The 115,343-nt window shown below is 69.0% G+C and carries 92 protein-coding genes, 1 tRNA gene and 2 pseudogenes (2 of these 95 running past the window's edge); 53 read left to right on the top strand and 42 right to left on the bottom strand.

Annotation, left to right across the window (positions count from 1 at the left end; genetic code table 11):
* Nucleotides 1–307: the 5' portion of an SgcJ/EcaC family oxidoreductase gene (locus tag ACLJRM_RS29035; RefSeq protein ID WP_410664848.1), read on the bottom strand. The gene continues 68 nt to the left of window position 1, outside the view; the window shows 307 of its 375 coding nt (coding positions 1–307); its start codon is at nt 305–307; its stop codon lies beyond the left edge, outside the window.
* An 86-nt stretch (nt 308–393) separates the two neighbouring features.
* Between ACLJRM_RS29035 and ACLJRM_RS29030 the strand changes: the two genes are divergently transcribed.
* The 7 genes from ACLJRM_RS29030 (at nt 394) to ACLJRM_RS29000 (ending at nt 6,363) form a co-directional block, all read left to right on the top strand.
* Nucleotides 394–1,020 carry a TetR/AcrR family transcriptional regulator gene (locus ACLJRM_RS29030; RefSeq protein WP_199193077.1) on the top strand — a complete coding sequence of 209 codons (627 nt, stop codon included), beginning with the start codon at nt 394–396 and terminating at the stop codon, nt 1,018–1,020.
* 189 nt (nt 1,021–1,209) lie between these two features.
* A complete protein-coding gene (locus ACLJRM_RS29025) occupies nt 1,210–2,550 on the top strand; it encodes an ATP-binding protein (RefSeq protein WP_101612899.1) in 1,341 nt (446 codons plus the stop codon).
* Nucleotides 2,547–2,975, top strand: coding sequence for a roadblock/LC7 domain-containing protein (locus tag ACLJRM_RS29020; protein WP_005153253.1), 429 nt, complete (start codon nt 2,547–2,549; stop codon nt 2,973–2,975). Before ACLJRM_RS29025 ends, ACLJRM_RS29020 begins: the two co-directional genes overlap by 4 nt.
* A complete protein-coding gene (locus tag ACLJRM_RS29015) occupies nt 2,972–3,325 on the top strand; it encodes a DUF742 domain-containing protein (RefSeq protein WP_020634220.1) in 354 nt (117 codons plus the stop codon). Before ACLJRM_RS29020 ends, ACLJRM_RS29015 begins: the two co-directional genes overlap by 4 nt.
* Nucleotides 3,303–3,899, top strand: a complete 597-nt coding sequence (locus ACLJRM_RS29010) for a GTP-binding protein (RefSeq protein ID WP_101612900.1) — start codon at nt 3,303–3,305, stop codon at nt 3,897–3,899. Before ACLJRM_RS29015 ends, ACLJRM_RS29010 begins: the two co-directional genes overlap by 23 nt.
* Nucleotides 3,896–5,275: a cytochrome P450 gene (locus ACLJRM_RS29005; RefSeq protein WP_101612901.1), complete on the top strand. Its 1,380-nt coding sequence runs from the start codon at nt 3,896–3,898 to the stop codon at nt 5,273–5,275. Before ACLJRM_RS29010 ends, ACLJRM_RS29005 begins: the two co-directional genes overlap by 4 nt.
* Complete coding sequence (locus tag ACLJRM_RS29000; protein ID WP_410664927.1) at nt 5,257–6,363, top strand: cytochrome P450 family protein; 1,107 nt, start codon at nt 5,257–5,259, stop codon at nt 6,361–6,363. The genes ACLJRM_RS29005 and ACLJRM_RS29000 overlap by 19 nt, the downstream gene beginning before the upstream one ends.
* Nucleotides 6,364–6,439: 76 nt before the next feature.
* Here ACLJRM_RS29000 and ACLJRM_RS28995 read toward each other — a convergent pair whose 3' ends face one another.
* From ACLJRM_RS28995 to ACLJRM_RS28985, 3 genes are all read right to left on the bottom strand, one after another.
* Entirely contained in the window at nt 6,440–7,090 is a 651-nt protein-coding gene (locus tag ACLJRM_RS28995) for an SRPBCC family protein (RefSeq protein ID WP_410664847.1), read from the bottom strand.
* Nucleotides 7,091–7,244: 154 nt separating this feature from the next.
* Nucleotides 7,245–7,559 carry a helix-turn-helix domain-containing protein gene (locus ACLJRM_RS28990; RefSeq protein WP_410664846.1) on the bottom strand — a complete coding sequence of 105 codons (315 nt, stop codon included), beginning with the start codon at nt 7,557–7,559 and terminating at the stop codon, nt 7,245–7,247.
* Between the two features lie 15 nt (nt 7,560–7,574).
* Nucleotides 7,575–8,831 (bottom strand): helix-turn-helix domain-containing protein, encoded by a 1,257-nt coding sequence (locus ACLJRM_RS28985; RefSeq protein ID WP_410664845.1) that lies wholly within the window; start codon nt 8,829–8,831, stop codon nt 7,575–7,577.
* A gap of 130 nt (nt 8,832–8,961) precedes the next feature.
* On the opposite strand from ACLJRM_RS28985, the gene ACLJRM_RS28980 reads away from it, so the two are divergent.
* Genes ACLJRM_RS28980 through ACLJRM_RS28955 form a run of 6 tightly spaced genes read left to right on the top strand, consistent with a single transcriptional unit; the run spans nt 8,962 to nt 17,395 of the window.
* Nucleotides 8,962–10,839, top strand: a complete 1,878-nt coding sequence (locus ACLJRM_RS28980; protein ID WP_410664844.1) for an SIP domain-containing protein — start codon at nt 8,962–8,964, stop codon at nt 10,837–10,839.
* 29 nt (nt 10,840–10,868) lie between these two features.
* Nucleotides 10,869–11,852, top strand: coding sequence for an ABC transporter substrate-binding protein (locus ACLJRM_RS28975; protein ID WP_410664843.1), 984 nt, complete (start codon nt 10,869–10,871; stop codon nt 11,850–11,852).
* Nucleotides 11,849–12,895 (top strand): FecCD family ABC transporter permease, encoded by a 1,047-nt coding sequence (locus ACLJRM_RS28970; protein WP_410664842.1) that lies wholly within the window; start codon nt 11,849–11,851, stop codon nt 12,893–12,895. Before ACLJRM_RS28975 ends, ACLJRM_RS28970 begins: the two co-directional genes overlap by 4 nt.
* Nucleotides 12,892–13,986, top strand: a complete 1,095-nt coding sequence (locus tag ACLJRM_RS28965; RefSeq protein ID WP_410603753.1) for a FecCD family ABC transporter permease — start codon at nt 12,892–12,894, stop codon at nt 13,984–13,986. Before ACLJRM_RS28970 ends, ACLJRM_RS28965 begins: the two co-directional genes overlap by 4 nt.
* Nucleotides 13,983–15,650, top strand: coding sequence for an ABC transporter transmembrane domain-containing protein (locus tag ACLJRM_RS28960; protein ID WP_410664841.1), 1,668 nt, complete (start codon nt 13,983–13,985; stop codon nt 15,648–15,650). The genes ACLJRM_RS28965 and ACLJRM_RS28960 overlap by 4 nt, the downstream gene beginning before the upstream one ends.
* The gene (locus tag ACLJRM_RS28955; RefSeq protein WP_410664840.1) at nt 15,647–17,395 is read left to right on the top strand and encodes an ABC transporter ATP-binding protein; all 1,749 of its coding nucleotides are present in this window, start codon (nt 15,647–15,649) and stop codon (nt 17,393–17,395) included. The genes ACLJRM_RS28960 and ACLJRM_RS28955 overlap by 4 nt, the downstream gene beginning before the upstream one ends.
* Before the next feature lie 165 nt (nt 17,396–17,560).
* On the opposite strand, the pseudogene ACLJRM_RS28950 reads toward ACLJRM_RS28955, so the two are convergent.
* Both ACLJRM_RS28950 and ACLJRM_RS28945 read right to left on the bottom strand, forming a co-directional pair.
* Nucleotides 17,561–17,977 (bottom strand): annotated as a pseudogene (locus tag ACLJRM_RS28950) (transposase); the annotation flags it as partial.
* Nucleotides 17,978–18,084: 107 nt separating this feature from the next.
* Complete coding sequence (locus tag ACLJRM_RS28945) at nt 18,085–19,797, bottom strand: hypothetical protein (RefSeq protein ID WP_410664839.1); 1,713 nt, start codon at nt 19,795–19,797, stop codon at nt 18,085–18,087.
* 476 nt (nt 19,798–20,273) lie between these two features.
* On the opposite strand from ACLJRM_RS28945, the gene ACLJRM_RS28940 reads away from it, so the two are divergent.
* Complete coding sequence (locus tag ACLJRM_RS28940) at nt 20,274–20,549, top strand: integrase core domain-containing protein (protein ID WP_410664926.1); 276 nt, start codon at nt 20,274–20,276, stop codon at nt 20,547–20,549.
* Nucleotides 20,550–21,112: 563 nt separating this feature from the next.
* Here the strand turns inward: ACLJRM_RS28940 and ACLJRM_RS28935 are convergent.
* From ACLJRM_RS28935 to ACLJRM_RS28925, 3 genes are all read right to left on the bottom strand, one after another.
* The gene (locus ACLJRM_RS28935) at nt 21,113–23,680 is read right to left on the bottom strand and encodes a S8 family peptidase (RefSeq protein WP_410664838.1); all 2,568 of its coding nucleotides are present in this window, start codon (nt 23,678–23,680) and stop codon (nt 21,113–21,115) included.
* A gap of 11 nt (nt 23,681–23,691) precedes the next feature.
* Nucleotides 23,692–24,675 carry an AAA family ATPase gene (locus tag ACLJRM_RS28930; protein ID WP_410664837.1) on the bottom strand — a complete coding sequence of 328 codons (984 nt, stop codon included), beginning with the start codon at nt 24,673–24,675 and terminating at the stop codon, nt 23,692–23,694.
* A gap of 629 nt (nt 24,676–25,304) precedes the next feature.
* Nucleotides 25,305–25,377: transfer RNA gene (locus tag ACLJRM_RS28925), tRNA-Ala, on the bottom strand.
* Between the two features lie 268 nt (nt 25,378–25,645).
* Between ACLJRM_RS28925 and ACLJRM_RS28920 the strand changes: the two genes are divergently transcribed.
* Entirely contained in the window at nt 25,646–27,799 is a 2,154-nt protein-coding gene (locus ACLJRM_RS28920) for an RICIN domain-containing protein (RefSeq protein ID WP_410664836.1), read from the top strand.
* Nucleotides 27,800–27,903: 104 nt separating this feature from the next.
* A complete protein-coding gene (locus ACLJRM_RS28915; protein ID WP_410664835.1) occupies nt 27,904–28,461 on the top strand; it encodes an HdeD family acid-resistance protein in 558 nt (185 codons plus the stop codon).
* Here the strand turns inward: ACLJRM_RS28915 and ACLJRM_RS28910 are convergent, their stop codons facing one another.
* On the bottom strand, nt 28,462–29,184 hold the full coding sequence (locus tag ACLJRM_RS28910; RefSeq protein ID WP_410664834.1) for a hypothetical protein: 723 nt from the start codon (nt 29,182–29,184) through the stop codon (nt 28,462–28,464).
* Between the two features lie 32 nt (nt 29,185–29,216).
* Here ACLJRM_RS28910 and ACLJRM_RS28905 point away from each other — a divergent pair, with 32 nt between their 5' ends.
* The 7 genes from ACLJRM_RS28905 to ACLJRM_RS28875 all read left to right on the top strand — a co-directional run bounded on the left by ACLJRM_RS28905 (nt 29,217) and on the right by ACLJRM_RS28875 (nt 38,132).
* Complete coding sequence (locus ACLJRM_RS28905) at nt 29,217–30,872, top strand: FAD-dependent oxidoreductase (protein ID WP_101612919.1); 1,656 nt, start codon at nt 29,217–29,219, stop codon at nt 30,870–30,872.
* Nucleotides 30,869–32,290: an ATP-binding protein gene (locus ACLJRM_RS28900; RefSeq protein ID WP_101612920.1), complete on the top strand. Its 1,422-nt coding sequence runs from the start codon at nt 30,869–30,871 to the stop codon at nt 32,288–32,290. The genes ACLJRM_RS28905 and ACLJRM_RS28900 overlap by 4 nt, the downstream gene beginning before the upstream one ends.
* A gap of 154 nt (nt 32,291–32,444) precedes the next feature.
* Entirely contained in the window at nt 32,445–33,533 is a 1,089-nt protein-coding gene (locus ACLJRM_RS28895) for a hypothetical protein (RefSeq protein WP_101612921.1), read from the top strand.
* On the top strand, nt 33,533–34,687 hold the full coding sequence (locus ACLJRM_RS28890) for a toxic anion resistance protein (RefSeq protein ID WP_410664833.1): 1,155 nt from the start codon (nt 33,533–33,535) through the stop codon (nt 34,685–34,687). Before ACLJRM_RS28895 ends, ACLJRM_RS28890 begins: the two co-directional genes overlap by 1 nt.
* Nucleotides 34,684–36,306: a hypothetical protein gene (locus ACLJRM_RS28885; RefSeq protein WP_410664832.1), complete on the top strand. Its 1,623-nt coding sequence runs from the start codon at nt 34,684–34,686 to the stop codon at nt 36,304–36,306. The genes ACLJRM_RS28890 and ACLJRM_RS28885 overlap by 4 nt, the downstream gene beginning before the upstream one ends.
* Nucleotides 36,303–36,896 carry a hypothetical protein gene (locus ACLJRM_RS28880; RefSeq protein WP_101612924.1) on the top strand — a complete coding sequence of 198 codons (594 nt, stop codon included), beginning with the start codon at nt 36,303–36,305 and terminating at the stop codon, nt 36,894–36,896. The genes ACLJRM_RS28885 and ACLJRM_RS28880 overlap by 4 nt, the downstream gene beginning before the upstream one ends.
* A 135-nt stretch (nt 36,897–37,031) precedes the next feature.
* Nucleotides 37,032–38,132, top strand: coding sequence for a peptidase inhibitor family I36 protein (locus ACLJRM_RS28875; protein ID WP_101612925.1), 1,101 nt, complete (start codon nt 37,032–37,034; stop codon nt 38,130–38,132).
* 30 nt (nt 38,133–38,162) lie between these two features.
* On the opposite strand, the gene ACLJRM_RS28870 is transcribed toward ACLJRM_RS28875, so the two are convergent.
* The 10 genes and pseudogenes from ACLJRM_RS28870 to ACLJRM_RS28825 all read right to left on the bottom strand — a co-directional run bounded on the left by ACLJRM_RS28870 (nt 38,163) and on the right by ACLJRM_RS28825 (nt 48,174).
* Complete coding sequence (locus ACLJRM_RS28870; protein WP_101612926.1) at nt 38,163–38,957, bottom strand: LmeA family phospholipid-binding protein; 795 nt, start codon at nt 38,955–38,957, stop codon at nt 38,163–38,165.
* Nucleotides 38,958–39,003: 46 nt separating this feature from the next.
* Entirely contained in the window at nt 39,004–39,258 is a 255-nt protein-coding gene (locus ACLJRM_RS28865; protein WP_101612927.1) for a hypothetical protein, read from the bottom strand.
* 111 nt (nt 39,259–39,369) lie between these two features.
* On the bottom strand, nt 39,370–39,840 hold the full coding sequence (locus ACLJRM_RS28860) for a hypothetical protein (RefSeq protein WP_410664925.1): 471 nt from the start codon (nt 39,838–39,840) through the stop codon (nt 39,370–39,372).
* A 101-nt stretch (nt 39,841–39,941) separates the two neighbouring features.
* A pseudogene (locus ACLJRM_RS28855) lies at nt 39,942–40,232 on the bottom strand (ornithine cyclodeaminase family protein); the annotation flags it as partial.
* An 82-nt stretch (nt 40,233–40,314) separates the two neighbouring features.
* Complete coding sequence (locus ACLJRM_RS28850; RefSeq protein ID WP_410664831.1) at nt 40,315–40,908, bottom strand: hypothetical protein; 594 nt, start codon at nt 40,906–40,908, stop codon at nt 40,315–40,317.
* Nucleotides 40,909–40,915: 7 nt separating this feature from the next.
* On the bottom strand, nt 40,916–42,325 hold the full coding sequence (locus ACLJRM_RS28845; RefSeq protein ID WP_410664830.1) for a M28 family metallopeptidase: 1,410 nt from the start codon (nt 42,323–42,325) through the stop codon (nt 40,916–40,918).
* Nucleotides 42,326–42,357: 32 nt separating this feature from the next.
* A complete protein-coding gene (locus ACLJRM_RS28840) occupies nt 42,358–43,380 on the bottom strand; it encodes a HEAT repeat domain-containing protein (protein ID WP_410664829.1) in 1,023 nt (340 codons plus the stop codon).
* Nucleotides 43,381–44,052 carry a HEAT repeat domain-containing protein gene (locus tag ACLJRM_RS28835; protein ID WP_410664828.1) on the bottom strand — a complete coding sequence of 224 codons (672 nt, stop codon included), beginning with the start codon at nt 44,050–44,052 and terminating at the stop codon, nt 43,381–43,383. It lies immediately after the preceding gene.
* Between the two features lie 583 nt (nt 44,053–44,635).
* Entirely contained in the window at nt 44,636–46,996 is a 2,361-nt protein-coding gene (locus ACLJRM_RS28830; protein WP_101612933.1) for a helix-turn-helix transcriptional regulator, read from the bottom strand.
* A complete protein-coding gene (locus tag ACLJRM_RS28825; protein ID WP_410664827.1) occupies nt 46,993–48,174 on the bottom strand; it encodes a molecular chaperone DnaK in 1,182 nt (393 codons plus the stop codon). Before ACLJRM_RS28825 ends, ACLJRM_RS28830 begins: the two co-directional genes overlap by 4 nt.
* 294 nt (nt 48,175–48,468) lie before the next feature.
* Here ACLJRM_RS28825 and ACLJRM_RS28820 point away from each other — a divergent pair, with 294 nt between their 5' ends.
* The 3 genes from ACLJRM_RS28820 to ACLJRM_RS28810 all read left to right on the top strand — a co-directional run bounded on the left by ACLJRM_RS28820 (nt 48,469) and on the right by ACLJRM_RS28810 (nt 52,643).
* Nucleotides 48,469–49,548: an IniB N-terminal domain-containing protein gene (locus ACLJRM_RS28820; RefSeq protein WP_410664826.1), complete on the top strand. Its 1,080-nt coding sequence runs from the start codon at nt 48,469–48,471 to the stop codon at nt 49,546–49,548.
* A gap of 126 nt (nt 49,549–49,674) precedes the next feature.
* A complete protein-coding gene (locus ACLJRM_RS28815; protein ID WP_101612935.1) occupies nt 49,675–51,441 on the top strand; it encodes a dynamin family protein in 1,767 nt (588 codons plus the stop codon).
* Nucleotides 51,438–52,643: a GTPase gene (locus ACLJRM_RS28810; protein WP_101612936.1), complete on the top strand. Its 1,206-nt coding sequence runs from the start codon at nt 51,438–51,440 to the stop codon at nt 52,641–52,643. Before ACLJRM_RS28815 ends, ACLJRM_RS28810 begins: the two co-directional genes overlap by 4 nt.
* 92 nt (nt 52,644–52,735) lie before the next feature.
* Here the strand turns inward: ACLJRM_RS28810 and ACLJRM_RS28805 are convergent, their stop codons facing one another.
* Nucleotides 52,736–53,137 carry a TIGR03618 family F420-dependent PPOX class oxidoreductase gene (locus ACLJRM_RS28805; protein WP_101612937.1) on the bottom strand — a complete coding sequence of 134 codons (402 nt, stop codon included), beginning with the start codon at nt 53,135–53,137 and terminating at the stop codon, nt 52,736–52,738.
* A gap of 140 nt (nt 53,138–53,277) precedes the next feature.
* Between ACLJRM_RS28805 and ACLJRM_RS28800 the strand changes: the two genes are divergently transcribed.
* The 5 genes from ACLJRM_RS28800 to ACLJRM_RS28780 all read left to right on the top strand — a co-directional run bounded on the left by ACLJRM_RS28800 (nt 53,278) and on the right by ACLJRM_RS28780 (nt 58,983).
* Nucleotides 53,278–54,495 (top strand): glycosyl hydrolase family 8, encoded by a 1,218-nt coding sequence (locus ACLJRM_RS28800; RefSeq protein ID WP_101613822.1) that lies wholly within the window; start codon nt 53,278–53,280, stop codon nt 54,493–54,495.
* A gap of 155 nt (nt 54,496–54,650) precedes the next feature.
* The gene (locus ACLJRM_RS28795) at nt 54,651–55,613 is read left to right on the top strand and encodes an ABC transporter substrate-binding protein (RefSeq protein WP_410664825.1); all 963 of its coding nucleotides are present in this window, start codon (nt 54,651–54,653) and stop codon (nt 55,611–55,613) included.
* Nucleotides 55,600–56,499, top strand: coding sequence for an amino acid ABC transporter permease (locus ACLJRM_RS28790; RefSeq protein ID WP_101612939.1), 900 nt, complete (start codon nt 55,600–55,602; stop codon nt 56,497–56,499). Before ACLJRM_RS28795 ends, ACLJRM_RS28790 begins: the two co-directional genes overlap by 14 nt.
* Entirely contained in the window at nt 56,492–57,259 is a 768-nt protein-coding gene (locus ACLJRM_RS28785) for an amino acid ABC transporter ATP-binding protein (RefSeq protein WP_101612940.1), read from the top strand. The genes ACLJRM_RS28790 and ACLJRM_RS28785 overlap by 8 nt, the downstream gene beginning before the upstream one ends.
* Complete coding sequence (locus ACLJRM_RS28780) at nt 57,256–58,983, top strand: aminotransferase class V-fold PLP-dependent enzyme (protein ID WP_410664824.1); 1,728 nt, start codon at nt 57,256–57,258, stop codon at nt 58,981–58,983. Before ACLJRM_RS28785 ends, ACLJRM_RS28780 begins: the two co-directional genes overlap by 4 nt.
* An 87-nt stretch (nt 58,984–59,070) precedes the next feature.
* On the opposite strand, the gene ACLJRM_RS28775 is transcribed toward ACLJRM_RS28780, so the two are convergent.
* A complete protein-coding gene (locus ACLJRM_RS28775; protein ID WP_410664823.1) occupies nt 59,071–60,240 on the bottom strand; it encodes a macrolide family glycosyltransferase in 1,170 nt (389 codons plus the stop codon).
* A 284-nt stretch (nt 60,241–60,524) separates the two neighbouring features.
* Here ACLJRM_RS28775 and ACLJRM_RS28770 point away from each other — a divergent pair, with 284 nt between their 5' ends.
* From ACLJRM_RS28770 to ACLJRM_RS28740, 7 genes are all read left to right on the top strand, one after another.
* Complete coding sequence (locus ACLJRM_RS28770; RefSeq protein ID WP_410664822.1) at nt 60,525–62,078, top strand: alpha/beta hydrolase; 1,554 nt, start codon at nt 60,525–60,527, stop codon at nt 62,076–62,078.
* Nucleotides 62,079–62,222: 144 nt separating this feature from the next.
* Nucleotides 62,223–63,125, top strand: a complete 903-nt coding sequence (locus ACLJRM_RS28765) for an ABC transporter ATP-binding protein (protein ID WP_410664821.1) — start codon at nt 62,223–62,225, stop codon at nt 63,123–63,125.
* Nucleotides 63,122–63,853: an ABC transporter permease gene (locus tag ACLJRM_RS28760; RefSeq protein WP_101612945.1), complete on the top strand. Its 732-nt coding sequence runs from the start codon at nt 63,122–63,124 to the stop codon at nt 63,851–63,853. The genes ACLJRM_RS28765 and ACLJRM_RS28760 overlap by 4 nt, the downstream gene beginning before the upstream one ends.
* 20 nt (nt 63,854–63,873) lie before the next feature.
* Nucleotides 63,874–64,503, top strand: coding sequence for a hypothetical protein (locus tag ACLJRM_RS28755; protein ID WP_410664820.1), 630 nt, complete (start codon nt 63,874–63,876; stop codon nt 64,501–64,503).
* On the top strand, nt 64,500–64,823 hold the full coding sequence (locus ACLJRM_RS28750; RefSeq protein ID WP_020634259.1) for a transcriptional regulator: 324 nt from the start codon (nt 64,500–64,502) through the stop codon (nt 64,821–64,823). The genes ACLJRM_RS28755 and ACLJRM_RS28750 overlap by 4 nt, the downstream gene beginning before the upstream one ends.
* On the top strand, nt 64,810–66,126 hold the full coding sequence (locus tag ACLJRM_RS28745; protein WP_410664819.1) for a DNA polymerase IV: 1,317 nt from the start codon (nt 64,810–64,812) through the stop codon (nt 66,124–66,126). The genes ACLJRM_RS28750 and ACLJRM_RS28745 overlap by 14 nt, the downstream gene beginning before the upstream one ends.
* A gap of 100 nt (nt 66,127–66,226) precedes the next feature.
* Nucleotides 66,227–67,087, top strand: a complete 861-nt coding sequence (locus tag ACLJRM_RS28740) for a hypothetical protein (RefSeq protein ID WP_410664818.1) — start codon at nt 66,227–66,229, stop codon at nt 67,085–67,087.
* Here ACLJRM_RS28740 and ACLJRM_RS28735 read toward each other — a convergent pair.
* The 5 genes from ACLJRM_RS28735 to ACLJRM_RS28715 form a co-directional block, all read right to left on the bottom strand.
* The gene (locus ACLJRM_RS28735; protein WP_410664817.1) at nt 67,084–68,148 is read right to left on the bottom strand and encodes a glycoside hydrolase family 88 protein; all 1,065 of its coding nucleotides are present in this window, start codon (nt 68,146–68,148) and stop codon (nt 67,084–67,086) included. The two genes, ACLJRM_RS28740 and ACLJRM_RS28735, sit on opposite strands and share 4 nt — an antisense overlap.
* An 88-nt stretch (nt 68,149–68,236) precedes the next feature.
* Nucleotides 68,237–68,884: a FadR/GntR family transcriptional regulator gene (locus tag ACLJRM_RS28730; protein WP_410664816.1), complete on the bottom strand. Its 648-nt coding sequence runs from the start codon at nt 68,882–68,884 to the stop codon at nt 68,237–68,239.
* A complete protein-coding gene (locus ACLJRM_RS28725; protein WP_410664815.1) occupies nt 68,881–69,879 on the bottom strand; it encodes an ABC transporter permease in 999 nt (332 codons plus the stop codon). The genes ACLJRM_RS28730 and ACLJRM_RS28725 overlap by 4 nt, the downstream gene beginning before the upstream one ends.
* Nucleotides 69,876–71,408: a sugar ABC transporter ATP-binding protein gene (locus tag ACLJRM_RS28720; RefSeq protein ID WP_410664814.1), complete on the bottom strand. Its 1,533-nt coding sequence runs from the start codon at nt 71,406–71,408 to the stop codon at nt 69,876–69,878. Before ACLJRM_RS28720 ends, ACLJRM_RS28725 begins: the two co-directional genes overlap by 4 nt.
* Before the next feature lie 20 nt (nt 71,409–71,428).
* A complete protein-coding gene (locus ACLJRM_RS28715) occupies nt 71,429–72,388 on the bottom strand; it encodes a substrate-binding domain-containing protein (RefSeq protein WP_233224006.1) in 960 nt (319 codons plus the stop codon).
* Nucleotides 72,389–72,710: 322 nt separating this feature from the next.
* On the opposite strand from ACLJRM_RS28715, the gene ACLJRM_RS28710 reads away from it, so the two are divergent.
* On the top strand, nt 72,711–73,838 hold the full coding sequence (locus tag ACLJRM_RS28710; RefSeq protein ID WP_410664813.1) for a CapA family protein: 1,128 nt from the start codon (nt 72,711–72,713) through the stop codon (nt 73,836–73,838).
* Between the two features lie 71 nt (nt 73,839–73,909).
* On the opposite strand, the gene ACLJRM_RS28705 is transcribed toward ACLJRM_RS28710, so the two are convergent.
* Together ACLJRM_RS28705 and ACLJRM_RS28700 are read right to left on the bottom strand one after the other, a co-directional pair.
* A complete protein-coding gene (locus ACLJRM_RS28705; protein ID WP_101612953.1) occupies nt 73,910–74,935 on the bottom strand; it encodes a family 2 encapsulin nanocompartment cargo protein polyprenyl transferase in 1,026 nt (341 codons plus the stop codon).
* 11 nt (nt 74,936–74,946) lie between these two features.
* On the bottom strand, nt 74,947–76,335 hold the full coding sequence (locus ACLJRM_RS28700; protein ID WP_410664812.1) for a family 2B encapsulin nanocompartment shell protein: 1,389 nt from the start codon (nt 76,333–76,335) through the stop codon (nt 74,947–74,949).
* 472 nt (nt 76,336–76,807) lie between these two features.
* Here ACLJRM_RS28700 and ACLJRM_RS28695 point away from each other — a divergent pair, with 472 nt between their 5' ends.
* Both ACLJRM_RS28695 and ACLJRM_RS28690 read left to right on the top strand, forming a co-directional pair.
* Nucleotides 76,808–77,572 carry a hypothetical protein gene (locus tag ACLJRM_RS28695; RefSeq protein ID WP_410664811.1) on the top strand — a complete coding sequence of 255 codons (765 nt, stop codon included), beginning with the start codon at nt 76,808–76,810 and terminating at the stop codon, nt 77,570–77,572.
* 4 nt (nt 77,573–77,576) lie between these two features.
* The gene (locus tag ACLJRM_RS28690) at nt 77,577–78,806 is read left to right on the top strand and encodes a DUF6923 family protein (protein ID WP_410664810.1); all 1,230 of its coding nucleotides are present in this window, start codon (nt 77,577–77,579) and stop codon (nt 78,804–78,806) included.
* 1 nt (nt 78,807) lies between these two features.
* On the opposite strand, the gene ACLJRM_RS28685 is transcribed toward ACLJRM_RS28690, so the two are convergent.
* A complete protein-coding gene (locus ACLJRM_RS28685) occupies nt 78,808–79,824 on the bottom strand; it encodes an autoinducer 2 ABC transporter substrate-binding protein (RefSeq protein WP_369862439.1) in 1,017 nt (338 codons plus the stop codon).
* 270 nt (nt 79,825–80,094) lie between these two features.
* Here ACLJRM_RS28685 and ACLJRM_RS28680 point away from each other — a divergent pair, with 270 nt between their 5' ends.
* Nucleotides 80,095–80,538, top strand: coding sequence for a DUF4396 domain-containing protein (locus ACLJRM_RS28680; RefSeq protein ID WP_410664924.1), 444 nt, complete (start codon nt 80,095–80,097; stop codon nt 80,536–80,538).
* Nucleotides 80,539–81,102: 564 nt separating this feature from the next.
* Here the strand turns inward: ACLJRM_RS28680 and ACLJRM_RS28675 are convergent.
* The 4 genes from ACLJRM_RS28675 to ACLJRM_RS28660 all read right to left on the bottom strand — a co-directional run bounded on the left by ACLJRM_RS28675 (nt 81,103) and on the right by ACLJRM_RS28660 (nt 88,240).
* Nucleotides 81,103–82,323: a glycoside hydrolase family 88 protein gene (locus ACLJRM_RS28675; RefSeq protein WP_410664923.1), complete on the bottom strand. Its 1,221-nt coding sequence runs from the start codon at nt 82,321–82,323 to the stop codon at nt 81,103–81,105.
* Nucleotides 82,324–82,419: 96 nt separating this feature from the next.
* Nucleotides 82,420–83,805, bottom strand: a complete 1,386-nt coding sequence (locus ACLJRM_RS28670; protein WP_410664809.1) for an FAD-binding oxidoreductase — start codon at nt 83,803–83,805, stop codon at nt 82,420–82,422.
* A gap of 143 nt (nt 83,806–83,948) precedes the next feature.
* Nucleotides 83,949–85,172, bottom strand: coding sequence for a hypothetical protein (locus ACLJRM_RS28665; protein ID WP_410664808.1), 1,224 nt, complete (start codon nt 85,170–85,172; stop codon nt 83,949–83,951).
* A 116-nt stretch (nt 85,173–85,288) separates the two neighbouring features.
* Nucleotides 85,289–88,240, bottom strand: a complete 2,952-nt coding sequence (locus ACLJRM_RS28660) for a BTAD domain-containing putative transcriptional regulator (RefSeq protein ID WP_410664807.1) — start codon at nt 88,238–88,240, stop codon at nt 85,289–85,291.
* 142 nt (nt 88,241–88,382) lie between these two features.
* Here ACLJRM_RS28660 and ACLJRM_RS28655 point away from each other — a divergent pair, with 142 nt between their 5' ends.
* On the top strand, nt 88,383–89,039 hold the full coding sequence (locus tag ACLJRM_RS28655; RefSeq protein WP_101612962.1) for a hypothetical protein: 657 nt from the start codon (nt 88,383–88,385) through the stop codon (nt 89,037–89,039).
* Between the two features lie 43 nt (nt 89,040–89,082).
* Nucleotides 89,083–90,654, top strand: coding sequence for an alkaline phosphatase D family protein (locus ACLJRM_RS28650; RefSeq protein WP_101612963.1), 1,572 nt, complete (start codon nt 89,083–89,085; stop codon nt 90,652–90,654).
* 209 nt (nt 90,655–90,863) lie between these two features.
* On the opposite strand, the gene ACLJRM_RS28645 is transcribed toward ACLJRM_RS28650, so the two are convergent.
* Both ACLJRM_RS28645 and ACLJRM_RS28640 read right to left on the bottom strand, forming a co-directional pair.
* Nucleotides 90,864–91,868 carry a winged helix-turn-helix domain-containing protein gene (locus tag ACLJRM_RS28645; protein WP_101612964.1) on the bottom strand — a complete coding sequence of 335 codons (1,005 nt, stop codon included), beginning with the start codon at nt 91,866–91,868 and terminating at the stop codon, nt 90,864–90,866.
* Between the two features lie 49 nt (nt 91,869–91,917).
* The gene (locus ACLJRM_RS28640; RefSeq protein WP_410664806.1) at nt 91,918–93,102 is read right to left on the bottom strand and encodes a glycoside hydrolase family 105 protein; all 1,185 of its coding nucleotides are present in this window, start codon (nt 93,100–93,102) and stop codon (nt 91,918–91,920) included.
* Between the two features lie 158 nt (nt 93,103–93,260).
* Between ACLJRM_RS28640 and folP the strand changes: the two genes are divergently transcribed.
* Entirely contained in the window at nt 93,261–94,127 is an 867-nt protein-coding gene (folP, locus tag ACLJRM_RS28635) for a dihydropteroate synthase (RefSeq protein ID WP_410664805.1), read from the top strand.
* Nucleotides 94,128–94,135: 8 nt separating this feature from the next.
* Here folP and ACLJRM_RS28630 read toward each other — a convergent pair whose 3' ends face one another.
* Nucleotides 94,136–95,656, bottom strand: coding sequence for a sensor histidine kinase (locus tag ACLJRM_RS28630; protein ID WP_410664922.1), 1,521 nt, complete (start codon nt 95,654–95,656; stop codon nt 94,136–94,138).
* A gap of 255 nt (nt 95,657–95,911) precedes the next feature.
* Here ACLJRM_RS28630 and ACLJRM_RS28625 point away from each other — a divergent pair, with 255 nt between their 5' ends.
* The 5 genes from ACLJRM_RS28625 (at nt 95,912) to ACLJRM_RS28605 (ending at nt 101,007) form a co-directional block, all read left to right on the top strand.
* Entirely contained in the window at nt 95,912–96,973 is a 1,062-nt protein-coding gene (locus ACLJRM_RS28625; protein WP_101612967.1) for an ABC transporter substrate-binding protein, read from the top strand.
* A gap of 16 nt (nt 96,974–96,989) precedes the next feature.
* Nucleotides 96,990–97,772: an ABC transporter ATP-binding protein gene (locus ACLJRM_RS28620; RefSeq protein ID WP_101612968.1), complete on the top strand. Its 783-nt coding sequence runs from the start codon at nt 96,990–96,992 to the stop codon at nt 97,770–97,772.
* Nucleotides 97,759–98,661 carry an ABC transporter permease gene (locus ACLJRM_RS28615; protein ID WP_410603865.1) on the top strand — a complete coding sequence of 301 codons (903 nt, stop codon included), beginning with the start codon at nt 97,759–97,761 and terminating at the stop codon, nt 98,659–98,661. Before ACLJRM_RS28620 ends, ACLJRM_RS28615 begins: the two co-directional genes overlap by 14 nt.
* A gap of 27 nt (nt 98,662–98,688) precedes the next feature.
* Nucleotides 98,689–99,705 carry an iron-siderophore ABC transporter substrate-binding protein gene (locus ACLJRM_RS28610; RefSeq protein WP_410664804.1) on the top strand — a complete coding sequence of 339 codons (1,017 nt, stop codon included), beginning with the start codon at nt 98,689–98,691 and terminating at the stop codon, nt 99,703–99,705.
* A gap of 369 nt (nt 99,706–100,074) precedes the next feature.
* Nucleotides 100,075–101,007, top strand: coding sequence for an acyl-ACP desaturase (locus ACLJRM_RS28605; protein ID WP_101612971.1), 933 nt, complete (start codon nt 100,075–100,077; stop codon nt 101,005–101,007).
* 90 nt (nt 101,008–101,097) lie between these two features.
* On the opposite strand, the gene ACLJRM_RS28600 is transcribed toward ACLJRM_RS28605, so the two are convergent.
* Nucleotides 101,098–102,744 (bottom strand): DEAD/DEAH box helicase, encoded by a 1,647-nt coding sequence (locus ACLJRM_RS28600; RefSeq protein WP_410664803.1) that lies wholly within the window; start codon nt 102,742–102,744, stop codon nt 101,098–101,100.
* Nucleotides 102,745–103,048: 304 nt separating this feature from the next.
* Here ACLJRM_RS28600 and ACLJRM_RS28595 point away from each other — a divergent pair, with 304 nt between their 5' ends.
* Together ACLJRM_RS28595 and ACLJRM_RS28590 are read left to right on the top strand one after the other, a co-directional pair.
* Nucleotides 103,049–104,389: a serine hydrolase domain-containing protein gene (locus tag ACLJRM_RS28595; protein WP_101612973.1), complete on the top strand. Its 1,341-nt coding sequence runs from the start codon at nt 103,049–103,051 to the stop codon at nt 104,387–104,389.
* 25 nt (nt 104,390–104,414) lie between these two features.
* Nucleotides 104,415–106,145: an acyl-CoA dehydrogenase gene (locus tag ACLJRM_RS28590; protein WP_410664802.1), complete on the top strand. Its 1,731-nt coding sequence runs from the start codon at nt 104,415–104,417 to the stop codon at nt 106,143–106,145.
* A 74-nt stretch (nt 106,146–106,219) separates the two neighbouring features.
* Here ACLJRM_RS28590 and ACLJRM_RS28585 read toward each other — a convergent pair whose 3' ends face one another.
* A complete protein-coding gene (locus tag ACLJRM_RS28585) occupies nt 106,220–108,610 on the bottom strand; it encodes a Tex family protein (RefSeq protein WP_410664801.1) in 2,391 nt (796 codons plus the stop codon).
* A 162-nt stretch (nt 108,611–108,772) separates the two neighbouring features.
* Here ACLJRM_RS28585 and ACLJRM_RS28580 point away from each other — a divergent pair, with 162 nt between their 5' ends.
* Entirely contained in the window at nt 108,773–110,272 is a 1,500-nt protein-coding gene (locus ACLJRM_RS28580; protein WP_410664800.1) for a chitinase, read from the top strand.
* Nucleotides 110,273–110,334: 62 nt separating this feature from the next.
* Here ACLJRM_RS28580 and ACLJRM_RS28575 read toward each other — a convergent pair whose 3' ends face one another.
* The 3 genes from ACLJRM_RS28575 to ACLJRM_RS28565 form a co-directional block, all read right to left on the bottom strand.
* On the bottom strand, nt 110,335–111,987 hold the full coding sequence (locus ACLJRM_RS28575) for a GMC oxidoreductase (RefSeq protein WP_410664799.1): 1,653 nt from the start codon (nt 111,985–111,987) through the stop codon (nt 110,335–110,337).
* On the bottom strand, nt 111,984–113,453 hold the full coding sequence (locus ACLJRM_RS28570; RefSeq protein ID WP_410664798.1) for a flavin-containing monooxygenase: 1,470 nt from the start codon (nt 113,451–113,453) through the stop codon (nt 111,984–111,986). Before ACLJRM_RS28570 ends, ACLJRM_RS28575 begins: the two co-directional genes overlap by 4 nt.
* An 80-nt stretch (nt 113,454–113,533) precedes the next feature.
* On the bottom strand, nt 113,534–115,343 hold the final stretch of the coding sequence (locus ACLJRM_RS28565) for a tetratricopeptide repeat protein (RefSeq protein WP_410664797.1). It continues 3,059 nt past the right edge of the window; the window shows 1,810 of its 4,869 coding nt (coding positions 3,060–4,869); its start codon lies off the right edge, out of view; the stop codon is at nt 113,534–113,536.

Genomic DNA, 115,343 nt, shown 5'->3' with positions numbered 1-115,343 from the left:
TGACCGCGCCCTTGTCGGGCAGGGGAGCGTTCGGCGCGGTCCGTTCGTCCGAGACGTGCTTGGTCGCGGTGACGACGGCGGTGTCCGGCTGTATCAGCCATGCGTCGTCGATCTCGATTCTGGTCCGCACCTGAGCGAGCTGGGAGGCCATCGCCTTGTGGTAGGCGGCACGGACGGTCTCGCGGCCGTGCAGCCTGCGGCCGGCGATGTTGACCAGGTTGACGTCCTCGGTGAGCAGGTCGGCGAAGCCGTCCGGGGCGTTCTGCAGGCGGTCGCTGTCCAGTACGACCTGCTCGAAGTCCTTCATGATCGCATTCCCTTCGTATCGGAGTGTTTCGCTCCGATAGCGTAGGGCCGGAGCGTTTCGCTCCGCAAGCCGCTATGATCCAGGTCATGCCCAGGCACGCGGAAGCCGAACGCAACGACCGCGCATTGCTCGAAGCGGCGCGCGAAGTCGTGGCCGTGGACGGAGCGAAGACGTCCGTCGCGTCGATCGCGGCACGTGCGGGCGTGGGCATCGGAAGCCTGTACCGCCGGTATCGATCGAAGACCGAGCTGTTCCAGCACCTGGTGGAGATCGCGCTCGACCATTGGACCGAGATCGCCGAGCAGGGGCTGGCCAACGACGACCCCTGGGACGGGCTCGTGCACTACGTCGGCAGCGCGGTCGGCATCGGTTCGCTGGCGCCGTTGGCCGGGATGGTCACCATCACCGACGAGATGGCCGAGAAGAACGCCCGATCCGACAAGGCTTTCGCCGCGCTGATCGCCAAAGCGCACGACGCGGGTGTGCTGCGCGCGGACGTCACCGCGATCGACGTGTTGCTGCTGGTCGAACAGCTCGGCAAGTCGCCGCTGATCGAGCAATTCCAGCGCCAGGGCAGGGAAGACCTGTTGGAAGCGGCTCGCGTCGCCCGGCAACGGGTGATCGCCATCGCCTTGGCCGGACTACGCCCGAGCGACCATCCACTGCCGGGGGCACCGCCCAGCATGGACCTGCTCAGCGAACGCTGGACTTAGGTGACCCCTGCCCGATCGCCTTACCCTGCACAGAACCACTTTTCTCGCGGGAAGCGGCTGCCGCTCACGGCGTGTTTGCGCTACGGTACTCGCTGCTGATGACGTCCTTCGATCCCCGCTGCCGTGGAGCTGCCGCATGATCCCCCGGCTCGGCCCAGGCGTCCCTGCCCTGTCGATCGTGAGGATTCCATGGAGTACCCCCTGCTGACGGCGGCGCTGGTCTGTGTCTCGCTGCTCGCCGCGGCCTTCGCACTGTTGCTGGTGCGCCAGCGCCGGGTCACCGTCAACACCGGCCGTCGTGGTGAGCAGCTGCTGGCCGAACTCCGCGCCCGTCAAGAGGAGGACAGGCACCTGCTGCACAGGCGGCTGCCTGCCCTCGTCGAGTCGCAGGCCAACCAGGCCGTGACCGTGCCCGGCCCCTTGCGTGCCTTCAACGGCGAGGACCCCCACCGCGAACTGCTCGTGGTGATCGGCGAGCTGACCGGCCAGACCCGCCGCAACGCCGCCGAATCCGCCGCCGCCACCCTGCGCGCGATGATGCGCACGGTGCAGAACCTCGCGGGGGAGCAGCAGGTGCTGATCTCGGCGATGGAGGAGCGCCACGACAATCCCGACGTGCTCGACGGTCTGCTCGGCCTGGATCACGCGAACTCGCAGCTGGGCCGCCGTGCCCAGGCGACCGCCGTGCTGTGCGGTTCGTGGCCGGGCTTGCAGCGCTCCGCAGCGACCCTGACCGACGTGGTGCGCGGGGCCACCGGCCGCATCCGCGACTACGCGCGCGTGCAGATCCCGGCGCCTTCGGACACCGCGGTGGTCAGCCAGGCCGTGGAACCGGTGGTGCTCGCGGTGGCCGAGCTGCTGGACAACGGCGCCCGCCACTCGCAGCCCGGTTCACCCGTGCAGGTCAGCTTCCAGCAGGCGCACAACGGGCTGGCGATCGTCATCGACGACGCCGGGGTCGGCATGACGGTGGAAGCGGTGCAGCGCGCGGGCTGGCTACTGGAAGGCCACGGCGGTCAGGACATCGCCGCGCTCGGTGTGCCGCCGCGGATCGGCTTCGCCGTCATCGGCGTGCTTTCCCACCGCTACGGTTTCCGCGTCTCGGTGGACATGCGCTCGCCCTTCGGCGGGGTGCGCGCGGTGCTGTTCCTGCCGAGCGAGCTGCTCACCCGCGCCGCCGTCCCGGTGCCGGCACCGCAAGAGGTCCCGTCGCTGGCCGCGCCCGCCAGCCCGGCCGCGATCACCCCCAGCCCGACCCCGCGCGTGCGCGTTCCCGCGCCGGAACCCCAGCCGGCCGAACCGGCCGAGGAACTGGGTACCACCGAGCACGGCCTGCCCCGCCGTCGCCGACGCGCCCCGGTGACCGGGGCGGCCACCACCACGCTGTCGGTTCCGGTGCCGCCGCCCGCCGCGCCGGAAGTGACCGAGTCCCCGGTGAACCACAGCCCGGTCGCCACGGCCACGGCCTGGCAGCGCGGCACCCGCCAGGGCCGCGCTTCTTCCACCGATGACGAAAGGGATTTCCAGTGAGCAGCTCCGTCACCACCAACAACCGGTTGGGCTGGATGCTCGACCAGGCCCTGCAGATGCCGGAGACCATCTCCGCGGTGCTGCTCTCGGCCGACGGCCTGCTGATGGCCCATTCGCAGGGAATCACCGTGGAGGATGCCGAGCGCACCGCCGCCGCGGTCTCCGGGCTCCAGTCGCTCGCCCGCGCCACCGGCGAGTTCTGCCGTCAGCCGCCGGAGCAGTGGCGGCAGACGCTGATCGAATTCGACGGCGGGTTCGTCTTCCTGACCTCCGCCGGACAGGGCGCCTACGTCGCGGTGTCCACCACCGGCCGGGTGGACATCGAGGGCGTTTCCTCGCGCTTGCAAGAGCTGGTGCAAAGACTCGGCCAGGAACTCACCGCGCCACCGCGCTTTCCGGCCGAGGGACCTGGCAACCCGGCATGAGCGGGCAACGGCGGGAACGGGCGCTGGTCCGGCCGCACGTGGTCACCGAGGGCCGGGCCCATCCGACCCGCAACACCCTGGACGTGGCCACCGTGGTGCTGGCCACCTGGGCGCCGGTGACCGGGCTGAGCCCGGAAAAACGGCGGGTGATGGAGCTGTGCCGGGGCGGCGCGCTGGCCGTCGCGGAGGTGGCGGCGCATCTCAAGCTGCCCACCAGCGTCACCAAGGTGCTGTTGTCGGACCTGCTCGACAGCGGGCACATCGAAGCACGGGCCGCGGTGCGCGAGACCGAAGTCCCCGACCAGCAACTCCTGCAGAAGGTACTCGATGGCCTCCGTGCTCTCACCTGACCGATACGTTCCCGCCACGGTCCGGACCTCGGTGAAGATCCTCATCGTCGGCCCGTTCGCGGTGGGGAAGACCACCTTCGTCGGCACGCTCTCGGAGATCCGCCCGCTGCGCACCGAGGAGCGGATGACCCAGGCGGGCGCACTGGTCGACGACCTGTCCGGCGTGCGCGGCAAGGACACCACCACGGTGGCCATGGACTTCGGACGCCTGACACTGAGCGACGAGGTGGTGCTCTACCTCTTCGGCGCCCCGGGCCAGCAGCGGTTCACGCAGATGTGGAAGGACCTTGCCCACGGCGCGCTCGGGGCGCTGGTGCTGGTCGATCCCACCCGCCTGCAGGATTCCTTCGACGTGATGGGCCTGCTGGAGGAACTGGATTTGCCCTACGCGGTGGCGGTCAACCAGTTCGACGGCGCGCCGCGTTTCCCCGATGCCGAGGTGCGCGAGGCGCTCGATCTGCTACCCCAGACCCGGCTGGTCACCTGTGACGCCCGCGATCGCGCGTCCGCCGCCTCGGCGCTGATCAGCCTGGTCGACTACCTGTTCACTCCCGGCCGCCAGGAGCATTCGTGACCGTTCCCGCCATCCCGCCCCCCGGTTGTCCCGCTCACGCGACGCGCACCCCGCTCTACGACGAGGAGTTCGCCGCGAACCCGGCGAGGGTCTACGCGCGGATGCGCAAGGAACACGGCCACGTCGCGCCGGTCGAGCTGTCGCCGGGGGTGAACGCGAGCCTGGTGCTGAGCTACGAGGCGGCGCTGGACGTGCTGCGCTCCCCGCAGACCTATCCGCGGGACCCGCGCCGCTGGCAGGCCGGTCAGCCGCCGGACAACCCGGTGATGCCGATGATGGGCTACCGGCCGAACTGCCTGTTCACCGACGGCGCGGTGCACGCGCGCTACCGCAGCGCGGTCACCGACAGCATCTCGCGGGTGAACCCGCACGCCCTTCTGGCCTACGTGGAGAAGGCCGCGCGCGAGCTGATCGCGAAGTTCTCCCGGAACGGCCGGGCGGATCTGCTCACCGAGTACGCCGGAACCCTTTCCCTGCAGGTGTTCAACCACCTCTTCGGCTGCCCGCCGGAACTGGGCGAGCGGCTCACCGCGGGGATGCGCGGGATCTTCGACATGGTGGACCCGGAGCGCGCCAACGCCGAGCTGACCGCGGCCATGCTGGACCTGCTGGCGCTCAAGCGACGGCAGCCGAGCCAGGACGTGCCCTCGTGGATGATGGCGCATCCCTCGAGGCTGACCGACGAGGAGATGCTGCACCAGCTGGTGCTGCTGATGGGCGCGGGCACCGAACCGCAGCAGAACCTGATCGCCAACGGGCTGCGCCTGCTGCTGGTCGATGAGCGCTTCGCCGGGGACCTGGCAGGCGGCAGTCTGCACGTGGAGGACGCGCTGGAGGAGATCCTCTGGAGCGACCCGCCGATGGCCAACTACTCCGCCGGTTACCCCTATCCGGCGGCCGACCTGATGGGCGCGCGTCTGCCCGCCGACGAGCCCGTGGTGATCAGTTTCGCCGCCGCCAACACCGATCCCGAGCTGGGGGAGGCCCAGCGGGCCGGTAACCGGGCGCACATCGCCTGGAGCGCCGGGGTGCACTCCTGCCCCGCGCAGGGCCCGGCGCGGCTGATCGCCACCACCGCCATCGAGACCCTGCTCGACGCGCTGCCGGATCTGCGCCTGGCCGTGCCGGACGCCGAACTGCGCTGGCGGCCGGGACCGTTCCACCGCGCGCTGGCCGGTCTCCCGGTCCTGTTCACCCCCGTCGTCGCACCGGCCAGTCCCGTTCCCGACCCGACAGGAGAGCACCCATGGCACCAGCCCGCCCGTTCGTCCTCGATCCCAACGGCCGTGACGTCCACACCGAAGGCGCCGAACTCCGCGCCCGCGGAGCCGCGACGCTGGTGGAACTCCCTGGCGAAGTGGTGGCGTGGTCAGTAACCCAGCCGGAACTGCTGCGGAAACTGCTGGCCGACCCGCGGGTGTCGAAGAACCCGAACCTGCACTGGGCGGCCTACCGCGACGGTGAGATCCCCGAGGACTGGCCGCTGCGGATCTGGGTCTCGGTGCAGAACATGTTCACCGCCTACGGTGGCGACCACCGGCGGCTCCGTTCGCTGGTGTCGAAGGCGTTCACCCCGCGCCGGGTGGAAGCACTGCGGCCGTGGGTCGAGGAGCTGACCACCGGCCTGCTGGACCGGCTCGCCGCCGGGCCGGATTCGGTGGACCTGAGGGAGAACTTCGCCTATCCGCTGCCGATCGAGGTGATCTGCCAGCTGTTCGGCGTGCCCGAGGAGCACCGGCCGGAGCTGCGGCGCGCGGTGGACGGGGTGTTCAACACCTCGCTCAGCGCCGAGGAGGCGCAGGCGAACGGCGTGCTGATGTACGGGATTCTCGGGCAGCTGGTGGCGAACGGGCGGGTGAACCCCGGTGAGGACCTCGCCAGCGGCCTGATCGCCGCGCGGGACGAGGACGGTTCGGTGCTGGAGGAGGCCGAGCTGATCGACACGCTGATCCTGATGATCTCGGCCGGGCACGAGACCACGGTGAACCTGCTGCACCACGCGATCCTGGCGCTGCTGACGCATCCGGAGGAGCTGGCGAAGGTGCGCTCAGGGGAGCACACCTGGGCCGAGGTGATCGACGAGACCATGCGGTGGCAGGCGCCGATCGCGAACCTTCCGCTGCGGTACGCGGTGGAGGACATCGAGATCGACGGGGTGCACATCAAGGCGGGCGAGGCGATCCTGGCTTCGTACGCGGCGGCGGGCCGCTCGCCCGAGGCGCACGGTGCCGACGCGGACGAGTTCCGGCTTTCGCGGGAGTCGAAGAGTCAGCACCTGTCGTTCGGGCACGGGGTGCACTACTGCCTCGGCGCGCCCTTGGCGCGGCTGGAGGCGGAACTCGCACTACCGGCGCTGTTCGAACGGTTCCCCGATCTGGCCCTGGCGGCGGAGGTTTCCGAACTGGAGAAGATGCCGTCGTTCATTTCGAACGGGCACACGAGTCTTCCGGTACGCCTCAAGTGAATGCGGTGAGGGTGGCTTTCACCGCGGATCCGCGGTGAAAGCCACCCTCACCGAGCCATTCCACGTGACCGTCAGTTCATCGCTCGTCGCCTCCGGGGACGTAGAACGCGGTGGTGGCCTCGACCGCGGCCGCCACGTGAACCGGATCGCCACCCGCGGCCAGGTGCGCTTCGCCCCATGCCGCGGCGCTGCGCCTGGCGAACTCGCGTCCCGCGGGCGAGGTCTGGAACTCCTCGTGATCGAGCGTCTCGCCGCCGGCCAGAAACCGGGACAGCGTAAGGAGATGCAGGTCCCAGCCCACACCGCCGGCACCGGGGCCGTAGGTCGGGAACATGGGCTCTCCCACGGCCGCCGCGTGGACCAGTTCGAGCTCGGTATCCCCGGCAGGGCCCGCGGACAGGCGCACCTCGACCTCGCTCGTGCCCGGCCATTCGTCGGCGCCCGGCCCGAAGAGCCAGGACACCCGTAGCCGCCGCGGCGGGTCGCAATGGAGGATCTCGCCGTGCTCGCCGCCGTCCAGCTCGAACGACCCGCCGAGTCGCAGGTCCCCGGTGACCGGCTTCAACCAGCGGCCCAGGCGCTCAGGATCGGTGATGGCGTGCCAAACCTCGTCGACCGACGCGTCGTAGCGACGCCGCAACTCCATCGTGTAAGCGTCGCCGGCGGGCAGGGTGGCCGCACCCATGGTCCGGCGCGCAGCGGCCAGTTCGTCCAGTATGTCCTTCATGTCATGACTCCTTAAGTCGAGTTCACGCCGTCCGCCGGGATCACCCTGCCCGCGCTGCCCGCGCTCGCCGAGGATGTCGAACGCATGCACAAACCGGACCGTAACAGGCATGACTTATATAAGGAAGAACTGGTATTTGTGAGGGTCCCGTAGGTCAGGGCCTCCTGGTCTCCCGCTCCTGGTAATCGCGCGGTGAAAGGCCGTGGAAGCGAGTGAAGGCGGAGCTGAAGGTCGGGAGGTGGGCGTACCCGAGGCGGCGGGCGACGGCGCTGGGTTTGGCGAAGCCGGCGAGCATGTCCCGGGCGATGCGCATGCGGGCGGCGTAGCGCCACCGCGAGAAGCTCATACCGGTCTGTTCGCGGAAGGTCCGGTGGACGGCGGCGGGCACGTCGGGTCCTGACCCGCCGGAAGTACCGATGCGGCGCAGGTAGTCGATGGCGGCTCCCCGTGCCAGGGGGTCGGTCGGCATCGGCAGCGACAGTGCTCACTGCGCGGCGACCTGGTCGGCGAACAGGTCGAGGACATGGCCGGGGTCATAGCCGTCCGGCCGCATCGGGGTGCGCGCGATGATGGAGCAGAACAGCAGGTAGTCGTCCCAGTCGGGCGAGAACTGGACCTGCAACGGCTCGGTCAGCCGCAGGTCGCCGGCATCGGCGTCCCCGATCGGCAGCGAGATCGAGTCCTGATGCACGCCCGTGACATGCTCCACGCCCGCCGGGATCCAGGTCGCGACGCCCCGGCCCCACTCGTAACGACGTTCGCCGACGCCCAGGTATCCGCTGCCGCGGTACGCCCAGCAGAGCACATGGGAGTCGTTGGCGTGCGGGATCGTGCGAGTCGCGGGAAGCAACCCGGGTGCGTCCGGCGCGACCCGGCCTCCCCGCATCATCGTCACGAGGTCCTCGGCCTGACGCACGGCAGCCGTGCGCCGGGAGTGTTCACCGGCGGCAGGGTGCGCGGAGAGCGTCCGGCTGAACCCGTACGGAGTCGACCCGAACTGCTGTCTGAACGCGCGGGTGAATCCGCTGCGGCTGGCGAAGCCCACCCGCGCGGTCACCTGGTCGACGCCGAGCCCGGCGGCCAGGAACTCGACGGCCGCGCTCAACCGGCAGCGCAGCCGCCACTGCTCGAAGGTCAGCCCGGTGTCGGCGCGGAAGTCGCGGAGCAGGGTCCGCGGGCTGGACAGCACCCGTGCCGCCCACTCGTCGACGGTGAAGTCGAGCGCGGGATTCCGCAGCAGCTCGTCGGCCACTTCCCGGGCCCCGCCGGCTCTCGGCATCGACGGCGGATCGACCCCGTCCGGCCGGGTGTCTTCGCTTCGCGGCGGCGGTCGCCGTCCAGCGCCGCGAAGAAGATCGACGAGCGCGTCCTGGGAGTATCCGTGGCCGGTCAGCGGCGTGACCATGAGGTTGAAGTGCTGGATCAGCCAGTCCTGCCAGCCGTCGGGAACCACGAACCGTCTCGGCTCGGCAGTGTTCTCGGAATGGGTCTCGGCGGCGAGACTCGGATGCGTCAACAGGGGGAAGGCGACCGTGCCCGGCTCGGTGACGAGCGTCCACCGGTTGCCGGGGTTCGCCGGAATCCAGACACCCTCGCCGCCGGCGAGCCGGCACTCCGGGCTGTCCTCCATCCGGAGGCACGCCGAGCCCGTACGGACCCAGAGCAGGAGATGCTCGGGCTGGTCCCATGAGCCGCTGGACCGCACCCGGGGGATCGACGGCGGCCGGACATCCACGCCCATGGCGTCCTAACTATGTGGCGATCCACGCACACCGCGAGGAGTAAGGATTGCCTAACATTAGCTCCGCCCCCTGTCGATGGTGGAGGGCGGCCTCGTCACCTTCGTCCCGTTCGGAAGGGCTGTTCCCCGCATGCCGAAGACTTCACGCCGGATCACCGTGCGCCCCTTGACCCTGCGGGAGGTCGAGGTCACCCGCGTGCGGGACCTGACGCCGGGGATGCGGCGGATCACCGTGACCGGTGCGCAGCTGGGCGAGTTCACCTCGGCGAACGGCTTCGCCCGGCCGGCGTTCGACTCGACCGGTTTCGACGACGACATCCGGTTGGTGTTCCCCTACCCCGGCCAGGACCGGCCGGTGCTGCCGGTGCAGCAGGAGAAGGGCCTGGACCTGCCGAGAGATCCGCGGCCGTTGACGAGGCTCTACACCGTCCGTCGCTGGGCGCCCGAGACGGGCGAGCTGGACATCGACGTCCTCAAGCACGGTATCGGCGTCGGCACCACCTGGGCGTACCGCGCCCAGGTCGGCGATCGCGTCCACTTCTTCGGCCCGAGCTCGTCGCGGGCGCTCCCGCAGGACGCGGACTGGCTGCTGGTCGCCGGGGACGACTCGACGATCCCCGCGATCGCCCGCCTGCTCGACGAGCTGCCCGAGGGCACGAGGGCGCAGGTGTTCATCGAGGTCGCCGAGGACGAACACCGCCAGGAGCTGCGTGAACTGCCCGGCGTCGAGGTGACCTGGCTCGTGCGCGACGGCGCCGAGGCCGGTACGACCCGCCTCCTGGTCGACGCGGTCAGGAACTGCGCCTGGTGGGACGGCAGGCCGTTCACCTGGCTCGCCGGGGAACAGGCGGCGGTGCGCGACATCCGGCGTCATCTGGTCGAGGACAGGGGAGTGTCCAAACAGGACATCGAGTTCAGCGGGTACTGGCGTCGCGGCGAGGTCGTCGCGCTGGAGACCGACGGGGCGGTGCCCGATCCCGCGAAGACGAGGACCCCGCTCGAGAAGCTTCACGAGCTGACCGAGCTGATCGCACCGATGGCGATCCGCACCGCCGTCGAACTGGACCTGCCCGAGCTGATCTCCCGCGGCGTGACCGCCACGGCGGACCTGGCGGGCAAGGCGGGCGCCGACGAGCGGGCGCTGGGCAAGTTGTTGCGCTACCTGCACACCCTGGACATCCTGACCGAGACCGAACCGGGCCACTACGACCTGACGTCGGTGGGCGAGGTCCTGACCGTCGACTTCATGGCCGACTTCCTGCACCCCGCCGGGGTGGCGGGGCGCGAAATGCTCGGCATCCGCGGGCTCACCGAGTCGATCCGCACCGGCCGGCCCGCCTACGCCTCGGTCGCCGGGCAGACCTATGCCGAGGTACGGGCCGAACAGGACTACGAGGACCGCTACCTGGAACGACTGGCGAAGTTCCAGGCCACGCTGGCCGAGCCGATCGCCGCCTCCGACATCCTCTCCGGTGTCCGGCACCTGGTGCTCCACTCCGGCGGTGCGGGGGCCCAGGCCGCCGAGTTCGTCGCCGCCCACCCCGGCCTGCGGATCACGATCTGCGCGTTGCCCGCGCAAGCCGACTGGCTGCGCCGCGACCTGCCCGACACCATCCCCGACGAGCGGCAGCGCGCCCGGGTCGACGTGGTCGAACAGTCCGTCTTCGAACCCGGCCCCGCCGCCGACGCCGTGTTCGTCATCCGCGCGTTCAAGAACCTGGCCGACGCCGATGCCGCCCATGCCCTGCGCCGAGCAGCCGAGAACCTCCTTCCCGGCGGCCGGGTCCTGCTGGTCGAAGACCTCTTCGACACCGAAGACCTCGACGAACACGACGGTGAAGCCGATCTGCTCGCCCTCACCGTGCACGGCTCGGGGCTCCGCACCGCCGACGAGCTCGATGCCGTCATCGCCCGGGCGGGGCTCGAACGGTGCGTGACGCACACCGTCGGCTGGGGAACCACGGTCCACGAACTGACGCGCGCCGAAACCCACCACGACACGCACTGACCTTTCCCCTGAAACGAAGAAGAGAAGACATGACCCTTCTACGACGACGCGGCGCCGCTCTGGCCGCCGCCCTGTCGATCACGGCGCTCGTCCTCACCGCGTGCGGCGGAGCCGGCACCGAAGATCCCGCCGGCGCGTCCGCCGAGACCCGCACCGTGCAGGCCGGCAATGGCGCGGTCAAGGTCCCGGTCGCGCCCCAGCGTGTCGCCACCCTCGGCAACACGACCCTGCCGTTCATCGACCTCGGCGGGAAACCGGTCGGCGTCACGGCGGAGTCGGACTCCGACGTCGCGCTGTTGTCCCCGGACGAGCAGTCGAGGTACAAGTCGGCCACGATTCTCGCGCCCAGCGCCGACCAGGTCGACATGGAGAAGCTCGCCGGTCTGAAGCCGGACCTCATCCTGGTCCAGATACCCGAGCCCGAGTTCGAGTCGATCAAGGCGCAGCTGACGGTGATCGCCCCGACCGTGTTCTTCGGCCTCGACACCGAGTGGAAGGCCCTTGCCGACGGAGTCGCGCAGGCAGGCAACATCACCGGTGCGCTGAGCGAGCAGAAGGCGGCGTTCGAGCAGCGCCGCGCCGCGGTACAGGCGAAGTACCGCGGGATCATCGACCGCACCTCGTTCGTCGACGTCATCCGCTACTCGTCGTCCGATCCCGGGACGTTCGCCATCGCCGACATCGGTTGCTCCGAGATCGCCAGGGACGAGGTCGGCATGAAGTTCCCCAAGGCCGCTGAAGGCGCCGATCCCCTGGCCTGGACGGCCTTGCCGTTCGAGCAGATCGGTGAGCTGTCGAAGTACGACGTGATCACCTACCCCGTCGACGCCGCGGGCCGGCCGACGGAGCCCTTCAAGCCGGTGGTCGAGACCAACACCTGGAAGGCACTGCCCGAGGTGAGCTCCGGGCACGCGCTCGGGGTCTTCTGCCCCGGCAACAACTCCTACGGATCCGTCATCCGGTACCTGGAGTCGCTCGACCGCGCACTGGCGACCCTTCCGGCCACGGGGTGACAGCCCTCGCCCTGCGGCGGAACGGTCCGGGCACCGTGGGGGTGGTGCCCGGACCGCGTCGTCGTGTGCTCGGGCTGGTCGTCGCACTGGTGGCGCTGGCCGTCCTGCTGGTGCTGAGCGTCATGATCGGCTCGACGGCGATCGCGCCGTCCGTGGTGTGGGACGCGCTGGTCCACTCTTCGGCGGGCATCGACCAGTTCGCGATCCGCGACTACCGGCTGCCGCGCACGATCGTGGGTCTGGTCGTCGGCGTCGCGCTCGGCCTGTCGGGCGCGTTGATCCTGGCGCTCACCCGCAACCCCCTGGCCGATCCGGGCATTCTCGGCGTCCACGCAGGCGCGTCCTTCGCGGTGACGGTCGCCGTGGGTCTGCTCGGCGTCAGCGACGTCCACGGCTACCTGTGGTTCGCGTTCGCGGGAGCGCTGATCGTCACGCTCATGGTGCTCGCCATCGGGTCGACGCGGCAGGGCTCCTCGCCGGTGGTCATGGTGCTCGCCGGGGTCTGCGTCGGCGCGGTGCTCGGGGGTGCCAGGGAGGCGCTCCAGCAGACCAACCCGGCCGCGTTCGACGCGATGCGGAGCTGGAACGCCGGTTCGACGGCGGGCCGCTCGCTCGACGTGGTGTGGCCGGTCCTGCCGTTCTTCGCGGTGGCGCTCGTCCTGGCCGTCGCGGTGTCGGGTTCGCTCAACGCCATGGCTCTGGGTGACGAGATGGCGGTCGCCCAGGGCGTCGCCCTGGCGCGCACCCGCGTCCTCGCGATCGTCGCGATCACCCTGCTCGCCGGGGGTGCGACGGCCATCGCCGGACCGATCGCCTTCGTCGGGCTCATGGTGCCGCACGTGGCCCGCTGGATCGTCGGCCCGCACCAGCGCTGGATCTTCGCCTACAGCGCCGTGCTGGGCCCCGTCCTGCTGCTGACCTCCGACATCCTCGGCCGGCTCGTGATCCGGCCCGGCGAGATCCCGGTCGGGGTCGTCACCGCCTTCGTCGGCGCCCCCGTCCTCATCGTGCTGGCGCGCCGGAAGAAAGCGAGCGGACTGTGAGCACAGGCGTGTCGTCACGGTCGGCCCGCGCCCGCCCGGCGCCCGGGGAGCGGGTGGACTCCGGGCGACGGGTGCTGACCGTGCGGTGGTGGCGGGTCGCCGTACGGCTCGACCTGCGTTCGGTCGTCGTCTGCCTAGTTCTCGCGCTGGTGATCGCCTGCACCGCGGTGCTCGCGCTGATGACCGGCTCGTACCTGCTCAGCCCCGGGCAGGTGGTCTCCGCGCTGGCCGGCGGGCAGACCGGACTGGTGAACGACATCGTGGTCGGGTGGCGGCTCCCGCGGGTGACCGCCGCGCTGGTGTTCGGTGCCGCGCTGGGGGTGAGCGGGGCGATCTTCCAGTCGATGTTGCGCAACCCGCTCGCGGACCCCGCCGTCATCGGCTTCTCCGAGGGCTCCTACACGGGCGCGCTGGTGGTGATCCTGGTCGCCAACGGCACGTACTTGCAGCTGGTCGGCGGGGCGCTGCTGGGCGGCATGGCCACCGCCGTCGCCGTGTACCTGTTCGCCTTTCGACGCGGAGTGCAGGGCTTCCGGCTGATCATCATCGGCATCGGCGTCTCGACCTTACTGGCTTCGCTGAACACCTGGCTGATCCTCAAAGCCGACCTGAAACAGGCGATGGCCGCGGCGGCCTGGGGCACCGGGTCGCTCAACGGCGTGTCCTGGAACCAGGTGACCATCGGCGGCGCGTGTGTTCTCGTGCTCCTGCTGCTGGCGGGGATGTCGAGCCGTCCGATGCGACAGATGGAGCTGGGTGACGACGCGGCCGCCTCCCTCGGGGTGCGGGTCACTCCGGTACGCCTCGGCCTGGTCGTGGTGGGCGTGGCGCTGACGGCGACGGTCACGGCCGCGTCGGGGCCGATCGCGTTCATTTCCCTGGTCGCGCCCCAGATCGCCCGCCGGCTCGCTCGCACCGCGGGGATCACCCTCGCGCCCGCCGCCGTCGTGGGCGCGCTGCTGTGCCTGTCCGCGGACTACATCGCCCAGCACGTCGCGCCCACCCCGCTCCCGGTGGGGATCATCACCGTCGTGCTCGGTGGCGGCTACCTCGGCTGGCTGCTTTTCACCGAAGCCAGGAGACGTCTGTGAACACTCCGCCCAGCACGCCGGCGGTACGGCCGTTCGCCGTCGGGCCGGAGACGACTCCCGGCCGGTTCGTGCTGCACGTGATCGGATCGGTGCGGCGGAGCACCGTCCCGGCGATGCTGCTGGCGATCGTGTGGCAGGTGGGTGAGTCGGCGGTCCCGGTCGTGATGGGCGTCGCGATCGACCGGGCGCTCGCGACCGGCGACGCGGGCCAGCTGGGGCTGTGGCTCGGTGTGCTGATCACGCTGTACGTCGTGTTGACGGCGGCGGCCGGGCTCTCGCTGCGGCTGACCGTCTCCTCGGTCCAGCTGGTGCAGCATCGGCTGCGGGCCACCCTCTCCGCCCGGGTACTGCATCCCGTCGGCGGAGCCACCCGGGCACCGGACGGCGAGGTCGTGTCGGTCATGACCAACGACGTCGGACGCCTGTCCAACGGGACGTTTCTCGCGATCATGCCGATCGCGAGAATCTTCACCATCGGGTTCATCGCCGCCTCGCTGCTGGTGACGCACTGGCTGCTCGGGCTCGTGGTGCTGGTCGGGGCGCCGGTGTCCGTCTGGCTGATGGGCCTGCTCAGCGAGCGGCTGTCCCGGGACACCCGCGAGTACCAGGCCCTGCTCGCCTCCACGGTCGGGCGGGCGACGGATCTGGTCGCCGGTTACCGGGTGATCAAGGGGGTGCGGGCCGAGACCGAGGCCACCACGCGCTACCGGCAGGCCAGCGGGGCGGCCCTGGTCGGCGCGCAGCGCAACGCCGGGCTGCTCGGGCGGTTCCTTCTGGGCTCGGGCGTCGTCACCGGCGTGTTCGTCCTCGCGGTGACCGGACTGGCGGGCTGGTTCGCCGTGGGCGGGCAGCTGAGCGTCGGCGGGCTGATCGCCACCGTCGGCCTCACCCAGGCGCTGCTGCCACAGGTGGAGTCGATCGCGAGACTCTCCATCCCCAACCTCGCGGGCTCCCGCGCCTCCTCCGCCCGTCTGCTCGATGTCCTGCGGGGTGCGGACGGGCCCGCACCGGCCGACGGCGGCCGATCCCCGGTGTCCGCGCCGGCGGTGCCCACGCTGGACGTGGTCGGTGCGGGCGTGCGTGTCCAGGTCGAGCCCGGTGAGCTCGTCGGAGTGCGCGCCGACGACCCGACCGCCGCACGGCTCGCCGAGGCGCTGCTGAACCCGGAGGGCGACCGGGACATCGAGGTACGGCTCGACGGACTCGCGGTACACGAGCTGAGCCCGGCCGGGTATCACTCCCTGGTCACCGTCGCGCCGCACCGGGTCACGCTGTTCACCGGCACGATCCGCGACAATCTCACTCCCACGGGCGCCGTGCCCGAGCGCCTGGACGCCGCGGTGCGGGCCGCGGCCTGCGACGACTTCGCCGCCGACCTCGACGATCCCGTCGGCGAGAACGGCAACCGCCTCTCCGGGGGCCAGCGCCAACGGGTCGCGCTCGCGCGTGCCCTGGCGACCGACGCGCCGGTACTGGTGTTGCACGACCCGACCACCGCTGTCGACTCGGTGACCGAGCAGGCGATCGCGGGGACACTCGGTGCCGTTCGTACCGGACGCTCGACGCTGCTGATCGCCTCCTCCCCGGCACTGCTGGCCGGCTGCGACCGCGTCGTGGACCTGCTCGCCGACGTGCCGGTTCCCGGCCGGACGGAGGCCACATGACCGCGACGACGACCGCCGGCGGCGCGTTGCGCGTCGCCACCGGACCGGAGACGGCGCGCGAGGTGTGGCGTACCAGCCGTGGGCTTCGGCTCCGCATCACCGCCGTCGTCGGGGTGGGGATCGCCGGCTCCGCCGTCGACCTGGCCGTTCCCGTGGCCATCGGCTTGCTCGTCGACCGCGTGCAGGCAGGCACCGCCGATCTCGGCACGGTCCTGATGCTCACGGCGGTCATGATGGGCTCGGCGGTCCTCGGCGCCGCCTGCGCGGCGGTGACGATCGTCCTGGCCACCCGCGTCTTCCACCACATCCTGGCCGACCTGCGGGAACGGCTCGTGGAGCGTGGCCTGAGGCTCCCGCAGCACGTCGTCGAACGCGCCGGCACGGGGGATCTGATTACCCGGTCCAGCGACGACGTCACCGCCGTGGCCGATGCCGCCCCCGCGGTGATCCCGGCTCTCACGGTCACCGCGTTCACCATCGTCGTGTCGCTCGCCGGGCTCGCGGCGCTGGAGTGGCCCTACGCCGCCGCGCTCGTCGTCGTGCTGCCCGTGTACGCCCTCGCCCTGCGCTGGTACCTGCGCACCGGACCGGGGGTGTACCGCGCCGAACGCGCGGCGATGAGCGTGCGCGCCCAGCAGATCGTCGAGTCCCAGCGCGGCTACGCCACCGTGCTTGGCTTCGGACTCGCCGAGGAGCGGCACCACGCCGTGATGGCCGCCTCCTGGCACGTCGCGGTGCAGGCGCTGCGGGCCCGAACCGTGCAGAGCAGGTTCAACGTCCGGCTGAACCTCGGCGAATGTCTGAGCCTGGCCGCCGTGCTCGTCGTCGGCTTCGTCCTCGTCGACGCCGGAGCCTCCACCGTCGGTGGCGCCACCACCGCCATGCTGCTCGTCCTGCGCCTGCTCGGGCCGGTCAATCAGCTGATGTTCGTCCTCGACACCCTCCAGTCCGCCCTCGCCTCGCTGAACCGCATGGTCGGCGTCGTCACCATTCCGGCCGACACTGCGGAGGAGGGGCAGCGATCGGTGACGGAGGCGGGCATCGCCGTACGGCTCCGCGACGTCGCGTTCCGGTACGACGACGACGCCCCGCGTGTGCTCGACGGCCTGACCCTCGACATCGCCACCGGTCAGCACGTCGCCGTCGTCGGCGCCTCCGGGGCGGGCAAGACCACGCTCGCGGCCGTGATCGCCGGCATCCGTCCGCCCACGGCCGGAACGGTGACCCGCCCGGACCGCACCGCGGTCGTCACCCAGGAGGTCCACGTATTCGCCGGGACCCTGCGCGACAACCTCACCCTCGCCGCTCCGTCGGCCACCGACCGGGACCTCCGCACGGCACTCGGCGCCACCGGCGCCACCGCGCTCCTCGACCTGACTCCCGACGGGCTGGACACCCTCGTCGGCGTCGGCGGGTATCCACTCACCGACGCCCAGGCGCAGCAGCTCGCCCTCGCCCGCCTGCTGCTCACCGACCCGGAGCTGGCGATCCTCGACGAAGCGACCGCCGAAGCCGGCTCCACCCACGCCGGTCTGCTCGACCGAGCCGCCCAGGTCGCTCTCGAGGGCCGAACCGCGCTGGTGATCGCCCACCGGCTCTCCCAGGCCGCGGCGTGTGACCGCGTCGTCGTCATGGAGCACGGGCGGATCGTCGAGGCCGGGACGCACGACGAGCTGGTCGCCGCGGGTGGCGTGTATGCCGGACTCTGGGCCGCGTGGTGGGACGGGCAACGGCTCGGCGGATGATGGCGTGCTTCTACGGCAACGTGGCCAGGGAGAGAATCAGGCCATCCGAGAGTTGCGGGACTGTAAAACGAACGGCTCTGGCGCACTTTCGGTGGTGTTAGCCGAGGAGGATGCGGTGGCGCAGGAGGTTGATGCCTGCTCGTCCGTACATCTCGCCTGTCGTCAGCCTTTCGCATACAACGACAACACGATCTCATCCACACTACCCAGCCGACGCTGCCGCTTTTTCACGATCACCGGCTCGAAATTCGAATCCCGATCCCGCGGCACCGCGATCTCCACCTCGCCCACCGCGTCCGAGACCACCCTCTTCGACCGCGTGCCGTTCCGCACGTTCGACCTCGCGCGCCCCGGCTCGGCCTGATGCTTCTCATGGCCGAGGTGCTCGGTCATCTCCGCGTTCAACGCCGCCTCGAGGACCGTCTTGGTCAACTGCTTGAGCAGCCCATCCGGACCGGTCAGCGCCAGTCCCTGCTCCTGGGCCCGCGCGACCATCGAGGCCGCCAGCTCCTCCTGTGCCGTCCGCGGCTTCGCTGCCTTGCCCTTACCCGTCGATCGTGAAGTTACGACGTCTAGTGTCATCACACACCATGCCCATCCCGCCGAGCTCACGCCCGGCGTGTCGGGCCGGAAACACCGTTACTGGGACAGTCCCACCGGAGAGTGGCTTGTGCGGCCCGGCGTCGACACTAAGGCGCGGGGGAGAGACGTCGCGAGGCGCGCTGAGGTTGTGACACGGACACATTGGTGGTCGGCGTGCTAGTGCCGTCGGGGAATATCGCCAGCAGTTGCGTGAAGTAGCGGACTTTGCTGGGTAGTCGGTTCCACCGCCTTAACGGGTGGTGGTACTCCGCTCGTGAGGTGTCATTGTCGAGTGCTTCGGCGAAGGCTGTTTGTGCGGGCGTGAGTTCGGCGGCGGCCATGGTGAGCAGGTGGGAACGCATTGTCTTGATTAGCGCTGCTGGGCTTTGCTCCTTCGAGAGAGCACGTTCGGAGGGCCGGTCGCGCGGGATGGGGCGGTCCCTGAAGCCCAGGTCGTCTAGCGTGTCTTTGCCGCTCCAAATTTCGTGGCGCTGCCACACGTCGTCTCCTATCTGTTGATGGAGCCGGTGGACCAAGGCAGGGCAGCCAGCTGTCTCGAGCAGCTTGCTATAGAAGTGCCGGCTGAGGTGCGTTGATGTGAGGAGCACCCGGCGATCTTTGGCGAGGTGTGCGGTCGGGTCGTCGATCCAGGCGGGGAGGTCGATGTCGAAAGGACCACCGTGCATCCGTTCGATTGTTCGTGGCAGGTCGAGATCCGTGATGGTGTGGTCGATTAGGACTACGCCGGCCATGGTTTCGGCGCGGAGCAGGTACTGCCCGTCGGGGTGTTGGTAGAGGACAGCGAGTGTGGTGGCAGGATCGGCGGTCCTGCGGCGTGCCCAGATCGCGCAGGCGGCTTGGTCGCGAGCGGCTATTGCGTACCGAACACGTTGGTCCGCCATGCCGTGGTGGGCATCGCAGTAGCGGCGTTGATCAAGCGCCGTGTCCAGAGGCTCGGCGGACTCCAGTCCGCACTGTGCGCATGTGCGTCGCAGCTTTAGCCTGCGGGCACTTTGAGGAGACGCTGGAGGAATCGGGATGGTGTCGGCGATGGCGTACAGCGGCTCGGGTCGTTTTCCGATCCGGGTACTGGCGATGGGTGCCTGGTGGTGCGCTGGTTGGAGACGCCGATTGTTCAAGTCCGCGAGAGTGGCGAGCACGTTGAACGGGAGCGTGTCCCGTGAATAGAACGGCAGTCCGGTGCGCGGTGCGCCTTGCGACGAGGTAGCAGAGTCGTTACCGGCAGGTGATGGGTTGCTCTGCCAGAGGCGCGGGTGAAGAAGGAGCACGTCGCCGACGGCGTGGCCGCGGGCGGGCTCGGTGAGGGCCACGCGCAGCTGAGGTGTCGGTTCGCGGGGCGTCCATGGCAGAAGGATGCCGTGCACGGATTGGACGAGATCGCCTTTACGGCGTGTCAGGTGAACTTGGACGCCCGTGAGGAGCGACCATGTCTGTTTCTCGTTCAGTCGTGGAAACTTCGGGTGGTGCGGAGTGCCGCGGTCCTCGAGGATCTGTAGTACGGCGGCGCCGTACGCGGCGCCATGCTCGACGGCCCACTCGCGAGCGGAGTCCTCGATGCCGCGGACGGCGCGAGCGGCACGCTCGGCGAGAACAGGTCCGCGCTTCCCGGTGAGAACGTTATGGGCTTCGGTGACGGTGCAGTCGTCGATCGTCGAAAGAATGTCGGCTGGTTGCAGCTTGGTCTTCGCGCGGGGCACGTCATCGTCCGTTCCCGACAGGGCCACACCCACCTGCCGTGACGAGTACGGCCAGCAGCTTCTTGATCGCGCGTGCCTCTTGGCTTTACCGAACAGTGTCACCTGGCCTGTGTGGAAGGTGGTGACGGCGGTAGGAGCGTCGCGCTGTAACTCCGCAAACACTGTAGCCGACCCTAGGTACGGCCCATGCCCAGGGTGTCAATCGGTCACCTACATCAGCGTCCTTCGCCGTCCGACCTATTCCTGTCTGGTTGACCTGATCGGCTGTGCCCAGAACTTGGTCGAACCCGCTGTGAGTGCCCAGCGATAGGTTCGTCGGCTACTCGGGGAACGGTCGCCGTAGGACTGTTCTCCGTGCTGGCTTCCTTGGTGGCGGCGATGCCCGGTACGCCGGCGGTGGTGTCGGTCTTGTCGGCGTCACCCTCAAGGTGGAAGTCGATGTTGATGGTCTTCCATTCCTGTGCTTTCACTTTTACGGAGCGCAGTGTCGCGTTACAGTCGAGACGCAGCACGACCCTGCGTTGATCGATGAGATCCTCGGCGGCGCCGAAATCGCCACTGTGCTGACCGGTGTCCGGATGCCTCGCATGAACGCGACCATGGAACGCTGTGTGAAGACGCTGCAGGCCGAATTGCTGGACCGCACGCTGATCTGGAACGAGACCCACCTCCGGCACTCGTTGCGCGAGTACGAGCAGCACTACAACCAGCATCGAACCCACCGATCGCTGGCCGCCGCGGCGCCCCTGCGAGCCCGACCCCAGGCCCTTGAACCCGACCGGATCGAACGCCTCGTGATACGCCGACAGGACCGACTCGGCGAAGTCCTCCATGAGTACATACAGGCCGCTTGACCTGCACGGACGTAATTTTCGTCATCCACACCGCCCATCGGACACCGTGGTCGTTCACGTCACCTGCGACAGCGGACTACGTCTTCCCTGGACGGTGCAGGGTTGTGGCCTCACCCGGTTCACCGGACTGGTCGGCCCCATCCTCTGCGGACTCCGCGACCAGGGACGGATCGATTTTCTGCCCGGGTATGCCATCACCTACACCGTCATCGCGCGCGACGCCGGTAGCGTGGCACTGGCCAGCCGGTACTGCACCGTGCCGGTCGGCGACTTCCAGCGCGTGAATTTATCCTTCGCCGAAGGCGACGGCTACCGTGGAGATCACCGTCGTCGTGCCACCGGCCACCGGCCACAGGCGCTGCGGCCTGTCCGCCAGTACCGCAGAGGCCATCGTGACCAGAAACTGGCCGCCAGGAGTAGGCAACTGCCGAGAGGATCGCGGGCGGATACCGTTGCCGGTGTTCATCGAGGCACGGGAACAACCCGTCATCAACGATCACGATCTCGCCATGAACGACTCCAGCCTCAGGACGATCCGCACCGCCATCCTGTCCTTAGAGGGCTTACGTGCCGATAACGATCGGTACCTCGATCTGTTGCGCTACAGGTGTCCACACATCAGCTTCGACGCCGGGAGTGTCGATGGACACGATGAAGGCATAGCGGGAGTCGTGACAGTCGTCGTGACGGGATGACCTGTCCTTCCACCAGCCGCCGACTGGGTACACCGCGAGCGCCCCGCGCTGCGCTAGGTCCGCTGCGGTCCCAGTCCAAATATCGGTATGCAGCGATCCCGAAGACTTCTGCAACTCCGAGCCGAAGACCCAGGCGCCGGGTTCGTCAGCCGACGTCGGTCGTTTCTCTTCCTCCTCTAGCGCTTTCGTATTGAGACGCTTGTGGAACTCGTCGTTGGACTCGGTCGGACGCCGTACGTCGAACCGCAGGCCGTGAGACGCGTAGCTGTAGCGGCCATTCCATCCCCTCCTCGCCGGGTTGGGTTCGATAAAGTAAGACAGCGTCACTCGCAGGCGAACATCGATACCACCGAGATCGGCGAGGACGTCAGCAGGCCAGGGCAGGTCGTGGAAGTGGATCTCCCTCATCGTGCCTTTTTCGAACGGGGTGATGGTGTCCTGAGCGATGAGGGTCAGTGCGTCGCTGGCACTGCGCGTCGCGCGCAAGAGGTCCGGGACACCCATTCCGTAACGGCGCAGTACGGTCCGCTTGTCACGCTTCCCCGACTTGGCGTCGAAGTGTGCCTGCATCGCGGGAGTCCACTCGGCAGAATGCACGATCAAAGCTCGTACCGCCTCTGGCCAGAGCGAGGGGTACTCGGCCATGATCTGCGCGGCCATTCGTGCTGCTTGCGCGGTGGCCGCACTGGTCGCGTTCGCGGTGGCCAGCGACTGGCTGCTGCCGGTCGTCTCAAAAGCCGTTGGCGAGCGTGTCGTAAGTAGATCCAGTGCGCGGAGGGAATGAATCTCCGCGCCGCTCGGGGACCGCGCGAGATTGCCGCCCTCCAGGACGATCTCGGGTTTGATCGGCCACTTTGAGCTGAACGCGACCGAAGTACGACTGAACGGCGACAACTCGCCGCGTGGTGCCAGCGGGCTCCATCCTTGGTATTCCTCGGGCGCGTGCGCTAGCGAGTCATGGTCGGTGAAGGCACCAACGGTCAGTACATTCCATGCCTGCGCGGGGTCTTGCGCGGGTTCGGTGTCGCTGCGAGTCAGGTGGTCATGGTCGTAGTTGTACACGTTGCCAGCGGAAACTGCGAAGAGCCGGTGTGCATCGGTTTCGGCAGGCCCCAGGAACGCGATGCCCGAATCGTCATCAATAACGCCGCGCCCGGCGGCCAGCGCGTCGAGGCTCGCCGACCACGATGTCGGCTTCCCCAACGCGATCTCGGCAGGTTCTGCCGGAGACTGCTCAGAAGTAGTGGCGGTGATGGCCATCGAATAGACCCGGTGGCGGTCCGGTGTGCCGATTTCGACTGCGGAGGTGCCTGACGCTGTGATAGCTCCGTAGAGCTCGGGGTCGTTGGTCTGGCCTCGCGGCGGCAGGAGTTTCAGTGATTCCAGTCTGTGGCGCAAGTGGACCGGACCGGTGTCTTTCATCGACTCGGCGAGGTCGCCGTAGAGCGCGAGGCCTGCCATTTTCGTGCCATGGCCGTCGTCGTCAAGTCCGGTTGGCCACGTCGGGTCCGCAGTGTGGCAGTCCTCGATGGGCAGAGAGCCGGCCAGGAGGGCATGTGTGCGGTGGACGCCGGTGTCGACCACACAGACAGTAGGTGCGGAAGCGTCGGCAGTGGTAACCCGTTGTGCTAGATCCTGCACGAACTCGTTCTGCGTTGCGGCTTCCTCGTTCGCCAGGAACTGGGCTGGGTCGTGGGGGTGGCGGAACTCGGCTATGTCGTCGAGGACGTCGATCGCGCCGGCAAGCTGTTCCACCGACGCATGGACGAGCACGACCGTGCGACTGTCGAATCCGAGCGCTCTGCGTCCAACCTTTAGGTCGACCGCGTTTGCGTAGGTACGCAGTCTGTCTAGTTCGTTCCCGTCGCGTCGGCGGAGCCACACTTCCCACCACACCGTGGCCGCCGGATCCGGGAATTCTGCGAGGGCATCGGTCCATAGAGCCTGGACGGTCGCGATGTGGACCGCGTTGATGCGATCGACGAGATTGCTGCCTGCAGTTGTCGCTTCATCCGCCGTTTCAAGGTACTTGTCCAGGCGGTCGAGGAAATACTTCATCGTGCCGTCAGGAACGAAGACTGTGGCCATCTCGACGGGCTCGCCGTTGATCTGATCGGTCCGGACGGCGCGTAACTCTGGATGCGTCCTCCCGATGCGCGGATCGAGGCTCTCGAGAGCGAGCTCGATCCCGGGGAAGCTTTCGAAGGCGACGTAAGTGCCAGGTATAGCGTCGGCGACGATAGGTTGTCTCTTCGCGCGCCGGGTGCGGGCATCGCGCTCCGCCGATTCCAGGGTGTTCCGGATCGTGGCGCCGTGAGCGCGCCGATCCTGCGGCGCTGGAAGTGCACGACCGTCTCCGCCGCCTCCGACCGGGCCATATTCGAATGTCGAGCGCCGGGTGGGAAGGATGAGGTGTGCTTTGTTCCGCGGTGCCATACGACCTATCCTCAGCGAGTGTGATCGACCTTTCGGCCCCGAAGCGCTTCGCACAGTGCTGTCGAGGTTACGGGCCCGCCGTCGGACAATATCGCGTCCTTCGCGGCGAGTTCGGCGGCCACTGTGATCTCACCTTGACTGAGCCCGGCTGCAGCTTGATCGATATTCACCCAGTTCAGCCTTCCGAGCTCCACGCCGGCCAGGCGGCTCTTGATCACGCGGCGGGCCACGGCGGGCTCAGGCAGGGGGTAGTCGACTACGGCGTCGAACCGACGGAAGATAGCGCGATCGAGGAGTTGCGGGTGGTTAGTGGCCGCCACTAACAGGCTCTCGGAACTGTCCTGCTCGAGGAACTGCAGGAACGAGTTGAGGACTCGCCGTATCTCACCCACGTCGTTGCCGTGGGCACGTTCGCCAGCCAGGGCGTCGACCTCATCGAATAAGTAGACGCCGCGGGTTTCGGACAAGGCATCGAAGATCAGCCGGAGTTTGGCCGCTGTTTCGCCCATAAATTTGGTGATCAGGCCGTCCAGGCGGATCACGAATAACGGAAGTCGCAATTCGCCGGCAAGTACCTTCGCAGACATCGTCTTGCCAGTCCCTGGCGCTCCTGTAAGTAGGAGACGTCGGACGGGCTGGAAACCATGTGAACGGAGGCGATCGGCTTGACGTTGCTCAAGGAACACCCGCTCCAGCCGTTGGAGCACATGCAGGTCCAGGGACAGGTCGGCGAGTCCAAGTTGCGGATAACTCACGCTAAGCAGCTGGGCGAGTTCGCCTCGGGGCTGCGCGACGGCAACCAGCTTGCCCAGCGCGCTAGAAGTGGCGGACTGCTGACGCAACGAATCGACCAGCGACTTCAGTTCTTGGGCGAATCGGCCGTGCCCGACCCGCGCCGCACCGGCAGCAACCTGCAGGGCAACGGAGTAGAAGCGAGTATCGTCACCCTCCCCATGGCTCCTGACCAGCGCCTTTACCTGATCTGCCGTAGCCATCTACTCCCACCTCCCTTATGTATCTGGCCGTATGGCCTGAGCAACCTTCGAACGATAGCGCGCTCGCTATCAAGCCTCCCATGATTGGGCTTGCCTGACCGCATTTCGTTGTCAGACGCACGCTCGTCTGGGTAGTTGTGGACTTGCCGTCACGACGGACTGGTGGAGCAGCGTGACGTCACCTGCTGGTACTGCCCGCTGGCTGGAGGTTTACCGGCGTCTACGGCTAGCAGGAACCCGAGGTGGGTGGATGCCGGGCAGCGCTGTCATGCGAACGCCACCCCGGCTGGGTATCCACCCAGCCCGAGGAAGTCTCGGGCGGATCGATCATGTCATCGGGCACCGACAATTCACGCCTGGTCAACGGGGGAGCCACGCCAGCGTCGTGATGGGATCGCTTGCCTGCGGTGTGGTGACCTGAAGAGGTCGCCGAAGAAATCGCTGCAGGACTACCCGGAAGGGTGGCCCGGATGGGGCAGTTTTGGTGACCCCGTTTGAAACGGGGTCATGGCTCTGCCCCAGTTACTGAACGGTAGCTGAAGTTCGGTAGGGCGTTTCTCAGAGTGAGGCTCAACGAAAAAACCGCCCTACCTCAGCAAACTTGCGAGGTGGGCGGTGTTTCGTCACTGTGGAGCTAAGGGGACTCGAACCCCTGACCCCCTCACTGCCAGTGAGGTGCGCTACCAGCTGCGCCATAGCCCCGGAGCGAAGTTGTACTCCGCATCTCGTGTGTCCATACATTACACCGCCCGCGCGGGCCGTTCGCGAGGGGGTCGCTCTCGGTGGTCTCGATCGCCGGAAGCGGCACTGACCTGCATCTTTGAGACTTATTTTTAGACGTGTATTGACTCCGCGTGTGACCGCCGTTACGTTTTCGACCATCGTGACGCCGAGGTCCCCGCCCGCTACGCCGCGTCTCCACTGGGCTTCACCTCAGCTCGCCCTGCCCCATGACGCGGAGGAGGTCCTGATGAGGGCCAGAGCAGCCTTGATAGCCCTGTTTTCGCTGGTCGGAGCGCTGATAGTGGTGGCTCCGGCGGCGCAGGCGGCCATCGTTCCCGATACCTGGTACACGGTGACGGCCGGCAGCGGGAAATGCGTGGACGCGCGGGCCGCCGGGTCGGCGAACGGGACGGTCGTCCAGCAGTACGCCTGCAACCAGACCTTTTCCCAGCAGTGGCAGTTCCAGCCGACCTCGGGCGGCTACTACCGGGTCAACACGCGCAACAACCCGGCGCAGGTGTGGGACGTCGCCGACGTGTCGACGTCCGATGGCGGGCTGATCCATCTGTGGACTTACGGCGGCGGGAACAACCAGCAGTGGCAGCCGGTCGAGGAAGCCGGTGGCGCGTACCACTTCGTCAGCCGCAACAGCGGTAAGTGCCTGGACCTTCCGGGTCTCTCCACTCAGGACAGTGTTCAGCTGCAGCAGTACGCGTGCAACGGCTCCGGCGCGCAGTCCTTCCGGCTCACGCCGGTCACCGGCACCGCCAACCCCGACCTCGGGCCGAACGTGCTCGTCTTCGACCCCGGTATGGCTCAGTCGGCGATCCAGTCCCAGGTCAACAGCGTCTTCTCGCAGCAGGAGACCAGCCAGTTCGGCTCGAACCGGAAGGCGCTGCTGTTCAAACCGGGTTCGTACAACGTCGACGTCAACGTCGGGTTCTACACGCAGGTGCTCGGGCTCGGGTTGTCGCCGGACAACGTGACGATCAACGGCGCGGTGCACGCGGAGGCCGACTGGTTCCAGGGGAACGCGACGCAGAACTTCTGGCGTGGCGCGGAAAATCTCTCCGTCAACCCCGCGGGCGGCACCGACCGCTGGGCCGTTTCGCAGGCCGCGCCCTACCGCCGGATGCATGTCCGCGGCAACCTGCAGCTCGACGACGGCGGCTGGTCAAGTGGCGGCTGGATGTCCGACGTCAAGGTCGACGGCCAGGTCCGGTCCGGCTCGCAGCAGCAGTGGATCTCGCGCAACTCGCAGTTCGGCAGCTGGAGCGGCTCCAACTGGAACATGGTGTTCGCCGGGGTCAACGGCGCGCCGTCCACCAGTTTCCCGAATCCGCCGTACACCACGGTGAACACGACGCCGGTGGTTCGCGAGAAGCCGTTCCTCTACGTCGACAACGCCGGCGCGTACCAGGTCTTCGTGCCCTCCACGCGCACCAACGCCTCGGGCATCACGTGGGGCGCCAACCAGCCGGGGGCCTCGCTGCCGATCAGCCGGTTCTTCATCGCGAAGCCCGGCACGACGGCTTCGCAGATCAACGCGGCGCTCGCCGAGGGCAAGGATCTCCTGATCACGCCGGGCGTCTACCACCTGAACGAGACGCTGCGCGTGACGCGGCCGGACACCGTCGTGCTCGGCCTCGGCCTGGCCACGCTGATCCCGGACAACGGCATCACCGCGATGACGGTGGCCGACGTCGACGGCGTCAAGGTCGCCGGCGTGCTGATCGACGCGGGCACCACGAACTCGAACACGCTGATGGAGGTCGGCCCGGCCAACTCCGCCCAGGACCACGCGGCGAACCCGACTTCGCTGCACGACGTGTTCTTCCGCATCGGCGGCGCGGGCGTGGGCAAGGCCACCAACAGCCTGGTGGTCAACAGTGACGACGTCATCGGCGACCATCTCTGGATCTGGCGCGCCGACCACGGCAACGGGGTCGGGTGGAACACCAACACCGCCGACACCGGCCTGATCGTCAACGGTGACGATGTCACGATGTACGGCCTGTTCGTCGAGCATTACCAGAAGTACCAGACGATCTGGAACGGCAACCGCGGCCGGACGTACTTCTACCAGAACGAAATGCCTTACGACCCACCGAATCAGGCCTCCTGGATGAACGGGTCGACGCGGGGTTACGCGGCCTACAAGGTGGCGAACTCGGTGACGAACCACGAGGCGTACGGGCTCGGGAGTTACTGCTACTTCAACGTGAACCCGAGCGTGGTCGCCGATCGCGCGATCGAAGCGCCGAACAATCCGAACGTCCGGTTCCGCAGCATGGTCGCCGTCTCCCTCGGCGGGAACGGGACCATCAGCCGGGTCGTCAACGACCGCGGCGGACCGGCCAACTCGGGATCGACCGTGGCGAACCTCGTCGCGTATCCCTGATGGACCCCGGTGCGCGCCGTGATGGCGGTCGCGGCGCGCACCGGCCTTCACCCTGACGAGTGGTGTGCCGCGCGGTCTCCGTCCGGCGCTTCGATACTCGGGGCATGCCTCTCGCCGGTCTCACCGTCGTCGAACCCCGCCTGGCCTGGCCGCTCGCCGCCGTCCGCGGGGTTTTCGCCATCCTGTTCGGCGTGCTCGCGCTGATCTGGCCGGGAGCCACCGTCCTGGCCCTCGCGATCATCTACGGCATTTACGCGATCATTGACGGCATCGGAGGCCTGATGCAGGCCTTCCGGCCGGGCGACGCCGCCCATCGCGCCGCGTACGGAATCCTCGGCGCCTTCGGCATCATCGCCGGTGTCCTGGTCCTGCTCTGGCCGGGGATCACCGTGCTGGTGCTGGCCTTCCTGGTCGGTTTCTGGGCGATCTTCACCGGCATCGTCGAGATCGTCGCCGCGATCCGGCTGCGCAAGCAGATCGAGGGCGAGGCCTTCCTCATCGCGGCGGGCGCGCTCTCGCTGATCGCGGGCATCGTGATCGTGTTCAACCCGCTGGCCGGCGCCTACGGGATCGCGCTGCTGGTCGGGATCTACGCCCTGCTGTACGGCGTGATGCTGCTCGTCCTGGCGTTCCGCCTGCGGAAACTCGCTCAAAGCGCCTGATCACCGCCAGGCCTGCCTCGCGTAAACCTCGGCTCCGGCGCGGCGCAGGTTCGACAGGCTCGGCGAGCCCTCGACAGCGGTCGCGACGGCGAAGCGGTGCCCTTCGCGGGCGGCCGCGGCGAGACCGTGCGCCAGCAGCCGTGCCTGCGCGCCCTTGCCGCGGTGGGCCCGCGGCGTGGCCGAGCCGCCGAGGAGGACGCCAGGACCGTGCGAGCTCAGGGCCGCGGCGGAGATCGGCACGCCGTCCTCGATCAAGAGCGACCGCCGGAGCCGCGGATCGGCGTGTTCGGCGGCCATGAACGCCGTCACGGCGCCGCCGCTTTCGTAGCCTTCGAGCAGGATGCGGAGGAAGACGCCGACGTCGGGTGAGTCGTCGATGTCCGCCTCCACCGGAGGGAACTTCGTGAGCGGGAGGGTCGCGATCGGACGGACGCCGTCGGGGACGAGACCGCTGTCGTGCGGCACCAGGCCCGCCGGGAGCACGAGCGCCGGCCGGTCACCTTCCCAGCACGACGACCCGGCGAGCCGGACGGCCTGTGTCAGGTTCACCTCGGTGACGCCGGAGATCGTGCGCAGGAACCGCAACTCCGGAGCCGTGGCCAGAACCGCGAGCAGACCGTCTTCGCGCCACGCCTCGAAGGAGCCGGGGAGTCCCGCCACGGTGGCCGCTTCGCACGCGACGACGGCACGGTCGTGGATCACTTGTTCGGCTTCGGCCAGCATGACCCGAACGTAATAGGACGTAGGCTGATCCGGTGAGCCAGCCGATCCTGTTGACCGTCGACGACGATCCCGCCGTATCCCGTTCGGTCGCCCGCGACCTGCGCAGACGGTACGGAAAGGACTACCGGATCATCCGGGCCGATTCCGGGGCCGACGCGCTCGAAGCGCTGCGCGAGATCAAGCTGCGCGGCGACGCCGTGGCCGCGATCCTCGCCGACTACCGGATGCCGCAGATGGACGGCATCGTCTTCCTCGAGAAGGCGATGGACCTGTTCCCGAACGCCCGCCGCGCGCTGCTGACCGCGTACGCCGACACCGACGCCGCGATCCAGGCGATCAACGTCGTCGACGTCGACCACTACCTGCTCAAGCCGTGGGACCCGCCGGAGGAGAAGCTCTACCCGGTCATCGACGCGCTGGTCGAGACCTGGCGCGCGGTGGGGGAGCGGCCGGTCGACGAGATCAAGCTCATCGGCCACCGGTATTCCTCGCCGTCGTTCCACCTGCGCGACTTCCTGGCGCGCAACGCCGTGCCGTATCGCTGGTACTCGGTCGACGACGACGAAGGCCGCCGGATCCTGGAGGCCGCGGACGCCGCGCCGCACGACATCCCGGTGCTGGTCACGCCGGACGGGACGGTGCTGCGCCAGCCGTCCGGACCGGAACTCGCCGACGCCGTCGGCCTGTCCACGCGCCCCGCGCAGGAGTTCTACGACCTGATCGTGATCGGCGGCGGGCCAGCCGGGCTCGGGGCGGCCGTGTACGGCGCGTCGGAGGGGCTGCGGACGGTGATCGTCGAGCGCAAGGCGACCGGCGGGCAGGCGGGCACCAGCTCCCGGATCGAGAACTACCTCGGCTTCCCGGACGGCGTTTCCGGCGCGCAGCTCACCGACCGCGCGCGGCGGCAGGCGTTGAAGTTCGGCGCCGAGGTGCTGACCACGCGCGACGTCGTGGGCCTGGAGGCGCGCGGTTCGGCGCGGGTCGTGCTGTTCGGCGACGGGACCGAGATCGCCGCGCATTCCGTGGTGCTGGCCAGCGGCGTCACCTACCGCGCCTTGGAGGCCAAGGGCATCGCCGAGCTCGCCGGCCGCGGCGTCTACTACGGCTCGGCCGCCACCGAAGCGCCCGAGTGCAAGGGCGAGCACGTCTACATCGTCGGCGGCGCGAACTCGGCGGGCCAGGCGGCGGTGTTCTTCTCCAAGCACGCCGCCGAGGTCACCATCCTCGTCCGCGGCCAGTCGCTCGAAGCGTCGATGTCGCACTACCTGATCGAGCAGATCGCCGGCATCGGGAACATCCACGTCCGCACGCGGACCACCGTGGTCGAAGCGCACGGCGACGACCACCTCGAATCGCTGACCCTGTGCGAGAACGGCGGCGCGACCGAGACCGTGCCCACCGGCCACCTGTTCATCTTCATCGGCGCGGCACCGCGCACCGACTGGCTCGGCACGGAGATCCAGCGCGACGACCACGGTTTCGTGCGGACGGGCCCCGATCTGCTGACCGAAGGCGACCGGCCGCCGGGCTGGCCGCTCGACCGCGACCCGCACTACCTCGAGTCTTCCGTCCCCGGGGTGTTCGTGGCGGGAGACGTCCGCGCCGCTTCGGTGAAGCGCGTCGCGTCGGCCGTCGGCGAAGGCGCCATGGCGGTCACCCTGGTTCACCGGTACTTGGAGGAGCAATGAGCGTTCTGCCCAGGGAGGAACTGCGCGGGCTCTTCCTTTTCGAGCACCTCAGCGAGGAACAGCTGGACTGGATCGACGAGCACGCCGTCCTCGAGCAGTACACCGGCGGCACCACGATCATGCGTGAGGGCGATCCGGCCACCTGCTTCTATCTCCTACTGTCCGGCGCGCTGCGGATGACGCGGCTCGTAGGCGGCACCGAGGTCGAGACGATCCGCTCCGACCAGCGTGGCGCGTACTGCGGCGCGACACAGTTCTTCGTGCATCAGGAGAACGAACACCACTACGGCGCTTCGGTGCACGCGGTCAGCGACCTCACTTTCCTGACGCTGCCCGCGGCCGAGTTCGCCACCGAGTTCCGCCGCTGGTTCCCGATGGCGACGCATCTGCTGGAGGGCATGTACCTCGGCTGGCGCAACAGCGACACGGTGATCGGCTCGCGGCGGCGCCTGCTCGCGCTCGGCGAGCTGTCCGCCGGGCTGACCCACGAGCTCAACAACCCCGCCGCGGCCGCCGTGCGCGCGACGGCGGCGCTGCGGGAGCGGGTCGCCGGGATGCGGCACAAACTCGCGATGCTGGCGAAGAAGAACGTCGACCCGACGTTGCTGGAGCAGTTGCTCGAGATCCAGGAGCAGCTGGTCAAGCAGGTCGCCTCGGCGCCGAAACTGACCGCGATGCAGCAGTCCGACCGCGAGGACGAGATCGGCGACTGGTTCGACGACCACGGCATCGACCAGGGCTGGGACCTCGCCGACATCTACGTCCGCGCGGGCCTGACCGTGCCCGATCTGGACCGGCTGCTCGACTCGGTCGGGGAGACCTTCCTCGACGGCGCCGTCCGCTGGCTGGCGTACGCGCTCGAGACCGAGATGCTGATGGGCGAGATCGAGGATTCGACGACCCGGATCTCGGTGCTGGTCGGCAAAGCCAAGCAGTACTCCCAAATGGACCGCGCGCCGCACCAGTGGATCGACGTCCACGAAGGGCTCGACTCCACCCTCGTGATGCTCGCGGGCAAGATCACGCCCGGGATCCGCGTCGTGAAGGAGTACGACCACGAGATGCCGAGGATCCCGGCGTACGCGGCGGAACTGAACCAGGTGTGGACGAACGTCATCGACAACGCGCTCGGCGCCATGGGCTCCGAAGGCACACTGACCCTGCGGACGTCGCGGGTGAACGATCACGTGCACGTCGAGATCGGTGACACCGGGCCGGGTATCCCGGCGGAGATCCGGCAGCGGATCTTCGAGCCGTTCTTCACCACGAAACCGGTCGGCCAGGGGACCGGGCTCGGTCTGGACATCTCCTGGCGCATCGTCGTCGAACGGCATCAGGGCGACCTCCGGGTCGACTCGGAGCCCGGTGACACGCGGTTCACCGTCTGTCTGCCGGTCTCGGAGCAGTCGGTGATCTGACGGCACCTGCGCCGATTTTCCTTCTGCCCCAACGTTTCGCCAGTAACTGACGACTTCTTCCGTTCATCGATCGTTCACTTCGAAATGGCTCGCCCGCGCGTCAAATGAGGTGAACGGGCTGAAGGATCAGGCCTGTGAACGAGGGGGTGGGCCGGTGAAACGCCGTCTGTCGATCGGCCTGGCAGTGGTGCTGCTGCTGGCCGTGGTCGCCGTGATCGTCTGGGGCCGGGGCGGTGACGACGACACCGCGCGGGGGACCGGCCTGACCACGGTGCGCGGGGTCATCGGTTCGGAGAAGCTCGCGTTCTTCTCCGACAAGCGGGTGGCGGACGCGTTCGCCGAGCACGGCCTGAAGGTGGACGTCGACACCGCCGGTTCGCGGCAGATCGCGAGCATGGACCTCGGCGCGTACGAGTTCGCGTTCCCGTCTTCGTCGCCCGCCGCGCAGCGGATCCAGCGCGACCACAAGGTGACCGGCGTGCACACGCCGTTCCAGTCGCCGATGGCGATCGCGACCTTCGAGCCGATCGTGAACCTGCTGGCCGCCAACGGGATCGTGCGCAAGGGCGCGGGCGACTACCAGGTGCTCGACGTCGCGAAGTACCTCGAACTCGCGCAGAAGGGCACGCGCTGGGACCAGCTTCCCGGCAACACCGCCTTCCCGGCGCGCAAGAACGTGCTGGTCACGACGACGGATCCGCGTGAGTCGAACTCGGCGGCGATGTACCTGTCGATCGTTTCCTTCGTCGCCAACGGGAACAACGTGGTCAGCACGCCGGAGGCCGAAGCGAAGGTGCTGCCCGGGGTGTCGAAGCTGTTCCTCGACCAGGGTTACACGCAGAACACCACCGAAGGCCCGTTCGAGGACTACCTCGCGGCGGGAATGGGCAAGACGCCGATGGCGCTGATCTACGAATCGCAGTTCGTCGACAGGCTGGTCCGCGCGGACGGTTCGATCCGGCCGGACATGCGCCTGCTCTACACGGCGCCGACGGTGTACTCCAAGCACACGCTCGTGCCGCTGAAGCCGAACGGCGATCAGGTGGGCAGGCTGCTGGCGACCGATCCCGAACTGGGGAAACTCGCCGCCACCTTCGGTTTCCGCACCGGGGACCCGCGGTTGTTCGCCGACGTCGTCGCCGCGGCCAAGGCGCCGGTGCCCGCGGATCTGGTGGACGCCGTCGAGCCGCCGTCGTTCGAAACCTTGGAGCGTCTGCTCGACGCCGTGAAGAAGCAGTACTGATGGACGATTTCACGCTCACTCCACCCGAACCGGTGGAGGCGATCCCGGCCGAGCGGGCCGCCGGTCTGGTCACCCTCGGCCCGGAGGTCCACGCCGAGATCGCCGGCCGCGCGGAGAAGTTCGCCGCGCGGCTCGAAGCGCTCGACGTCCGATCGCCGGAGTTCACCCGTGTCCTGGACGAACTGCTCGCGGTCGGCGAGTCCGACATGCGCGCGGCGGCCACCGTCGCCGGTGCGCTGCTGGACCGTTCGACGCAGGCGCTGGCGGAAATCGCGTCACCGCAACAACAGGCGACGGTGAGCTTGGCCGGGCTCCGGCGGACCGTGGCCGAGATCGACCCCGCGAAACTGCCGATCACCGGCCGCAAGCTGATGGGGCTGATCCCGCTCGCGGGCAGCGCGAAGAAGGCGCTGGACCGCTACCGCGCCGCCAACGAGCCGGTGAACGCGCTGGTACTGGACCTGCGTGCGCGGCAGGACGTCCTGCGCCGGGACAACGCCGCGCTCAAGGGTGAGCGGGAGCGGCTGTGGGGGACGCTCGGCAAGCTGTCGGAGGCGGCCGCGTTCGCCGAGGCCGTCGACGCGGCGATCGACCGGCAGGTGGGGATCTTCGACCTGACCGATCCCGCGCGGGCCAGGTCACTGCGGGCCGACGCGCTGCATCCGATCCGGCAGCGGCACCAGGACCTGCTGACCCAGCTCGCGGTGAGCGCGCAGGGTTATCTGGCACTGGATCTGGTGCGGCGCAACAACGACGAGCTGATCCGCGGGATCGAGCGGGCGGTGTCGACCACGGTCGCGGCGTTGCGGGTCGCGCTGCTGGTGAGCGGCGCGCTCGCCGGGCAGCAGGACGTCCTCGACGAGGTCCGGGCCGTGCGGGCGACCACCGACGGGCTGATCCGGGCGAACGCCGAACTGCTGGAGCTGCGCAGCGCCGAGATCCAGCGCGCGGGCAGTGATCCGGCGGTGGCGGTGGCGACGATCCGCGAGTCGTTCGAGCGGATCTACCGCAGTATCGACGCGATCGACGAGTTCAAGGCGGGGGCCGTCTCGACGATGGCGGCGACCGTGGAGGCGCTGTCCGGGGAGATCCGGCGGGCCGAAGACCATCTGCGCCGGTCTCACGAGACGGCGACGGCCGAGGGGGCATCGTGAAACGCTGGACGGTGGTCACGCTGGCGGCGATCTGCGCGCTGTCACTGGTTTCCTGCGATTCGGGGGAAGGCGCGACGGGGCTGGGGGAGGCCGAGGCCGGCACTCTGCGCGTCCTCGCGGGAAGCGAGCTGGCGGATCTGCAACCGTTGCTGGAGCAGGAAGCGGCGGCGACCGGGGTCAAGGTCAAGTTCCAGTTCACCGGGACGCTGGAAGGCACCGAGTCGCTCGCGAACGGTAAGGCGGACGGGCAGTACGACGCCGTCTGGTTCTCGTCGAACCGCTATCCCACGGCCGTTCCGGAGGCGGCGAAAAGGCTCGGCGAGCAGGTGAAGATCATGAGCTCTCCGGTGGTGCTCGGGCTTTCCGCGTCGGCGGCGCAACGGCTCGGCTGGGCCGGGCGGCCGGTGGGCTGGGGCGAGATCGCCGAGCAGGCCGGGAAGAAGGCCTTCACCTACGGCATGACCGATCCGTCGGCGTCGAACTCCGGGTTCTCGGCCCTCGTCGGGGTCGCGTCGGCGCTCGCGGGTGCGGGCAACGCCATCGACGCGCAGCAGATCGCTTCCGTCACGCCGAAACTGACCGAGTTCTTCAGCGCGCAGGCGATGTCGGCGGGTTCGTCCGGCTGGCTTTCCGAGGCCTACCAACGGCGGGCGAGCGGTCAGGATCCCGGCAAGAAGGTCGACGGCCTGATCAACTACGAGTCCGTCCTGCTGTCGATGAACGCGAGCGGGAAACTCCCCGAACCGCTGACGCTGGTGTACCCCTCCGATGGCGTCGTCACCGCCGACTACCCGCTCACTCTGCTGCAGAGCGCGAATTCCGACGCGCGGGACGCGCACCGCAAACTGGCCGAGCGGCTGCGCACACCGGACACGCAGCGCAAGATCATGGAGACCACGCAGCGCCGCCCCGTCGTTCCGGGAGTCCCATTAGGACAGCAGTTCGCGCGGAAGGACCTCGTCGAACTGCCGTTCCCCGCGACACAGCAAGCGGTCGACGCGTTGCTGGGCGCCTACTTCGACAAGATCCGGCGTCCGTCGCGGACGCTGTACGTGCTCGACACCTCCGGTTCCATGGCAGGGGACCGGATCGAGTCGCTGCGCACCGCGCTGATCGGGCTGACCGGCGCCGACGGTTCGCTGACCGGCCGCTACCGCCGGTTCCGCAGCCGCGAAGAGGTCACGATGCTGCCGTTCGACACCGTTCCCCGCAGCCCGGAGACCTTCGCGGTGCCGGAAGGCGATCCGCAGCCCACGTTGGACAAGATCAAGCGGTTCGCGGAAGACCTCGACGCGAACGGCGGCACGGCGATCTACGACAGTCTCCAGCGCGCGTACGACATCATGGGCCCGCTGGTCGCGCGCGACCCCGACCGGTTCACCTCGATCGTGCTGATGACCGACGGGGAGAACGCGAGCGGCTCCACCTTCGAGGACTTCCAGCGGAAGTTCCCGTCGCTGCCGGAGCCAATGCGGCAGATCCCGGTGTTCACGGTGATCTTCGGCGAGGGCGACTCCGCCGAACTCGGCGAGGTCGCGAAACGCACCGGCGGCAACGTGTTCGACGCGCGGGGTGACGTGCTGCCCAAGGTGTTCCAGGAAATCCGCGGGTACCAATGATCCGGTACTTCGGCTCCACGAAGAACCTCGCGGGCTGTGTCGGCGGGCTCATCGGGCTCGTGCTGTACCTGACCGGTGTGGTCGGCGGGCTGTGGCCGGTGGTGGTCGCCGGGCTGTACGCCGTTTTCGCCCTGCTGGCGCCGCCCGAACGGGTCCGGCTGGTGCCGGTGGACGCCGTCGCCGAGGCCGGGCAGCTGCGCGCGGACCTCGACTCGTTGGTGGGCAAGGTGACCGCGCAGGCACAGCGCATGCCGGAGTCCTCTGTGGATGGTGTGCGGCGGATCGTCGAGGTGCTCGACGACATGCTGTCCCGGACGAAGCGGTTGTCGGCCAACCCGGACGTCCAGCATTCCGTGACCAGGCTGGCGCGGACGGATCTGCCGCTTTCCGTTCAGACCTACCTCAACCTGCCGTGGTGGTTCGCCGCCAAAAGGCGGGCGAGCGGCGAGCCGAGCGCGTCGGAAGAACTCCTCGCGCAACTGGAGCTGCTGGAGACCGAAGCGCACCGGGTCGCGGAGCGGTTCTACGCCGGCGACGTCCATCAGCAGGCCGATCACACGCGATACCTGCGGGAGCGGGGCGAGGCCTGAGGCGGTCCCGATCAGCGGCAAGCGGGAACCAGTCTGCCGGTCGTTCTGCATGGGCAAGCCGGGGTTCCCTGCGCTGGACTGGGCGACGCCGATCCGGTCGAGGTCGGCGTTCCGTCTCTCCCAGGGAGCTCAGACGTGCGTAAATACAGACTCGGAGCGGCCGTCCTGGCCGCGGTCATGGTGTGTCTCGCCGGTGGTGTCCCGGCGAACGCCGAGCAGCGCGGCGACCACTGCGTCGCCGACACGGCGACCGGCGCGATCCGGTGCTTCGACAGCGTCAGCGAGTCCCTCGCCGCGGCGTCGGCCGGAAAGGTCGGTGCCTCCGCGACGGTGATCAGCGTGCTGTACGAACACGGCAACTTCGGCGGCGCCAGCCTGGCCGTCACCGGGTCGCCGTGCGTCGAGGGGACCAATCAGACCCTCGGCTTCCTCGGTGACTGGAACGACAAGATCTCCTCGTTCCAGACCTTCAACAACTGCTACATCACGATGTACGAGCACGCCGAATACCAGGGCGAAAGCCAGGAGTGGTACGCCAACGACAGCGCCAACTACGGGTCGAACATGAACGACCGCGGCAGCTCCGTGGTGTATTCGCGCGGCCCCTCGCGGGCCGAACTGCTCAAGGACTGCGGCCGCGCCACCAAGAACTGCAACGCCCACGTCGACCAGCGCGGCCAGGACTTCTACGGCAGCTGGGGCCGGGTCGACACGGTGTACAACTGCAGTGCCAACAAGATCACCCAGGTGATCGGCAAACGCGACACCCGCAGCGGCAAGAACACGGTGTCGAACGAGATCAGCGTGACCGCGGGCTTCCAGTTCCTCGTCGACTGGTCGGTCGCCTACAAGCGCACGTGGGGCCAGGAATGGGGCTGGGAGACCAGCGAAAGCGTCGAGACCCGGATCGAGGTGAACCCGGGCTACTGGGCGGGCCTGGACCGTTCACCGGTGATGCGGATGGCCAGCGGCTCATACGACATGTGGTTCGACAAGCGCAAATGGGGCCACCACCAGTGGTACGTCTGGAACTTCAGCGGTGAAGGCCCCGCTCCCGGTGTCGTGGGCCAGACCAGGACGGTCGGCAAGAAGATGACGTCGGACGAGAAGAAGAAGGTGTGCGGGAAGTCGGCCGGGCTCGTGCGGTCCTCCGCCGGAACCCAGGCGGAAAGCGCCGCGGCGGCGACGCCTGCCGCGCCCGCGGTCCGCGTCGCGGAAGGACGACTGCACAGCTGATCCGTTCGGCGGCCGATGGTCACGCGCTGACTATCGGCCGCCGAGCTTCGGCAGGGTCAGCGTGGTGACGGCCGTCATCACCCAGCCCAGCAGGTCGCCGAGCGGGATCGTGGACAGCTTTTCCGGCCATTCCTCGGCCAGCGCGTGCAGGACGAGGTGACCGTCGTGCGCTTCGACCGCGGTGAGCCGGATCCCTTGCGGGAGTTCGGGCAGAGGCAGCACGATCGGCTTGAGCCGCGACGGCGGGCCGAAGCGGCGCCGTCCGATGTGGACGGCCATCGGCCGCAGGACGACGGCGTCGTCCTCCACAGTGGACTCCAGTACGAGATGTCCCCAACGGGGCCGCTTTTCCCAGCGGACGTGGAAATTCCCGTCGTCGCCGGGGGTCACGACGATGCCCGGCCGGGCTTCGGCGACCCGTGCCCGCAGGATCTCGGGCGCCACCCGGATCGCCATCTTCACCTGGTCGGGAATGGCGGCGGGGGACGGGAGCGAGCGGAGCCGGACGTTCGACGCCAGCACGGTGATGCGTTCCAGCGGCGTTTCCGGCCAGTCGACGTCCTCCACGACGATGCGGACGTCGCCGATCCGGCCGGTGGCGGCCAGGCTGAGGCTGTCGGCCTGGTAGTCGAGCCCGGTCAGGGTGAGCCCGACGTCGTGCCCGTCCACCTTGGTCGTCAGCCGCCGCCCGACCAGCTGTTCGGTCACGGTCTTGAGCACCGCGGCCGGGGTCACCGGGACGTTCGGCAACAGCGCCCGCCCGGCGGCTGCCAGGCCGAACAGCTCGGGAAGGGGGTTCAGCTCGAACCATCTGCCTTCGCTCATCCGACCAGTGTCGCCGAACGGGACGCCGATTGCCGCCGCAGGGGGGTCAGCGGGCCGCGAAACGGGCGATCACGCCCGCCAGGATCACCCAGAACGCCGCGGCCAGACCGTAGTCGAGAATGACCGCGAGATTCGGGTCACTCACCGGGAACAGCCCCGGCCAGAACAACGCCAGAGGTCCGGCGAGTGCCTGGATGAAGATGAAGAAACCGTTGCCCGCGTTGGCTCCCGCGAGAACCATGACCATGTACAGCAGCTCGATGAAAGCGAACAGCGCGCCGATGCCGGTGATGACCCGCACGGCCGTGTTGCTCCTACTGGTGGTTCGCCATCTGGACATGCCGAAAAAGTTCCCGGATTCCGCGACGGCAAACGCTTCAACGGCCAAGTTGCGCCGATCGGCCGTATCCACCTACTCCTCGTAGCCCGCCAGTGACCGTGCGATGGCCCAATCCTGGGCGGCGACGCCGACGGACTTGAACACGGTCCTCCCCGAGACCGCGGGAGGCTCCCGCAAAACCGCGCCGAGCTCCACGATGGACGCCCGGTCGAGAAGGCCGTCCTCGACGGCTTCGATGATCTCGCCCGCCTCCTCGAGCGCGGCTCCGATCTGGTCGACGACCACGAGCGACGCGGTGGCGAGCAGTTCCCCCGGCAGTTCACGCATCGACGGCCGGAACGAGCCGATCGCGTTGACGTGGACGTTCTCGGGCAGGGCGGACAGGGCGAAGAGAGGCTTCTCCGACGATGTCGCGCAGTTGACGATCTCCGCGTCCGCGAGGGCGTCCTCGACGGACTCGGCGACGCGAAAGGCCACGGCGGGGAACTCCGCGCCGAGCCGATCCGCCAGCGACCGGGCGTTCCCGGCGGTGCGGCTGTGGATCGCGACCTCGCGCAGTTCCCGGACCGCGGCGATGGCCGGACCTGGTCGCCCGCCTGCGCCCCGGAGCCGAGGAGCGCGAGGCGCCCGGCATCGGGTGGGGCGAGCAGATCGGTCGCGACGCCGGTGACCGCGCCGGTGCGCAGCGCGGTCACGGCGGTCGCGTCGGCGACGAGTGGTTCGCCCGCGCCCGCCCAGACCACGGTGCCGAGGATCGCCGGGTCGCGGTCCAGCCGGATGCCGAGGGTCTTGACCACCCCGGTTGCCGACGGTTCGTGGTACGCCGTCATCACCAGCACCCGCCCGTCGCCGAAGACGAGTCGTTCCGGCTGGGTGAAGTGCCCGGCGTCGAGTTCGGCGAACGCGTCGCGGACCGCCTTGACCGCGTCCCGCATGGGGACGGCCGCGCGGACCTCGTCGGCGTTGAGGGTTCGTGGCATCAGGACTCCTCTCAGGAGTCACCTTGCCAGCGAGCCTTCAGCAACCGTCCAGCGGTGCGCCTTGCCACTGCCAGCCCGCGCGGGACGGGCGTCCGGGAAGTTCCACGCGGTCCGTGGCCCACAGCAACGCGGTCCAGGGATCGAGGCCGTCGGCGTCCACCCCCGGGAACATCCGCGCGAGGACCCGCGAACAGACGTCGCGGGGCGGATCGAGGGTGACGTCGAGCCCCCTGGCCATGTCCTCGCCGTGGACGAGGGCCTCGACGCACCCCATTCCGGCGAAGCCCTCGAGGTCGGCGCGGCCGCTCGGGTGGTACGCGCGGACATCCGGGGCCACCGTGCGCAGCGTGGCGCCCAGGATGCCGCCGCCGACCGTGACGAACTCCAGCATTTCCGACGGAGTCGCGGCGCTGTCGGCGACGGCTTCGAAGCAGACGAACCGCGGCGTCGACGGCCGCGCGATCAGCAGCCCGGCGTAGGAGATGAGGCAGTCACCGAGGTGCTCGGCCGTCCGCCAGGCGTTCAGTTCGCCGGTGCCGGAGGCCGACGACCAGTCGTGGTCCGCCGCTTTTCGCAGGTCGCTCACCACGCTGGTCACCGCCGCGTCGAGATCGCCGGGCGTGATCGTCATCGGGGCCTCAGCTCAAAGGTGTCGGAAACGCGACCGGGCCGCGGCGGCCGTTCTTCCCGACCGCGCGCACACCGAAGAACACGTTGTCCTTCGACAGGTCGACCTTAGCCTCGGTCCTGTCGCCGACTCCGATCACGTGCGTCCATTCGGCTTCCGCCGTCTCCCGCCAGACGACCTCGTAACCGGCGAGATCCGGCTCGGTTCCGCGCCGCCACACCAGATCCGTGTCGTTCGTCAGCTGGTTCGTCCGGATCCGGACGTCCTCGGGGGCGCCGGGCGCGGTCGCGAGCGACCACAGCGTGGCGGCGTTCACCCGCGCGACCCTGGCGATGAACGGGAAGTCGCAGAACTCCGGCAGATCGCCGAACTGCTTGCCGTTCTCCACCCGGACGTCCTGGTGCTGGTGCGCGAAGTCCTCGTGCGGTTCGGTGAACCGCGCGGCCGGATATCCCTGCTCCAGGAACGGGATGTGGTCGCCGCCCCGGAGGTAGCGGTCGCGCCGGTAGATCACCCGCACCGACATCCCGGTCGCGTCGTTCTCCGCGACCGATCGTACGAACCGGGCCAGCTGACGGGACGGCGAATCGTTCTCGCCGCCGACGGCGCGCCGGATGTCGGCCTGCGCGGGGGTTTCCGACGTCGGCACGCCCTCGGCGAACAACCGGATCGTGCGCGGATCCCTTGTCCCGTCGTCCGCCCGGCTCGATCCGACGATGTCGTTGGTGAACATCGCGCGCACGTTCGTGCCCGCCGTTTTGTAGAGCGTGGCCAGACGCCGCGCCCCGAACAGGCCCTGTTCCTCACCCGCGACGGCCACGAACACGATGGTCGAGGCCGGGCGGCGGGTGGCGAACACCCGGGCGAGCTCCATCGAGACGGCGACTCCGGAGGCGTCGTCGTCGGCACCCGGCGCGTCTTTGACGGCGTCGAGCGGATCCGAACACCGCGAGTCGTAGTGACCCGACACGACGTGGACCTGTTCGGGCGTGGTGGATCCGCGCAGGGTGGCGACGACGTTGGTGATCGTGGTGGCGACGGGGATCCGGGGCGGGGCGGGCGGCTGCACGTACGACTGCAACTCGACCTTCATCCGGCCGCCCGACCTTTCCGCGGATTTCGTCAGCTCCGCGAAGATCCAGTCGCGGGCGGCGCCGATCCCCCGGACGGGATCGGTCTGCGAAGACAACGTGTGCCGCGTCCCGAAGGCGGCGAGCCTGCGGACGGTGGCCTCGATGCGGTGTTCGTCGATCTCCCGCAGGATCGCCCGGAGTTCCGCGTCGGGCCGTTGCGGGGCAAGGGATCCGCCGGGCCCGCGATCACCCGGCTGTTCGGCACCGGCCGGGACGCCGGTGAGGGCGACCGCCGACAGCGCGGCCGACGTGGACAGGAAAACTCGTCTGGACCTTTCCTCAGCCATCCTTCGTTCCTACGCGTGCGGGCATCGGGCGTCTACCCGCGAAAAGGATGAGCGCGAGGTTCGAGTACTCCCGCGAGGGCCGAGGCGAGGAGGGCGACGGTGCGATCGTCGTCTCCGGCCAGGGTCCGCAGGACGCCCAGCGCCGGTTCCGGCGGCATCTCGACGAGGGCCTGGGTGAGGCGGATCCGCGTCGCGGGGTCCGCGGTGGGCGCGGTTAGTTCGGCGGTCAGCGCGTTCATGATCCGGTCCGCGCAGCCCGCGTCGCGGGCCAGGGTTCCGAGGACCTCGGCCGCCTCGACGTCGGTCGTGCCCTCGGCCACCATGCGGACGAGGGCCGGTATCGCGACGGTCTCGCCCCGCGAACCCAAGGCCAGCGCGGCACGCCCGCGGACGGCCGTGTCCGGGTCTTCGAGTACCTCCGTCAGCACCGCGGTCGCGTCGTCACCGGGCATCCCGGCGATCGCGAGGACCGCGCGCCGGCGGACCTCGACGTCCTCCGAACGCGTACCGGCCGCCAGACTCGCCACACCGTCACCGCCCGCCCGCGCGAGTGCCCACCGCAGGGCTCCGGCGACGTTCGGATCGGCTTCGGCGAGGACCGCCCCGGCCAGCAGTTCGGTGGGCACCGGCACGTCTTCGGCCGGAGCCAGGACGGTCTGCTGCCGTCGCGCCGCGTGGGGCGAGTTGAGCCCGCGCAGGAGCTCGACGATGCGCAAGACGCCTTCCCAGCCGAAGGGCGCCGAGGCATCGACCGCACGGAGCCGATCGAGCAACTCCTGTTCCCGCGCCAGGCGTTCCTCGGTCCGCCGGATGAGGTCGCCGACCAGATCGGACGGCTCGAAGGCCGGATCCTCCAGGGCACGCCCGATCTGGCGCAGTGACAAGCCGAGGGACCGCAGGCTCTCCACGTGGAAGATCCGGCGGATGTCCTCGTCGGAATACTCGCGGTAGCCGCCGTAGGTGCGGCCCGTCGGCCGCACCAGCCCGAGGGTGTCGTAATGCCGCAGCATCCGGCTGCTCACCCCCGAGCGGCGCGCCACCTCACCGATCAGCATTCACGCTCCTCCTGCTCGTTCCGGTCCGAGCGCGACGATCCGTTTCGCCTCGTCGACGGACGGGTCGAAAGCGGCCTCCGGGTCACGCAGGAGCCGCTCCGTGGCGCGGGCGTGCGCACGCACCTCCGGGTCGGCACTCGCCAGGCCCGTCCGCAGGGCCGGCTCGATCTCGTCTCCCAGCGCGACGAGCGCCCTGCTGAGACTCAGCCGTACCGCCCGGTCGCCGCGGCCGAGTTGTGTGGCCAGGTCCCCGGCCAGCTCCTTCCGCTCCCCGTCGGGGACGAGGACGACGGCGGCACGCCAGGCGCTTCGCGCGACCTCGTCGTCGGCGTCGTGCAGCAGCGACCGGGTGATCGCGGGCCACGCGGTGACGTCGCCGATCTTGGACAGCGTGTGCAACGCCTGGCTCCTGGCCTGGGTGACCTCGGAACCGAGCTCCGTCACGAGCGCGGGCACCGTGTTCTCCGCGGGCAAGCGGGTCAGCGCCCAGGTCAGCATGTCCCGCACGAAGAAGTCCGGCTCGATCGCGCACCGCGTCACCAGCGGCTCGACGAACCGGGCCTCCGGGTACGTCCCGGCCGCCAGGGCCGCCTGGAGCCGCGCCGACGAGCTCTCCGAGCTCAACGCGTCGAGCAGCCGCATGTCCGGCGAAGTCCTCTGTGTCGTGTCCATGGGGATCACCTCCTGCCCACAGTGAAGACCTTGTCACGATGTCAAGGTCAAGCACGGAGCCCGGACTTCTATCGGGTGAGGCGGCCGAGGCGCGGCCGCGCAGGGTGGTCGTGAGTGGCGATTCGGGTTCTAACGGACCTGTATTTGCCTGCCCACTGGATCCTGATGTCATCTCGGTGGCTTGTAGAGCTTGTTCTGGATGCCGTTGTGGGCGAGTGGGGAGGATTTGAGACGTTCAACGTCCCAAATCCTCCCCACTCGGCTGCCGTCCGCGAGGTTGCGGGGTGGCACGGTCTTGATCGACGGAGGATCGGGGACGTTGAGTGTCCCCGATCCTCCGTCGATCAAGTACCAAGACCGGACCGACCCTTCGAAAACCGCACATCTAGCCATCAATCGGACATTCAGCTGTCAGGTGGTGTCCCTTGTGGACACTCGGGGAAGGCTGGCGCCCGCAGGCCAGTCCAGAACCATGCCGCGAAGGCCACCTCTCGACCTTGAGGCTGGCGAAGGGGTCCTTCACCACAGAGGCTGGTCACGCCACCTGTGCCTTTCCCGCCGCAAACCACCGGCCGCTAGGGCTTCACGTCGCTTCGGGGGCGGTCGCGGGCAGCAGCTCCCGCAGCATGGCCAGCAGCTCCCGCCGGTCCCCGGCCCCGAGCTTTCCCCGGATCCGGGCCATGTGGTGTTCCACGGTCTTGCCCGAGATGAACAGCTTGCTTCCGGCCTGCTTGTAGGTCAGCCCGTCGACGACCAGCCGGGCGACCTCCAGTTCCCGTTCGCTCAGGGTGCTCAAACCGGTGGCCGCGACGGGCTCCGGAGCGCGGCCCTGGAACTGCCGGGCCGCTTCGAGCAACTGGACCATCGCCTTGCGGTCCGAAGTCCGGATCGCCGCCTGCCCGGCCAGCCGGGAGGCGTCCCAGCAGAGCCCGAGTTCGTGCAGTTCCGATGCCGCCGCGGTGATGACCTCGGGATCGAAGCTCCCGGTCAGGACCGCGAGCCAGCCGCTCGCGGCGGCGGCGAGTGCGGCCGGATAGCGGCCGCAGGGCGCGAAAGTGTTCAGCGCTGCCAGATGGTCTCCGGCCGAAGAATGATCCTCGACGGTGATGGCGGCGTGCAGTTCGTGCCAGCGCAGGGTGGCCGTCCACAGTGGAGGGTTGCCGAGCGCGTCGAGGACGGTGTGCGCCCGTTCCAGGTGCCCGGCCAGTTTGGCGCTCGCGCCGCCCCGTGCGGCCGCGATCGTGAGTTCTCCCAGCGGCAGCAGCGAATACAGGTCCGGCTGCTGGCGCATCGTCGCCTGGTAGGCGCGGTCCCAGGATCGTTGCATCCCGGGAAGGTCGCTCGACCGTCGCGCCAGGCCCAGTTGCAGGGTGGCGGCGAAGAGTTCGTCGCGGGCCTCGAGGCCGTCCGGCGGCATCAGGGCTTCGGCGGCCGTCTTGAGGTCGCCCGCGGTCATCGCGACCCAGCCGAGCAGCAGCCGGTGCCGTTTCGCGAGCAGGTCGCCGCCGATCCGCCCGGTCACCGCGCGGCTCAGCACCGATTCGGCCAGCGCGAGTTCGCCGGAATGCAGTCCCACCAACGCCGCGAGGGCCGCCGGGCTGTCCGGGAGCGGTGCCGGCGCCCCGGCCGATTCCAGCATCGACGCCGCGCCCAGCAGGGCCGACAGGGTTTCGGCGCCGCAGCCGGACACCGAACCGGTGATCGCGCGCGCCGTCCGCGAGGCGGCGTTCGCGAACAGGGTCGGGACTTCGGGGGTCTCCAGGACACCCTGGGCGGCTTCGAGTTTTCCGGTGCCCAGCAAGGCGATCGCGGCGAACGCCTTCGATCCGGCCCGGCCGGACCATTGGTACAGCTCGGCGCTGTGCGCCAGTTCGCCGCGATGCGCCAGCACGGTCGCGGCCACTTCGGCGCCCGCGGCCCTGGCGTCGGTGTCCGAAGTGCCGCCGAGCATGCCGTCGCCGAGGCGGAGTGCGGTGTCGAGGTCTCCGGCCAGCGCCGCGGCGTGCGCCCAGCCGACGGTGAGCGCCGCGCCGCGCCCACCGGCCTCGGACGCCGCTTCGTAGAACCGCGCCGCGAGTTTCGTGTCGTCGGGCATCGCCTCACGCGCGGCCGCCTCGAAGGCCGCCGCCGCGCTCGCGCCCGAACTTCCCGTTCCTAGCAGGGAACGAGCGAGGTCCAGCACCGGAAGTCCGTCGCGCAGCTGGAGTTCCACCAGCCGTTGCAGCACCGTCAGCCGTCGTCCCGGTGACCCCCAGGCGCGGACGGCTTCCGCGGCGATCGGCAGCAGGACGTCGTCCTCGCCGAGGAGCCCGGTCGCCCTGGCGTCGTCGAAGACCTCCGGCAGGCCTTCGCGATCGCGGTTGAGCAGTGCCGCCAGGAGATCGAGATTCCGGCCCGCGCCTGCCTCGGCCGCGATCAGGTAGCGGTGCACGTCCTCGTCCAGCTGCTCGAGCTCGCCGCGGAAGTCCGCGAGCCCGCCAGTGACCGCGCGGAGCACGAGCCCCGGCACACCACCGGTTCTGACGTGGACTTCTCCGGCCGTGGCCCCGTCGCCGCCGGCGTACTCGACGAGCCGCCGGACGTCGTCGACGCCGAACGCGCCCAAGGACACGGATCTGCCGAAGGAATCCGCGAGCGCGCGCAGCGCCTTGGTCCGCCCCGTCGTTCTGCAGGCGAGTACGACGGGCACGGCCGTTTCCTCCGCCCGCGCCTTGATCTTCGCGATCTCGTCTTCGCCGAGCTGGTCGGCGTCGTCGACCAGCAGGGCCTCGACACCGGCACTCGCGTAGTGGCGTCCGAGCAGGCCGAGCAGATGGGTCTTCCCGTGCCCACCGGGGGCGACGACGGTGAGCCGCACCGGGAGTTCCGGGGCGGCGGTCACCTCGTCGAGCAGACGCCGGGCACCCGGATGGATGATGCCGGGCTTGTCGAGCAGTGCGTTCAACAGCGACCTTCGGGGGAAGCGGCTGGGAAGGGAGAAGGGGAATCAGCCGGGTTGGGGGGATTGGACACGGTGGTGGCGCCGGGGGTGGGCGGCGCGCACGAGGTCGGCGTGGTGGGAGGGGCTTCGGGACCCTTGTCCGCGGTGGCTTCTCGGGTGGTCAAGGTGAGCAGCAGGGCGGTCGCGGCGAGCACCGCGACCGCGGTCCCGGCGACGAGGGGCTTGCGACGGCTGAGCAGTTTCGCCGCCCCGGTGCGTTCTGGCAAGGGGAACGGGGTGATGTCCACCGGCGGCCGTTCGGGCCGCTCGGTGAGCTCCGGAGTGTCGTCGACGCGGGGGAGCAGGGTGGTTTCCACGGTCGCCACGGCATTCGCGGGTTGCGGAACGTCACGTCGCGCGGCGATGTTGGCCGCGCCGGTCGCCACCGTCAGCACCGGATCACTCGAGGCGAAGACGGGGCACGGCGTCCGGCCGGGAACCGGCGGGGCCTCGCCGCAGAGCACGATGCCCGCCAGCGCCTGCGGCTGGATCCCGGCGCCGTGCGCGAGTTCGAAGACCTTGCCGATGGCTTCGCCGGGGTCGACGCCTTCGACCGTCTTGACCGGCAGCCAGCCGTTGATCCCGGCGGTGGCGATCGTGACCACCGCGCCGTCCGGGCCGAATTCGCAGACACCGGCGGTGACTTCGCCTTGCGGGGCAAGGTACGTGTGCAGCGCGGCGACGGGCGCCGGTACCAGCATGGCGCGGGGGAAGCCGGCTTCGGCCAGTGCCCGGCGCAGCAGGTCACGGCGGAACGAACCCCAGCCGACGGGGTGCGTGAGCACGAGGTCCCGCGGTTTCTCGCCGAACCGCTCGGCCGCCTGATCCACCGCGGCGTCCACGAGGACGGCGCTGAGGGATTCGGCCGGAAACCGTTCACCGCCGACGATCACGGGGACGTCGTCGCCGATCCGCTCGTGGAACCCGGTCAGCAGCCGGGCGGGCGCGGACCGGCCCGCTTCGACGGCGGCGTCCCCGGTGAGCAGGTAGCCGTCGTCGTCGAGGAACACCGCGGACGCCGCCGACGGGCCGCGCGCGCCGAGCCACGACGGCTCCGGCACACCCCAGCCGTCGCCCTGGTTCACGCAGGTGGCGGCGGTGGTGCGGGTCGAGGCGATATCGATGCCGAGGACGTAGGGCAACGAGCATCCTCCTTCGCTTGACCAGCCCCTAAGGACCTAATAGGGCCACTCACCCGAACGGCTTGACCCATCCGGGTGAGGGTTGGCATTAAACCCAACCGGATGCGTCTCGGTTAAGCCCCTAACGCCCTAACGATGTCATACCGATCCCCTATTGGCTGAGTGGGCGACGACCAGGAGTGATCCCCGATGTGCTGAGAGGTACCGGCTCACTAACTTCGGTGACCTGCGCTCAGCCGTGCCCTCCGGCCGCTGCGCCAGCCCCACCGACTAGACCACCAGGAGAGTCCTTCCATGGGTTCCGTCCAGACCCTGCACGACTTCACGCTGAACCTGCTGAACGACACCGCCGCCCGCGCGGCCTTCGCCAACGACCCGCAGCAGGTCCTCGCCGACGCCGGCCTCGGTGACATCAACGCCGCCGACGTGCACGAGGTCGTCCCGCTGGTGCTCGACTTCGTCCCGGTCGACACCGTCACCGACGTCACCGGAACCGCCGCTGCGACCGCCGACAACCTGGCGGGCTTCGGCGGCGTCGCGAACGTCGTCAACGGCACCGACGGCGAGTGCGCCGACGGTGTCCAGGGCGCGATCGACCAGCTCACCGCGCTGACCGCCGGCCTGCCGGTCGCCGTCCCGGGTGCCGGCGAACTGCCGAGCCTCCCGAGCCTGCCCGACGCCGGTCTCCCGGGTCTGCCGGAGCTGGGCGGCCTGCCCGCGGTCCCGGCCGTGCCCGCCGTGGGCGACCTGCCCGTCGACCTCCCGGGCCTGCCCGCCGTCCCGGCCGTCTCCGACGTGACCGACGTGTCGAACGCCGCCGCCGGTGTGACCGCTCTCGCGCAGAACACCATCGGCAGCTTCGGCCTGACCGGTGACCTTTCGGAGCTCGACGCCGTCTCCGCGGGCCAGGCCGGTGGCCTCGCCAACGGTGCCGTCGACACCGCGACCGACCTGGTCCACGACGTCCCGGTCGTGGACGCGGTTCCGGCCGTCGACTCGGTCCCGGCCGTCGGTGACCTGAACAGCGACCTGCCCCGCGTCGACGGTGTCGCGGGCGGTACCCCGGACTTCCTGTCGACCGTGGGTGACCTGACCAGCGTCATCGGCCAGGTCGGTGTCGCGGACGTCACCACCAAGGTGCACGACATCGCGGGCAAGGCGCACGACATCGGCAACGGCAACATCGCGAGCGACGTGACCGACAACGTCGCGACCGACGTCACCGACAACGTCGTGAACGACGTCGCGAACCACGCGGGCGTCAACGACGTGCACGACGTCGTCTCCGGGGTGGCCAACAACATCGGCCACGTGGGCGACATCAACCTCGGTGCCGGCGACATCGCCTCGCACAACGACATCCACATCGGCTGAGCTGAATATCTTTCATCTCTTACCGTGTGCACGGGCCCCGCGATCGCACCTGGTCGCGGGGCCCTCGCGGCATGTTGGCCCATGCCACATTGATTCCGTGCTTGGTTAAGGGAACACTGCATCCCCGTGACAGCCCCCGCCTGGCTCGACGTGCTCAACGAGACCTTGGACGCCTGTGCCGCCCACGGCCGCGCCGACCTGGCCGAACGCCTGCGGCGGAGACGGGACCAGCGGGTTCCGGGCACCCGGATCGCGGTGGTCGGCTTTCCCAAGCAGGGCAAGGGATACCTGCTCAACGCGCTGCTGAACGCCCCGGTCTGCGCGGTCGGGGACGCGAGCACCCCCGCCGTCCCCACCGAGATCGGGTACGCCCCCGACGCGGCCGCCACCCTGGTCGGGCACGCCAGGGAAAGCGTGCCGGTGGCCGAGCTCGCCAAGGAACTCGAGATCCGGCCGCCCGGTTCCCTGCGCCGGGTCGAGGTCGGCCTGCCGCGTGAACTGCTCGGCACGGGTCTGGTGCTGGTGGACACCCCGGCGATAGGGGATCCGCGCTCGCCACGCACGGCGGCCACCCTCGACGTCCTCGCCGACGCGCACGCGGTGATCCTCGTCTCCGACGCGACGCAGGAACTCCAGCCCGCCGAACTCGCGCTGGCCCGGCACATCCGGACCTGGTGCCCGGCACTGGTGCTGGCGCTGACCAAGATCGACGTCAGCCCGGACTGGCGTGAACTCGCCGCCCGCAACCGCACCGCGCTTTCCGAGACCGGCGTCGTCGCCGATGTGTTCCCCGTGTCCGCGACGGTGCGCCAAGCCGCCGCGAAGGCCGGTGACGCCGGCCTCAACGGACGGTCCGGTTTCCCGGAACTCCTGAATTGGGTGGGGGAACAGGCCTCGCGCCCGATCGAACGCACCCGGGCGCTCGCCGCCGCGGTGAGCGTCCGCGCGGCGGCGGTCGAGCTGGTCGAGACCCTGCAGACGCGACTCAACGCCGTCTCGCAGGACAACGGAGTCGACCAGGTCACCCTGCTGCACCAGGCACAACGGCGCACCGAGGAACTGCGGCGGCAGAACGTCCGCTGGCAGAACCTGCTGTCGGACGAGATCACCGATCTGGTGTCCGACGCCGAATACGACCTGCGCGAGCGGACCCGGCAGATCGTGCGGCATATCGACCGCACCTTCGACGAAGGCGACCCGGTGCAGATCTGGCCGGATTTCCAGACCTGGCTGGAAGAGAACCTCGCCGAGGCCGTCGAAACGAACTACAACTGGGTGTCCGACCGGTCGACGTGGATCGCGCACGCGGTCGCCACGAGTTTCGGGCCGCGCTACGGCCAGGCACCGGAACTGCCGCTGACCGGATCCGGAGTGGACTCGATCCCCGAGGTCGGCGCCCCCAAGATCGAGCGGTTCAAGATCGGGCAGAAACTCTTCACCGGCTTGCGCGGTTCCTACGGCGGCGTGCTGATGTTCGGCCTGGTCACGAGTCTCGCCGGGCTGCCGCTGATCAACCCGGTGTCCCTCGGCGCCGGTGTCGCGTTCGCCACGAAGAGCGTGCGCGACGAAGGCGGGATGCGGTTGCAGCGGCGGCAAGCGCTGGCGAAGGCCGCGGCGCAGCGTCACGTCGACGACGTGTTCATCCGGTTCAGCAAGGAGATCAAGGACGAGATCCGCCAGGTCCAGCGGCGGCTGCGCGACCATTTCGCCGCGCTGTCGGACGACCTCGCGGAAGAGCTGACCCGCCAACGGGAACTGATCATCGCCGGATCCGCCGAACGGGACCGGCGCACCCAGCGGGTCAAGAAGGAGATCGACCGGCTCGCCGCCCTGCACCGGAAGGCGGGCGCGCTCGGCAGCGGCGCGGCGCCGCGCCGGGAGCTCTCGGCGTGACCGCTCTCGATGTCCGTGAACTGGTGACTGAGGCCGCGGCGCTCTACCGGGACCGCCCGCACGCGGTGGCGATGCTGCACGAATGCCTGGAGAGACTGGAAGAACCGCTGCGCGTCGGCTTCGTCGGCACGCCGGGGACCGGTAAGTCCACCTTGGTCTCCGCGCTGTCGGAATGGCCGACGCGGGCCCTGCGTGACCTCGACCTGTTCGACACCCCGGCGCTCGCCGAACACGTCGACGCGACGGTGCGCCTGGTGCGCCACCTCGAACCCGACGAACTCGCCGGTGCCCGGCCGGTGGGCGGTTCGGCGTTCGCGCGGCAGAGCGCGGTGAACTCGGTGCTGGTGCTCGGCAGGGCCGACGAGGTCGGCGCGGGCCGGATCGACGCGCTGCTCACCGCGAAACAGCTGGCGCGGCGGGCTTGGCGCGAGGATCCGAACTGCGCGGGGTTCCAGGGAGTCATCGCCGTCGCCGGGCAACTGGGCTACGCGGGGCGTGCGTTGCGGGACGACGAGTTCGCGGTGCTGCGCGCGCTGGCGACGGTCTCCCGTCAAGAACTGGAACGGTATCTCCTGTCCGTGGATTCCTTTGTGGACGATCCGTTCCCGGTGGGGGTCCCGCCGGAGTCGAGGAAACACCTGGTTTCGCGGTTCGGGCTCTACGGCGTCCGGCTCGCGATCACCCTGATCCGCACGGGCTGCGAGAGCAGGCTGAAGCTTTCGGCGGAACTCGTGCACCGCAGTGGTCTCGGCGACCTGCGGGACGCGCTCGCGGGATGCTTCGTCGCCAGGGCCGAAGCGTTGAAGGCCCGCACGGCGGTGCTGCGGCTGGAAGGCCTGCTCGCCGCCGAACCGATCCCGCACGGCGACCGGCTGGCCGCACGCGTGGAGCGGTTCGCCGCGGCCGCGCACGACTTCCGGGAACTGCGGCTCATCGCCGACATCCGCGGCGGCCGCACGGCGTTGTCCGGGGAAGTCGCGGAGGAGGCCGCCCGGCTGCTCGGCGCGCAGGGCCTCGCGCCCACCGAGCGGCTCGGCCTCGAACCCGGCGCGGACCCGGCCGAGATCCACGCGGGCGCCGAAAGCGCGCTCGCCGGATGGCGGCACGAGGCGGAACGGGCCGACGCCGCGCACGCCGAACGGGCCGCGGCACGCGTGATCGTCCGCTCGGTGGAAGGACTGCTCAGCCTCTTCGTGGCTTGAAGGGGCCTTTCCCCGCATGGGATGAGGGCAAAGCGCCCTTCGCCGCATGTGACGAGGGGAAAGGCCCCTTCAGCTCCGGGGCTGGTCCCGCGTCAGGCGTTGCCGAGCACCCGGGTCACGGTGATCTCGATGACCACGCGCTCCGGGTTCGGCTTGGGCTCCCGATAGCGTGCGGCGTAACGGTTTTCGGCGTCGCGCACCGACTCCGGATCCTCGCGCAGCACCGCCCGTCCCTCCAAAGTGGACCACCGAGGGCCGTCGATCTGGCAGGCGGCGACCGGAATGCCCTTTTCATCCGCTTCCTTGATCATCCGGGCCTTCTTGGACGAGCGGAACGTGATCACGCGAGCGATCCCGGTCTCGAAGTCCACCGTGACCCCGACGGCGACGACGTGCGGGGTCCCGTCGGGGCGGACGGTGGTCAGGGTGGCGAGATGCCGTTCGGTCCAGAATTCCCGGAAGGTCTCGCCGCGCGCGCTCAGGTCGATCGTCATGTGCTCACGCTAGGCCACCGTTCACTTAAGCGTCATTTGAGGTAATAGTAAGGAAACTTTCTTAACTCTCTTGTTTTTGGCCGACCCGGATGTCACCCTCGAAAAGCGCCGCCGCCACCAACGACGTTTCCGGAGGAGCCATGAGAAAGACCGTTCGGACAGTGCTGGCCGCGGCCGCGCTGACCGCCGGGCTGGTCGCCACGACCGCCCCCGCCACCGCGGCCACCGCTCAAGGAACCCCTTACCTGCCAGGCGTTCTCCGCCCGTCGGTGTCCCAGGCGACGCAGGACGCGGCACTCGCCAAGTACTACGACTTCTGGAAGAAGAACTTCCTCACCACCAAGTGCGGGACGGGCACCTACGCGGTCAAGGCGCCGGACGCCGACCACGCCTTCGTCGCCGAGGGTCAGGGCTACGGGATGACCATCGCGGCCATGATGGGCGACAAGGACTCGCAGGCCCGCACCGTCTTCGACGGCATCCTGAAGTTCGTGAAGGCGCACCCCTCGTCGATCGACAAGGACCTCCACGCCGCCGAGCAGGACGCGAACTGCAAGAGTGTCAACGGTACCGACTCGGCGACCGACGGCGACCTCGAAATCGCCTACGGCCTGCTCATCGCCGACAAGGTCTGGGGCAGCGGCGGTTCGGTGAACTACAAGGCCGAGGCGCTGCGGATCATCAAGGCGATCAAGCGCAGCGAGGTGCACCCCACCACCAAGTTCATGCGGCTGGCCGACTGGGCGGACAGCGGCAAGTACATCAACAGCTCGCGTTCTTCCGACTGGATGCCGGGCCACCTCCGCGCGTTCGAGAAGGCCACCGGCGACTCGTTCTGGGGGCAGGTCCGCACCCGGCAGGAGCAGGCCGTCACCCAGCTCCAGCAGCAGTACGCGCCGAAGACCGGGCTGATCCCGGACTTCGTCGTCAACACCAACTCCACGCCGAAGCCCGCCCCGTTCGACTTCCTCGAGGGCAAGGACGACAAGTACAGCTACAACGCCTGCCGTGACCCGTGGCGCCTCGGCGTCGACGGTGTCACCGTCTCGGGCAGCCCGGCGCAGGGCCAGGTGCGGAAGATGAACACCTGGATCCAGCAGACGACCGGCGGCGACCCGGCCAAGATCACCACCGGCTACACGCTGTCGGGCGCCAAGATCTCGGGCGAGACGGGTCAGCATCCCTGCTTCACCGCGTCGTTCGCCATCGCTGCGATGAACGACCCGGGCAGCCAGGCCTGGCTGGACAAGCTGTGGACCCGTGTCACCACGTGGACGCCGAACGCCACGGACTACTACGGCACCGGCATCACCGTGCAGGTCCTGCTCATCCTCTCCGGTAACTACATCGCTGTCTGACCTCCCGTGAAGGCCCCCTTCCCTCGACTGAGCAGAGGGAAGGGGGCCTTCACGCGCGCTACGGACACCCACCGGACAAGATTTCAACTAACAGTTGACCTCTTCAACAGGCAGTTGTAGCGTCGGCGACCATCCGAAGCCTGTGGAGGTCCGTCATGCCGTCGACGCCGCACACCCTGACCCGAACCTGGCGCTTGGCCGTGCTCACCGGCCTGGCCGCACTCGTCGCCGCGGCCTGCGGAGGCGGGCCCGACGGGGCAGGCGGCCAGGAACCCGCGGCACCGGGGGCGCCCGCCGCGATCCCGGACACGACCGCCCTGATCGAGTCCGTCCAGAAGGACTCCGCCGTCGTCCTGCCCGCGAAATACACGCAGGCCGGGATGCTGCACCTGGCGTCGAACCTGCAGTCGGCGCCCAACAACTTCTACGCCGCCGACGGCAAGACCCCGATCGGCTACGAGGTCGACCTCGCCAAGGCCATCGGCAAGAAGCTGGGCGTCACCGTGCACCACCAGGACATGGCGTTCGGTTCGCTGATCACGAGCCTCCAGTCCGGCCGCGTCGATCTCACGATGGCCGCGATGAACGACACCAAGACGCGTCAGGCGCAGATCGATTTCGTCGATTACTTCTCCTCCGGAATCACGATCATGGTCCGCAAGGGAAACCCCGACCGGATCTCCGGCCCGGACACCTTGTGCGGCAAGAACGTCGCGGTCGTGCAGGGCACGAGCCACCAGAAGTTCGCCGAAGAACAGAACGGCAAATGCACGCAGGGCGGCAAGCCCGCGCTGACCGTGACCGCGACGGACAGCGACACCCAGAACCAGAACCAGCTCCGCACCGGGCGGGTCGCCGCCATCCTCAACGACCTGCCCAGTGCGGTCTACATCTCGCGTACCGCGGGCGAGGGCAAGTTCTTCGAGGTCGTCCCCGGCGAGCCGCTCAACGGCGGGCCGTACGGCATCGGCGTCAACAAGGAGAACAAGCCGCTGGCCGAGGCCGTCCAGAAGGCGCTGCAGTCCCTGATCGCCGACGGCGGCTACGGCAAGATCCTCCAGGCCTGGGGCGTCGAGCAGGGCGCGGTCAAGGAGGCGAAGCTCAATGGCGGAAGCTGAACCGCTGCCGATCGTCCGGCTGAGGCACTGGGGCCGCTGGGTCAGCGCCGTCGTCATCCTCGTGCTGCTGGTCCTGCTCGGGATCGCGCTCGGGAACGCCCAGATCCAGTGGGATTCCGTCCCGGAGTTCCTGTGGTACCGGGTGATGGCGGTCGGTCTGCTCAACACCGTGCTGCTCGCGGTGATCGCGCAGGGTTCGGCGATCGTCATCGGAATCGTGATCGCCCTGATGCGCCGGTCGGCGAATCCGGTGGCGCGCTGGTTCGCGGCAGGCTACATCTGGCTGTTCCGCGGACTTCCGGTGCTGCTGCAGATTTTGATCTGGTACAACCTGGCGCTGGTCTTCGAGTTCATCTCGATCCCGCTGCCGTTCGGCGGTTACCTGCTGCACGAGCAGACCAACGTGCTGATCACCGCGTTCACCGCGGCGCTGCTCGGCTTGGCGCTCAACGAAAGCGCGTACATGGCGGAGATCGTCCGTGCCGGGCTGAACAGTGTCGACAGTGGGCAGACGGAGGCGGCGAAGTCGATCGGGATGTCGCCGGGCGCGACGTTGCGCCGGGTGGTGCTGCCGCAGGCGATGCGGGTGATCATCCCGCCGACCGGCAACGACTTCATCAACATGCTCAAGGGGACGTCGATGGCGTCGGTGATCGGCGTGACCGAACTGATCCACGCCGCGAACAACATCTCGTCCAACAACCTGCTGGTGATGGAAACGCTGCTGGCCGCCGCGGTCTGGTACATGGTCGTGGTGACCGTCGCCGGGGTCGGGCAGCACTATCTGGAACGGGCCTTCGACTCCGAAGACCGGTCGCGAAGTCCGTTCTCCCGTGCCGCCAAGGCTTTGCGCACCGCGCCGCTGGTGAGGAGTGAACGTGGCTGAGCCGCTGCTCAAGGCCGTCGGAGTCCGCAAGAGCTACGGCCACACCGAAGTACTGAGCGGGATCGACCTCGAAGTCCACAAAGGACAGGTGGTCTGCCTGCTCGGCCCGTCCGGCGCGGGGAAGAGCACGTTCCTGCGCTGTGTCAACCATCTGGAGACGATCGACGCCGGACAGGTCTGGGTCGACGGCGAGCCGATCGGGTTCCGCCTGAAGAACGGGAAGCTGTACGAGCTGAAGGAACGCGAAGTCGCCCGTCAGCGGCGCGATATCGGCATGGTGTTCCAGCGGTTCAACCTGTTCGGGCACCGGACGGCGCTGCAGAACGTCGTCGAGGGGCCGGTGCGGGTGCTCGGCGTCCCGGCCGACGAGGCTCGGGAACAGGCGCTCGACCTGCTGGACAGGGTCGGCCTCGCGCACCGTGCCGACGCCTATCCGGCACAGTTGTCGGGCGGGCAGCAGCAGCGGGTCGCGATCGCCCGGTCGCTCGCGATGAAACCGAAGCTGATGCTGTTCGACGAGCCGACGTCGGCGCTCGACCCGGAACTCGTGGGCGAGGTGCTGGCGGTGATGGGTACGTTGGCCGCGGAGGGGATGACGATGGTCGTGGTGACGCACGAAATGGGGTTCGCGGCCGAGGCCGCGGACGAGGTGGTGTTCATGGCCGACGGCGCGGTCGTCGAGACCGGCCCGCCGGGGGAGATCCTGAGTTCGCCGAAGCACGAGCGGACCAAGCAGTTCCTGGCCCGGGTCCTCGCATGACGCGGATCTCGCCGCGGTACCTGCTGCAGTTCGGCGAACCGGCCGGGTACCTCGACTTCGCCCGGTTCGGGCCGCCGTCGCACGCCGTGCTCGACACGACGGCGAGCCTGCTCGACGCCTCGACCAAGGCCGGACCGTCCACTGTGGATGACCTGATGCGGCAGGAGACCCGGGCCAAGGCCGCCGCCGCACGGCTTTCCGGCAGCGACACCGACCACACGGTGTTGTTGCCGCACACCAGTCTCGGGTTGTTCCAGGCCGCGTTCAACGCCCCGGGCGGCGAGGCGCTGGTCTCGGCGTCGGAGTTCCCGGCCAACACGTACCCGTGGGCGCGGGCCGAACAGGCTGGACGGCTGACAGTGCGCCGGCTGCCGCTGGGGAACGTCACGGCGGACGCCGTCAAGGCGGCCTTGACGGCGGAGACGTCGCTGGTCAGCGTGAGCGCTGTCGACTTCCGCACCGGGTACCGCGCCGATCTGGCGGCGATCCGCGAGGTGGTGGGGGACCGGCTTCTCGTCGTCGACGGCATCCAGGGCTTCGGGGTGACCGAGGCGCCGTGGGAGGTCGCGGACGTGCTCGTCGTCGGCGGTCAGAAGTGGCTGCGGGCGGGCTGGGGCACCGGCTTCGCCGTCCTGTCCGACCGGGCGCTGGAGCGGATGGAGCCGATCCTGTCCGGCTGGACCGGCGCCCGTGACCCCGGCCTGTTCGACGACGAGATCCATCCGGCCGACGACACCGCGGCCGCGTGGTCGATCTCGAACCTGAGCCCGATCACCTCGGGCGCGTTCGCGGCCGCACTGGAACTGGTGGAAGAGGCGGGTGTCGCGGCCATCGCCGGGCGGATCGCCGAACGCGTCGGAGAACTCGAAGAGGTCGTGAAATCCGTGGGCGGCGAGGTGGTTTCGGCCGTCGAGCGGCGGGCCGGGATCCTCGCGTTCACTGTGCCCGGCCACGCCGCCGAACAGGTCGGCTCCGCGCTGGCGAACGCCGGGATCGCCGCGACCGTACGGCCGGAGCACGTCCGGCTGTCCCCGCACGCGTCGACACCGGCGAGCACGGCGGAACTGGTGCGTTCGGCGCTGGAACGCTTGACGAAACCGGTCAGTGTTTTCGAGGCGCCTGTCGTCGCGTCGGCGGTGTCGGGGGATCTGCTCACCGCGCTCGTCCCGGCGGTGCACGCGCTCGCGGCGATGCTGGGGCCGGGCAACGAAGTCCTGCTGCACGACCTGAGCAGGCTGCCGGACTCGATCGTCGCCATCGCGGGTGACCTCACCGGCCGGACGGTCGGCGGTCCGATGACGGATCTCCTGCTGGGCCTGGTCCGCCGCGGCACCACACAGGACCTGACGAACTACGAAACCCACGGCCCCGACGGACGCGCGATCCGGTCATCGACGGTGTTCCTGCGGGACGCCGACGGGGTCGCGATCGGCTGCCTGTGCGTCAACCGGCTGACCGACGGGGCGCCGAAGGCCAACGGGCACGAACCCGAGACGTTCCCGCCGGACGTCGACAGCCTGCAGCGGTTCCTCGTCGGGCGCGCGGTCACGAAGGCCGGGATCCCGGTGGACCTGATGAAGAAGCGGCACAAGGCGGCCGTGGTCCGGGAACTGGACGAGGCGGGATTCTTCCTCATCAAGGACTCGGTGGACCACCTCGCCGGGGAACTCGACGTCACGCGGTACACGATCTACAACTACCTGAACGAGATCCGGGGCACCTGACGCTCCCGCGCGCGCTATGAAAGGCCCGTTACTTGCAAATTTTGCAAGTAACGGGCCTTTCATAGCATTGGTGACGCGGTACAGGAGCTACTTCAGGAAGGACTCAACGGCATCCGCCGCCCGCGCGATCCCGCCGTTCCCCCGGGTCTCGGCCCGGACCTCGGCGAGGCGAGCCGCGACCGAAGGCGACCCGGCCACCCGCTCGACGGCGGTACGCAACACGGAAGCCGTCACGTCCGAGGCCGCGAGCTCCTCGCCGACGCCCAGTTCCGCCAGTTTCGCCGCGTTGCCGAAACCGTCGGTGGCCAGCGGGATCGCGACGGTCGGCACGCCGTACCACAGCGATTCCGTGCTGCCGCCCATGCCGGCGTGCGTGATGAACGCCGACGCGGCCTCCAGCACCGCGAGTTGCGGGACGAACGGGTGCACCTCGATGTGCTCCGGCAGCGGCCCGAGATCGGCAGGATCGGTTTGGCCGATCGAGATGACCACGTGCCAGTCCGAATCGCGGAACCCGTCCACGCACGCGCGGAACAGGTCGAGCTGATCGGTGAACGCCGTGCCGAGGGACATCAGCAGGACCTTCTTGCCGCTCGAAGGCGGCGTCCAGCTCCGGTCGGCGAGGCGTTCCGGGTCCAGCGCCGGGCCGACGAACCGGACCGACGACGGCACCCGGTCGACGTTGGGCTGCATCGCCCTCGGCAGCAGCGCGAGCACCTGCTCCGGATGGGAGATCCAGTCCCAGGCGTCGGCCTCGATCCCGTTCTCGCTCAGCCACCGGGTGAACGTGGCGAAATAGTCCTTTCCGGACGGTGAGGTCCGGATCGAGGTCAGGATCTCGGCCATGTCCTCTTCGTAGCCGTCCCAGGCGACATACGTCGGGGACAGCTGCACGGCCGGGACGCCGTAGCGCCTGGCCAGGATCGGTGCCGGGAGACCGCCGATGTCGTACAGCAGCAGGTCCGGGCGGTTCTCGTCGTAGAAATCGGTCAGCACCGGCATCGCCTGGATGCCTTCGTCGAGGAAGACCCGCATCTGGGACCCCGGGTCCTCCGGCCACGCCGACTGGTCGCCGAGCGGGAGGATCGACGGATGCGCGACCACCTCGGCGCCGGTCGGCTCGATCAGCCCGGTGAGCGGTTCGCCGACGACGTAGCTGACCCGGTGCCCACGAGCGACCAGCTCACGGATGACGGCCAGCGAGGGGTAGATGTGGCTCGGCGCGGTGCAGCCGATCATCGCGATGTGGTTCTGCATGAGATCCTGTCTGAGATCGTGACGTCAGACGGCGCGCAGAAAAGGGGCCTCCCGATCGCGGGGGCCCTGCGGTCACGCCGTCTCAGGCGGTGCGCATGCGGATTCGGCAGATCATGATCGACAGCCTAGCGCCCGCCGCGCGGCCTCCCAACCGATTAACCGGTTGCCCGGTTTGCCGCGATCGGGACCCGCCGTTGGTAGGGACCTTCGCCGAAGGGCTTCCGCAGGTCATGGACGTGGATAGGGTTTCGGGGCTTTCACCTTTGGAGGGAAAGGGAAAAACCTTGAGACGTGTGCTCATCACCGCGCTGGCCGTCGCCACGCTCGCCTCGGTCGCGGTGACCGCGCCCGCCGGTGCGGCGGAAGCGGCGCAACCCGCCGAGACCATCACCTGGGGGGCGTGCACCGACCCGACGTTGATCAACGCCGGCGCCGAGTGCGGCTACCTGTCCGTTCCGCTCGACTACTCGCGCCCGCGCGGCGAGAAGATCCAGCTCGCGCTCAGCCGCGTCAAGCACAAGACGCCCGAAGCGCAGTACCAGGGCGTCATGCTCACCAACCCCGGTGGCCCCGGCGGTTCCGGGCTGCTGCTCGCGACCCGCGGCACGCGCGTGCCGAACCACGCGGGTGACGCCTACGACTGGGTCGGTTTCGACCCGCGCGGCGTCGGCTCCAGCAAGCCCGCGCTTTCGTGCATCCCGAACTACATGGACTACAACCGGCCGGAATACGTGCCGACGACGCGGCAGCTGGAGAAGACCTGGTTGCAGCGCTCGAAGTCCTACGCCGACGCGTGCGCGAAGAACAACAGCCGCGCGCTGCTGGAGAACATCAAGACGACCGACACGGTCAAGGACATGGAGAGCATCCGCAAGGCGCTCGGCGCCGAGCAGCTGAACTTCTACGGGTACTCCTACGGCACCTATCTCGGCCAGGTGTACGGGACGCTGTTCCCGCAGCACGTCCGCCGGATGGTCCTCGATTCCACTGTGGACCCCCGTAATGTCTGGTACCAGGCCAATCTGAACCAGGACCTCGCGTACGACGTCAACCTCAACATCTGGTTCGGCTGGGTCGCGTCGCACGACGACGTCTACCACCTCGGCAAGACGCAGGCCGCGGTGAAGCAGGTCTTCGACGAGCAGCTGAAGAAGCTGCGCGCGGTCCCGGCGGGCGGCTACGTCGGGCCGGACGAGTTCCTCGACGTCTTCAACCAGGCCTCCTACTACCAGCTGCGCTGGACACTGCTCGGTGACGCGCTCGCGAAGTTCGTCAACAAGGGTGACTGGCAGACGATGAAGGGCCTGTTCGAGAACTTCGGCGGCCGCGGTGACGACAACGGTTACGCCGTCTATCTCGCCGTCCAGTGCTCGGACGTGAAATGGCCGCAGAGCTGGCAGCAGTGGAAGCACGACAACTGGCGCACCTACCAGAAGGCGCCGTACTTCACCTGGCAGAACGCCTGGTACAACGGCCCTTGCCTGTACTGGCCGGCGAAACCCGGCAAGCCGGTCAAGGTCGACGGCAAGAGGGTGCCGAGTGTGCTGATGATCGGCGAGACGCTCGACGCGGCGACGCCGTACGAAGGCAGCCTCGAGGTGCGTAGCCGGTTCCCCGGCGCTCGCCTGATCGGTGAACCGGGCGGCACGAGTCACGCGATCACTCCGCGCGGCAACGCCTGCGTCGACAACAAGATCGCCGACTACCTGGCCACCGGTGCGCTGCCCGCGCGCAAGCCAGGGCGGACGGCCGACGTCGAATGCGCGCCGCTGCCGCTCCCGGTGCCTCCTCCGGTTCCGGCAGTCGCTGACGCGGCCACCTCCCGGGTGCCCGCCTAGCTCCAAGTACATGAAGGCCCCCTTCCTTGCGCCTAGGTACAGGAAGGGGGCCTTCATGTACTCCCAGGGTTTCCAGGGCAGGGGACTTTGTGTTACAAAGTGCGTATCGACTTTGTAGTTCAGAGTGCTCGAAGGGGGAAAGTCATGGCGGACGCGTTCAGCCTCGAAGGGCTCGTGAAGCGCTTCGGCGACGTCCTGGCCGTCGACGACGTCAGCGTGCGGGTCGCACCGGGGGAGGTCGTGGCGCTGCTCGGGCCGAACGGCGCGGGCAAGTCGACCACGATCGACATGCTGCTGGGCCTGACCAGGCCTGATGCGGGTCAGGTCCGCGTCACCGGGCTCAGCGCGGCCGAGGCGATGGACCGGGGGATGGTCGGCGCGATGGCGCAGAACGGGACGCTGCTCAGGGACGCCACGGTCGCCGAGCTCGTCGGCCTGTTCGCCTCGCTGCACCGGAATCCGCTGCCCATCCGCGAGGTGCTCAAGCGCGCCGGCGTCACCGAGTACGCGAACCGCCGCTGCGGGAAGCTCTCCGGTGGCGAGCAGCAGCGGGTGCGGTTCGCGCTCGCGCTGGTCGGCGATCCGGATCTGCTGGTGCTCGACGAGCCGACCGCGGCCATGGACGTCGACGGGCGGCGCCGCTTCTGGGCGGCGATGCGCGAGTACACCGAGACGGGCCGCACGGTCCTCTTCGCGACGCACTACCTCGCCGAAGCGGAGGACTACGCGGACCGTGTCGTGCTCATGCGGCACGGCGGGGTCGTCGCGGACGGGCCGGTCGGCGAAGTCCGGGCCGCGGTCGCCGGCCGGGTGCTGCGCGCCGCCGTCCCGGATGCCACCGAGGCCGCGCTCGCCGCGCTGCCCGGGGTGTCGCGCGCGGTGCTGCGGGCCGGTCACGCGGAGCTGAGCTGCGCCGATTCCGACGCCGCCATCCGCGGTCTGCTGCGTGAGTTCCCGCTCGCCGCGAACATCGAAATCACCGCCGTGGGACTGGAAGAGGCCTTCATCGCGCTGACCGCCGATGCGGCCGAAGGAGCTTTGAGATGAACCTGAGTTACCTCGCGCTGGAGATCAAGCGCATCGTCCGCAGCCCGCAGTTCGCGCTGTTCACCATCGGCATGCCGCTCGCGATGTTCCTGTTGTTCGGCGGGATCTTCGGCGCCCGCGAGATCGCTCCGGGGATTTCGACCGCGACCGTGACCATGGTGAACATGGCCGCGTACGGCGCCATGACCGCCGCGCTGTTCACCGGCACGCGCGTCGCCACCGAGCGCACCGACGGCTGGCAGCGCACCCTGCGGCTGACCCCGATGCGGGCGCCGGGCTATCTGATGGTCAAGGTGTCGGCGGGATTGTTCGTCGCGCTGCCGGTGCTGCTGGTGATCTTCGCGGCGGGCATGATCCGCGGCATCCGGCTCGAAACCGGCCAATGGCTGACGATCTTCGGCGCGCTGTGGCTCGGCGCGCTGCCGTTCGCGGTGCTGGGCCTGATGATCGGCCTGTTCGGCAAGGGCGACACCGTGCAGGCGGTGACCGGCGCGCTGATGCTGCCGCTGGGCATGTTCGGCGGACTGTGGATCCCGTTGCAGGTCCTGCCCGGCTGGATGAACACCGCCGGGTACATCATGCCGACGTACTGGCTCGGCGAGATCGGCCGCGCGCCGGTGCTGGGCGGGTCCGGCGCGCTGACCGCGGTCCTGGTGCTCGCCGCCTGGCTGGTGGTGCCCGCGCTCGTGGTGATGGCGAGGTTCCGGCTTGACACGGCGAGACTGTGAACCCGTGTTAGTTTTCCGAAGTGGTGGAGGATGAACGAGACGACGACGCGCGGCCGATGACGCCCGAGGAGTCGCTCGCGCTCATCGCCAGGCAGACGGAGGACACCCGGCGTGAGATCGGGCCGAATCCGGCCGTGCTGCTCGCCGTCTGGGGACTGGTGTGGCTGTTCGGTTTCGGGCTCGTCTACGTGTCCGCGCCGCCCACCGCCCTGATGCCGATGTGGGTCGCCGGCGCGATCGCCGCCGCCGGTTTCCTCGGGGCGATGGCGTACTCGGCGATCTACGGGATCCGGGCTGGCCGCGGTGTGCGCGGGCCGTCCCGGCTCGTCGGGGCGATGTACGGGTGGAGCTGGATGATCGCGTTCGGCGGGCTGACGGTGGTGAACACCGCGCTGATCCGGCTCGGCCTCGACACCGAGCTGATCCCGTTGCTGTGGTCCGGGACCTCGCTCATCCTGACCGGCCTGATGTACCTCGCCGGCGGAATGCTGTGGCAGAGCAAACTGCAGTACGGCCTCGGCGTGTGGATCATCGCGTGCGGCGCGGCGAGCGTGCTGGCCGGGGGACCGCACAACTTCCTCGTGCTGAGCCTGGCGGGCGGCGGTGGCTTCCTGGTGGCGTCGCTGGTCTTCCTGGTGCGGGCGCGATGAGCGAAGACGGGCTGCCCCAGCTCGATCCGGTGATCCACGCGCAGGCGCGGCTGCGGGTCACCGTGGCGCTGTCGAGCCTCGGACCGGGGGACCGCATCACCTTCCCGCGGCTGCAGCAGTTGCTGGACATGACGCCGGGCAACCTGTCGACGCATCTGCGCAAACTCGAAGACGCCGGCTACGTCGAGATCACCAAGGCGTTCGAACATCGCACGCCGGTGACGCTGGTCGAGCTGACCACGCGGGGCCGGGCGGCGTTCGAGGAGTACACGAAGGCCTTGCACCGTCTTCTCGAGGTACCGGGCGATGGGCGGGCATGACCGGTGGGTCATCCACCTCGACATGGACGCGTTCTACGCCTCGTGTGAACAGCTGACCCGGCCGACCCTGGCCCACCGTCCGGTCCTGGTCGGCGGCGCGGGCCCGCGTGGCGTGGTCGCCGGGGCGAGTTATCAGGCGCGGGAACACGGCATCAAATCGGCGATGCCGATGTCACAGGCCCGGCGGCTGTTGCCGCCCAACGGGGTCATCCTGCCGCCGCGGTTCAAACTGTACGAACTGCTGAGCACGCGGGTGTTCGACCTCGTCGCCCAGTACGCGCCCGTGCTGGAGCGGATCTCCCTCGACGAGGCCTTCGCGGAGCCGCCGTCGCTGGCCGGGGCGTCGTCGGGCGAGGTGCGGGAGTTCGGTGCCCGGCTGCGGGAGCACATCCGGTCCGAAATCGGGCTGGTGGCGTCGATCGGAGCGGCGTCGGGGAAGCAGGTCGCGAAGGTCGCGTCGGATCTGGCGAAACCGGACGGGTTGCTCGTCGTCGACCAGGGCACCGAACGCGACTTCCTCGCGCCGCTGCCGACCAGGGTGCTGTGGGGGATCGGCCCGGTGGCGGAAGGAAAACTGCGGGCGATCGGCGTCCGGACGCTGGGCCAGCTGACCGCGCTCTCCGAGGCCGACGCGGTGTCCACTTTGGGCAGTGTGGTCGGACGGGACCTGCGGCGCCTGGCCACCGGCGCCGACGACCGGCCGGTGTCCGGCCGCGCGGAGCTCAAGCAGGTCAGCGCGGAGACGACCTTCGACCGGGACCTGATCGACCTGGCGAGCCTGCGGCGCGAGGTCCGCGATCTCGCCGTCCACGCGCACAAACGGCTCGTCAACGCCGACCGGGTCGCGCGGACGGTGGTGGTGAAACTGCGGCACACCGACTTCAGCACGGTGACGAGGTCGGAGACGATGGCCTCGCCCACCGACGAATTCGACCAGCTCGCCTCGATGGCGGAACGGCTGCTCATCGACCCGGCCGAATTCGGCGGGGTGCGGCTTGCCGGGGTCGCGTTCTCCGGGCTTTCGGTACCGCATCAGGATCCGCTGTTCACCCTTGCCGTCCCGGCTCCCGAGGTGCCCTTGGTCGAGCGAGCGCCCGCGCCGGAGGTCGTCGTCTCCTCGACCTGGCGGCCCGGGGACGACGTGGCGCACGACGAGTACGGAAGTGGCTGGGTACAGGGGGCCGGGCACGGCCGGGTGACCGTGCGCTTCGAGACGCGGTCCAGCGGCCCGGGCGTCGCGCGGACCTTCCTCCAGGACGACCCGGCCCTCCACCGAGGCGACGCCGGCGACTGCCTGGCCTGAGGCCGCAACGAGTTCCGCTCGCGAGGCGATTCGGGTATTCTCCAGGCAGGTGCGCCGGGAAGTCTGGTCGGCATGTGTTCGTCGACCCCAAAGGAGTCCCGTGGCCACTCAACCTTCGGTGCCGATGCAGCTGGACCGGCGACGGATGTTCTACCTGGCGACCATGGGCGGGGTCGTAGTCTTCCTTGCCGCCGGCGTCATGTTTTGCCTCGGCTTGGCCGGGGACGGCGGCATCGCCTGGGCGGGAAGCGTCGAATTCGTGACCACTGTCGTGGCCATGTCGGTCGCGCTCCTCGCCGCCGGGATCGCGTGCGTCATCGCTCTCCAGTACGGCCGCAAGGTACGCGGGGCCGCGGTCGGCACCTGGCTTCCCACGGAAACAAGCGTCGCACAGGAGTCCGGGCTCGAGGCGCAGTCCCGGCGCTTTCACACCATGAGCCTCCTGTCCATCCCGCTCTCCGGTTTCTGTGTCGTGACGTTCGGTCTCGTGGTTTGGCTCTCGGTGGCGTTTCGTTCACCGGGACTCGTGATTGTCTTCGGCATTCCACTGGCTATCGGGAGTGTGGGCGGTTTGACCGCCTGGGCCGGCTGGAGCAGAAGAGCCAGGTCGGTGCGGAAGACCGGCTGGTACACCGCGAAAATCGTCGACGTCGAAGTCTTCGAAGGACGCTTGGCCCCCCTGCCGCTGATCTCGATCGGCTTCGAAGACGGCAGCACGATCCGGCTCCGTCCGATCATGTCGACCTACGGAGCCGCGTATCAGGCGGGACGCCGCACTGCCGAGGCGTGGGTCGGCGGCGAAGACACCGCCATGGTCGTCTTGTTCGAACACGGCCGTTTCCGGAAAGGCCTCTATCCGGTACCGGTGAAGGCCATCGGTCCCCGTACGTTTCCGCGGAGTCCGGCGCCTCCTCGTGGCCGGGCCGACGTTCCGGGCTGGGTCAAGCGGGTCGGGCGCTAGCAGCCAGGGGTGAGGCGGGCCACCTGCTGCCCGGCGATCAGGAACGCCCCGACCCCGTGAGCGCCCGTGTCACCGGCTCGCGCGGGGCCAGGGCCGGAAGCGACCGGCTGGACGTAGCCGAGGAACCCGTCCGCCCGCAAAGCCTTGGTGGACAACGCCTTCCAGGCCCGGTCGACCGTGTGCCGGTACTTGCCCGCGTCGAGGATCCCGGCATTGACGCCCCAGGCGAGCCCGAACGTGAACAGTGCCGTCCCGCTGCTTTCCGGCCCGCCGTGGTGCCACGGCCGCAGCAGATCCGTGTTCCAGAAGCCGTCCCGCCGTTGCAGGAACCACAGTGTGTTCGCCATCTTCTTGAAGACTCGCAGGTATTCCGGCCGCCGCGGGTCGTCGGAAGGCAGGACCTGCAACACCTTCGCCAAACCGGCGAGCGCCCAGCCGTTGCCGCGTGACCAGTAGGCATCGCTGCCCGCATCACGGCGCCAGAGGCCCAGCCCGTCGTCGAACAGCGTCTTTTCCGCCGAGCGGAACAGTTTTTGCATCGCCGCCAGGGTCGGTTCACTGCCGTCCATGACCCCGATCCGCGCCAGCGAGGGCATCGCCATGTTCAGCGCGTCGACGTACTTCCAGTAGGACGTGTTGCCCTGCTCCACACTGGCGACCTCGTCGGCGATCCGCTTGCGGACGTCGGCGATCACGGGAGCGTCGGGATGGAACGAGTACAGGTCGAGATACGCCTCGCCTGCGGCCTGGAAGTCCGGGAAGAACGGCCGCCTCGGATCACTTTGCAGCAGGTACTCGTTGTCCTGCGCCCAGGGAAGTGTCTTGTGGTTCGAGACGCCCGTCGTACGCACGAGCGCGAGGTTCCCGACGTGGAAGGTGCCGTTCTGCCACGAGTTCGCCGCGAGGTCGGTCCCGTTGGCGACCCAGTGGTCACCGGCCGCGATCATCGGCGCGGCCACCGGACACTGCTCGGACGCGACGGCACCGGGCGCGGTCAGCAGGCTGGCGCCGAGTGCCGCCGCGGCGAGCAGGGTGATCCTGCGAATTCCGGGGAAACGCATGAAGCGTCCTCCTCAAGCACTTCGCGGCGGCGGTGAGCCTCCGTGCCCGGAAACCCGGAATCGAGAATGGTGTGTACCACTGAGGGTGTCAAGATGCCGGTGAGCGGTACGGCACAACGGTTTCCAGCAAGTGCCGCGTCGCCGATTCCGCGCCGTCGGCGTTCTTTTCGAGCACCATCGCCACCACCCGCGCATGGGCGGCCAGCACGCCGTCGCCGGGAACCTCTTCGAGCGCGGCCACGGCCGGAACCCGCAATTGCGCGATCAAGGCGTTGCCGGACGCGCGAAGCAGGGCCGCGTGGAAGGCGCGGTCGGCCTCCTGGAAAGCCGGGAGTCCGACCGCGTCCGCCATCAGGCCGTACGTCGCGACGAGGACCGCGAGCTCGTCCGGGCGACGGTGCCACGCGGCCATTCTCGCCGCTTGCGGTTCGATCGCCAGCCGGAGTTCGAACAGTTCCGCCAGTTGCCGGGAACGCTCGGGCCCGGCGGCCCGCCAGGCGATGACGTCCGGATCGATCGCGTTCCAGTGTTCCGGTGGCCGTGTCCAGGTGCCGACGCGCGGCCGCGCCGCGACCAGGCCCTTGGATTCCAGTACCCGCAACGCTTCCCGCACCATCGTGCGCGACGCGGAGAACCGGCGCCCGAGGTCTTCGGGGACGATCGGCTGCCCGGCCCCGAAGACCCCGGCGACGATCAGCCTGCCCAGTTCGTCGACGATCCGGGCATGCCGGGTCATACGGGCAGGCCGACTCGGCGTTCCCCGCTGCGGACCTGCTGGAGCACGACGGCGACGACGAGCAGGGTCCCGGTGGCCATGTTCTGCCAGAACGGGTTGACGCCGAGCCCGGACATCCCGTTGTTGAGCACGCCGAGAATGATCACCGCGAGCACGGTGCTGATGATGGACCCCTTGCCGCCCTTGAGCATCGTGCCGCCGAGCGCGGCGCCGGTGACGGCGAGCAGTTCGAGCCCCTCGGAGCCGGACGTCGGCTGGCCGGAGCCGGTGCGCGCGGTGATCAGCAGCCCCGCGATCGCCGCGACCACGCCGACGAGCGCGTAGACACCGATGATGTAGCGGTTGATGTTGATCCCGGCGAGCCGGGCGGCGGTGTCGTTGCCGCCGATGGCGTAGATGTTGCGGCCGATGTCGGTGTAGCGCAACAGGAAGTGCAGCACCGCCGCGACGATCAGGAACACCCACAGCAACGTCGGCAGCCCGGCGATGGATCCCTTGGCCAGGAAGATGAACAGGTCGTCGCCGCCGGTGTAGCCCTGCGCCTTGCCGTCCGAGATCACCTGTGCGATGCCCTTGTACGTCGCCAGCATCGCGAGCGTCGCGACCACCGGGTTCACCCGGCCGAAGATGATGATCATGCCGTTCACCAGGCCGCACACCACGCCGACGCCGATCGCGGCGAGGGTGCCGACAGCGGAGCTCCCGGTCGAGGTGAACACCATCGCCGACACCACCGACGCGAGCCCGGCCATCGAGCCGACCGAGATGTCCAGCGCGCCGAGGATGATCACCAGGGTCTGCACCAGCGAGAGCAGTCCCATGATGGTGATCGCGCTGCCGATCAGCAGCAGGTTGTTGGTACGGAGGAAGTTCTCGTTCAGCGAGCTCATCAGGATCACCAGCGCGATCAGGGTGAGCAGCAGGCTCGAGTTCTGCACGCCGATCGCGGTCACCGTCCGGCGGAACGGTGACACCGGGTGGGCGATGGTCGTCACGAGGCGATCTCCTCAGTGTCTTCGGTGGCCGGGATGGCCAAAGTCAGCACGGCTTCTTCACTCGCGTCGTCACGGCCGAGCTCTCCGGCGACCCGGCCCGCGCGCAGGACGACGATCCGGTCGGCGAGGCTCAGCACTTCGGGCAGATCGGACGAGATCACCAGCAGGGCGATGCCTTCGGCGGCGAGACCGTCGATGATCCGGTAGATCTCGGCCTTCGCGCCGACGTCGACCCCGCGCGTCGGTTCGTCGAGGATCAGCAGTTTCGGGCGCCGCGCGAGCCAGCGGGCGAGGACGGTCTTCTGCTGGTTTCCGCCTGAGAGCTTGCGGACTTCCTGCTCCATCGACGGCGTCCGCACGCGCAGCTCGCGCACGTATTCGTCGACGAGCTCGCGTTCCTTGGCCCGCCGCACCACCCGGAACCGGCTCAGCCGGTCCAGCACCGCGATGGAGACGTTGTCCCGCACGGACCGCTGCATCAGCAACGCGTCGGTCTTGCGTTCCTCCGGCGCGAAGCCGATCCCCGCCTTGACCGCGTCGCCGGGAGTGCGGGCGCGCAACGTTTTCCCGTCCAGTTCGACGGTTCCCGAGCGCACCGGCAGATCGCCGACGATCGCGTGCGCGAGTTCCGAGCGCCCGGCGCCGACCAGTCCGGCGAGGCAGACGACCTCGCCCGCCCGGACCTCCAGGGAGATGTCCGTGACGTCGTCGGTGGTGACGCCGTCGAGCCGCAGCACCACCCGGCCGGTCTCCTGCGCGCTCCGGCGCTCCAAAGTGGACAGATCGCGGCCGATCATCATGCGCACCAGCCGGTTCTCGTCGGTGGACGCCGCGTCCTCGACCCCGATCAGGGTGCCGTCGCGCAGCACCGCCACCCGGTCGGCGAGCTGGAAGATCTCCTTCATCCGGTGTGAGACGTAGACGACCGCCACCCCGCTGTCCCGCAGCCGCCGGATCAGCGTGAACAGCGCGTCGACCTCGTGCTCGGACAGCGAAGACGTCGGCTCGTCGAACGCGATCACCTTCGGCGGTGTCGCGGCGGTGAGCACCCGCAGGATCTCGACCAGCTGCCGTTGCGCGGGGGACAGCCTGCTCCCGAGCGTCGAGGGCTGCAGCACACCCTCGAATCCGTACTCCCGCAACGCGTCCTGCGTCATCCGATGCAGGGTCCGGCGGTTGACCAGCCGTCCCCGCGCGGGCAGCTCGCCGACGAAGACGTTCTCCGCCACCGAAACGTGCGGGATGATTTCCGGCTCCTGGTAGATCACCCGGACTCCGGCGGCCATCGCGGCCCGCGGGGAGTCGAACAGCACTGGTGAGCCGTCGATCAGCAGGTGCCCGTCGTCGGGACCGTGGTCGCCCGACAGCACCCGCAGCAGGGTGGACTTGCCCGCGCCGTTCTCGCCCATCAGCGCGAGGACCTCGCCGGGCCGGAAGTCCAGGGTGACGCCGTCGAGCGCGGTCACCCCGGAGAACCGTTTGCTGATCCCTTGGGCGGTCAGCGCCGCCGCGGGTTCGGATGTGGCCATGGGAACGCCTCCACGCGGGATCAGATGCAGTTGACGCCGGCCTGCTTGTAGTTGTCCTTGGTGACGATCTGGGTCTTCGCGATCGTCTCCGGGGGCAGGTCCTTCGAGTTCTTCACCTTGTCCACCAGCAGCTGGATCGCGGTGCGGCCGACCTCGGCGCCGGAGATGAACAGCGCCGCCTTGTTCCCGGTCTCCTTGCCCGCGGCCCAGTCCTTGCAGGTCAGGTAGGCACCGAGACCGACGCCGATGATGTCGGCCGAGGCGACGCCCGAGTTCGCGAGCGCGGTGACCGCACCGGTCTCGTTCTCGTCGTTGCAGCCCCAGACCACCCAGTGCTTGACGCCCGGGTTCGAGCCGATCACCGCGCCGGTGCGGTTCTGCGCGTCCACCGGGGTGTTGTCGGTGCCGACCTCGATCACCGGCACCTGCGCGCCTGCGTCCTTGTCGAAGGCGGCCTTCGCGGCGGAGACGCGGTCCTTGCACACCGTCAAGTCCTGCTTGTACGCACTGATGATCTTGGTGTCGGCCGCGGTCCAGCCTGCCGCCTTGAACAGCTTCGCCGCTTCCTTGCCGACCGAATCGCCCATCTGGGAGCCGTTGAAGCCGACGAACGGCGACTTCGTCCCGGCGCCGTCCTTGATCACGTCGTCGGAGGCGATGATCGGGATGCCCGAGCTCTTCGCCTTGTCGAGCACCTGCGGGCCGATGGCCTGGTCGGGGACGACGATCGCGATGCCGTTGGCGCCCTGGGCGACCGCGGCGTCGAGTTCGGTGATCGCCTTGTTGGCGTCCTGCCCGAGGTTGACGACCTTCAGTTCGACACCCAGTTCCTTCGCCTTCTCCTGCGCGCCCTGCGCCTGCTCGACGAAGTACTGCTGGTCGCCCTGTTTCTGCAGGTAGAACAGGGTGATCTTGCCGCTCGCGGGCGCCTGCTGCTGCGGCGCGGCGGTGTCTTTGCCGGACGAGCAGCCGGTCAACACGACACCGGCAATCAAACAAGAACCAACAAGGCGCCAGGGCAGGGACTTGTGCGAAGCTGTGGACATCAAATGCTCCCAGGACGAAGCGGAAGAGTGTGACTGGTATTACTAACACTCTTACGGGTGACGTCAAGGCACGATCATGGCACGGTCGACGGGCTGTGGTTGTACTAATCGCACGTCGAGAGCCCGCTTCCGCGGCGAGTGGTCCTGTGGAACTTGTCCGAACTCTGTCCGATCGTTGTTGTTGACTTTGGTTGAGTGTCGCGGGCAATCACCGTAAGGCAGGATGAAAGGGACAGTCACCCGATCGAGGGAATCCATGTTCAGCTCCCGCGTCCGTCAGACCACCGCGCTCCTCGGCGCGGCCCTCCTGCTCACCGCGTGCAGTTCCACTCCCGAGCAGCAGCAGCCCGCCGCGTCCGAGGCTCCGGTGACGGCGAGTCAGGCACCCGGCGGTGCGTTCACCGTGGTCGCGACCGGCGACGTGCTGATCCATCCCGCGCTGACCGACCAGGCGAAGGAGGACGGTGGCGGCAAGATCGACTACCGGCCGCTCCTGGCCGGGATCAAACCGCTGATCTCCGGCGCCGACCTAGGCATCTGCCATCTGGAGACCCCGCTCGCGCCGAAGGGCGGGCCCTACAGCGGCTACCCGTCGTTCAGCGCGCCGCCGGAGATCGTCGACGCGCTCAAGGACACCGGCTACGACAACTGCTCGACGGCGTCCAACCACACGATCGACCAGGGCGTGGACGGCGCGACGCGGACGCTCGACAAACTCGACGAGGCGGGGATCAAGCACACCGGCTCGGCACGCTCGGCCGAAGAAGCGAAGAAGCCGCTGATCGTCGACGTCAAGGGCGTCAAGGTCGCCCAGATCTCCTTCTCCTACGGGTTCAACGGGATCAAGGTGCCCTCGGGGAAACCCTGGCTGGTCAACCAGATCGACGCCGAAGACGTGATCGCCCAGGCCAAGGCGGCGCGGAAGGCGGGCGCCCAGGTCGTCCTCGCGAGCCTGCACTGGGGCACCGAGTACCAGCACGACCCGACGGCCGAACAGCGCTCACTGGCGAAGAAACTCCTCGGTGACGACTCGATCGACCTGATCATCGGCCACCACGCGCACGTCGTGCAGCCCTTCGAACAGATCAACGGCAAATGGGTCGCCTACGGCCTCGGCAACAGCGTCGCCCGGCATTCGGAGCCGAAGGGCTCGACCGAACAAGGGGCGGCCGCGCGGTTCCGGTTCGTGCGGGACGGCGAACGCTGGAAGGTCGACAAGGCCGAGTACGTCCCGACACTGGTCCAGCTCGGCCCGCCGATCCGGTTGCTCGACCTGACCGCGGGGCAGAGCGGGAACGCCGGAGCGGATGCGCTCGAGGCCACCGACGAGGTCGTCCTCAGCCGTGGCGCCGGCGATCAGGGGTTGACCCGCCCCGGTCGCTGAGCTTCCGGCAGGGACACGGATGGGCCAGGCCCTTCGTTCCGGCCCACCCGTGCCTTTCTCCGCGCCCGACTTCAATATCGTCGCCGCACCACCAGTTTCGCGAGGGCCGCGAGCTCGGTGCCTGGGCGGGGCACCGGACTCGAGACGGCGAGATGGTGCAGCGCGCCGGTCAGGAGCGCGTCGGCCTGCTCCTGGCTCCATGTCCGGCCGCCCGCCCGTTCCACCAGTTCCGCCGCGTGGGGCAATTCCGCGACGTCGAGGTTTTCCTTGCGGTACAAGGCCTCCAGTTCTCGCCCGGCTTCCGTCCCGGAGTGGAGCGCGGCCACCACCGGCAGGGACTTCTTCCGGTTGGAGAGATCCGAGTGGACCGGTTTCCCGGTCACCGCCGGATCGCCCCAGATCCCGAGGAGATCGTCGATGTGCTGGAACGCCAGCCCGAGTGCCCTCCCGTACTCGGTCAGCCGGTCGACCTGATCCTGCCTCCCTTCCCCGGCGAGCGCGCCGAGCGTGCACGACGCCCCGAGCAACGCGCCGGTCTTCCCCTCGGCCATCCGTACGCATTCGGCGGTGTCGACGTCACCGCGTTCTTCGAACTTCAGGTCCGCGCTCTGCCCTTCCAGAAGATCGATCACGGCCGTGCTCAGCACCCGCAGCGCGGTCTGCCCGAACGGGGCCAGTAGTTCGAGGGCCCGGGACAGCAGGGCGTCCCCGGCGAGGATCGCGGCGCCGGTGCCGAACACCGTCCAGGCCGTCGGGCGGTGCCGCCGGGTGGTGTCCCGGTCCATCACGTCGTCGTGCAGCAGCGAGAAGTTGTGCACCAGTTCCACCGCGACGGCCACCGGGACGGCCACTTCGGCGTCACCGCCGACAGCCTGCGCCGACAGCAGCGCGAGCGCGGGCCGCAACGCCTTCCCGCCGTCCGAAGTGGACGGACGGCCGTGCTCGTCCCACCAGCCGAAGTGGTAGCCGGCGATGAGCCGCATGGACTCGGGAAGCCCGCCGACGGCCTCGCGCAGTGCCGGGTCGAGCAGATTCCTGCTCCACGTCAGGACTTCGGCGGCGGGACGGGCACCGGTGCCGGTGTCGATGGTCGTCAACGGACTTCCCTTCAGCCTTCGCGTCCGAGTTCGGCGTTCTCCAGGATCGCCAGTGCGTCAGGCACCAGCACCGCAGCCGAGTAGTACGCGCTCACCAGGTACGAAATGATCGCTTGTTCGCTGATCCCCATGAAGCGGACGTTCAGTCCGGGCCGGTACTCGTCGGGCAGCCCGACCTGATGCAGGCCGACGACGCCCTGAGTGTCCTCACCGGTCCGCATCAGCAGGATCGAGCTGGTGCTGGTCTCGGTGACGGGGATCTTGTTGCACGGCAGGATCGGGATCCCGCGCCAGGCGGGCACCTGATGGCCGTCCAGGTCGACGGCGTCCGGATAGATCCCCCGTTTGCTGCATTCCCGGCTGAACGCCGCGATCGCCCGCGGATGCGCGAGGAAGAAACCGGGGTCCTTCCACACCAAGGCGAGCAGCTCGTCGAGGTCGTCCGGCGTCGGCGGGCCGGTGCGGGTGTGGACGCGATGGGAAAAGTCCGCGTTGTGCAGGAGCCCAAAGCCGGTGTTGTTGATCAGCTCGTGTTCCTGCCGCTCGCGCAACGCCTCGATGGTCAGCCGCAACTGCTGCTCGACCTGGTCCATCGGCTGGTTGTAGAGGTCGGCGACCCGGGTGTGCACCCGCAGGACGGTCTGCGCGACGCTGAGTTCGTACTCGCGCGGTTTGGTCTCGTAGTCGACGAAGGTGCCGGGAAGGAGCGGTTCGCCGTCGTGGCCCGACGCGACGTCGATCCGCGCCTCACCGTGATCGTTGCTCGCCTGCGATCCGCCGGCGGAGAACGCGCCGAGATGGTCACGCAAGCTGTCCGAGCGATCGATGATGTCGGCGAAAGCTGTGCGGGACAAGGAAAGCACGGTGCAGGAGGTGACCGCCTTCGCGGTGAACTCCCAGATCGCGTCGTCATCGACCAGGATCTGCGATCCGAAATGCCCGCCGTCGGCGAGGGCGCCGAGGACGGTCTCGTCGCCGTACGCGCCGACACCGAGCTTGTCGATCTTTCCGTGCGCGATCAGGAAGACCTGGTCGGCCCGGTGGCCGAATTCCGTGAGGGTGTCGCCCGCGGACAGTTCCCGTTGGACGAACCTGCCGGCGAGTTCGCTGAGGACCTCTTCGTCGTCGAAACCCCGCAGCGGCGGGAGTTCGCCCAGTTCCGGCGGGATCACCCGGACCTCGGCGCCGGCGGTGGTGAAGGCGACCCGCCCGTCGCCGACGGCGTAGCTCAGCCGGCGGTTGACCCGGTACGCGCCTCCCGAAACCTGAACCCACGGCAGCACTCTCAGCAGCCATCGCGACGAGATGCCCTGCATCTGCGGGACCGATTTGGTGGTCGTGGCCAGCGTGCGAGCGGCGGCCTTGCCGAGGCTCAGTTGCGGGTTGTCCGTGATCGTCACCGAGAAATCCACCCATCGTCGTGGCGGGTATTTCCGCCCTGGTGAACTGATGTTCCCAAATTCGCGGATACCCAGATTCAATGGGGAGGCGCGAAATGAACATAGCAAGCGGGAATGCCCGTACAAACACACGATCGGGTAGCCGGGTACGTTCACCTGTTTGCCGGATTGGCCCGTGCGGACGCTCCCGCCCGCAGCCTTTCGGGCGACGGAGCTGCGGAGAATGTCGGTATACGGCCAGGTCGGTGACGTCCCGTGGTGACTGATCACTCGGACGTGAAGCTGCGATCTCACAGTGGTGACGAGCCTTTCCGGCGCGTGTCGAAAATCGTTTCGCGGTATGAGAAATTGGGCCGAGACGGTGATGATCGACTTTATCCTTTCCGCCACCGGTATGAATTGATTCAACTGCTCTTCTCGGCGCGCCGGAGGGTGAACTAGTTTCAGCAGTCTTCACGGGGTAAGGAGTCGAATGGGTATTTACCTGACCGGCATCGCCTGGGTCGTCGGAGCGGCGGCGGGGGCGGGGTTCGTCGGCTACCTCGTCCGCAAGTTCGGCTGGGACGAGGGGCGGCCCGACAACAACGACGCCGCCGGCCAGGTGTTCACCATCGTCGGCGGGCTCCACGCCGTCCTGGTCGCGTTCATCCTGATCTCCCTCTTCGACTCCACGAGCGCGGCGAGGGACGGCTCGTACCACGAGGCGGACAGCCTGGTCGCCGCCGTCTGGGCCGCGGACTCGCTGGGGACCGAGGTCAAGGACGAGGTCCGGAAGCTGAGCGCGGAGTACATCAAGACGGTCGAACAGAAGGAGTGGCCGCGGATGGCCGAAGGCGGGGACGTCGCCCCCGACACCGGCTGGGCGCAGCTCGACCAGTTGCGCAAGGCGGTGGACAAGGCCCCGTCGGACGACGACTGGGTCCGCGAGCGCAAGGCCGAGGCGGCCGCTCAGCTCTGGCAGGTCTACGAGGCCCGGCAGGATCGGCTCAACGCGGTCGAGGGCGGCCGGGTCGGCGGTGTCGTCTGGTTCGCGCTCATCATCGGCAGCCTCATCTCGGTGCTGCTGCCCAACCTGTTCGGCGGCACCCGGCTGGCCGCGCATCTGGTGATCGTGTCCACCCTGGCCGGTACGGTCACGCTCCTGTTGTTCGCGATCTACCAGCTGCAGAACCCGTTCGGCGGAGGGGTGCGGATCCCTCCCGACGCGTTCACCGCCGCGCTGGCGAGGATCGCCTGAGCCGGTGAGCGTCGTGGACGGGATGACGCGGGCGGCGGCGACGGTGGCCGTCGCCGGGCTGGTGGGGGCGTCGGCGCTGCTGGCCCCGATGGCCGCGCGCGCCGCCGAATCCTGCCTGGTGGTGCAGGCGGAGACCGGGTCGCACGGGAAGTCGAAGCTGCGCTGGATCGATGTCGGCTCGGGGACCACCACGCGGGTGACCGATGCGGGGTACCGGCTCAACGCGCTCGGTTACTCCGCGACACGGGACTTGGTCTTCGGTGTCGCCGAAGGACTCAGCCGGGGCGCGCACGCGGTGACGATCGACCGGGACGGCGACACCCGGGACCTCGGCCCGATCACCCGGGCGGGGAACCGGCTGCCGGTGTGGAGTCCCGTCGCGGGTGTCACCGCGGGCGCGATCGGCGGGAATTCCTGGTACCTGCTCAGGAACGGCACCCTGTACACGGTGGATCTGACACCTGGGGAGCGGTACCTGCGGGTGATCCGGACGGTGTTCCTGCGGCCGATCACGCTCGCCCACGACGTCAACGATTTCGCGTACCACAACGGACTGCTCTACGGCGTTTCCACCACCTGGCGCGGAAAAGGGGCCGTGATCACCATCGACCCGTCGTCCGGCAAGGTCCGCGAAGCCGACGACACCCGGTTCCCGCCAGCCGACGTCTACGGTTCCGTCGTGCTCGGCCGTGACGGTGCCTTGTACGCCACGGCGAACCGGATCGGCGGGCGCAGTGTGCTGTACCGCCTGGATCGCGGTGGGCGGGTGACCGAGGTGCGGTCCGGTCCGCCGCTGGCGGGTTCGGACGCGGCGGGCTGTCTCACCGCCCCCGAGCCGCCGAAGCCCGAGCCTCCGAAACCGGAACCGCCCAAGCCGACGCCCACTCCGGTACCCAACCCGCCCACGCCCACATCCACGTCGTCCCCGACGCCTGCTCCCGTCCCGGTTCCGACGCCGCCACCGTCTCCGTCCCCGACGTCGTCGCCGAGCCCGACTCCGAGTCCGACGCCCAGTCCGTCGCCGTCCCCGACGCCTGCTCCCGCGCCCAAGGTGGTCCCGCCGCCCGTTCCGGTGCCGAAGCCGACCCGCGCGGCGCCGCCGAGGGAACGCGAGGAGGCGGCGGAGACCGATCCGCACGCCCGCACGAAGGAGAAGCGCCGGTGGGGTTTGACCGCGCTGGTCCTGATCCTCGGCGGGGGAGCCGCGGCGGGTGCCGTGCGGCGGGCCCGGTGAGTCAGTACTTGAACTGGTCCACGTTCTCGCGCGTGATCAACAGCGGGTCGCCCAGCAGTACGGTCTTCGTGGCTTCTTCGTACTTGATCGCCGGGAGTTCGAGATTGACCTTGTTCGACGCGCCGAGCTGCCTGCCTTCGGCGATCTGCTTTCCCGCCCAGGCGGTGAGGTAGCCGAGTGATTCGACGTTCCACAGCACCGAAAGCGAAGCGGAACCGTCCAGGAGGTACGGCTTGATCGCCTGCGGCGTTCCGACGCCGACGGTGAAGACTCGGCCGATCTTCTGCTGCGAGCGGACCGCTTCGGCGACCCCGGGGGCCGACGTCGTGCACTCGCCGACCAGGCCGGTGAGGTCCGGGTACTTGGCCATCAGGTCCTTGGCCAGCGTGGTGGCGTTGTCCTTGTCCTCGCCGGCGTAGACCGTCTCGACGAGCTGAGCGCTGGGATACTCCGTGGCGGTATACGCACGCTGCACGGCGATCCACGCGTTGAGGTTCTCGGCGGTCTCGCCGCAGGAGACGATCGCGTACTTGCCCGCGCCGCCCATCTTCTTCATCAGGGCGTCGGTGAGCGCCTTGCCGATGCCCTCCGGGGTGGCCTGGTTGACGAAGAGCTCGCGATCGGTGCCGGGCGCGTCGGTGTCCGAAGTGATCACATGGACGCCCTTGGCCCGCGCGTCGGTGATCGCCGGTGCCATCGTTTTGGGGTCGTTCGGGGCGATCGCGATGACGTCCACCCGCTGGTCGACGAGGTCGCGCACGATCGAGACCTGTGCGGCGGGGTCCACCGTGGCAGGTCCGGTCGAAGTCCATTCGACACCGAGCTGCTTGGCCGCGGCGATCCCGCCGGTGTTCATCGCCTCGAAGTACGGGATGCCCGCGACCTTCGGCACGAACGCGATCCGGATCGGCTTGGCCGCCATGCCCGCGGGCTCTTCGCTCGCGCATCCGGTCAGCCCGAACACCATGCCCAAAGCGAGCACAGTGGCCACGACGAGCGTCTTGGTCGGCCCTCGCATCTCCACCCCATAGTCACGGAACCACCTGAAACCAGCCGATCGGTCTTCGCGCGGTGGAGACCTCCGGCGAAACTAAGGTCTTCGGTTACCCCGGTCAACCGGATGAGCGCAAAGGGTTACGGAAGTGAGTTCATCGACCTGGTCCGATTACCGGGTCGGCCTATGGGAGTGACGGTGAGCGACCGGGAGACGCGGGTCACTGTGCCATGTATACGGGTGGGGGGTATATTTCCCCGCATGAACGAGACACGGCATGGAGCAAGCTGGTCGATGGCGGCGTCGGCGACCCTGCACTGCCTCACCGGCTGTGCGATCGGCGAGGTCCTCGGCATGGTGATCGGCACGGCGCTCGGCCTGGGCAACGTGGCGACGATCGTCCTGGCGGTGGCGCTCGCGTTCGTCTTCGGCTACGCGCTGACCATGCGCGGCGTGCTGAAGTCGGGCCTGCCGTTCGGTACCGCGCTCAAGGTGGCGCTGGCCGCGGACACCGTGTCGATCGCGGTCATGGAGATCGTCGACAACGGGGTCATGCTGGTGGTGCCGGGCGCCATGGAGGCCGGGCTCGCGAGCCTGCTGTTCTGGGGCGCGCTGGCGTTCTCGCTGGCCGTCGCGTTCGTGCTGACGGTGCCGGTGAACAAGTGGATGATCGGGCGCGGTCTTGGGCACGCGAAGGTCCACGCGCACCACGGTGGTCACGAGGACCACGCTCACTGAGCGGCCGGGTCGGGATTCGCTTGATCGCAGGTCCGTGAAGGCCTCCTTGCCTACCCTGAAGGTAGTGAAGGAGGCCTTCACGGACTCCATGCTGCCTGGTGACCGTGTCGCGAAAGCCACTTGCGGGACATCCGACGTCGCGAAAGTGGCTTTCGCGACATCCGGGACGGCGAGCCCAAACCTCGTGAGTGGTAGGGACGGTTAGAGCGGACCGGTATTCGCCTACCTACGCGTGATCAGGGCAAGTGAGGTGCGGTAGTCGACGGGGTCGCTCCGGTCTCGGAGCTTGATCAACGGAGGATCGGGGACACTCAACGTCCCCGATCCTCCGTTGATCAAGACCATGCCACCCCACAACGCCATCCAGAACAAGCCCTACAAGCTCACCGAGATGACATCAGGATCCAGTGGGTAGGCAAATGCAGGTTCACCAGAACCGTCCTTACCACTCACGAGATTCCGGACCCGCGTCCCGGCGCGGTGGTCGGTGTTCCCAATGTCGCATTTGAGACGCTCAGCGTCCCTAGTGCGACATTGGGGACAGCAGGCGGACAGCCGCCCCAGTTAGACGCTCGAGAGGTCGATCGCCTTGTCGATCTCCTTCGGCATCAGCACCCGCAGGATGCCCTCCAGCAGGTAATAGTCGGCGTACGGCAGCGAAACCTCGACGCCGTCCTCAGCCGGACGGTTGCGCGTGCCCCGCGCCACGATCGCCTCGGCGCGGGTGGACTTCGTGGTCAGGCAGGTGTCGCACAGCGCGGTGAGGATCCGGATCGCCGCCTCGCGGTAGTGCGGCCGGTTCGCGACCTTCGCCAGGTCGAGCAGGCCGCATGCCATCACGGCGCCGGCGGAGGAGTCCTTGATGTCGTGCGGGGCCTGCGGGGCGAGGTAGTCCCACACCGGGACGTTGTCCGGGGTGAGGGCGCGGAGCGCGAAATCCGCCAGGCGTTGCGCGGTCCGCAGGAACAGCGGGTCGCCGGAGCGCCGGTACATCGTGGTGAAGCCGTAGATCGCCCACGCCTGACCACGCGACCAGCAGGACGTCGGGCCGTAGCCCTGCACGGAGTTCGGGCCGATCTCGGCGCCCGTGTCCGGGTTGAAGTCGAACACGTGCGGGGTCGAACCGTCCGGGCGCACGAAGACCCGTTCGGTGGTCTTCGCGTGGGAGACGGCGATGTCGAGGTACTTCCGGTCACCGGTCTGCTTGCTCGCGAAGGTCAGCAGGTCGAGGTTCATCATCGTGTCGACGATGACCCGGCCGGCGTTGCCCGGGGTGCCGAGTGCGCCCCAAGCCCGGATGAACTTCCCTTTTTCGTTGTAGCGCTGGATGAGTGACGACGCGGCGGTGAGCGCGCCGGTGCGCCATTTCTCGTCGCCGGTGAGCCGCCAGCCGGTCACCCACGACGGGTAGAACAGGAATCCGAGGTCATGATCGCTCGTCTCGTACTGGCGCGGCGCGAGCTTTTCCGCGGACGCCATCGCGAGGGTCCGGAATTGCGGATCGCCGCTGTAGATCGACGCGAGCCACAATGTTCCCGGCCAGAAACCGCCGATCCAGCCGCCCTTGGCGGAATAGGTCCATTTCTCGAACCGGGTGATCTCCGGAAAGGTGCTCACGCCGGGGGCGACGGCTCGCAGCTTGGTGACCGCGTAGTCCGCCGCCCGGCGGAAACTCGTTACCCCGGCGGCTTCTTCCTCCGCCGCACTGGCGACGGAGGGGATCGCCGCCGCCGCGACGGCGGCACCGGCAGCGGTGGTCAACAGGGTTCGCCGCGAAACGCTCACAATGCCCGCCATTCGTCAGTGGGAAATGCGTCACGGGAGTTTCGCACGACGGTTACGCGCTTGTGAAGGCCATTCATGGTTGTGAATAAAGAAGCCTCACTCAGCGGGACGGATGTTCGCATTGTGGTGGAACACGTTTTCCGGGTCGTACACCGCCTTGATCGCGGCCAGCCGCGCGTACTTCGCCGCGCCGTACGCCGTGCGGACCCTGTCCTCGTCGTATTCGTTCAGGAAATTCAGGTAGCCGCCGTGGTTGTTGGAATGCGGCAGGAGTTCTTCCCACAGCGCCCGTGTCCAGGCGCGATCGGCGGCCAGGAGTTCCGGGGTCGTGGCCGTGGCCGCGAAACCGACGACGAAGCCGGGCGTCCGCGGGCCGCCGAACGCGGTCGCGTCGTCGTGCACCGTCGAGTACGTGTCCTGCAACGGCACGATCGGCATGATGGTCATGGGCGACGCCTTGTCCGGCAGGCGCGCGGCGATCAGGTCGATGACCTCTTCGGACAGTGAGTCGACGTAGAGCGATTTCTCGTAGGCGAGGATGCCGCGGGGCGCAGTCGGATCCAGCAGCTTTTGCAGGTTGGCGTAAGGCATCGGGGAGACCAGTTCGAACGCCGTCGGCAGCCCGTCCCGGATCCGCTCGATCAGCCGGGCGTGCCGTTCGGGACCGTCGAAGCCGGTGACGACCAGCGCGAGACCCGGCACGAGGTGGTACTCGGCCGGGACGAACGGCACGGGTGGCGCGTTGAGCCCGACGAGCATGGCGCCGGTGCCCGGCGGCAGCGTCGCGATCACGTCCCTCGCGAAGCGCAGCGCCTTGGGCGCGTCCTCCAGCGTCCAGAAGAACATCCCGACCTCGGCCAGGCCGACGCGGTGCAGCCGGAACTCGAATTCCGTGACCACGCCGAAGTTGCCGCCGCCACCCCTCAGCGCCCAGAACAGATCCGGATGCGTTCCCTCGGAAGCCCGCAGGATCCGGCCGTCGGCCGTCACGACCTCCGCCGAAACCAGGTTGTCGATCGTGAGCCCGTGTTTCGCGGTCAGCCAACCGAAACCGCCGCCGAGGGTGAGGCCGCCGACGCCCGTGTCGCTCACCGTGCCGCCGACCGTCGCGAGCCCGTACCGCTGGGTCGCCTCGTCGACGTCGGCCCAGAGCGCGCCGCCGCCGACCAGCGCGGTCCGGGAGGCCGGGTCGACGGTGACCCGCCGCAGCCCGCCGAGGTCGATCACCAGGCCGTCGTCGGTGACGGCGGAACCGCTGAAGCTGTGCCCGCCGCCCCGGACGGTGATCTCGAGGCCCTTTTCGCGGCCGAAGGCCAGCGCGGTGACGACATCTTGGCGGCTGGCGCATTCGACGACCACGGCCGGGCGCCGGTCGATGTCCCCGTTCCACACGGCACGGGCCGCGTCGTAACCCGGGTCGGCGGCGGTGACCACCGCGCCGGACAGTTTCCGGCGCAACGCGGTCGTTTCAGGCGGATGCATGGGACCCCCTCAGGTCGTGGCTACCGCACAGTCTGGAGGGCGGACGACCCGGCACAAGGTCCATCCGCGCGGGAAAAAGGGCGGCCCAAAGGGCGAAAGCCCGGCGCTATGGGGTGCGCCGGGCCTTCGCGTTCAGGGGTGCCTCAGCACTTGGGTGCCACCGGGAGATCCGATCCGGTCTTCAGGTAGGTGTCGGAGACGTAGTGCCCCGGGCCGATCCGGTCCCAGATGTTGCTGGTGCCGAACTTGCCGGTGACGGTCTCGCCCTCGACGTAGCACTCGATGTTGACCTTCGCGTAGTTCGCCGCGAGGCCCTTGATCGCCGCGGTGGTGCTCGCCGACGCCCGGACGTTCATCGGGTCGCCCGCCGTGCTGATGACGCCGGTCGGACCGGAGCCGGTCCACAGGTAGGAGACGTTGACCCAGCCGTTGTCCGTCATCTTCAGGCCGTCCCAGAAGGTGCCGTCCGCGAGGTCGATACCCGCCGGGTTGGCCACCTTGCGGCCGAACTCGTCCTTGCCGCCGTTGTAGCCGTCCTGGTACGCGGCCTGCGCTTCGGGCTTGCCCTGCGGCAGGTTCTTCCACATCTGGCGGGTGGCCGACGGGTTCCAGTAGTCGTCCTTGGTGTTCCACGGGCCGACGTCCCACACCGGCGCGTACTCGCAGCGGCTGTTGTCGGTGCGGCAGATCCGGACGGTGTAGTTGCCGGTGTTCTTGGGCGCCAGGCCGCGGCCCGACGGCAGGGCGACGAAGTGGTCGCGGGACTTGATCACGTGCCCGTTGGCGGTGGTGCCGCCGACGAGACCTTCACGGGTACCGAAGACCTTGTACGTCAGCGGGGCGGCGGCCGCGCCGATCGCGTTGACCTGCGGGCCGAGCTCGCCCTGGAGGGTGATGTCGCTGACCTTCGCGGTCACGCCGTCGTTCACGGTGCGCAGTCCGACGCGGACCTGGACCGTGGAGACCGAAGCGGACAGCTGGGCGGCGCCTCCTTCGGTGGGAGTCCATTCCGTCCAGTCGTTGGCGTTGAGCTTGCCGCGGACGTCGACCTCGACCTCGGTGCCGTTCGGCGCTTCGGCGGTCACCTGCGCGGTCACGCGGTTCACCGGCTTCCCGAGGTTCCGCTCGGCCAGCAGCAGGTAGCCCTGGCTGCCGATGGAGTCGGGTTTTCTGTGCCACGCGGCGTTTTCCAGGCTGAGCACACCGCCGTCGCTGCGGACGTTGACGTCGTCGCCATCCACAGTGGACAGATCGGCGCGCCAGCTTCCCTCCGCCGCCGCGTTCGCGGGGCCGGCGGTCAGCGCGATGACCGCCCCCATGGCCAGCACGGCCGCCATCACGCGGCGGGCCTTCACGGTCCGGACCATTCCGGTCTCCCTTCGAGCACTCTCGGTTGCTACGAAGGGAGCTTCGCCGGGGCGTGTACACGATCGATACAAAAGCGAGACGGCACCGGAGGGGGTGCCGTCTCGCTGAGTGAGGATCAGGCGGAAGCAGGCTTCCCGTAGGAGGCTTCGGCGGATTCCTGAAGGCGCGAAGCGAGCGCGGATTCCTGCGGCCGCGCGGAGAGCTCTCGCCACAACGCCAGCGCGCGTTCCGAATAGGTCCGTGACCGCTCCGGCTGGCTCAGCGCCTCGTGCAGTTGCCCGAGCAGTTGCGACACCTCCGCCTCGGACCGGCGGTCCCCGTTGCGGCGGTGCACGCTCAGCGAATTGACCAGCAGCAGTTGCGCGTGGGCGAGATCGCCGCTGTGCAGGTACAACTCGCCGAGGTTCTGGTTCGCGTACCCGACGCAGTGGTCGTCGCCGAGTTCGTTGAAGATCGCGATGGCCCGGTCGACCCGCTCCCGCGCGCCGGCGAGATTGCCCTGATGCTGCCGCAGCATCGCGAGCCGCTTCAACGCGTGCGCCTCCCGATGCCGGTCGCCGATGTTCGCCGACTGTTCGAGCGCCTCGGTGAACCAGTGTTCCGCGTCGGTGAACCGGCGCCGCGCCAGCCACACCGCGCCGATCGCGATCCGCGCGACGGCCTCGCCGTGCGGATCACCGGCCGCGGAGAACTGATCGAGCGCCGCGTGGCAGTGCTCCAGAGCGACGGTGTCCTCGCCCTTGATCCGCAGCACGGTGCCGAGCCCGGCCAGCGCGATGGCCGCGCCCCGCGCGTCGCCGATCTTGTCGAACAGCAGTTGCGACTGCTCGAACGCGACCAGCGCTTCGGCGTAGCTGTCCTGGTACAGCTGGATCTGGCCGAGGTTGCGCTGGATGATCGCCTCCCCGCGGATCTCGCCGGACCGGCGGGCGGAGGCCAGCGCCACGGCGTGCGTCTGCAGCCAGTCGTCCTGGTGGCCGCGCTGGTCGAAGTACGGCGCCAGCGCGGCGGTCAGACGCCAGGCCAGCGCGTCGAAGCCGAGGTCGGCGGCCAGTGCGACGGCGGCGACGCAGGTGTGCCGCTCGGCGGCGAACCACGCGGCCGGATCCTCGACCAGCCGTCCGGTTCCCCGCGGGAGCGCGGGCTGGTCGGCAGTGTCGTCCCGGTAGAGGCCGAAGAAGTGGATCGGCATCCGGTCCGCGGCCTCGACCGCGAGCGCGAGATAACCCTCCAGCACCCGTTTCGTGGCCTCGCGCGCCTTCTCCGGGACGTCCTGCGCACGCAGTTCGAGGGCGTAGCACCGCAACAGGTCGTGCAGGCGATAGCGGGGCTCGCCGGTGCCGTCCGAGCCGATGAGTTCGACCAGGTGGGCGTCCACCAGCACATCGAGGACGTCGTCGGCGTGCGCGCGGCCGAGCAGCGCCGCGACCACCCAGGCGGGGAACTGGACCGAGCCGAGCCCGCCGAGGCCGCGGAACGCGGTCGCCGCCGACATCGGCAGGAGGTCGTAGCTGAGCGTGACACTGGCGCGGACGGCCAGATCGCCGACCCGGAGTTCGTCGAGTCTTCGTCTCTCGTCCCGCAGCCTGTCCGCCAGGACACGCAGCGTCCAGCCCGGCCTGTTGGTCAGCTTCGCCCCGGCGACCCGGATCGCCAGCGGCAGGTACCCGCAGTGCCGGAGGATCGCGGCCGCGCAGTCCGGCTCCGCGGCGACCCTCTCGGTGCCGACGATGCCTTCGAGCAGCTTCGCGGCCTCGGCCTCGGGCAGGAGGTCGACATCGAACGGGGTGGCCCCGGCCAGATCCGGCATCCGCACCCGGCTGGTGACCAGCACCGCGCAGGCACCGGCGCCGGGCAGGAGCGGCCGGACCTGCGCCGCGCTGCCCGCGTCGTCCAGGACCACGCACATGCGCATGCTCGCCAGCCTGGACCGCAGCAGCGCCGCGCGTTCGGGGAGATCACGCGGCAGTCCCGCGTCGGGGACCCCCAGCGCGCGGAGCAACTCCGCGAGCACGGTCATCGGGGGCCGGGGCGAGGACGACGTCCCGGCGAGATCGACGTGCAGCTGACCGTCCGGGAAGTCCTCCCGGACCGCGTGCGCCACCCGGATCGCGACCGAGGACTTGCCGACCCCCGGCGCCCCCGAAAGCACCGCGATCGCGGGTTTTCCCTGATCACGACGGTCACGGAAGAGGTCGGCGAGGGCGCCGACCACCCCGTCGCGGCCGGTGAAGTCCGGCAGGTCCAGCGGAAGCTGGCAGACCGGCGTCATCGGCCGGGTGAGGGCGGCGGCCACGGAGTCCGCGGTCACGGGGGGCGTCACGACCAGCGAGGCCCGCAGTTCCCGCAGCCGCGGCCCCGGTTCGGTGCCGAGCTCCTCGGCCAGCACCTTCTCGGCCGTTTCGTAGGCCTCGATGGCTTCGGCCGTGCGGCCGTCGGCCCGCAGCGCCACGATCAGCTGCTGCCAGAGTTCTTCGCGCAGGGGATGCTCGGTGACCAGGCCGCGCAGTTCGGCGACGGCTTCGGCGGTGCGGCCGAGCTCGATCCTCGCCCGCAACCGCTGTTCCTGGACGGCGAGCCGTGATTCCGTCAGCCGGGCCACCGTCGCGCCCCAGCCGTGGTCGTGGGGGAGCCCTTCGAGGACTTCCCCGCGCCACAGCGCTTCGGCTTGATCCAGCAGGCCGAGGGCGGATTCGGCGTCCCCGTGGCCGAGCGCGTCCTGCGCGGCGGCGGCCAATTCGCCGAATCGGACGTGGTCGATCTCCCCCGGGGTGGCTTTGAGGATGTAGCCGGACGCCCGGCTGCCGATGCGTTCCCCCAGTTCCGGATCGCGATCGGCGAGACGTTTGCGGAGCGAATGAACGTAGGTGCGGATGTTCGCCGCCGCCGAACGCGGAGCCGACGAAGGCCACAGGACCTCGATCAGCAGTTCGGTGGAGACGACGACGTTGGGTTGAAGCAGGAGAGCGGCGAGCAGCAGACGCGGTTTGGGGCCGCCGAGCGGCACCACCTGTCCGTCCACCGCCACTTCGAGCGGACCGAGAACGCGAAACCCGAGAATTGTCACCTAAACCGCCAATACGGCAGGAGCCCCATATCTGCCGATAATATTGCCGTCCCGCCATGGTGGCTAGATCCATTCGCATGCAAGTGCAGACAGTGGACGCGGTTTGTACGGGTCGTGTACGAGACCGGTCGACGCTGCAGCCATGAAGCGTTCAAGTGTCCGGCGGCTCGCCGGTTTCTTCCTCGTGCTGGCGACGGCGGGTGCTTTCGGCCTGGCCGGCGCGACTCCCGCGCTGGCCGCGGCCACCGGGACCGTCAAGACGGCGGGTGATCCGCTGAACGTGCGCCGCGCCCCGAGCACCACCTCGACCGCGGTGCGCACGGTGGCCAACGGCGCCACGGTGACCATCGACTGCCAGACGATCGGGACCGAGGTCACCGGTCCCCTCGGCAAGACGACGTTGTGGGACTACGTCCCCGCGCTCGGCGGCTACATCTCCGACGGCTACGTCTACACCGGCTCCGACCAGCGGATCGCGCCCGACTGCGGGGTCGGCACCGGCAGCGCCGAATGCTCCACCGGCGTCTGCGCCGGTGAGGGCCAGTTCCGTTCATCGGATGCTCATTTCCTGGTCTACGACAAGGACGCCGACGGCAAGTCCGCCGTGGTCGCCTACTGGCTGAAGGGTGGCGCCGGCCCGTTCTACGTCTGGGCTTCCGGCGGTAACGGCACCCACGTCGACAAGGCCGTGCCGGTCGCGAAGGGCTCGTGGGTCTATTACAAGGTCTGCGTCGCCAACGCTTCCGCGAATCCGGCCCTCGAAGCGTGTAGCGCCGGCATCACCGATTACGCCGCGTGAAATCCCTCCCCGTTCTTTCCCCACTTCGAAAGGTTGAATTCTCATGGGTCAGGTGAACCGGCGGGCGGTACTCCTCGGTGGAGCCGCGGCGGTTTCGGCGGCTGCGTTGTCGTCGACGGTGCCTTCGTGGGCGAACGCGAGAACGCTGGCGGCGGCGCCCGCCATCCGCGACCCGTTCCAGCTCGGTGTCGCCTCGGGTGACCCCCTGCCGGACAGTGTCGTGCTGTGGACGCGTCTCGCTCCCGCCCCGCTGAACCCCGACGGCTTCGGCGGGATGCCGGACGCTTCGTACACAGTGGACTGGGAGATCGCGAACGACCAGGCGTTCTCCTCGGTCGTGCAGAAGGGCACCGCGACCGCGGCCCGCGCTTCCGGGCACAGCGTGCACATCGAACCGGCCGGGCTCCAGGCGGGACGCGAATACTTCTACCGCTTCAAGACCAGCGGCTACATCTCGCCGGTCGGCCGGACCAGGACGGCCCCCGCCGCCGGTGCGGTCGTGGACCAGCTGAAGTACTGCTTTTCCTCCTGCCAGCACTGGGAGGAGGGCTGGTACCACTCGTACAAGGGCATGCTCGCCGACGATCCGGATCTGGTGCTGTTCCTCGGCGACTACATGTACGAGAAGAAGTCCGGCCGCGTGGCCGCCGAACGGAATCCGCGCAAGCTGGCCTTCACCGACGAGGTGAAGACGCTGGCGCACTACCGCGCGCGGCACGCCCAGCACAAGACCGACGCCGACCTGCAGAACGCACACGCGATGGCGCCGTGGATCGTGGTCTTCGACGACCACGAGGTGATGAACAACTGGAACGGCTCCACCGCTCCGGCGACGGCGGAGCGCAAGACCGCCGGTTTCCAGGCGTTCTACGAGAACATGCCGATCCGCTCCACCGCCAAGCCGAGCGGCGCGGCGATCCGCCTGTACCGGCAGTTCGGCTGGGGCAACCTCGCCCGGTTCCACATGCTCGACACCCGTCAGTACCGCAACGCGCAGGTGCCAGACCCGTCCGGTTCGGCGGGGCCGTCGTGCACCGACATGCGGTCGACGTCGCGCAGCATCCTGGGCACAGCGCAGGAGGCTTGGCTGCTGAAGGCGCTGGAGACGCATCCGGCGAAGTGGGACTTCCTCGGTCAGCAGGTCTTCTTCGCCACCCGTGACGGCGACGGCAACAAGGCGACCTGTGAGAGCCCCGACTCCTGGCAGGGTTACGAGGCCTCCCGCGACCGGATCGCGAAGGGCATCGTGGACCGCAAGGTGCCGAACCCGATCGTGCTGACCGGCGACGTCCACCGGCACTGGGCGGCCGATCTGCGCCGCGACTACTTCAACCACAGCGACCCGGTGTTCGGTTCGGAACTGGTGACGACCTCGGTCACGAGCAACAGCGACACCGCGACCGATCCGTCGTCGACCTGGCTGTCGAACAACCCGCACGTCAAGTACTGCCGGGGAAAGCGTGGCTACGTCCGGGTGACGGCGTCGCAAACGCAGATGCGGGCGGACTTCATGACGGTTTCGGACACCACCGAGTACGACTTCTCGAAGGTGACCCTGGCCGCGGACCGCAGCTACGTCGTCGAAGCGGGTAAGCCGGGGCTGCAGAAGGTCTAACGGTTCGGCACTCTGGTCGTACTTGGGGAAGGGCCTTCACGCATCGCGGTCGGGTGATCGCGCGACACCGGGGATGGTGGCGTGCTGGGTCGGGGTGGTCGTGAGTGGCAATTCGGGTTAGAACACGAAATGCCACTCACGACCACCTGGACCGAGGTCGGCCTGGTCGGTGATCGCGCGACGAGCTAACCGTCCCTACCACTCACGAGTCAGGACAGCAGGTCCACCAGTGCGTCACCGCGAGGCGTCCGGACCACGAGGACGACCTGACCCTCGCGGTGCCGCTGGATCAGACCGGCCGAGACCAACTGCTCACAGTGATAGGTCGCGGTGCTGGCCGCGCAGGACAGGAGATTTGCGATCTCGCCCATACGCGCGGGTTTTCCCAAGTGCCGCAACAGTTTCGCGCGATGTGCGCCGACCACCAGGTCGAGTCCGTCGACGCCGGGGGGTGTTTCGGGCTTGCCGTTCTCGAGCAGGCCGTCCAGTCCCGGCAGCGGGTAGCCGATCCAGATGGTGTCCTCTTCGTCGAAGTTGGACACCACCGACCGGCAGCCGGCGAGCATCGGGACGAGGATCAGCTTGCGGCCACGGGCGGTGTACCGCGCCGGTTCGGCGTCGGGCAGCAGCAGGGAGCCGTTGCTGAACCGGAAATGGGGCCGCAGCAGGCCGAGTACCGCGTCGGTCCCGCCGCGGACGGAGGCGACGCCGATGCGTTCGATCTCGCGGTCGAGCAGGGGACGGGCCTTGGTCCACAGGTTTTCGGTCGCCAGCCGGGTCGCGGTGAAGGCGTCCGCGAGCGAGGCGACCCAGCGTCTCGGATGGTCGGCGGCCTGCCGCCACTGCGCGGGCAACCGGTCGCCGAAGACCTCTTCCAGGCCCTTGTGGACGTCGGCTTCGGTCAGGTCGCGCAGCATTTCCGTCTGCGCGGCGGCCGCGGCGTCCTCGGTGGGACTGATCGGCACGATGAAGTCCGGCTGGACGGAGGTCCCCCGTCGGGCGAGCGCGCTCGCGGCGCGGTAACCCTGCTCGGGGATCGCCGAGCCCACCTGACGGCGCCAGGGGGCGGGCAGGCCGCGGTCGTACCCGCCGACGACCTCAACGAGCATCGAAACCAGCGAGATGTGCGGGGAAACCGTCACACCTACCGAGATCGTGCTGGTGTCACCGAGTTCGAGCCGGGTATAAGAAGCCTGGGGTGGCGTCTCGCGCATCCGGTCGTCCCTCCTGGGAGTGGGCGTCGCAGCACGCGATGTTAGCGCCTCAGGTCAATACCCTGCACCGCCCGGGAAAAGCGAGTTGCTCATTCATGATGAGGAACGCGCCGAGACCGTGGAAATCGTTGGTGTTGCGCTTACGCGCGTAGTAATACGCGGTGTCACCGACGTTAGTGCCCTCGGAGATGTTTTTGATATCCGCCAATCCATCGGCACCGGCCGAGATCTGGGACAGGACCCCGCGGTGGCCCTTAGCGGCGACGGGCCGGTATTCAGGGCCGATATGGCCGCGTTCGACGCCGCGCGAGAGCAGGAAGGTGTACATCGCCGACGCCGAGGTCTCCAGCCAGTTGTCCTGGTCGCCGTCCCGGTCGACGATCTGGAACCAGCGGCCCGAGGCCCGGTCCTGCCACCGGGTGTAACCGGCCGCGAGGAACTTGACGACCTCGACGAGGCGTTTCCGGCGCGGATGGCCGCCGGGCAGGATCTCGAGGAGGTCGATCGCCGTCATCCCGAGCCAGCCGATCGCGCGGGCCCAGTGGAATTTCGAATGCCGCCCGTCGCCCGACGCCCACGGTTCCGAGCCGTCTTCGTCGTAGGCGTGGTAGAGCAGGCCCGTGGCGGGCTCCTTGAGCCTGTCGAAGTAGACGATGACGTTCTTCGCGGCCTCTTCGTAGCAGTAGCCGGGATCGCCGAAGGTCTTGCCGTACAGCGCCAGGAACGGCTGCGCCATGTAGACGCCGTCCGCCCACAACTGCCCGGTCTTGCTCGTGGCGTGGAACATCCCGCCGTCGGACGTCCGGGGATAGGACGGGAACCGCGCGCGCAGCTGTTCCGCCGCGGTCTTGTACTTCGCTTGCCCGGTTTCGGTGTACAGCAAGGGGAACATCTGCCCGGAGCGCATCGCGTCCAGGTTGGTGAAGCCGCCTGCGATCCCGCTTTCGGTGACGAACCGGTCGTACCAGGCGAGGATGTAGTCGAGGTAGCGCCGCTCGCCGGTGCGCCGGTACACGAGGTACTGGCCGTAGAGGTAAAGGCCGCGGGTGTAGCCCCAGCCGCCGAGGGTGGCCGGGGTGAAGCGCTTCATCGTCGAGTCGACGACCGCCCGGGACCAGTCGACCGGAGCCGCGCTCGCCGTGCCGGGCAGGGCCAGCGCGCCGAGGGCGCCCGCGGTCCCGGCGAGCATCGTGCGCCGCGTCAGCCGGGCCGTGCGAAGAGGATCCGGGGACATGCGAGGCCCTTCCTGCGCGGGGACACCGGCTGAACTTTCCTTGCAGGACAACGTCTACCCGCCTTTTCGGTGGCGAGTCAACGGCCGTTCCCGCTGCCCGGGACGGTCCCGGTGGGCGGCACTCTCCGCGAGGCCGCCCGCTCGCCTACGATCGGTACGTGAACGAGCTGACCTTCCGCGGCCGCCGCGTCGCCCGGGACCGGGCCCTGGTCATGGCGATCGTCAACCGCACCCCTGATTCCTTCTACGACAAGGGCGCGACCTTCGCCGACCCGGACGCGCTCGCCGCCGTCGCGCGGGCGGTGGAGGAGGGGGCGGACATCGTCGACATCGGCGGGGTGAAGGCCGGTCCCGGTGCCGAGGTCGACGTCGAGGAAGAGATCCGGCGGGTGGTCCCGTTCGTCGAGCGGATCCGCGAACTGCACCCCGACCTGGTGATCAGCGTCGACACCTGGCGCCACGAGGTGGGCAGGCGCGCGGCCGAGGCGGGCGCGGACCTGATCAACGACACCTGGGCGGGAGCCGATCCGAAGCTGGCCGAGGTCGCGGCGGAGTTCGGCACCGGGTACGTCTGCTCGCACACCGGGAACGCCGTCCCGCGCACCCGTCCGTTCCGGGTGCGCTATCCGGACATCGTCGCCCAGGTCGTCGCGGAGACGACGGCCCTCGCCGAAGCGGTCGTCGCGCTCGGTGTCCCGCGCGAGGGGGTGCTGATCGACCCGACCCACGACTTCGGAAAGAACACCTGGCACAGCCTGGCGCTGCTGCGGCACGCGCGGGAACTGGCCGACACCGGCTGGCCGGTGCTGATGGCACTGTCCAATAAGGACTTCGTCGGGGAGACGCTCGGCGTGGAACTCGCGGAGCGGGTCGACGGCACCCTCGCCGCGACGGCCTGGGCGGTGGCCGAGGGCGCGAAGGTGTTCCGGGTGCACGAGGTCAAGCGCACCCGGCAGGTGGTGGAGATGGTCGCGTCGATCCAGGGATCGCGCCCGCCCGCGCGCGCGATCCGCGGCCTCGCTTAGCCGTCCACTTAGCCGTCCATCGGGATCACGGCCGAAACCGTGCTGCCGGTACCGGGCTCGCCGAGGACGGTGAGCTCACCGCCGAGCGCGCGGACACGGTCGCGCAGGCCGTGCAGCCCGGAGCCGCCGTCGATGTCGGCCTCGCCGGTGCCGTCGTCGTGGACGTCCACCCGCAGGCCGTCCTCCTCGACGCCGATGCGCACGCGGACCTCCCGCGCCTGCGCGTGTTTCAGCGCGTTGGTGACAGCTTCCGAGACGACGAAGTAGGCCGTCGCCTCCACGGGGCCGCTGAGCCGGGGCACGTCCGCCTCCGCGAGGTCGACCGCGAGCGGGATCCGGTCCAGCAGCGACCGGACCGCGGGGATCAGCCCGGCCTCGGTGAGGATCGGGGGCCGGAGCCCGCGCGCGAGTTCGCGCAGTTCGGTGACGGTGGCCTGCAACTCGTCGATGGTGCCTTTCAGCAGGGCCGCGACGGCCGGGGTCAGGTCGTCGCCGAGCCGGCGTTCGGCCATGCGCAGCAGCAGGACGATGCTCACCAGGCGTTGCTGCGCCCCGTCGTGCAGATCCCGTTCGACGCGCCTCCGCTCGTCGTCGGCGGCGGCCACGATGCGGGCGCGGGACGCCTGGACCTCGACGAGGCGTTCCTCCAGTTCCGCGGCGAGGCGCTGGTTGTCCAGCACCAGCCCGGCGGCGGCGTTGAGCGCGTCGATCGACCGGCTGTCCTTCCACACCTCGTCGTCCTGCACGAGCGCGGCCAGCCCCGAGCCGTCGCGTTCCAGCAGGAGCCGGATCATCTCCGCGTTGCCGACCCGGGCCCGCAGCACGCCGATCAGGAACGCCAGCGGCCACAGGCAGAACGAGATCCGGTACACGTCCAGCAGCGGTTCGGAGACCGGATGCCCGGAGCCGAGCGCGCTGCCGACCGTGGTGCTCACCGCGCCGATCACGGCGATCGCGACGACCGGGGAGAGCAGCCGCCGCTGCGGAAGCCGTCCGGCGAGCCAGCGGTAGAGCAGCACCACGACGACGCCGCCGCCGATCAGCGCGCCGACCAGTTCGAGCAGCCGTTTGACCAGCTGTTCGGCCTCCGGGGAGGCCGCGATCGCGGCGAGGTTCTTCGGATCGTCGTTGACCAGCAGGCCGAGCACCGCCGAGCCGAAGACCACGGCGTACGCGGAGAGGGCGAGGACACGCTCCCAGCGGGACCGGAGTTTCCCGTGCGGGAAGGCGAGCACGAGATGCGCGATCACCGGGCTGGACGCGGCGGTCAGCGCCAGGCCGACGGTGTGCGCGAGGGGGTCCCCGGCGAACTGCAGGTCCTCGGCGAACAGCGCGAGCCCGGCCAGCGCGATCAGCAGGCCGATGGGGTTCGAGGCGCGGCGCACGTGCGCGACGGCGCCGGCGAGCAGGAAGAGGAACCCGGTCGTCGTCGACAGGGTGGTGTCGAGCACGGTGTGCGTGCCGTCGGCGATCTTGAGCGTCGTCGCCAGTACGCCCAGCCCGATGCCGGCCGTCAGGACGCCCGCCATCGCGACGGTCCGAGGGTGCTTCACCACTAAGCGTGATTCGCCCGTTCGGCCCGGACCGTTACACCGGGAGGACGCCCGATCGGGGGAGGCGCCATCGGGACGCCCGTCCTGACATGTGGAACAACAGTTCCGCCTGGTGTCAAGGTTTCTCAGGATGTTTCCCGTCATCCGGATGGCGATGCAGGCACGTGGGTGAACATGCGACTCTCGCGGCCACCACCCAGGCTGAGTCTTATCCCCCGAAAGGCGTCCCCCGTGAGCACCCACCACAGAACCCGCTTGCTGGCCGCGGCCTTCGCCGCCTTGACCCTGGCCGGTGGGATCGCGGGGTGTTCACGCGCGGAGAACGCCGCGGCGCCACCGGAGCAGAAGAGCCAGGGCGCCGCGGGCGAGGTGCGCGTCGGGTACTTCCCGAACGTGACGCACGCGCCCGCGCTGATCGGGGTCAAGAACGGCTTCTTCGCCAAGGAGCTCGGCTCGACGAAGCTCACCACCCAGACGTTCAACGCGGGACCCGAAGAGGTCAACGCGCTGCTCGGCAACTCGCTCGACATCGCCTTCATCGGCTCCGGACCGGCGATCAACGCCTTCACCAAGTCCAAGGGCGCCATCCAGCTCGTCTCCGGTGCGGTCACCGGCGGCGCGCAGCTGGTGGTGAAGCCCGAGATCACCACGCCCGAGCAGCTCACCGGCAAGAACATCGCGACGCCGTCGCTGGCCAACACCCAGGACGTCGCGCTCAAGAAGTTCATCGCCGAGAAGAAGCTGCCCGACGTCAAGATCACCAACCTCGACAACCCCAAGACCTTCGACGCCTTCAAGAAGGGCGAGCTCGACGGCGGCTGGCTGCCGGAGCCGTGGTCCTCGCGGCTGGTGCTGGACGCGGGCGCGAAGGTCCTGCTGGACGAGAAGACCCTGTGGCCGGAAGGCAAGTTCCCGACCACGGTCGTGATCGTCCGCAGCGAATTCCTGCAGCAGCACCCGGAGACCGTCACCGCCATCCTCAAGGGTGAACTCGCCGCCATCGACTGGGCGAAGACCAACCCCGCCGAGGCGAAGAAGGTGGTCAACGGAGAACTCAAGGCACTCGCGGGCAGCACACTGAACGAAGCCGTTCTCGACCGCGCGTTCTCCGGTATCGAACTCGGCATCGACCCCGTGGCGTCGACCTTCACCCAGCTCGCGAAGGACTCGGTGACCGCGGGCGTGGTGAAGTCCGCGGTGGACCTCAAGGGGTTCGCCGATTTCGGCCCGCTCAACGCCGTGCTCAAGGAGCAGGGCAAGCCCGGCGTGGACGCGCCCGGGCTGACGAAGTGACCGGAGGGGATCAGCGATGACGACCACCTTGGAGCCTGGCCTGTCCACCGGTGTCGCCGTGCGCCTGGACGGTGTCCGGAAGGCGTTCGGCCCGACCGGCCGCGCCGTCGTGGCCCTCGACGGAATGGACCTGACGGTCGCCCCCGGCGAGTTCGTCTGCCTGCTCGGCGCGTCCGGCTGCGGCAAGAGCACGCTGCTGAACCTGGTCGCCGGTCTCGACCAGCCGACGTCCGGCTCGATCACGCTCGAAACCTCCCGGCCCGCGGTGATGTTCCAGGAAGCCGCGCTGATGCCGTGGCTGACCGCGGCCCGCAATGTGGAACTTCCGCTGCGCCTGGCCGGTTTCGGCCGGAGCGAGCGCCGCGAGAAGGCGGCCGAACTGCTCGAACTCGTCCGCCTCGGCGGCGCGGGCGACAAGCGGCCGCACGAACTGTCCGGCGGGATGCGGCAGCGCGTCGCGCTCGCCAGGGCGCTGGCCGCGACCCTGCGCGTCGGCGGTGACCCGGAGCAGTCGCTGCTGCTGATGGACGAGCCGTTCGCCGCGCTCGACGCCATCACCCGCGACGTCCTGCAGGGCGAACTGCTGCGCGTCTACCGCAGCACCGGCACTTCGGTGCTGTTCGTGACCCACGACGTCCGCGAGGCAGTCCGGCTCGGCCAGCGGGTCGTGCTGCTCTCGTCGCGGCCGGGCCGGGTCGTGCGGGAATGGCGCGACGTCCAGGCCTCCGACGCCGAGGAGTTGACGCTGGAGATCACCGGTCACCTCCGGGAGGTGATCAGTACCCATGCCGCGGCTTGACCGCCCCGACGCTGAAGTGTCCGCGGCGGAGGAGGCCGACGAAGCCGTCGGCGCGGGGCTCGACTCGCTCGACACGCCCACCGGCGAACGCCGGGAGAGCCGGGGGAAGCGGTTCCTGCGCGGGTTCGTGCCGCCGCTGCTCTTCCTGGTCCTGCTGGTCGTGGTGTGGCAGATTCTTTGGGCCGCCGCGTTCTGGCCCGAGACGATGCTGCCCTCGCCGCTCGCGGTGTGGGACGAACTCGTCGACATCACGAGCACCGGCGAGATCTTCGAGTTCGTCTGGACGTCGGTGCACCGCGCCGCGCTGGGCTTCCTCATCGGCGTGGTCATCGGGACCCCGCTCGGCCTGCTGGTGGCGAAGGTCCGGCTGGTCCGCGCCGCTGTCGGGCCGTTCCTGACCGGGCTGCAAAGCCTTCCGTCGGTGGCCTGGGTGCCGGCGGCGATCCTGTGGTTCGGGCTGAACGACGCTTCGATCTACTTCGTCGTCCTGCTGGGTTCGGTCCCTTCGATCGCGAACGGCCTCGTCTCGGGCATCGACCAGATCCCGCCGATGCTGCCGCGGGTCGGGCAGGTGATGGGGGCGAGCAGGCTGTCCGCTGCCCGGCACATCCTGCTGCCCGCCGCGCTGCCCGGTTTCCTGGCCGGGCTCAAGCAGGGCTGGGCGTTCTCGTGGCGTTCGCTGATGGCCGCCGAGCTGATCGCGTTGTCCCCGGCGCTGGGCAAGGGGCTCGGCGCGTATCTCAACGAGGGCTCGTCGTTCAACAGCATGGAAGGCGTGATCTCGGCGATCTTCCTGATCCTGCTGGTCGGCGTCGGAATCGAGTTGCTGGTGTTCCGCCCGCTGGAACGTTCGGTCCTGCGTGCCCGTGGTCTCACGGCGTCCCTTTAGGACTTTGGCCAGGCTAGCCTTACCCGCATGTCCGATTTCGGTGTGCGGGTCAAGGCGATCCTGACCGCGCTGATGATGTTCTTGCTGGTGGCCGGATGCGGGTCCTCGCCGTCCGTCGACGAGACCCTGGTCCCGCCGGAGGCGCGAGGCACCTTCCCGGTGGCCGTCGAGCACAAATACGGTTCGACCACAGTGGAGAAGCAGCCGTCGCGGATCGTCACGCTCGGCCTGTCCGATCACGACGCGGTGCTGGCGCTGGGGATCCGGCCGGTCGGCGCCGTCGACTGGTTCAAGGAACGGCCGTACGGGAAGTGGCCGTGGACCCAGGCGCTCTGGGGTGACAAGCAGCCGGAGATCGTCGGCGAGCGCGACGACTACAACCTCGAGAAGATCGCCGCGCTCAAGCCGGAGCTGATCCTCGCCCAGTACAGCGGCATGAAGAAGGAGCAGTACGACAAGCTCTCGCAGATCGCCCCCGTCGTCGCGCAGCCGCCGAAGTACGAGGACTACGCGGCGCCGTGGCAGGAGATGACGCGGATGGTGGGGCGCGCGCTGGGGCTCGCGCAGAAGGCCGAGGACCTGATCAAGGGAATCGACGCGCGGTTCGCCAAGGCGCGGGCGGAACACCCCGAGTTCGCGAAGCTGTCGATGGTCGTCGCCGACACGTTCGAGGCGGGCAAGTTCTCGGCGTTCACCACGACCGACCCGAAGATGATCTTCATGACCGAGCTGGGCTTCCGGCCCTTCGAGCCGGTCAAGGCGGAGAGCGACCCGGCGAAGAACGTCGTCGAGGTCACCTCGGAACGGTTCGACCTGTTCGACGCGGATCGCCTGGTGTGGCTGAACTCCGACACCGGCGCGGAGGCCAGGGTCCGGGCGGATCCGGTGTACGGGAAGCTGAAGGTCTCGGCCGGAAAGCGGGATCTGTTCATCACCTACGACAATCCGCCGGTGGGGGCCGCGATCTCGTTCAACACGGTGCTGAGCATTCCTTACGCGATCGAGCAGCTGGTGCCGAAGCTCGCGGCGGTTCCGGCGACCTGAGGTCAGGGCACTCTCTCGCTCATGGCCCACCCGACCGACCCGTGACCCACACGTCGAGCGCGGCCGAGCATGTCGCGAAAGCCACTTTCGCGACATCTGACGTCCCGAAAGTGGCTTTCGCGACACAGCCGCCCGCCAGTCGCGAAAAGACCCAGACGCACCCAGAATTCCGTAGGTAGCTAAGAAACCTTTGGCTCGCCGGTCAGAGCGTCGGTCCGGTCGGGTGATCGCACGAGGTGCTGTTGCGAAAGCCAGGTCCAGTCCGTTTCGGGGTCCTGTGAGTTCACCTTCCGTGCCTGGCTCACCTACGGCACCGTAAGTTACGGTGTCGTAGGTGGGCGTTTTCCGTACCCCGGAAGGACAAAACGCATGACGACGGTTCCCGAAAGCACCCGGCTGATGCTCGAACTCGAGGGGACGGTCGAGGAGAACCTCAACCGGCATCTCGGGGTCGCCAAGGAATGGATGCCGCACGAGTACGTGCCGTGGAGCGAGGGCAAGAACTTCGCCGAACTGGGCGGCGAGCCCTGGGATCCCGAGCAGTCGCGGGTGTCGCCGATCGCGCGGACCTCGCTGGAGGTCAACCTCCTCACCGAGGACAACCTGCCGAGCTACCACCGCGAGATCGAGCGGGCCTTCGGCCGCGACGGCGCGTGGGGCACGTGGGTGCACCGCTGGACCGCGGAAGAAGGCCGTCACGGCATCTGCATCCGTGACTACCTGCTGGTGACGCGCGCGGTGGACCCGGTCGAGCTGGAGCGGGCCCGGATGCAGACCATGCAGGCCGGGTACGACAGCGGCGACAAGGCACTGCTGAACGTCTTCGCGTACGTGTCGTTCCAGGAACTCGCGACGCGGCTTTCGCACCGCAACACCGGGAAGTACACGCAGGATCCGTTGTGCGAGAAGCTGCTCGCGCGGGTGGCGATGGACGAGAACCTGCACATGATCTTCTACCGGAACCTGGTGCAGGCGTCGCTGCAGCTTTCACCCGACGCGATGATGCGGGCGATCACCGACGAGGTGGTCCAGTTCCAGATGCCGGGCGCGGTGATCCCGAGCTTCGTGCGGAAGGCCGCGCTGATCGCGAAGGCGGGCATCTACGACCTGCGGATCCATCACGACGAAGTGATCTGGCCGCTGCTGCGGCAGTGGAAGGTCTTCGAGCTGGAAGGGCTCGGCGAGGTGGGGGAGAAGGCGCGGGACGAACTCGACCAGTTCCTCAAGGGCCTCGACACCCAGGCGTCGCGTTTCGAGGAGCGCCGGGCGGCCGCCGCGGCCCGCGCCGCCGCAAAAGCGTGACTCGCGTGCCTGAACCCCGCACTAGCGTGATTGAGGCCGTAACTCACGAGTTACGGCCTCAATCACGCGAATCACGTCGTTGATCACGCGTTAGCGCGAGCGGCGGCCACCCGCGCGGGTGCCCGCGGAGAACGCGGCGGCACCGCCACGGCGGGCCGGAGCGCCGCCGGACTGAGTGCGCGACTGGGACTTCGAGGCACCGGCGGAGGCGCCACCCCGGCGCGGCTGGGAGTCGGTGGCACCGCGACGGGCCTGACCGCCGCCCTTGGGCGCGCCTTCGCGACGCCCGGTGGTCTCGGCCGCACGACGGCCCTGACCCGCGGAAGCGCCGCCACGGCGGTCGCCTTCGGTCCTCGGCTGACGCGAACGGCCTTCCGAGGAGCCGCCACGGCCCCGTCCGCCGCCGGAAGCACCCCGGCCACCGGCCGAGGGGCCACGACCGCGACCGGTCCTGGTGCCCCGGTTGGCGGGGCGCTCTTCCTCTTCGCCCTTGCCACGGATGGCCTCGCCACCGGCGGTGACCTTCTTCGGGCGCGTGTCCACGATCGGCCGCCGCGGCGACGCGGTGAACGAACGCTCGCCGGGCGCCAGCTCCGACAGCAGCGGGTGGCCGGGGCCGAGCTGCGTCGTGGTCGGCTTGATGCCCGCCTTGCGGGTGAGGTCGCGGACGTCGCCGACCTGCGCGTCGGTCATCAGCGTGACGACGGTGCCGGACGCCCCGGCGCGGGCCGTGCGGCCCGAGCGGTGCAGGTACGCCTTGTGCTCGACCGGCGGGTCGGCGTGGATGACCAGCGTGACGTCGTCGACGTGGATACCGCGGGCGGCGATGTCGGTCGCGACCAGCGTCTTCGCCGCACCGGAGGCGAAGGCCTCCAGGTTGCGCGTGCGCGCGGTCTGGCCGAGGTTGCCGTGCAGTTCGACCGCCGGCACGCCGGAGGCCATGAGCTTGCGCGTCAGCTGCTTGGCGCGGTGCTTCGTCCGGGTGAACACCAGCGTGCGGCCCGGCGCGGCGGTGAGGTCGATCAGCACCGGCAGCCGGTGGGTCTCTTCCAGGTGCAGCACGTGGTGCTTCATGGTCGAGACCGGCGACTGGGCCGAGTCGACGCTGTGCGTGACCGGGTCGTGCATGAAGCGCTTGACCAGCACGTCGACGCCCGCGTCGAGGGTCGCGGAGAACAGCAGCCGCTGCCCGCGATCCGGCGTCTCGGACATGATGCGCCGGACGTCGGGCAGGAAGCCGAGGTCGGCCATGTGGTCGGCCTCGTCCAGCACGGTGATCTCGATGTGGTCGAGCTTCGCCTCACCCGAGCGCATGTGGTCGGCGAGCCTGCCGGGGCAGGCGACGACGATGTCGACGCCGTCACGCAGCCGGGTGATCTGCGGGTTGGGGCTCACGCCGCCGAAAATGGTGGTGACCTTGAGACCGAGCGGCTTCGCCAGCGGCAGGAACGACGCCTCGATCTGGGTGGCCAGTTCGCGGGTCGGCGCCAGCACCAGCGCGCGCGGGCGGCCGGGGCGGCGGCGCGTCGGGCCGGCGGCGAGCCGGGCGAGGACGGGCAGCACGAAGCCGTAGGTCTTGCCGGAGCCGGTGCGGCCGCGGCCCAGGACGTCCCGGCCGGCCAGCGAATGCGGCAGCGTGGCGGCCTGGATCGGGAACGGGCTGGTGACGCCCTGCTCGGCGAGCGAGTCCACGAGGGTCTTGGGCAGGCCGAGTTCGGTGAAAGTAGGTGTGCTCATAAGCGTATGGGCGCGTGTGCGCCCTGGTGTCTCCGTAAGAATAGGAACGGTTGTCCTGCCCGGCGCAGACCTCGGGGGTCGCGGCGCGTGGTCATTCGACAACGAAACGCGGCCCGAGGCAGAACTGAGCGGACCGCAACGCCAGTGTACTTGGTCGTGATCTCCCGGGCTACGTGATATCGCCCGCACCGCGTTCGCGCGGCCCGACGAAGCGGGCGGCCGATGTTCGTCCGTTTCCACGAGCCCGGCTCCCTCACCCGGTGAAACGCTGGTCGGACCAGCCCCGGCGTGAAAGGTGACGCGAGTGTCGAAGAGCGTTCAAGAACTTCAAGGCCTGCTCGACGAGTGGGCGCGCGAGGCGAGCGTCCCCGGTGCCGTGGCGGGTGTGACGTACCGGGGTGAGGAGTCGGTGTTCGCCACCGGGGTGTGCAGTGTGGACACCGGGCAGCCGGTCACCACCGGCACGCTGTTCATGATCGGCTCCACCAGCAAGACCTTCGCCGCGGCCGCCGTGCTCGCCCTGGTCGAAGACGGTGTGCTGGACCTGGACAAGCCCGTCGTCGAGTACCTTCCCGGGCTCGGGCTCGCCGATCCGGTCGCGCGGAAGACGGTGACCCTGCGGCATCTGCTCACGCACTCGGCCGGGTTCCTCGGTGACGTGGACTTCACCACCGGCTGGGGTGACAACGCGCTGGCGCTGGCCGTCGACCAGTTCGGCGACCTGCCGCAGGTGTTCCCGCCCGGCGAGGCGTTCTCCTACTGCAACGCCGGATTCCAGCTGGCCGGACGGGTCGCGGAGGCGGAGTCCGGCGTCACCTTCGAGGAACTGGTCCGCACCCGGCTGCTCGAACCACTCGGCATGACCGAGTCGTACTACTTTCCGTGGGAGGTGCTCACCCGCGGTCACGCCGTCGGCCACGCGCTGGGCGAGGACGGACCCGCCGTCGAGCACACCGTGGGCCTGACCCGCGCGGACAGCGCCAGCGGCGGACTCTGGTCCACCGCCGCCGACCAGCTGAAATGGGCGCGGTTCTTCCTGGCGGGCGAGTCGGCGGGCAAGGCTCCGCTCTCCGCCGGAACCCGTGACCTCCTGCGCGCGCCGCAGCGCGCGGCGGCGCTGCCGTTCGAGGAGGTCGGGCTCAGCTGGCTGCGCACGCGCCACGGCGACGCGCGGCTGGTCCGGCACGGCGGCAACGTCGGCAACCTGCAGGTTTCGGAGTTCGTCACCCTGCCGGAGGAGGACTTCGCGGTGACCGTGCTGACCAACAGCGCGGGCGGCGGAGTGCTCGGCCCCCGGGTCGTCGACTGGTGCCTGGAGAACCTCGTGGGACTGCCCCCGATCGCGAGCGCCCCGCCGTCGCCCCAGCCGGATTTCGCCGAATACCTCGGCCGCTTCGAGACCGGTGACCTGGGATTCGAGATCACCGACCGGGACGGCGTCCTGTGGGGGCAGATGGTCGTGACCATGGAGGACATCCCGTCGCCGCCGGCCTTCGAGGTCGTCTTCGTCGGTGAAGACGTGCTGGCCAAGGCCGCCGACACCCGTCGGCCCGCCGCGCGGTTCCTGCGGGACGAGCATGGACGGGTGACTTCGATCGAGTTCGGTGGCCGGACGGCGAGGCGGCGCGCTACGGTTACCGGGTAGTAACTTCGGCGACCATGGAGTGACGATGAGCGAAAAGGCGACCGCGTTGTTGCTGAACCCGGGTGGGTACGACCCACGGCAGTTCGACCCGGAGACGCGTCGCCTGCTGCGTTCCACCATCGAGTGGTTCGAACAGCGTGGCAAGCGCAAGCTCACCGAGGACTATCACGAGCGGACCTTCTACGCGGACTTCATCGAGTTCGCGGGCAAGGAAGGCCTCTTCTCGACGTTCCTCACTCCCGGCGCCAACGCCGACGGCGACCCCGACAAGCGCTGGGACACCGCGCGGGTCGCGGCGCTGTCGGAAATCCTCGGCTTTTATGGGCTGAACTACTGGTATCCGTGGCAGGTCACCATCCTCGGCCTGGGCCCGGTGTGGCAGAGCGCGAACGAGGCCGCCCGCAAACGCGCGGCGGACTCGCTCGCGGCCGGTGGCGTCGCCGCGTTCGGACTGTCCGAAAAGGAGCACGGCGCCGACATCTACTCGTCGGACCTCGTGCTCACCCCGGACGGCAGTGGCGGCTACCGCGCGAACGGGTCGAAGTACTACATCGGCAACGGGAACTGCGCGCGGACCGTGTCGGTGTTCGGCCGCGTCGACGGTGTCGAGGGCCCGGATCAGTACGTGTTCTTCTACGCGGATTCGGAGCACCCGAACTACCGCGTGGTGAAGAACGTCGTGCCGTCGCAGATGTACGTCGCCGAGTTCGAGCTCAACGACTACCCGGTGTCCGAAGAGGACATCCTGCACGTCGGCGCCGAGGCGTTCTCCGCGGCGCTGAACACGGTCAACATCGGCAAGTTCAACCTGTGCTTCGGCGGCATCGGCATGTCGACGCACTCGCTGTACGAGGCGATCACGCACGCGCACAACCGGGAGCTCTACGGCAAGAAGGTCACCGATTTCCCGCACGTGCGCCGGGAATTCGTCGAGGCGTACGCGCGGCTCGTCGCGATGAAGCTGTTCTCCGACCGTGCCGTGGATTACTTCCGCAGCGCGAACGCGGACGACCGCCGGTACCTGCTGTTCAACCCGATCACCAAGATGAAGGTGACCACCGAGGCGCAGAAGGTCATCGGCCTGGTCGCGGATGTGGTGGCGGCCAAGGGTTTCGAGACCGACACCTACCTCGCGATGGCCAAGAACGACATCGACGGCCTGCCGAAGCTGGAAGGCACGGTGGCGGTGAACCTCGCGCTGATCGCGAAGTTCGTCCCCGCGTACCTGTTCGCGCCGCAGGCCTACGAGCCGGTGCCGACGCGCTCCGACGCGGCCGACGACGAATTCCTGTTCCGCCAGGGCCCCGCCCGCGGGCTGTCCAAGGTGCGGTTCCACGATTGGCGCGAGGCCTACGCCAAGGCGTCCGCGATCCCGAACGTCGCGCGGTTCACCGAGCAGGCCGAGTCGCTGGTGAAGCTGTTCACCGACGCCACGCCGGACGAGGCGCAGCAGCAGGACATCGACTTCGGTCTCGCGCTGACCGAGCTGTTCACGCTGGTCGTCTACGGGCAGCTGGTACTGGAGCAGGCGGAGATCACCGGGATCGAGACCGAGGTCGTCGACCAGATCTTCGGTGTCCTGGTGCAGGACTTCAGCGTCGCCGCGATCGACCTGCACGGGAAGTCGTCCTCGACCGAGGCGCAGCAGGCGCTCGCGCTGGCCTCGATCCGTAAGCCGGTCGTGGACGCGGCCCGCTTCGACCACGTGTGGTCGCTGGTGCGGGACCTCTCCGGGGCGTACGCGATGAACCCGTAGTCCGCCGACTGCAATGAAGGGGACTTTCCTAGCGAATTTTGCTAGGAAAGTCCCCTTCATTGCACGCCTGAGGCTTACTTGCCGTAGCCGGCCTTGCGGAGCGCGTCCGCCAGCGAGCCGCCCCCGCCGCCGGAGTTCCCGCCCCGGTTGCCGCCGCCACCGCGGTTGCCGCCGCCCTGACGCTGCCCGCCCTGGCGCTGGCCGCCACCGCCGCCCTGACCGCGGTCACGGCCGCCGCCACCGCCGCCGCCCTGCTCGCGAGCGGGCTTGCCGGGCTCGTCGTCCAGGCGCAGCGTCAGCGAGATCCGCTTGCGCGGCACGTCGACCTCCAGCACCTTCACCTTGACGATGTCGCCGGGCTTCACGACCTCACGCGGGTCCTTGACGAAGTTCTTCGACAGCGCCGAGACGTGCGCGAGCCCGTCCTGGTGCACGCCGACGTCGATGAACGCGCCGAACGCGGCCACGTTCGTCACGACGCCTTCCAGGCGCATGCCCGGCTTGAGGTCGCCGATCTTCTCGACGCCGTCGGCGAAGGTCGCGGTCTTGAACGCCGGACGCGGGTCGCGGCCCGGCTTGTCGAGTTCGGCGAGGATGTCGGTCACCGTCGGGAGGCCGAAGGTGTCGTCGACGAATTCCGACGGCTTCAACGCCTGCAGCGTCCGCGAGTTGCCGATCAGCGCACGGAGGTCGGTGCCGGTCGAGGACAGGATCCGCCGCACCACCGGATAGGCCTCCGGGTGCACCGAGGACGAGTCGAGCGGGTCGTCGCCGTCGGGGATGCGAAGGAAGCCCGCGCACTGCTCGAAGGCCTTGGGGCCGAGCCGTGCGACCTCCTTGAGCCCGGTCCGCGTCTTGAACGGGCCGTTCTCGTCACGGTGCGCCACGATGTTCTCCGCGAGGCTCGTCGTGATGCCCGAGACGCGGGTCAGCAGCGGCGCCGACGCGGTGTTGACGTCCACGCCGACCGCGTTCACGCAGTCTTCGACCACCGCGTCGAGGGACCGCGACAGCGAGATCTCGGACAGGTCGTGCTGGTACTGCCCGACGCCGATCGACTTCGGGTCGATCTTCACCAGCTCCGCCAGCGGGTCCTGCAGCCGCCGCGCGATCGAGACCGCGCCGCGCAGCGAGACGTCCATGCCCGGGAGTTCCTGCGACGCGAACGCCGACGCCGAGTAGACCGACGCGCCGGCCTCGGAGACGACGGCCTTGGTCAGCTTCAGTTCCGGGTGCTTCTTGATCAGCTCACCGGCGAGCTTGTCGGTCTCGCGCGACGCGGTGCCGTTGCCGATCGAGATCAGGTCGACCTTGTGCCGCGCGCACAGGGCGGCGAGTTCGGCGATCGACTGGTCCCATTTGTTGGCGGGCTGGTGCGGGTAGATCACGTGGGTGCCGACGACCTTGCCGGTGTCGTCGACGACGGCGACCTTGACGCCGGTGCGGAAGCCCGGGTCGAGACCCATCGTGGCGCGGGTGCCCGCCGGGGCGGCGAGCAGCAGGTCGCGCAGGTTCGCGGCGAACACGCGGACGGCGTCGTCCTCGGCCGACTGGCGCAGCCGCATCCGCAGGTCGATGCCCAGGTGCAGCAGGATCTTCGTGCGCCACGCCCAGCGGACGGTGTCGCCGAGCCACTTGTCGCCGGGACGGCCTTCGTTGGAGATGCCGAACTTGTGCGCGATGCGGGTCTCGTAGTCGGTCGGCCCGGTCTTCGGCTCTTCGGACGGCTCCTCCGACTCCATCGAGAGGTCGAGGATGTCTTCCTTCTCGCCGCGGAACATCGCGAGGATCCGGTGGGACGGGAGCTTGGTGTAGGGCTCGGAGAACTCGAAGTAGTCGGAGAACTTCGCGCCCTCTTCGGCCTTGCCGTCGCGGACCTTGGCGGCCAGGCGGCCCTGCGACCACATCTTTTCGCGCAGCTCGCCGATCAGGTCGGCGTCCTCGGCGAAGCGTTCGACGAGGATCGCGCGGGCGCCGTCCAACGCGGCCTGCGCGTCCGCGACGCCCTTGTCGGCGTCGACGAACACCGCGGCGGCGGCCTGCGGGTCGGTGTTCGGGTCGCTCAGCAGCCCGTCGGCGAGCGGCTCCAGACCGGCCTCGCGGGCGATCATCGCCTTCGTCCGCCGCTTGGGCTTGTACGGCAGGTAGATGTCTTCGAGGCGGGACTTGGTGTCCGCCGCCGTGATCGACGCTTCGAGTGCCTCGTCCAGCTTGCCCTGGCTCCGGATCGAATCCAGGACGGCGACCCGGCGCTCGTTGAGTTCCCGCAGGTAGCGGAGGCGTTCTTCGAGGGTGCGCAGCTGGGCGTCGTCCAGCATCCCGGTGACCTCTTTGCGGTACCGGGCGATGAACGGCACGGTGGATCCGCCGTCCAGCAGGTCGACGGCCGCCTTGACCTGCCCCTCGCGCACACCGAGTTCTTCGGCGATCTTCTGCTCGACTGTCTGCAGGCCCTGCACGCTCACTCCCACGCTCCTGAAATCCGCCCTCGGGTGCTCTCGGACCCTGCATTCTGCCGCTTCCGCCGAGCCGACTTTCGTATGGCCTCCTCTAACCGAACCCTTGACAGTTGTATTGGTCTAGTCCATTTTGATGTGGCCGACATCACCCGTTCGTGGAGGCCACCTGTGAAAGTCAAGCCGAAACACGCGTTCCTCGCCCTGCTGTCGTCACTGGCCGTGTGCCTGGGGGTGACTTTCGCGGTCTCGGGCAGCGCCTCGGCCGCCAACATCCTGACCAACCCGGGCTTCGAACTCGGGACCACGAGCGGCTGGACCTGTACCGGCGCGTCCTCGGTGGTCACCACGCCGGTCCACTCGGGCAGCCGCGCGCTCAGCGCCACCCCGGCCGGACAGGACAACGCCCGCTGCTCGCAGAGCGTGCCGGTCAAGGCCAACACGGCATACACCCTCTCGGCGTGGGTGCAGGGCAGCTACACCTACCTCGGCGTCACCGGCACCGGGACGGGGGACAAGAACACCTGGTCCCCGGGCACCGGCAGCTGGAGCCAGCTCTCGCTGAGCTTCACCACCGGCGCGTCCACCACCAGCGTCGACATCTACCTGCACGGCTGGTACGGCCAGCCCGCGTACTTCGCGGACGACGTCAACCTCGACGGTCCCGGCGGCTCGCCGACCACGACGCCCACCACGACCACGTCGTCGCCCACCACCAGCACCTCGCCGACCACGACGTCGAGCTCGCCGACGACCACGACGACCAAGCCGAACCCCGGCGACCTGCCCAAGCACGTGATCACCGGGTACTGGCAGAACTTCTACAACGGCGCGAAGGCCCTCAAGCTGGCTGACGTCCCGACGAAGTACAACGTCATCGCGGTGTCCTTCGCCGACGCGACGGCCACTCCGGGCGCGGTCACCTTCACCCTCGACTCGGGGCTGTCGAGCCAGCTCGGCGGCTACACCGACGCGCAGTTCAAGGCCGACATCAAGACGGCGCAGGCACGCGGGCAGAAGGTCATCCTGTCCGTCGGCGGTGAGAAGGGCACGATCCGCGTCGACTCCTCGGCCGCGGCGACGAACTTCTCCAACAGCATGAAGTCGCTCATCGCGACCTACGGCTTCGACGGCGTCGACATCGACCTCGAGAACGGCGTCAACGCGACCTACATGGCGCAGGCGCTCCGCAGCATCCACGCGGCGGGCGGCACGGTCATCACGATGGCGCCGCAGACGATCGACATGCAGAACCCGGCGGCGGAGTACTTCAAGCTGGCGCTGAACGTCAAGGACATCCTGACGATCGTCAACATGCAGTACTACAACAGCGGCTCGATGCTCGGCTGCGACCAGAAGGTCTACTCGCAGGGCACGGTCGACTTCCTCACCGCGCTGGCCTGCATCCAGCTGCAGAGCGGCCTGCGGGCCGACCAGGTCGGTCTCGGCCTGCCCGCCTCCGGTTCCGCGGCGGGTGGCGGCTACCAGGCGCCCGGCAACACGGTCAACGCGCTGAACTGCCTGGCGAAGGGCACGAGCTGCGGTTCGTTCAAGCCGACGACGACGTATCCGACGATCCGGGGCGCGATGACCTGGTCGATCAACTGGGACGCTTCCCAGGGCTACGCGTGGTCGAACACGGTGAGCGCGGGCCTGGCCGGCCTCCCGTGATGATCCGCTAGACCGGGGCGGGTGCCGGCGTCGCGCGGGCGACGGCACCCGTCCCTTCCATTTCAGAGGCGCAAAGCTCCCGGAGCCGTCGCGGGCACGACGGGCTTGAGCGGCGCGACGGGGGACAGCCGCCGGTAGGTCGAGCCGAGCGGCGGACGCGGGTCGGCCTCGCCTTTGTTGGGCCACAACGACATCGCGCGTTCCGCCTGCGCGGTGATGGTCAGCGACGGGTTCACCCCGAGGTTCGCCGAGATCGCCGAACCGTCGGCGATGTGCAGCCCCGGATGGCCGTGCACCCGCTGGTACGGGTCGACGACGCCGGTCTCGGAGCTGTCGCCGATCGCGCAGCCGCCGATGAAATGCCCGGTGATCGGGATGTTCGCCAGATCCGTCCACGCGCCCTGCGCCAGCCCGCCGATCTTGTCCGCCACCCGCCGGGTGACCTCGTGCCCGGCCGGGATCCACTCGGGGTTCGGGTCGCCGATGCCCTGTTTCGTGGTCATCTTGCGGCCGAAGAGCCCGCGTTTCGTGTACGTGGTCACGGAATTGTTCAACGTCTGCATCACCAGCAGCCCGACCATCCGCTCCGACCACCGCCGCGGGTTGTGCAGCCGCACCAGGTTCCGCCGGTTCCGCGCCAGTTCGCGCAGGCCCAGCACCCAGCGGCGCTTGCCGGGTTCGGCATCGACGAGCACCGTCGTCAGCAGGCCCATGAAGTTGCTGCCCTTGCCGTACCGCACCGGCTCGACGTGGGTCACCGCGTCCGGGTGGATCGACGACGTGATCGCGACGCCGCGGGTGAAGTCGGTGTCGTCGCGCAGGGATCGCGCGGCGAGGACGGCCTCGGAGTTCGTCCTGGCGAGCAAGCCCAGCCGCGGCGACAGGTTCGGCAACGTGCCGGAGTCCTTCAGCGAATGCAGAAGCCGTTGCGTGCCCAGGGAAGCGGCGGCGAACACGACCTGCCCGGCGGTGAAGGTCCGCTTGCGTTTGCGCAGCCAGCGCCCGGTCCGGACGGTGTCGACCGCGTAGCCGCCGTCGATCGGCCGCACCGACACCGCGGTGGTCAGCGGGTGGACCTCCGCACCCGCTTTCTCCGCCAGGTACAGGTAGTTCTTGACGGTCGTGTTCTTGGCGCCGACCCGGCAGCCGGTCATGCATTCACCGCAGTGCGTGCACGGCGTCCGCCGAGGGCCTTCGCCGCCGAAGAACGGGTCGGTGTCGCGCTTGCCGAAGTAGACGCCGACCGGCGTCGGCCGGTAGGTGTGCGCGATGCCCATGTCCTCGGCGACCTCGCGCAGTACGCGGTCGGCCGGGGTGACCAGCGGGTTCTCCACCACGCCCAGCATCCGTTTCGCCTGGTCGTAATGCGGGGCGAGTTCGGCCTTCCAGTCGGTGATGTGCGCCCACTGCGGGTCTTCGTAGAAGGTGTCCGGGGGTTCGTAGAGCGTGTTCGCGTAGACGAGCGAGCCGCCGCCGACGCCCGCGCCGCTCAGGACGAACGTGTTCTTCAGCAGGGTCAGCCGTTGAATGCCGTAGCAGCCCAGTTTCGGGGCCCACAGGTATTTCCGCAGCCGCCAGGAGGTCTTCGCGAACTCGTCGTCGGCGAACCGGCGGCCCGTCTCCAGCACACCGACGCGATAGCCCTTCTCGGTGAGCCGCAACGCGGTCACGCTGCCGCCGAACCCGGAGCCGATCACCAGCACGTCGTAGTTCATCGCGGTCCCGCCGTCCGGTAGTCGCCGAGGTCGAGCGTCTTCGTGCGGCGGTCGTACTCGGTCACCAGGCCCGGCCAGTTCGTGCTCACCCGGCCGTTCTCCTGGCGGTACCAGCTGGCGCAGGCCGACCAGACACTCCGGCCGAGCCGTCGCTGGACCTCCTCGTCGTAGCGCTGCTCGACCTCCGGGACGACGTCCATATAGGACACCTCGGGCCGGGCGAGGTGTTCGACGGCCTGGCGGATGTAGCGGGCCTGCCGTTCGATCATGTAGATGATGGAGCCCGCGCCGAGGTTCGTGTTGGGCCCGTAGACGCAGAACAGGTTCGGGAAACCCGGCACGGTCATGCCGAGGTACGCCCGCGCGCCGCCCTTCCACGCGTCGGACAGCGACCTGCCGCCGAGACCTTCCACCTTGAGTTCGCCGAGGAAGTCCGTCGCCGCGAAGCCGGTTCCGTAGACGATGACGTCGGCCTCGTGCTCGATGCCGTCCTCGGTGAGCACCCCGGACGGCGTGATCGCGCTGATGCGCCGCGTCTCCACGGCGACGTTGTGCTGGGCGAGCGCGGGCAGGTACTCGTTGGTGAACAGGATCCGCTTGCAGCCCAGCGGGTAGTCCGGGGTGAGTTTCTCGCGCAGCGCCCGGTCCTTGAGGTGACGACGGCGCAACTGGGCCGTCCGCAGTTCGAAGACCTTGGCCAGGAAAGGATGTTCGGTCATCGCGTAGGTCGCGTACTCGGCGAGCAGGAAGATCCGGAGCCTGCCGAGCAGCTGCGTGGCCGGGAGGTGCCGGAACAGCCGTTGCTGCCAGCGCCGGTAGCGGGTGTCCCGTTTGGCCATGATGTACGGCGCGGTGCGCTGGAACACCGTCAGCTCGCCCGCCTGGCGCTGGACCTCGGGCACGAACTGGATCGCGCTCGCGCCGGTGCCGATCACCGCGACCTTCCTGCCGCGCAGGTCGACGTCGTGGTCCCAGCGCGCGGAGTGGAAACTGGCGCCTTCGAAGGTGTCCTGGCCGGGGATGTCCGGCTGGACCGGCCGCGAAAGCTGCCCGACGGCGGGAACGAAAACGGTCGCCTCGTAGGTCTCGCCACCCGCGGTCTCGACCCGCCAGAGCCCGCGGTCCTCGTCGAAGGCCGCGCCGGTGACACGGGTGCCGAAGCGGATGTGCGGTTCGAGCCCGTAGCGGCGCACCACGCGTTTGAGGTACTCGTGGATGTCGGGTTGCAGCGAGAACCGCTTCGGCCAGTCGGGATTGGGCTCGTAGGAGAACGAGTACAGCGGCGACGGGATGTCACAGCCCGCGCCCGGATACGTGTTCTCCCGCCAGACGCCGCCCGGCTCGTCCGCGCTCTCCAGGATGGTGAAGTCGTGGAAGCCGGCGCGTTTGAGCTCGATCGCCGTCCCGACCCCGCCGAATCCCGTCCCCACGATCAGCACGCTCGTCTTCGATGACCCAGTGCTCATGCCGATCGACGCTACGCAGCCCTCACCTCGCCCGGAAGTGCCCGACCGGCCACTCAATCGAGATTTCCGGCCACGCGGTGCTACAGCTGGGCCCGGTTGGTGACGGTCAGGAAGAACTCGATCTTGTCGTCCGGGCTGTCGTCCTGACTGTTCCAGATCAAGAGCTTCAGGTCCCGGCCGAACTTGTCCTTCACCACGCCCGCCGCGCCCGCCGGGATGACGAACTTGGCGGAGCCCATGCCGCCGTAGTCGGTCGTCTGGTCGTTGTCCCCTTCGAACAGCGTGCCGAAGATCTCGAGCTCGACGCTCAGGTCGTCGGGATCGAACTTCGCGTTGATCGTCGCGTCGACCCGCAGTTCGCCGCCCCAGCCGTTCTCGTACCCGGTGCCGTCCACCGGGTTGACCGGGTCCACCCGGAGCTCCCAGTACTTGCGGTCGTGGAAGTACTCGTCGGGATCGTCTTCGAACGGGTTGGCGCTGAATTCGTCGTCGCGCATCTCGATCCGCGCCTCGATCTGGACCAGCCGGTACCGCTCCGGCGGCGGTTCGAGCGCGACCTCGATCGTGTGCACCTTGCCCGCCTGCGCGGTGAAATCCACTTCTCCCGCCGCGATGCCCACTTCCCGGCTGATGAACTTCGACGCCTTGACGAGGTAACGCCCTTCGTGGATGTCCATCTCGAAGCGTCCCTGCGAGTCGGCGAAGACCACCGAACCCACGTTCACCTGCGCGCCTGCCACCGGCTCGCCGTTGAACGTCACCTTCCCCTTGAGCAACGCGGGCCCGTCGGTCTTGCGCCACTTCGTGACCGGGACGGGTTCCAGCCGGGCACGGTGGTGCACCAGCGGTTCGGCATAGCCCCAGAGGCCGAAGCCGGTCTCCTCCGGCCGGTCCCACAGGAGCAGGTTGTCGGGGCTGACCGCGCGTCCGGGGCCGGGGTTCTCCCAGCGGTCGGAGTTCTTCGAATCGCCGTCGGCCCAGTCGAAGGCGAAGGTGTTGGCGAGCTGGTTGGCGCAGTCGTCGCCCATGTCGGAGAACAGTTCGTTGAACGAGACCTCCAGCCAGCTGTTGTCCTCGTCCCTCGCCGTGCGGAAGATCTTCTCTTCGAGGAACGGCACGAACCACCGTGCCGCCCGGCGGCGCTCCTCCTCGCCGTAGAAATACAGCCCGTCCAGTGTCTGCTCGTCGGTCTGCGCTCCGGACTGCAGATCGGTGAGTTCGAGGTCCGTCTGCTTCGTGATGACGTCCGGTCCCTCAAGCTTGATCCCGGCTCGTCTCGCCGCCAGCCAGAGGAACGACGCGCATTGCGTCGGCAACGTCCCGGCCGCCCAGCCCGCGTCGTCCGGCGCGGGGCCGATCACGCCGCCCGGCCCCGGCCGCACCGCCACCGCCGAATCCGTGTAGCAATAGAACCGGTAGTGCACCTTCGACTGACGCCCCTCGCGCGTGTCCTGCGGTGTGACACAAAGGCTTCTGGCCTCGTCGGCCACCTTGTGCAGACGCTGCCGGATGGTCGGATCCGCCTGTTCGGCCAACGGATGCGGTTTGATCACCATCGGCTCGATGATCTGCCACCGCCCGTCCAGTACGGCCGAGTCGACCAGGTTGAACGCCGAGATCTTGTACTTCTTGTTCTCCGCGTCGGTGAACTTGGCCTCGTCGGCGTCGACGCCGTAGGCCTCCTCGACGCTCTGGGTGATTCCGCCCGGCCATTGGAACCGTGCGGAGTCCGGTTCGAAACCGTCCGTCGGTGCCTTCTGTTCGGCACCGACGGGATGGACGCCGCGCGGATGCCCTTTCGAAAGCCATTCCTCGGACGCGGTGGAATGGGAAATCTCGGTGTGGTTCCGCGTCATGATCCCGCAGTGCGCGTAGCGCTGGGCCGGGCTC

The sequence above is a fragment of the Amycolatopsis sp. lyj-84 genome (assembly GCF_046549075.1).
In the GTDB taxonomy this organism is placed as follows: Bacteria; Actinomycetota; Actinomycetes; order Mycobacteriales; family Pseudonocardiaceae; genus Amycolatopsis.
Note: the sequence above shows the minus strand (reverse complement) of the source record. Positions and strands in the feature narration are given on the sequence as shown.

Coding starts and splice junctions, on each gene's coding strand:
- ACLJRM_RS29030 (WP_199193077.1), top strand. CDS start 394: ATGCCCAGGCACGCGGAAGCCGAACGCAACGACCGCGCATTGCTCGAA.
- ACLJRM_RS29025 (WP_101612899.1), top strand. CDS start 1,210: ATGGAGTACCCCCTGCTGACGGCGGCGCTGGTCTGTGTCTCGCTGCTC.
- ACLJRM_RS29015 (WP_020634220.1), top strand. CDS start 2,972: ATGAGCGGGCAACGGCGGGAACGGGCGCTGGTCCGGCCGCACGTGGTC.
- ACLJRM_RS29010 (WP_101612900.1), top strand. CDS start 3,303: ATGGCCTCCGTGCTCTCACCTGACCGATACGTTCCCGCCACGGTCCGG.
- ACLJRM_RS28995 (WP_410664847.1), bottom strand. CDS start 7,090: ATGAAGGACATACTGGACGAACTGGCCGCTGCGCGCCGGACCATGGGT.
- ACLJRM_RS28990 (WP_410664846.1), bottom strand. CDS start 7,559: ATGCCGACCGACCCCCTGGCACGGGGAGCCGCCATCGACTACCTGCGC.
- ACLJRM_RS28985 (WP_410664845.1), bottom strand. CDS start 8,831: ATGGGCGTGGATGTCCGGCCGCCGTCGATCCCCCGGGTGCGGTCCAGC.
- ACLJRM_RS28980 (WP_410664844.1), top strand. CDS start 8,962: ATGCCGAAGACTTCACGCCGGATCACCGTGCGCCCCTTGACCCTGCGG.
- ACLJRM_RS28975 (WP_410664843.1), top strand. CDS start 10,869: ATGACCCTTCTACGACGACGCGGCGCCGCTCTGGCCGCCGCCCTGTCG.
- ACLJRM_RS28955 (WP_410664840.1), top strand. CDS start 15,647: ATGACCGCGACGACGACCGCCGGCGGCGCGTTGCGCGTCGCCACCGGA.
- ACLJRM_RS28940 (WP_410664926.1), top strand. CDS start 20,274: ATGCCTCGCATGAACGCGACCATGGAACGCTGTGTGAAGACGCTGCAG.
- ACLJRM_RS28935 (WP_410664838.1), bottom strand. CDS start 23,680: ATGGCACCGCGGAACAAAGCACACCTCATCCTTCCCACCCGGCGCTCG.
- ACLJRM_RS28930 (WP_410664837.1), bottom strand. CDS start 24,675: ATGGCTACGGCAGATCAGGTAAAGGCGCTGGTCAGGAGCCATGGGGAG.
- ACLJRM_RS28920 (WP_410664836.1), top strand. CDS start 25,646: ATGAGGGCCAGAGCAGCCTTGATAGCCCTGTTTTCGCTGGTCGGAGCG.
- ACLJRM_RS28915 (WP_410664835.1), top strand. CDS start 27,904: ATGCCTCTCGCCGGTCTCACCGTCGTCGAACCCCGCCTGGCCTGGCCG.
- ACLJRM_RS28910 (WP_410664834.1), bottom strand. CDS start 29,184: ATGCTGGCCGAAGCCGAACAAGTGATCCACGACCGTGCCGTCGTCGCG.
- ACLJRM_RS28900 (WP_101612920.1), top strand. CDS start 30,869: ATGAGCGTTCTGCCCAGGGAGGAACTGCGCGGGCTCTTCCTTTTCGAG.
- ACLJRM_RS28890 (WP_410664833.1), top strand. CDS start 33,533: ATGGACGATTTCACGCTCACTCCACCCGAACCGGTGGAGGCGATCCCG.
- ACLJRM_RS28880 (WP_101612924.1), top strand. CDS start 36,303: ATGATCCGGTACTTCGGCTCCACGAAGAACCTCGCGGGCTGTGTCGGC.
- ACLJRM_RS28870 (WP_101612926.1), bottom strand. CDS start 38,957: ATGAGCGAAGGCAGATGGTTCGAGCTGAACCCCCTTCCCGAGCTGTTC.
- ACLJRM_RS28850 (WP_410664831.1), bottom strand. CDS start 40,908: ATGACGATCACGCCCGGCGATCTCGACGCGGCGGTGACCAGCGTGGTG.
- ACLJRM_RS28845 (WP_410664830.1), bottom strand. CDS start 42,325: ATGGCTGAGGAAAGGTCCAGACGAGTTTTCCTGTCCACGTCGGCCGCG.
- ACLJRM_RS28840 (WP_410664829.1), bottom strand. CDS start 43,380: ATGCTGATCGGTGAGGTGGCGCGCCGCTCGGGGGTGAGCAGCCGGATG.
- ACLJRM_RS28835 (WP_410664828.1), bottom strand. CDS start 44,052: ATGGACACGACACAGAGGACTTCGCCGGACATGCGGCTGCTCGACGCG.
- ACLJRM_RS28820 (WP_410664826.1), top strand. CDS start 48,469: ATGGGTTCCGTCCAGACCCTGCACGACTTCACGCTGAACCTGCTGAAC.
- ACLJRM_RS28805 (WP_101612937.1), bottom strand. CDS start 53,137: ATGACGATCGACCTGAGCGCGCGCGGCGAGACCTTCCGGGAATTCTGG.
- ACLJRM_RS28800 (WP_101613822.1), top strand. CDS start 53,278: ATGAGAAAGACCGTTCGGACAGTGCTGGCCGCGGCCGCGCTGACCGCC.
- ACLJRM_RS28795 (WP_410664825.1), top strand. CDS start 54,651: ATGCCGTCGACGCCGCACACCCTGACCCGAACCTGGCGCTTGGCCGTG.
- ACLJRM_RS28790 (WP_101612939.1), top strand. CDS start 55,600: ATGGCGGAAGCTGAACCGCTGCCGATCGTCCGGCTGAGGCACTGGGGC.
- ACLJRM_RS28780 (WP_410664824.1), top strand. CDS start 57,256: ATGACGCGGATCTCGCCGCGGTACCTGCTGCAGTTCGGCGAACCGGCC.
- ACLJRM_RS28775 (WP_410664823.1), bottom strand. CDS start 60,240: ATGCAGAACCACATCGCGATGATCGGCTGCACCGCGCCGAGCCACATC.
- ACLJRM_RS28765 (WP_410664821.1), top strand. CDS start 62,223: ATGGCGGACGCGTTCAGCCTCGAAGGGCTCGTGAAGCGCTTCGGCGAC.
- ACLJRM_RS28760 (WP_101612945.1), top strand. CDS start 63,122: ATGAACCTGAGTTACCTCGCGCTGGAGATCAAGCGCATCGTCCGCAGC.
- ACLJRM_RS28750 (WP_020634259.1), top strand. CDS start 64,500: ATGAGCGAAGACGGGCTGCCCCAGCTCGATCCGGTGATCCACGCGCAG.
- ACLJRM_RS28745 (WP_410664819.1), top strand. CDS start 64,810: ATGGGCGGGCATGACCGGTGGGTCATCCACCTCGACATGGACGCGTTC.
- ACLJRM_RS28735 (WP_410664817.1), bottom strand. CDS start 68,148: ATGCGTTTCCCCGGAATTCGCAGGATCACCCTGCTCGCCGCGGCGGCA.
- ACLJRM_RS28730 (WP_410664816.1), bottom strand. CDS start 68,884: ATGACCCGGCATGCCCGGATCGTCGACGAACTGGGCAGGCTGATCGTC.
- ACLJRM_RS28720 (WP_410664814.1), bottom strand. CDS start 71,408: ATGGCCACATCCGAACCCGCGGCGGCGCTGACCGCCCAAGGGATCAGC.
- ACLJRM_RS28710 (WP_410664813.1), top strand. CDS start 72,711: ATGTTCAGCTCCCGCGTCCGTCAGACCACCGCGCTCCTCGGCGCGGCC.
- ACLJRM_RS28695 (WP_410664811.1), top strand. CDS start 76,808: ATGGGTATTTACCTGACCGGCATCGCCTGGGTCGTCGGAGCGGCGGCG.
- ACLJRM_RS28685 (WP_369862439.1), bottom strand. CDS start 79,824: ATGCGAGGGCCGACCAAGACGCTCGTCGTGGCCACTGTGCTCGCTTTG.
- ACLJRM_RS28680 (WP_410664924.1), top strand. CDS start 80,095: ATGGCGGCGTCGGCGACCCTGCACTGCCTCACCGGCTGTGCGATCGGC.
- ACLJRM_RS28670 (WP_410664809.1), bottom strand. CDS start 83,805: ATGCATCCGCCTGAAACGACCGCGTTGCGCCGGAAACTGTCCGGCGCG.
- ACLJRM_RS28665 (WP_410664808.1), bottom strand. CDS start 85,172: ATGGTCCGGACCGTGAAGGCCCGCCGCGTGATGGCGGCCGTGCTGGCC.
- ACLJRM_RS28655 (WP_101612962.1), top strand. CDS start 88,383: ATGAAGCGTTCAAGTGTCCGGCGGCTCGCCGGTTTCTTCCTCGTGCTG.
- ACLJRM_RS28650 (WP_101612963.1), top strand. CDS start 89,083: ATGGGTCAGGTGAACCGGCGGGCGGTACTCCTCGGTGGAGCCGCGGCG.
- ACLJRM_RS28645 (WP_101612964.1), bottom strand. CDS start 91,868: ATGCGCGAGACGCCACCCCAGGCTTCTTATACCCGGCTCGAACTCGGT.
- ACLJRM_RS28640 (WP_410664806.1), bottom strand. CDS start 93,102: ATGTCCCCGGATCCTCTTCGCACGGCCCGGCTGACGCGGCGCACGATG.
- ACLJRM_RS28630 (WP_410664922.1), bottom strand. CDS start 95,656: ATGGCGGGCGTCCTGACGGCCGGCATCGGGCTGGGCGTACTGGCGACG.
- ACLJRM_RS28620 (WP_101612968.1), top strand. CDS start 96,990: ATGACGACCACCTTGGAGCCTGGCCTGTCCACCGGTGTCGCCGTGCGC.
- ACLJRM_RS28615 (WP_410603865.1), top strand. CDS start 97,759: ATGCCGCGGCTTGACCGCCCCGACGCTGAAGTGTCCGCGGCGGAGGAG.
- ACLJRM_RS28610 (WP_410664804.1), top strand. CDS start 98,689: ATGTCCGATTTCGGTGTGCGGGTCAAGGCGATCCTGACCGCGCTGATG.
- ACLJRM_RS28605 (WP_101612971.1), top strand. CDS start 100,075: ATGACGACGGTTCCCGAAAGCACCCGGCTGATGCTCGAACTCGAGGGG.
- ACLJRM_RS28600 (WP_410664803.1), bottom strand. CDS start 102,744: ATGAGCACACCTACTTTCACCGAACTCGGCCTGCCCAAGACCCTCGTG.
- ACLJRM_RS28590 (WP_410664802.1), top strand. CDS start 104,415: ATGAGCGAAAAGGCGACCGCGTTGTTGCTGAACCCGGGTGGGTACGAC.
- ACLJRM_RS28575 (WP_410664799.1), bottom strand. CDS start 111,987: ATGAACTACGACGTGCTGGTGATCGGCTCCGGGTTCGGCGGCAGCGTG.
- ACLJRM_RS28570 (WP_410664798.1), bottom strand. CDS start 113,453: ATGAGCACTGGGTCATCGAAGACGAGCGTGCTGATCGTGGGGACGGGA.